We start from the raw sequence: 114,273 nt of genomic DNA, 5'->3' as shown, positions 1-114,273 counted from the left end.
ATCGCGCCCACGGTGGGGATCACGCTGCCGATGGTCGAGCCCTTGCCCAAATGCACATCCGGCATCACCGCAAGGTGCTTGAAAATGAACGGCATCTGGGCGGTGTTCATCAGTTGCTTGCGCGCCTCGGGCTCCACAGGCACGCCCTGGGTCCAGAGTTTGATCGGCTTGCCGTTGGCGACTTCCAGCAGTTGGTAGGTGTTCTCTTGCATGATCTCGATCTTTTCTTGAAAGCCGGCAGTGCGGCGTTGGCTGAGAGATAGCAGCGGGCGTGCCAGGTTTATTACTACCGCGACAAAAAACTTTATCTCATTGTTTTATATAGTTATTTTTCATGATGCTGCTGCGTGACGTTAAAAACCGATGACAAGGGCGCTACCGCATTCATATCCTTGTATATCGCCACTTATATTTTGGTCTAGCCATGAAGCACAAGCGTACGGTCGCCATCGGGTTTATCGGGTCCAAGCTGGACCGCGTTGGCAAGGGCGCCAACCGCTGGAATCACTGGCGCCCCAGTGTCGGCCTGTGCCAGCAAGAGGACCTGCAGGTCGATCGCCTGGAGCTGATCCACGACATTGACGCCCGTGACATCAGCCTGGCCGAGCGGGTATGCGCCGACATCCAGCAGATCTCGCCCACTACCGAGGTGCGCCTGCACCCCATGCCACTGAACGATCCCTGGGATTTCGAAGAAGTCTACGGCGCGCTGCACGACTTCACCGCCGGCTACACCTTCGACACCGACCGTGAGGACTATCTGGTCCACATCACCACCGGCACCCATGTGGCACAGATTTGCTGGTTCCTGCTTACCGAGGCGCGCAACCTGCCGGCGCGCCTGATCCAGACAGCCCCCAGTCGCCGCCGGGACGACACCGCTCCCGCCACCGGCACCCACACCCTGATCGATCTCGACCTGTCGCGCTACGACCGCATCGCCTCGCGCTTCGCCCACCAACGCCTGGAAGGCCTGGCCTTCCTCAAGTCCGGGATCGCCACGCGCAACAGTGCGTTCAATGCTTCCATCGAACAGATCGAGCGCGTGGCCGTGCGCTCCACCGCGCCCATGCTGCTGATCGGCCCCACCGGCGCAGGCAAATCCTTCCTCGCCCGGCGCATTTACGAACTCAAGCGCAGCCGCCACCAGGTCCAGGGGCGTTTCGTGGAAGTCAACTGCGCCACCTTGCGTGGCGATGGCGCAATGTCGGCTTTGTTCGGGCACACCAAGGGCGCCTTCACCGGCGCGCAAAACGCCCGTGACGGCCTGCTGCGCGCGGCGGATGGCGGCATGTTGTTCCTTGATGAGATCGGCGAACTGGGCCTGGATGAACAGGCGATGCTGCTCAAGGCCATCGAAGAAAAACGCTTCTACCCCATGGGTGCCGACCGTGAAGTGGCCAGCGACTTCCTGATCATCGCCGGCACCCACCGCGACCTGCGCGGGCGCGTGGCCGAAGGGCTGTTTCGCGAAGACCTGTATGCGCGCATCAACCTGTGGACCTTCGACCTGCCAGGCCTGGCAGGACGGCGTGAAGATATCGAACCCAATATCGATTTCGAACTGGAGCGCCACGCCCGCGAGCAAGGTCGTCGCGTGCGTTTCAACCTGGAGGCGCGCCGCCGCTACCTGGCGTTCGCCTGTTCCAGCGAAGCGGCATGGCTCGGCAACTTTCGCGAGCTGTCGGCGTCCATCACGCGCATGGCCACCCTGGCCGACAGCGGGCGTATCGATGAAGCCCAGGTCGAAGAGGAAATCCAGCGCCTGCGCTACGCCTGGGGGCTGACCGAAACCCATGCACTGCTGCCGGTCGATCTGGACCTGTTCGACCAGCTGCAACTCAAGGCGGTGATCGACGTGTGCCTGCAATCCGACAGCCTTTCGGACGCCGGCCGACGACTGTTCGGGGTTTCGCGCCAGGCCAAGGCACAACCCAATGACGCGGACCGCCTGCGAAAGTACCTGGCGCGCTTTGCCATTGATTGGAAGCAGTTGAAGCCTTAGGCCTGCTATACCGCCAGCTAGCGGGCAGTGAGTGGCATGTGCTGGAGATTGCCAAGACCAGGGTGGAACGCTCTATCGAGCGCATGAAACACGTTTAAACAATGTGGCAGAGGACTTGCTCCCGATAGCGGCGGGTCAGTCTGAATTTCCTTGGCTGACTCTCTGCTATCGGGGCAAGCCCCCTCCCACCTTTGGCCTCAGGCGCCGCGAAAATCGCTGGCACTCAGCCCGAACCGGCTCATTTTGTTGTACAGCCCGCCCCGCGACACGTTCAGTTGCCGGGCGGCCAGGCGGATGTTGCCGCCGGTGTTCTGGAGTGCGGCGACGATGGCGTGCATTTCGTGGCTGCTCAAGTCCTGGGCGGGTTGCGGCTCATAGGCGCGCAACGGGGTGTGCTGCTTGGTTTCCATCGGCAGATCGGCAGGCTGAATCAGCTCGCCCATCGCCAGGTTGGTCGCCCGCTCAATACTGTTTTCCAACTCCCGCACATTGCCCGGCCAGCCATAGGCCGACAGCAATGCCATCGCCTCCGGCGAAAAGCCCTGCACCGACTTACGCAACGAGCGTGCACAGCGCGCCAGGAAGTGCCGTGCCAGCAACGGAATGTCTTCGCGGCGCATGCGCAGGGGCGGCACGGTCAGGTTGAGCACGTTGAGGCGGTAGTAGAGGTCTTCGCGAAACGCGCCTTGTGCCACGGCCTGGCTGAGGTTGCGGTGGGTGGCGGCGATGATGCGCACGTCCACTTGCCGTGAGTTTTTCGCGCCGACGCGGGTGATCTCCCCCTCCTGCAAGACCCGCAACAGGCTGACCTGGGCATCGAAGGACATATCGCCGATCTCATCCAGAAAAATGGTGCCACCGTCCGCCAGCTCGAACTTGCCCGCCGAACCACCACGGGTGGCGCCGGTGAACGCGCCTTCGACATGGCCGAACAGTTCGCTTTGCACCAGGTCACGGGGGATCGCCCCGCAGTTGACCGCCACGAAAGGGCCTTTTTGGCGGTCGCTGCCGTTGTGGATGGCCTGGGCGAACAGCTCTTTGCCGGTGCCACTTTCGCCGAGGATCAGGGTGGTGGAGTCGCTGCGACTGGCGATACGCCCCAGGTGCAGGGCGTCGTGGATGGCTCGGGAGTTGCCCTGGATGGTTTCAAATGTATAGCTGGCCTGGGTGCCGATCAGGCGCCGGGTGATTTCGCGGATGCGGCGGTTTTCGCGCAGCGACACGATCACCCCGCCCTGCTCCAGCGGGCACACCGACACCAGGCAGGCGAGTTGGCCCCGGTTAGCCAGGTGGAAGGTGCAATCGAGATCGCGCATGGGCTCGCCAAGGACGTCGCTCAACTCACTACGACCCAGGTGCTGGAAAGGTCGCCCGACCAGCTCCAGCCCTACGCCGAACAACTGCCGGGCATAGCGGTTGAGCGCCTTGATGCAGCCGCGTTCGTCCAGCACCACCAGGCCTTCGTTGAGGACTTCGAGCACCGCTTGCTGCTCCTCCAGCAACGCCTGCAACGCCATCTGCCGCGACACCGCCTCGGCGGCCGCCTGCACCGTGCCGAGGGTATGGAAGTGAAACCAGCCAGGCTCGGCGGTGAGGGTCAGCATCGCCACGGTGCGGCCTTGGGCATTCCTGATCGGCGCGGCGGCGCAATGCATGCGGCGCTGGCGCAGGCCGATGCCGAAGTTTTCCTCGGCCAGCACGTACACCAGGCGGTCTTCGGCCAGGGCCAGGCCGGTGCAGTTGGTGCCTTGCACCGACTCCAGCAGGCGGCTGCCCACCGGGGTGATGTCAAGGCCACAGAAATACAGGGTGATGCCGTCGGCATCGGTGAGGTTGATATGGCCGCGTGGGTTATAGGCCAGCAAGCCGTGCATGACTTGCGCGGCGGCGGCGATCAGCACGCGGTGGGTGGCCAGGGTGGCGTTCAGCGTGTCGGCGGCGACAAAGCGGTACGCGTTGTCGGCTGGATCGATGCCGGCCTCGACGCTGCGCCGCCACGAATCCCAGATCACTTGGCGCACGGGCGCCGGGCGCTCGACCTGACCAGCCAGGCAATCGCGCCAGGCCTGCTCCAGCGCGGCCACCGGGCCGTCATTCAGCGCGGCAGGCCCGAGGGTCGTCAGGTAGTCGAGGTCTTGCACACTGAAGGCCATGCTCATTGGGTGATATCCATGTTCATGTTTTTGACATGTCAGTATAGGCATGTCATCAGAATGAACACTTTTTGTTTATAGATAATTATTAATCGTTATTTATCAACAGGTTAAAAAATGGCACACGCCTTGCTCTCACCCCTTTGCCATCAGGACCGTCCTGCGGCCAATAACAACAAGGGGTTATTTCATGAGTACACAGAACATCCGCCTGGGCTTGATCGGTGCCGGCCGCATGGGCAGCTTCCACGGCCTGACCGCCGCGCGGCATATCCCCGGTGCCAGCCTGGCAGCGATTGCCGACCCGACGCCAGGCCAGGCCGCCCGCCTCGCCGCTGAACTGGGCGTGAGCAAGGTCTACACCGACCCGCAGCAGTTGCTCGACGACCCGGACATCGATGGCGTGCTGATCGCCGCCCCCGCCCGCAGCCACGCAGAGCTGGTGATCAGCGCCGCCCGCGCCGGCAAGGGCATCTTCTGCGAAAAACCCATGGCCATCACCCTCGATGAAGCCGACCGCGCTATCGCTGCCGCGGCCGATGCGCGAGTGCCGCTGCAAGTCGGGTTCAACCGGCGCTTCGCCAAGAGCTTTCGCACCGCGCACCTCGATGTCGCCGCCGGCCGCATCGGCACCCCGCAGTTGCTGCGCTCGCTGACCCGCGACCCGGCACTGAACAACCCGGCCAAGTCACCGCAATGGGTGATCTTTCTGGAAACCCTGATCCACGACTTCGACACCCTGCGCTACCTCAACCCTGGCGCCGAGGCCGTGCAGGTCTACGTGATGGCCGACGCGCTGATCGCACCGGAATTCAAAAGCAAAGGCTTCCTCGACACCGCCGTGGTCGCGATCCGCTTCGACAACGGCGCCATCGCCACCGCCGAGGCCAACTTCCAGGCGGTGTATGGCTACGACGTGCGCGGCGAGGTGTTCGGCAGCGCCGGCATGCTCAGCATGGGCAGCCTCAACGATTCCGACCTGGTGCGCTACCTGGCCCAGGGCATCCAGGCCGACACCCAGCGCCTGGACACCGACCTGTTGCGCGACGCCTATATCGCCGAGCTCAACCACTTCGTCGACTGCCTGCGCAGCGGCGCCAAGCCCCTGGCCAGTGGCGAAGACGCGCGTGCGGCATTGGCGATTGCCCGCGCCTGCATCGAGTCATTCGAAACCGGCAAGGCGGTGGCCGTATGAGCCCCTTCAAGCTGGCCGTCAGCGCGGAGATGGTGTTTCTCGACCTGCCCTTTGTCGAGCGCGTACAGCGCATTCATGCGCTGGGCTTCAGTGCCGAAATCTGGAACTGGACAGACAAGGACATCGCCGCCCTGGTTGCTACCGGCGCCGACTTCACCTCCATGACCGGCTACATCAGCGGTACCCTCACCGACCCCGGCGGTATCCGCCAACTGCTCGACAGCGCCCGCGAATCTTTAGGGGTCGCCGAACGACTGAATTGCCCCAGCCTCAACCTGCACGGCACCGGCCTGGGTGAAGGCGGCCTGCCCGTACAACCGGTGAGCCAGACCACCGGGCGCATGTGGCTGAGCGCCTGCAAGACCCTGGAAAAAATCGCCCGCTTGGGGGAAGACGCCGGCCGTGTGTTCCTGCTGGAAAACCTCAACACAGCAGTTGACCACCCCGGCACCCCGTTCGCCCGCGCCGACGACACCCTGGCGCTGATCGAGGCCGTGGGCAGCCCGCACCTGAAGCTGAACCTGGACCTGTACCACGCGCAGATCGGCGAAGGAAATTTGATCGAACTGATCCAGCGTGCCGGCTCCCACATCGGCGAAATCCAGGTAGCCGACGTGCCGGGACGCCAGGAGCCCGGCACTGGCGAGATTCACTACCCGGCCGTCGCCAGGGCCTTGCACGCCATAGGCTACAGCGGCGTGGTCGGCCTGGAAGGCTGGGCCAGCGGCGACAGCGAGCTGGCCCTGGCGCGTTTCCGCCAGGCGTTCACCCTATAACAATAAAAGGATCACCCTTATGAATCGCTATTCGTTGTTTGCTGCCACCTTGTTGCTGCTGTTCAGCCAATGGACCTTTGCCGCCTATCGCATCGGCGTGAGCATCGCCCGGGTCGACGATAACTTCATGACCTACGTGCGCACCGGCCTGGAAGCGGCCGCCAAGCAGCAGGATGTGCAGATCCAGTTCGAAGACGCCCAGGGCGACGTGGTGCGCCAGCTTAATCAGGTCGAGGGCTTCCTCAACCAGAAGGTCGACGCGGTGATCGTACTGCCGGTGGACACCGCCGCCACCGCCAACATGACCCGTGCTGCCGTGGTGGCCAAGACGCCGCTGGTGTACGTCAACCGTCACCCGGACGAACGCACTCTGCCCAAAGGCGTGGTCACCGTGGCCTCTAACGACATCGAGGCCGGTCAGTTGCAGATGCGCTACCTGGCGGAAAAACTCGGTGGCAAGGGCAACGTGGCGATCATCATGGGCGATCTCGCACAGAACGCCACCCACGACCGCACCGAGGGCGCCAAACAGGTGCTCAAGGACTTTCCCGGTATCAAGGTGGTCGAGCAGCAAAGTGCCGAATGGCAACGCAGCAAGGGCATGGACCTGACCAGCAACTGGCTGCTGGCGGGCACGCAGTTCGATGCCATCGTGGCCAATAACGATGAAATGGCGATTGGCGCGGCCATGGCTTTGCAGCAGGCGGGAAAAACCAAGGGTGAAGTGGCGATTGTGGGTATCGATGGCTTGCCCGATGGGCTGGCAGCGATCAAGCGGGGGTTGCTGACGGCGTCGGTGTTCCAGGACCCGAAGGCCCAGGCTACCCAGGCCGTGCAGGCCGCGGTGCGAATGATCAAGGGCGAGGCGATTGAGTCGGAGGTGTGGGTGCCGTTCGAACTGATCAAGCCCGAGCAAGTGGCGGTGTTCGAGCAGCGCTACAAGTAGAGTGAAATACACAAATCCAAATGCGGGAGCGGGCTTGCTCGCGATTGCGGTGGATCAGCCAATGAATCTGTTGACTGACACTCCGCATTCGCGAGCAAGCCCGCTCCCACATTTCTTACCGCGTCAGGCCTTTAGTCCAGGTCGCTGGCGTTATGCCGCTCGGCCAATTGCTCATGGGGCTCACCGGACACCCGATTCACCCGCCGGCCGCGCTGCACCGCCGGCCGCGCTTCGATCGCGTCCGCCCAGCGCAACACGTGCGTGTACTCATGCACCGACAGGAACTCCGCCGCGCCATACAAGCGACCTTTGACCAGCCCGCCATACCACGGCCAAATCGCAATATCGGCGATGGTGTACTCATCACCCGCGATGTATTCGCTCACCGCCAGGCGTTGGTCGAGCACATCGAGCTGACGCTTGGTCTCCATGGCGAACCGGTTGATCGCATATTCCATCTTGCTCGGCGCGTAGGCATAGAAGTGTCCGAAACCACCGCCCAGATACGGCGCGCTGCCCATCTGCCAGAACAACCACGACAGGCATTCGGCGCGGGCGGCGGGTTCGGTGGGGAAGAACGCACCGAACTTCTCCGCCAGGTATTGCAGGATCGCTCCGGACTCGAACACCCGAATCGGCGCGGCGCCGCTGCGGTCCAGCAGTGCCGGGATCTTGGAGTTGGGGTTCACCCCCACGAAGCCGCTGCCGAACTGGTCGCCGTCACCGATCTTGATCAGCCAGGCATCGTATTCCGCACCGCTGTGCCCCAGGGCCAACAGTTCTTCCAGCAGGATCGTAACCTTCTGCCCGTTGGGCGTGGCCAGGGAGTACAACTGCAACGGATGCTTGCCCACCGGCAATTCTTTTTCATGGGTCGCGCCGGCCACAGGCCGGTTGATGCTGGCGAAAGTGCCGCCATTCTCGGTCTCCCAGGTCCACACTTTCGGGGGTACGTAATCGGTCATGCTGACTGCTCCAAATGTGCTTGCGTTCAACGAAGCGCTCCAGACTAAACCAAAGGTCGATGGCTCGTCACACCGTGAATGCGGCCAATCTCCAGGCTGACGTCAAAGATGCAGCGGTGCACCCACGGCCACATTGCCCGACACTGTTACCCGCAGTGCAATCAACAAGGCGGCCAACAACATCAACACACCGGCGCCCAGAAAAACCCCGCTGATGCCACTGAGACTGAACATCGCGCCCCCACCGGCCGCACCCGCCGCAATGGCCGATTGCACGGATGCCACCACCATGCCACCAGCACTTTCAGCTTGATCCGGCACGGCGCGGGCCACCCAGTTCGACCACGCCACCGGCACCCCGCCAAACGCCATGCCCCACAACGCCAGCAGCAAGGCCTGGCCTGGCAGCGAGGCCGGCAGCAACACCAGGGCCAGCGCTGCGACGCCCACCAATACCGGCATCAGCACCAAGGTGCCGCGCGGATAACGCACCAGCATCCAACCGGCCAACAGCGTGCCGACGAAGTTGGCTGCACCGAACCCCAGCAGCATCAACGCCAGCCCTTCGCTGCCCACGCCCGTGGTGCTTTCGAGGAACGGCCGGATGTAGGTGAACAGCGCGAAGTGCCCGGTGTGTACCAGCACACAGCCCAACATGCCGATGGCGATGCCCGGGCGCAGCAGCACATCCAGTACCGTGCGCAAGCGTGCGCTGCCCGTGGGGGCCAACGGTGGCAACGTGAACAGCTGGAACGCCAGCGTCACCCCGCCGACCGCTGCCGCCGCCAAAAATGCACTGCGCCAGCCATACAGGCCGCCCAGGTAGCTGCCCAACGGCACGGCAACCACCGTGCCCACGGCAATGCCACTGAAGATGATCGACAGCGCACGGGGCAGCAGCGCCGCCGGCACCAGGCGCATCGCGACCGCCGCCGCCATGCTCCAGAAGCCTCCCAGGGCTACACCCAGCAGGATGCGCATCAACAGCAGCACCGCCAGGCTGGAGGAAAACGCCACCAACAGGTTGGATGCAATCATCAGCAGGGAGAATCCCAGCAGCACCACGCGCCGGTCGATCCCACGCGTGAGGCCCGGTACCAGCAACCCGGCGAACAACGCCACCACGGCCGTCACGGTCACGGCTTGGCCGGCCAGCGCTTCCGACACGCCAAGGTCCAGCGCCATCGGCGTCAGCAGGCTGGCCGGCAGGTATTCGGCCGTCAACAAGCCGAATACCCCCATGGCCAGGGAAAACACCGCCATCCAGGCGGGCGCATCGGGCGCCACCTGGGCAGGGCGAGCGGCTTGGGCTACACAATCATTCATCACACGACATCCTCGGTAATTAGCACGACGGCCAGTCTAGGTTCGCCAACCCGGATGATCTATGATGCAAACCCTTGAGTTTTTGACTGAAACCCCGAACATGACTGCAGCAGCGCCCTTCAACCTGTCCTCCGACCTTATCGACGAACTGCTGCGCGGCATGCGCCTGCGCGGCGTGCAGTACCGACGCATCCAGGCCGGACCGACCTTCGGCATGGGCTTTGACGCCAGACCGGGGCATGCCTACTTCCACCTCCTCGCCGCAGGTACGGCCACCCTGCGCACCGATGACGGCAGCCTGTTCGAATTGTCGGCGGGCAATGCCGTGTTCATCTCCCACGGCGGTGCCCATGCGCTGCTGTCCAGTGCGGACAGGACGGTGCAGGACATCGGCGGCTTTGACACGACACCACTGGGCGAGACCGTCTGCGCCGTGGATGCATCACCGGACTCACCGCCTAGCACGTTGCTGTTCAGCGCCTGCATGGAGTTCGAACTCGGCAGTCTCCAGGGGCTCGGCAGCCTGATGCCAGCCTTGATGCTGATCGATGCCCAGGGCCAGCGTTACCCCGGCCTGATGCCAATCCTGGCGGTGATGGAGCGCGAAGTCGCCGCGGCTCGCGTCGGCTACCCCGGCATCCTCACGCGCCTGGCCGATGTGGTGGCTGCCATGATTGTGCGGGGTTGGGTGGAATGCGCCTGCGGCAATGCCTCGGGGCTGGTGGCCGCGTTGCGCGACTCACGCCTGGCGGGCGCCCTGCTCGTGCTGCACCAGCAACCCGGGCGCGATTGGAGCGTGGCCGAACTGGCCGCGCAGTGTCACACCTCCCGCTCGGTATTCGCCGAGCGCTTCCAGGCCACCCTGGGTCTCCCGCCACTGCGCTACATGACGGAACTGCGCATGCGCCTGGCCAGCCAATGGCTGACCCTGGAGCGTTTACCCATCGAAGAAGTGGCGCTGCGCCTGGGCTACACCTCCCAGGCAGCGTTCAGCCGTGCATTCAAGCGCATTACCGGCCAGCCACCGGGGGCCAGCCGGCAGAACATCAGGCGTCCTGCCTGAATGACCGCAGCCTGACCTTTGCAGGCAACATTCAGTCATTGCGCATGCCGATCCTGTGCCCTTACTCTCTGGAGCCATCACCTTGAGAGCAACGGAGGCTTCATGAAACTGATCGGCATGCTGGACTCGCCCTACGTACGCCGCGTGGCCATTTCCCTGGACCTTTACGGCGTGGATTTTGTGCATGAACCGCTGTCGGTGTTCAGCACGTTCACCGAGTTTTCCCAGATCAACCCGGTGGTCAAGGCGCCGACCCTGGTGCTGGATGACGGCACGGTGCTGATGGATTCCAGCCTGATCCTCGACTATCTGGAAACCCTGGCCCCGGCCGATAAAAAGCTGCTGCCCCCTTCCCCCGCAGGTCGTGCCCATGACCTGCATATCCTTGGCCTGGCCTTGGCGGCCTGCGAGAAAAGCGTGCAGATCGTTTACGAACACAACCTGCGCCCGGCCGAAAAGCTGCATGCGCCCTGGCTGGATCGCGTCAGCGGGCAATTGCTGGCGGCCTACTCGCTGCTGGAAAAGCAACTGCCTGACAGTCAGGAGTTGACCCAGGCTTCCCTGACAGCGGCAGTCGCCTGGTCGTTCAGCCAGTTCACCGTGGCGTCGGTGGTCAAGGCCGATGCGTTCCCCAACCTCGCACGCCACGCCGAGCGGCTGGAACAGCACCCGGCTTTCAAGCGCTACCCGATCGAATAAGCACCCTCGTTATGATGTCGGACTGGGTGTTGTGTGGGAGCGGGCTTGCTCGCGAAGGCAGCGTGTCAGTCGGCAACTTTATCAACTGACCCTGCGTATTCGCGGGCAAGCCCGCTCCCACATTTGGCCTGTGCAGCCCGGATAATTGAGCCCGACTCAGACCCACCCACCATCCACAATAAAGTTCTGCGCCGAACACATCGCCGAGGCATCAGAGGCGAGAAACAACGCCATATTGGCGATGTGCTCCGGCAGCACGCTGCCCGGCAAACACTGGCTGCGGCTGATCAGTTCCTTGGCCGCATCGTCGACCCACATCGCCAGTTGTTTTTCCGTCATCACCCAACCCGGCACCAGCGTATTCACGCGGATCCGGCTCGGCCCCAGCTCCCGAGCCAGGGCGCGGGTCATGCCGTGGGCGGCGGCCTTGCTGGCGGCGTACACCGGGTAGCCGGCGGAAGCCATCATCCAGCCGACGGAGCCGAGGTTGATGATCGCCCCGCCGCCCGCGTTTTTCATCATCGGCACCACGGCCTTGGCGGCGAAGAAGGCGTGCTTGAGGTTGACGGAGATGAGCCGGTCGAACATTTCCGAGTCGACTTCTTCCAAGCTGTGGCGTACGTCATTAGCGGCATTGTTCACCAGCACCGTGATCGGTCCCAGGGAGTGTTCGAAGCGTGTGATGGCGGCCTTGTAGGCGATCTCGTCGGTGATGTCGCAGTTCACGAATTCCACCGTGTGCCCTCGCGAACTCAGCAAAGCCGCCAGGCGTTCGCCCTGGCTTTGCGCGCGGTCGACAAAGCCGACCTTGGCGCCTTGGGCGGCAAAGGCGCGCACCATGAATTCGCCGATGCCCGAGGCACCGCCGGAGATCAGGACAGTCTTGCCTTCAAGGTCGGGATAAACGGCGTGCTGAGTCGTCATAAAAGGTTGCCTCGCTTAATTAGTCTTATTTTATTTTGCAAAAACGCGGTTTAAGGCTATAAATTCGCTGTCCAATCGACAAAATATCGCACATTAGTAGAACTATTCCACTCAAAACAACAAAAGGAAGTTCGACCATGAAGCACCCTCGTTACCTGCTTTCGGGCCTCGCCCTGTCCATGCTGGTCGCCAGCGGCGGCGCCCAGGCGGCGGGCCTTACCAGCGAACACAAACCGTTCGGTAAAACCAATGACGGCACCGCCGTCGAGCAGTACATCCTGCGTAACAGCCATGGCATGCAAGCCACGGTGATCACCTACGGCGGCGTGTTGCAGTCGCTGAAAGTGCCAGACAAACACGGCAAGCTCGACGACGTGGTGCTGGGCTTTGACGACGTGCAAGGCTATCAGAGCGGTACGGCGTTCTTCGGCGCGACCATCGGCCGTTTCGGCAACCGCCTGGCCGGCGGCGCCTTCGAACTCGACGGCAAACGCTACCAGGTGCCACTCAACGACGGCCCCAACTCGCTGCATGGCGGCGCCCAGGGCTTCGACAAGCGGGTGTGGAAAGCCACGCCGGTCAAGGCCAAGGACTCGGTCGGCGTGACCCTCACCTACCTGTCCAAGGACGGCGAAATGGGCTTCCCCGGCAACCTGAAGACCGAAGTCACCTACCGCCTCAACGACAACAACGAACTGCACATCGACTACAGCGCCACCACCGACAAACCGACGGTGCTCAACCTCACCAACCACAGCTACTTCAACCTGGCCGGCGCGGGCAATGGCGACATCCTCAAGCAGGTCGCGACCTTGCATGCCAGCCACTACACGCCGGTGAACGCGACGCTGATTCCCACCGGCGAACTGGCGCCCGTCAAAGGCACGCCGATGGACTTTCTCAAACCCACGCCGATCGGCCAGCACATCAAGGACGATCACCCGCAGCTCAAGTTCGCCGAGCCGAAACAGGGTGGGTTCGACTTCAACTGGGCGCTGGACACCCAAGGTGATGTGAAGCAGTTGGCGGCCGAGGTTCACGATCCTGCGTCCGGGCGGCGGTTGCAGCTGTTTACCACCGAGCCTGGGGTGCAGTTCTATACCAGTAACTTCCTGGATGGGTCGGTGAAGGGCAAGGCTGGGAAGACCTATCTGCACTGGAGCGGTTTTACGCTGGAGACCCAGCATTTTCCGGATGCGCCTAATCAGCCGAAGTTCGCGTCTACCCGCCTGAATCCAGGGCAGACCTACACCCAGAACACAATCTTCAAATTCACCACCGACTAAACTGTGGGAGCGGGCTTGCTCGCGAATGCGCCGTGTCAGTCAACTCATTCGGGTCTGACACTCCGTATTCGCGAGCAAGCCCGCTCCCACATTTAGTGTTCACATGGCATGACTCAGCGTTGTTTCATGCGGTCGATGACCACGGCCAGGAGCAGGATCGATCCCCGGATCACGTACTGGTAGAACGTGTCGATATTCTTCAGGTTCATCGCATTCTCGATGATCGCCAAAATCAGCACCCCGGCGATCACGTGGCGGATCATCCCTACCCCGCCGCTCAGCGATACCCCGCCGAGCACGCACGCCGAGATCACCGTCAGCTCGAAGCCCTGGCCGATCATGGGCTGGCCGGAGGTCATGCGCGAGGCCAGGATCACCCCGGCCAAGGCACCGATCACGCCATGCACGGCGAAGATCAGGATCTTGGTGCGGTCCACGTTCACCCCGGCCAGCAAGGCCGCTTCCGGGTTGCCGCCGATGGCCATGGTGTTGCGCCCATAGGTGGTGTAGTTGAGCAGCCAGCCAAAGAACAGGAAGCACAGCACAGTGATCAGGATCGGCACCGGCACACCGAGCAACTGGCCGTTGCCAAAGATAAAGAACTGATCCTGGGACACGCCCACCGCCTTGCCATTGGCGAAGATGTACGCCAGGCCACGCACGATCTGCATGGTCGCCAGGGTAGTGATCAGTGCATTGACCCGCAGCTTGGCGATCACAATGCCGTTGATCAGCCCCACCAGCAGGCCCATCAGCAAGGCGGCGCCAATGCCGAGCATGACGCTGTCGGTGTCACGCATCACGATCGCCGCCACCACGCCGGCGCAGGCAATCACCGAGCCCACTGACAGGTCGAAATGCCCCGACGCCAGGCAGAACAGCATGGTGCAGGCGGCAATGCCCACGGTGGAAATCGCCAGCCCCAGCCCGCGCATGTTCAGCGGTGAAAGGAAGTTATCGATCAGCAAGGCGCACAGCAAAAAGATGCTCACGGCGGCCAGCAGCATCGCCCAGTTGTCCAGCAGTGCGCGCAGGTCCAGGGGCTTGCGCGCGGTGGGCAGCACGTTGTGTTGAGTGGTCATAGGGGTCTCTCAGTTCGCCACGCTGCGCGGCAAGGCCAGTTGCAGCAAGTTGGATTCGGTGGCGTGCTCACGGGTCTGTTCACCCCGCAAGGCGCCTTCGCACAGCACCAGGATACGGTCGGAGATGCCCATCACTTCCATCAGGTCGCTGGACACCACGATCACCGCAATGCCCTGGGCGGCGAGGTTATGAATGATCTGGTAGATCTCGGCCTTGGCGCCGATGTCGATGCCACGGGTCGGCTCGTCCAGCAGCAAGACTTTCATCGGCATCGACAGCCAGCGGCCGAGAATGGCCTTCTGCTGATTGCCCCCGGAGAGGTACATGATCTTTTGCGCTGCGTTGGGCGTCTTGACCTTCATGGCCTGGATCTGCTGGTCGGCGTTGCGCTTTTCCCAACCGTCGCGCAGCAGCCAGCCAAACCTGGAATGAGCACCGCGAGCACTGATATTGATGTTCTCTGCCACGCTGGACAGCGGGATGATGCCTTCCTTCTTGCGGTCTTCCGGGCACAGCAATACGCCGGCAGCGATGGCGTCGCGGGGTGACTGCAGCTGCAGTGTCTGGCCGCAGAGCTGAAGGGTACCTGCGGTACTGCGGGTCAAACCGCTCAGCAGCCGAAACAGCTCCGTGCGCCCTGCCCCGACCAATCCAAACAGGCCGAGAATCTCGCCCTTGTGGACGCTCAGGCTGACCGGCTCACGCAACCCTGGACCGAGCAAACCCTCGACCTTGAGCGCGACCTCGCCCTGCTCACGCGGCCGGTAGTCGTAGATGTCCTGGATATCGCGGCCAACCATGCACGTCACCAACTGGTCGTGGGTCAGCGCGCTCATGTCGTCGAAGGTGCGCACGTAGCGGCCGTCCTTGAACACGGTCACCGCGTCGCAAATGCGAAACACCTCTTCCATGCGATGGGAGACATAGAGCACCACTTTGCCCTCATCGCGCAGGCGCGTGATGATCGCCATCAAGCGGTCGATCTCCCGCGCCGAGAGGCTGCTGGTGGGTTCGTCGAACGCAATCACGTGAGCACCACGGGACAGCGCCTTGGCGATTTCCACCAGTTGGCGCTGGCCCAGGGACAGGCGCCCGAGCTTTTCATCGGGGTCGATTTCATCCGCCAGGCCCTTGAGGCAGGCCAGTGCCTGCTGGCGCAGCAGGCCGCGGTTGACCACGCCAAAACGCGAGGGCAAGTGGCCGAGGAACAGGTTCTCGGCCACGGTCATTTCCGGCACCAGGTGCAACTCTTGGTGGATCACCGCCACGCCGCTGGCAATGCTGTCGGCGGCGTTTCGGAAAGCCATGGTCTGGTCGCCGATCTGCAGTGTGCCGCTGCTGGGAATGTAGGCGCCACCGAGGATCTTCAGCAGCGTCGACTTGCCCGCGCCGTTCTCGCCCATCAGCGCGTGCACCTGCCCTGGGTGGGCGCTGAAGCTGATGCCATCCAGCGCCTTGACCCCAGGAAAGGTTTTGCCGATGCCGTCAAACCGCAGGGCGGCAGCCGTCATTGCCACAGCCCGATCTTGGTCAGCTCTGCCTGGAAGTTCTCACGGGTGATGAGGGTCACTTCGTCCATGGCAGTGTACTTGGCAGGCTCGGTGCCCTTGGTCACCCACTCGTACATCATCAGCGCGGTGTTATAGCCCTCGATATGCGGGCTTGGCAGCATCGAGCCGAAGAAGCCGCTGCTGGGTTTCTTCAATTCGCCGATGGCGTCGGTGCCATTGATGCCAATGCCGATCACGTTGGCGGCCTTGAAGCCGGCGCTTTCGGTGGCGCGTACGCCGCCCAGTACGGTGTTGTCGTTCATGCCGCCGATGATCAGGTTTTTCGCGCCGCTGGGCAGCTTGACCAGGGCGGAGTTGGTGGCGTCCATGCTGCCGGGTACGTCGAGGGTCTTGGCGGCGGTGAACAGAATATGGTCCTTGGGGATACCCGCTTCTTCCAGGGATTTGACCGAGCCGTCGGTGCGTTTTTTACCGGTGTCGAGTTCGTTGAAGGTGTTGATCACCGCGTAGGTGTCCTTCCAGTCCCAGCCGCGCTTTTTCGCTTCGGCGGCCATCGCGGCGCCCTGCTTCTGGCCGACTTCAAAAGCCGCCATGCCCAGGTACGGCACGTCTTCCATGAAGTTGCCTTTGGCATCGACGAACCGGTCATCTACGGCAATCACTTTCAGGCCGTTGGCCTTGGCCTTGGCGACAATGGCCGGGCCGAGGGACACGTCCGGCGGGCAGATCACAAAGCCCTTGGCACCGTTGGCGGCCAGGCTGTCGATAGCCGACAGGGTCTTCTCACCATCCGGCACGGCGATCTTGATCACGGTGAAACCATGCTCCTTGCCGGCTTTTTCGGCGAAGGCCCATTCGGTCTGGAACCACGGTTCCTCAGCCTGCTTGACCAGGAAACCGATCTTCACTTCCTCAGCGGCCAGCAACAGCCCGCTCAAGCTCATGGCCGAGACCGCCACAGCGGCGCAGCACAGGGAACGCAAACCACGACGACGATTCATACGGGTGACTCCTTGTTGTTGTTTTTTAAGTCTTGGGTTTATCCGGCAAAGCGATGACAGGGTTTTCCAGGTACATCTACTTCCATGGCCAATACCGCACCGTCCCAGGGGTGATCCAAGGGGCTGGCGGCGCTGGTGATGTAGAGGGTGGTGAGGTTCGGGCCACCAAACACGCAACTGGTGGGACGGCTGACGGGCAGCTCGATAATGCGGTCGACTTCACCGTCCGGGGTCAGGCGCAACAGGCAGCTGCCGTCCCAGCGGGCGTTCCAGAGGTAGCCTTCAACGTCCATCGCCGAGCCGTCCGGCCCGCCGCGCGGGTGCGGGCCGAACCACGTCTGCGCAGAGTCGAGCTGGCCGTCTGGCCTGATAGCGTGCCGGTACAGCGTGCCGTCCAGGCTGTCGCCAAAATGCACCTGGCGGCCGTCATCACTCCACAGCAAGGTGTTGGGAATGCCCAGGCCGCTGAGCAACGGCGTGACCTGCGCATCCGCATCAATGCGAAACAGGCCGCCGGAACGCTGGGTAATGTGCAGGTCTTCACCCTGCTCGCCAATGTTGTTCTGCATGGTGCCCAGCCACAGGCGGCCTTGGGCATCGCAGCGTGCTTCGTTGCCACGGTTGCCCGCTTGCGGGTCGGCCACGCACAGCAGGGTCAGGGCTTCGGTGACGAGGTCAAGGCGATACACGCCGCTGCTCAAGGTCACCAGGGCATCGCCGCTTTCACACGGGATGAACGCCGAGACATGCTCCGGCAACTGCCACACCTGCAACTGCCCGCCCATCAGGCGCAGCGCCTGCTTGCCGGCGATATTCACCCAGTACAGTGCCTGGGTGGGCGCATCCCAGAACGGACCCTCGCCCAACTGCGCACGGTGCGGGGTAACGGCGATACACGACATGATGCCTCCTGGATTCTTATTGCTCTCAGGTGCGCGTTACAGCGGGTCGCGAGATGGCGTGCCATCCACCAGCCGCTGGATACGCAACGGGTTGGCGTTTTTCAACGCGTCGGGCAGCAGGCTATCAGGGTAGTTCTGGAAGCACACGGGGCGCAGGAAACGGTCGATGGCCAAGGTACCCACCGAGGTACCACGGGCATCCGAAGTGGCCGGGTACGGCCCGCCGTGCACCATCGAATCGCAGACTTCCACGCCGGTTGGGTAGCCATTGAGCAGGATGCGCCCGACTTTCTGTTCCAGCAGTGGCGTGAGTTCCGCGAACTGCTGCAAGTCGGCCGGCTCGCCAATGATTGTCGCCGTGAGTTGGCCGTGCAGGCCGTGCAACGCCGCGCTGAGTTGGGCCTGGTCGGCGACTTCGACAAACACCGTGGTGGGGCCGAACACTTCTTCCTGCAGCACTTCATCGCCCTCGATCAACAGGCGCACGTCAGCCTTGAACACCTGCGGTTGCGCTTGGTTGCCGGCCTGCTGGCTGCCCGCCAGGTGCTGGATGCCAGGGTGCGCCAGGAGTTTTTCCAGGCCCTTGCCATAGCTGACCAGGGTGCCGGCGTTCAGCATGGTCTGCGGTGGTTGGTCGCCGATCAGTTGGGCGACCTGCTGGGTGAACGCGGTGAAGGCTGGCGAAGCAATGCCGATCACCAGGCCGGGGTTGGTGCAGAACTGGCCGCAGCCTTGCACCACCGACGCGGTCAGGTCGCGTGCCACGGTGTCGGCCCGCGCGGTCAATGCCTGGGGCAGCACGATCACCGGATTGATGCTCGACATCTCGGCGAACACCGGGATCGGCTGCGGGCGTGCCGCCGCCATGTCACACAGTGCACGGCCACCCTTGAGCGAGCCGGTAAAGCCGACCGCCTGGATGGCCGGGTGCTTGACCAGTGCTTCACCGACGCCACCGCCAAAGATCATATTGAACACGCCGGCCGGCATCTCGGTGGCCTCGGCCGCACGGATGATCGCATCGGCGACGCGTTCCGCCGTCGCCATATGCCCGCTGTGAGCCTTGAACACCACCGGGCAGCCAGCCGCCAGCGCGGCGGCGGTGTCGCCGCCCGCAGTGGAAAACGCCAGAGGGAAGTTGCTCGCGCCAAACACGGCGACAGGCCCCAGGCCGATGCGGTACTGACGCAAATCCGGGCGTGGCAGCGGTTGACGGTCGGGCAACGCCTTGTCGATGCGCGCGCCGTAGAAATCACCGCGACGCAATACCGTGGCGAACAGGCGCATCTGGCCGCTGGTGCGCCCACGTTCACCCTTGATACGTGCAGCCGGCAGCGCGGTTTCGCGGCACACCAGCTCGACAAAATCATCCCCCAGCGCGTCCAGCTCGTCGGCCACTGCGTCGAGGAACTGCGCGCGACGCGATGCACTCAAGGCGCGGTAAGCAGGGTATGCCGCAGCGGCAGCCGTGGCGGCGGCGTCAACCTCTTGTGGTGTGGCCTGGTAGAACGCCTGGGGCAAGGCTTCGCCGGTGGTCGCGTCGAGGCTTTGCAACGTGACGCTGCCATTGGCGCTGCGCTGGCCGCCGATGTAGTTGTGGCCGAGGTACTGGGTCATGGGGATCTCCTTTAAAGGGTGATGACGTCGCCGGGCTCGAAGGCCGCCTCGCTGCTGCCGACACGGTTGACCAGCGGCGCGCCGAACTCGGCCTGGCTGATCTCGAACACATCGCCGGCCTGGGTACGTATACCGTCGGCAAATGACAGCGTGGCGGTGCCGAAAAAGTGGATGTGCACATCGCCCGGCTTGAGGAACTGGCGGTATTTGAAGTGGTGGTATTCAAGGTTTTCCAGGCTGTGGCACATATTGGCCTCGCCGCTGAGGAATTCGTTCCGCCAGATTTCCTCACCGTTACGCAAGAGACGGCTGGTGCCCGCCAGGTGCTGGGGCAACTCGCCCACGCGCAACTCCGGGCCATAGCTGCAACTGCGCAATTTGGAATGGGCCAGGTACAGGTAGTTCTTGCGTTCCATCACGTGGTCGGAGAATTCATTGCCCACTGCAAAACCGACGCGATAGGGCTTGCTGTCCGGCCCGATGACGTAGAGGCCACCGATTTCCGGTTCTTCACCGGCATCCTCGGCAAACGGTGGCACCGGGAAGGCCGCGCCGGGACGCACGACGATGCTGCCGTCGCCTTTGTAGAACCACTCGGGCTGCACGCCCGCCTGGCCAGCCGCGGGCTTGCCGCCCTCCACGCCCCATTTGAAGATGCGCATGGTGTCGGTCAGCGCGGTGTCGTCACCGGCCTGGTGCATCTTGTCACGCGCCGAGGCGCTGCCCAGGTGAGTCAGGCCGGTGCCACTGATCAGCATATGGGCCGGGTCCGGGTGGTCCAGCGGCGGCAGGATCTTCAGGTCGGCCAGCAATGTCGCGTAGTCGTAGCTGTCGCCCAGGCCCAGGCTGTCCACCTGTTGCGCCAGGCCGACGCCCGCCTCGATGGCTGCCAGGGCCAACTCACGCACGCTGCGGGCCGTGCTGACTTCGCGCAGCTTGGTGCCATCGACCACGCCGACGCGACGCTCGCCATTACGCAACTCGAACTGAACTAAACGCATGCCATTTCTCCTGGATTAAGTACGTGTGGCGCCACGGGCACTGGCGGCGAATTGGTCGGCAGGCAGCACATGCTTGCGCTCCAGCAGGTGGTAGACCACCCAAGTCAGCACCAGCCCGAACACCATCACCCCGGACAAAAAGTACAAGCCCGACGCCAGGTTGCCGGTGTATTCCTTGAGCGCGCCGATCACGAACGGGCCGATATAGCCACCGAGGTTGCCCACCGAGTTGATCAAGGCAATGCCCGCCGCCGCACTGGCACCCGCGAAGAAACGCCCCGGCAAGGTCCAGAACACCGCCGTGCAGGAAAACAGGGCAAACGCCGCCAGGCACAACGCGGCCATTTGCAGCATCGGCACACTGAGCCAGGCGCTGAAGAACAGGCCGATGGCGCCCAGTACATAAAGCACTGCGAGGTGGCCGTAGCGGTCGTTGAGGCGGTCGGAACTGCGCGGGATAATCAGCAGGCCGATGATGCCGAAGATATACGGCACGGCCGAGATAAAGCCGGTGACCAGGTCAGTGCCGCCGAACTGTTTGATCAGGGTCGGCAGCCACAGGCCCAGGCCGTAGATGCTCAGGGTCACCGGCAAGTAGAACAGCGCCAGCAACAACACGCGTTTGTCTTTCAACGCATGCAGCGGGTTGCCATGGCGGGTCTGCCCGTAGGCTTGCAGGTCTTTGGCGAGTTCGCCGGTGAGCCAGGCCTTTTCGTCGTCGCTCATCCAGGTGACCTGCTTGGGGCCGTCCGGCAAATAGCGCAGCACGGGCCAGGTCAGCAGGATCGCCGGGGTGCCGATCACGATGAACAGCCACTGCCAGCCGTGCAGGCCAAGGATGCCGTCCATGCCCAGCAAACCACCGGACACCGGGCCGGTGATCATCATCGCGATGGGTTGCGAGAGGATAAACAGCCCAAGGATCTTGCCGCGATGGCGCACCGGGAACCATTGGGTGATGTAGTACAGCACGCCCGGAAAGAACCCCGCCTCCGCCGCGCCGAGCAAAAAGCGCATGACATAGAAGCTGTGCGGCCCTTGCACGAACGCCATGCCGATGGTGATGGCGCCCCAGGTGATCATGATGCGTGCAAACCAACGCCGCGCGCCGAAGCGGTCGAGCATCAGGTTGCTGGGGATCTCGAACAGGAAGTAGCCAATGAAGAACAACCCCGCACCCAGGCCATAGGCGGCGTCGCCGATGCCGACGTCAGCGCCCATGTGCAACTTGGCGAAGCCCACGGCGGAGCGGTCCACGTAGGCGATCAGGTACAGCAGGATCAGGAAGGGAATCAGTTTCAGCGTGATGCGCCGAATAAGCCGCAGTTCCTGGCTCATGGGGTCGATCTCCGATTGTTGTTTTTATAGAAGCTCGGGGGACGCCTCTCGCGAAAATCCGCCAGGGCCATACCTCAGTGAAGACCGACTATATAGTATGACTATTTGCAAAACAACTCTTCCAAAGCATCGATTTTGCGCTTATGTTTAAGCACGCATAGAACATATAGTCATACAATAAGAGAATCGATCATGCCTGATAAAAAGCCCGGCCTACGCTCTGCCCAGTGGTTTGGTACCGCCGACAAGAACGGCTTCATGTACCGCAGCTGGATGAAGAACCAGGGCATTGCCGACCATCAGTTCCATGGCAAGCCGATCATCGGCATCTGCAATACCTGGTCGGAGCTGACCCCGTGCAACGCGCATTTCCGCCAGATTGCCGAGCACGTCAAACGCGGCGTGATCGAGGCCGGTGGCTTCCCGGTGGAATTCCCGGTGTTCTCCAACGGCGAGTCGAACCTGCGCCCTACCGCGATGCTGACCCGCAACCTGGCAAGCATGGACGTGGAAGAGGCGATTCGTGGCAACCCGATTGACGGCGTGGTGTTGCTGACTGGCTGCGACAAGACCACCCCCGCGCTGCTGATGGGCGCGGCCAGCTGCGACGTGCCGGCCATCGTCGTGACCGGCGGGCCGATGCTCAACGGCAAGCACAAGGGCCAGGACATTGGCTCGGGCACGGTGGTGTGGCAGCTCAGCGAGCAGGTCAAGGCTGGCACCATCACGCTGGATGATTTCCTCGCGGCCGAGGGCGGCATGTCGCGTTCGGCAGGCACCTGCAACACCATGGGCACCGCCTCGACCATGGCGTGCATGGCCGAGGCATTGGGCACTTCCCTGCCCCACAACGCCGCGATCCCGGCAGTGGATGCGCGGCGCTATGTGCTGGCGCATATGTCGGGCATGCGTGCGGTCGAGATGGTGCGCGAAGACTTGAAGCTGTCGAAGATTCTCACCAAGGAAGCGTTCGAAAACGCGATCCGTGTGAATGCGGCCATCGGCGGTTCGACCAACGCGGTGATCCACCTCAAAGCCATCGCCGGGCGCATCGGCGTCGAACTCGACCTGGATGACTGGACCCGCATTGGCCGTGGCATGCCGACCATTGTCGACCTGCAACCCTCGGGGCGCTTCCTGATGGAAGAGTTCTACTACGCCGGTGGCCTGCCCGCCGTGCTGCGCCGTCTCGGTGAAGCCAACCTGATCCCGCACCCGAACGCCCTGACCGTGAACGGCAAGTCCCTGGGCGAGAACACCCAGGACTCGCCGATCTATGGCCAGGACGAGGTGATCCGCACCCTCGACAACCCAATCCGCGCCGACGGCGGCATTTGTGTATTGCGCGGCAACCTGGCGCCGCTGGGTGCGGTTCTCAAGCCGTCAGCCGCCAGCCCGGCACTGATGCAGCACCGAGGCCGCGCAGTGGTGTTCGAGAACTTCGACATGTACAAGGCGCGCATCAACGACCCGGAGCTGGACGTCGACGCCAACTCGATCCTGGTCATGAAAAACTGCGGCCCCAAGGGTTACCCAGGCATGGCCGAAGTCGGCAACATGGGCTTGCCCGCCAAGCTGTTGGCCCAGGGCGTGACGGACATGGTGCGGATTTCCGATGCACGCATGAGCGGCACCGCGTACGGCACGGTGGTGTTGCATGTGGCGCCGGAAGCCGCTGCCGGCGGGCCGTTGGCCACGGTGCAGGAAGGTGACTGGATCGAACTGGACTGCGCCAACGGCCGCCTGCACCTGGACATTCCCGACGCAGAGCTGGCAGCACGCATGGCTGACCTGGCGCCCCCACAGAACCTCATTGTCGGCGGCTATCGCCAGCTGTACATCGACCATGTGCTGCAGGCCGACCAGGGCTGCGACTTTGACTTCCTGGTGGGCTGCCGAGGGGCTGAAGTCCCCCGGCATTCCCACTAATTGGGATGCTATGATGCTGCGAATTCAAGCCAGAGCCTCCCCGTAGTCATGGATCACCAGCCGCCCAAGCCGCGCAAGAGCCAGCATGCCCAGATCGTTCAGGACTTGGGCATGCACATCGTTTCCGGTCGCTTCAAGCCTGAAGAACGGCTGCCCATGGAGGCCACGCTCTGCGAGGAGTACCAGGTCAGCCGCTCGGTGTTGCGTGAGGCTACCCGCGTGCTCAGTGCCAAGGGCCTGGTGTATTCCAAGCCACGGGTGGGCGCGGTGGTGCGGCCTCGGTTGAAATGGCACCTGCTCGACCCGGACGTGCTGTCCTGGTTGATGCAGTCCACGCCCCACAGCGAATTCTTCAACACCCTGGCCGGGGTGCGGCGCATCCTCGAACCGGAGATCGCCGCCATGGCCGCGACCACCGCCACCGATGAAGACATCGCGACCATCGAACAAGCCTACCTGGGCATGGAAACCGCGCAGACCCACGAACAGCTGCTACAGGCCGACCTGGACTTCCACCGCGCCATTGCCGACGCCACCCGCAACGACCTGCTGGCCTACATGTGCAACATGCTGTCGCTGCCGTTGCGTGAGTCGATCAACATCACTAACCGCCGCCCGGACATCCAGGGCCTGAGCCTGCCCCGGCACAAGGCGATCCTCACCGCAATCCAGAACCGCGACGCCCTGGGCGCGCGGCACGCGTCGCTGGTGCAATTGGATGACACGCGGGTGGCGCTGGATACGGTGATGAATGTGCTCACGCCGCTCTGAGCGCCAGGCCAAAACCACGCGCTATCAGGTGAACACCGATTCAAAATGTGGGAGCGGGCTTGCTCACGAATGCAGGGTGTCAGTCACTGAATGTATTGGCTGACACACCGCATTCGCGAGCAAGCCCGCTCCCACAGGTTTACCCGAGTACGCCTTATAGGGTGTAGGCGATCCCCACCTGAACGGTGCGGGGTTCGCCTGGGTAGGCATACACGTTGCCGAACGCTCCCTCTTCATACTCGCGATTGAACAGGTTTTTCACGTCCAGGTTCAGCCGTACCTTGTCGTTGACCTTGTAGTAGCCGAGCAGGTCGACCACGGTGTAGGCGTCCATCGAGAATGCCGTGTTCGACGTCTGCCCGGCGCGCTCATCCACGTATTTAGCGCCGGCCCCCAAGCCCAGGCCTTTCAGCGTGCCGTCCTGGAATTCATAGACGTTGAGCAAGCTGAAGCTGTTGCGCGGGATGTTCAGCAAGCGCGTGCCAGTGCGCAGGGTGTTGTCCTTGGTGACTTCGGCGTCGACGTAGGCATACCCACCGATCACGCGCCACTCGGGGGTGATGTTGCCTGCCACATTCAGGTCCAATCCGCGGCTGCGTACCTGGCCGGCGGCGACGCTGAAGGTGGAGTCCAGGGGGTCGGTGGTGAGCACGTTTTTCTTCTCGATCTGGTAGATCGCTGCGTCGACGCTCAACTGGCGATCGAGGGCTTCCCACTTGATACCCATCTCATAGGACTTGCCTTTCTCCGGCTCAAAACCGCCGCCCTGGCGGCTGGCACCAGTGTTGGGCTTGAACGAGCGCGCGGCGTCGGCGTACACCGCGACGGTGTCGGTGAGGTCGTAAATCACGCCAACGCGGGGGGTGACTGCATTGTCGCTGGCTTCCCAGCTTTTACCGCCTGGTACGTAAGTGTGGTAGTCGTGTTCGAAGCGTTCGAAGCGTGCGCCGGCCAGCACTTTGAGGCGTTCGGTGAGGGCCACCTGGTCCTGGACGAACGCGGCGTAGGTCTTGAGGTTTTCCTTGTCATGGGTCGGCGTGCGCGTGAGCGCCGGGCGCGCCTGGCCGTAGACCGGGTTGAAGATGTCGATGGCATAAGCGCCCACCGCGCCGCTGGAGCGCTGGATGATCGACTTGTAATCGTAGTCTTCGAACTCGACGCCGGTGAGCAGGGTGTGATCGAAGCCGGCCGTGGAAAAATGCCCGGTGAGGTTGAGCTGGGTATCTTTGTCGGTCCACTCCAGCTTGCGGTAGTTGAAGTTGCGACCCAGGGTGCGGCCGTCAGCAGCCAGGCCGTTGGCTTCGATGGCGTTACCTTGCAGGGTGCCGTCCAGCCATTGGAAACCGCCGCCCAGGGTCCAGTTGTCATTGAGCAGGTGTTCGAAACGCAGCTGGGCCATGCTGTTGTCATTGTGCAATTTGCCGACGTCTTTGTCGCCCCAGAAGGTGTCGCGCGACGGCGTACCCTTTTGATTCGGGTAACGTGTCAGGCCACGGTCCAGCGGGTGATTATTGCGCATGAAATCACCTTCGAAGATCACCTTGGTGGCATCGGTGGCTTGCCAGGTGATGACCGGGGTCACGCCGTAGCGTTCGGTTTCCACATGATCACGGAAGGTGTCGCCGCCCTCGCCCACCACGTTCAGGCGATAGGCCAGGCGGCCCTGTTCGTCCAAAGGGCCCGATGCGTCGAGTGTGGCGCGCTGCATGCCCTGGTCATCCAGCTGGCTGCCGAGGGTCACGGTCGGCTCGGCCAATGGCTGCTTGGACACCACGTTGAAGGTACCGCCAGGATCGCCCCGGCCATAGAGCATGGTTGCCGGGCCGCGCAGGACTTCCAGACGTTCAATGGTGTTGGCGTCGGGCATGTTCGGATAGCCGCGGTTGATCGGGAAACCATTGCGGTAGAACTCGCCCGTGGTAAAGCCGCGCACAGTGAAGGTGGTGAGCCCTTGCCCGCCGAAGTTGTTGGCACGGCCAACGCCGCCGGCATAGTCCAGGGCGTCTTGCAGGCGGGTGGCGCCGATGTCCTCGACCACCGCCTTGGACACCACACTGATGGACTGCGGGGTTTCGTGGATCGAGGTGTCGGTGCGCGTCGCACTAGCCGAGCGGGTGGCGTGGTAGCCCTGCACCGGTCCCTGGGCGGTTTCATAATCGGCAGTGCCGGTGATGCTGGTGGCTTGCAGCTCGATCGTGGCTCTTTCAACCGGCTCGAGCTGCGCCCAGCTCAAAGGGGAAAACGCTTGAAGCACACACACGGAAACCAGGGTACGACGCATGAGATGAACCTAGTGAAAGAGCCAGATGGAGCGGCATATCTGCCAATTTTTGTGCGGCGCAGGGTATACCAACTTTCACACCATTGATATGCATTCTCATTTGTCATGTTCAAATTTGTGCAAGCGTGCGCACGGTGGCGGCTAAGCTCAGGGTTCAGCCGGAGGATCCAGCCATGTGCGGACGACTTTCGCAGTACCGCGGCATTCATGATTTTGTGGCGGCCTTGAGCATGCCCAATGCCCTCGCCGATTCGGCGGGCGATCAGGCCCGCTACAACGTCGCGCCCTCCACCCTGGTGACGCTGCTGCATCTGGACAACGAGGTGCTGCACGCCGACCGCGTGCGCTGGGGCTGGCGGCCGCATTGGGCCAAGGACCGAGCAGCGCCGATCAACGCCCGCGCCGAAAAAGTCGCCCACGGTGCGTTCTTCCGGGCGATCTGGCCACACCGTGCGATAACGCCGGTGGACAACTGGTTTGAATGGGTGGATGAAGGCGGCCCGAAAAAGCAGCCTTACCTGATACGGCGAAGGGACGGCGCGCCCGTGCTGTGCGCCGCCATCGGCCAGCTACCCGACGCCGATGAAGGCGCGGGCGAGCACGATGGGTTTGTGATCATCACCGCCGACAGCGCCGGCGGCATGGTCGACATCCACGACCGCCGGCCGGTGGTGCTCAACCCGGCACTGGCGCGTGAATGGCTGGACCCGGCGACAACCAAGGGCCGGGCCGAGCAGATGGTGCTGTTCCAGGGAGAACCTTGCGATGTGTTCGAATGGTTCAGGGTGGACACGGCGGTAGGCAATACGCGCAATGATGGGCCCGGTTTGCTTGAGCCCGTCGGCGATCAACCTCAGCGATAGCGTTCCAACCAATGCGCGTAAGGCGCAGGCAAGGTCCACGACGACTTCTCAACCCCCAGTTCCTTGGCTGCAAAGTACGCCCAATGCGGGTCTGCCAGGTGTGCACGGCCCACTGATACCAGGTCCAGATGCCCGGCCTGCAACGCGCCTTCGGCCAGTTGCGGGGTGCCAAAGCCCCAGGCCGAAGTCACCGGGATACCGGCTTCACGACGCACACGCTCAGCAATCGGCCCCATGAATGCCGGGCCCCACGGGATGTTGGTGTCAGGGATGGTGAACCCGACGCTGACGCTCAGCAGGTCCAGGCCACCGGCTTTGAAACGACGGGCCAGTTCGATGGATTCGGTGAGGGTCTGCTCGTCGCGGCCATCGTATTCGATCACGCCGAAACGCGCGGTGAGCGGCAGGTTTTCCGGCCAGACTTCACGCACGGCGGCCAGGGTTTCCAGGAGGAAACGGCTGCGGTTGTCGAAGCTGCCACCGTAGGCGTCGGTGCGCTGGTTGGAGTGTTCGGAGAAGAAGCTCTGGCCCAGGTAACCGTGGGCGAAGTGCAGCTCGATCCATTCGAAACCGGCGTCGCGGGCACGGCGGGCAGCGTCGACGAAGTCCTGGCGCACCCGGGCGATGTCGTCCAGGGTCATCGCGCGCGGCACCTGCGGCAGGTTGGCACCGAAGGCGATGGCCGAGGGGGCGATGGTTTCCCAGCTGCGGGCATCGGAGGCGGCGATATGGTCGTCACCTTCCCACGGGCGGTTGGCGCTGGCCTTGCGACCGGCGTGGCCGATCTGGATGCCCGGCACCGAGCCGGCAGCCTTGATAGCCTTGACCATCGGCACGAAGGCCTCGGCGTGCGCATCGCTCCAGAGGCCGGCGCAGCCCGGGGTGATGCGGCCTTCCGGCGCGACGGCGGTGGCTTCGACCACCACCAGACCGGCACCGCCACGGGCCATGCTGGCCAGGTGCACCAGGTGCCAGTCATTGACGATGCCATCTTCGGCCATGTACTGGCACATCGGCGGGATAGCGATGCGATTGCGCAGGGTGACGTCTTTGAGGGTGAACGGTTCGAACAAAGCGGACATGGAGAACTCCAGGAGCGAGTGAGTGATTCGATAGTTCGATGGTAATCGAACTATGGTATTCAACGATACCCCCCTGTTATGATTCATTTCATGCGAGCCTTTAAACACCCTCCCCTTGAAGACCTGACCCTCGAACGCCTGCTGTACGCGTTGAGTGATCCGGTGCGCCTCGACATCGTACGCTGCCTGGCGGGTGTGCCCGAGGCCACCTGTGGCGAACTGGACGGCGGACGGCCCAAGTCAAGCATGTCCCATCACTTTCGCGTGTTGCGCGACGCCGGGCTGGTGCACACCCGCAGCGTGGGGACCACTCATCTGAATTCGTTGCGTGCCGAGGTGCTTGAGGAACGCTTTCCCGGTTTACTCGGGTGCATCCTCGCGCAGCACTGAGCCAGGATCAGGCTGGCGGATCACCCTCCCCCTGCACAGCATCACGGCTCGGCGCACCGCCGAATTTGAGTGCACCAATCCGCCCTTGCAGCTGGTCGACAAATTGCTGCGCCTCCAACCGTGTGTTGAACATCATGCTCAGGTCACCCAGGCGCAGCAGGCAACCCTTGGGTGAATCCACGTCTTCCAACTCAATCTTCATACGTCCTCGCTGATTTAATTGGCACAGGCAGGCGTGGTCGCAGAGGCTCGCCATCCAGGTACACGCAGTCCTTGCCATTGCGCTTGGCTGCGTAAAGGTTTCTGTCAGCACATTTGAGTACCGTCGACAGGTCGGCACCCGCCGAAAAGCGCGCCATGCCCGCACTGCATGTGTAGTGGTGCGGCGGCGCGACACTGCACCGGATTGCCTGCAGCAGGCACAGGGCAAACTCGCTGGCGACGTCTGGGTCATCCCCCACCACCAGGACGCCGAACTCTTCGCCGCCGATTCGACCGAAGCTGTGGCTACCCTTTGTGGACTTCAGGCAAGCGGCCATGGCGCAAAGGATCTTGTCGCCAATGTCGTGACCGAATTGGTCATTCTTCAACTTGAAACTGTCGATATCCAGCATCATGAAATGACCGCTTTGCCCTGTTTCGATCAGTTTTTCGAAATTTTCCATAAAGGCGCGCCGGTTCAATATGGAGGTCAAATAATCGGTTTCCGCCAATTCGCGAAACTCACTTTCAACCAACAACACAGAACGCAGGTTTTTCAAGTAAGAAAAGTTCAGGTTAAAACCGAGCAGCACTGAAGACACACAAAATATCAACAGATACATCTCCAGCCCACCCGGCAAGCCTGTTTCAATCACCGCCCACATTACCCACCAGATTAATAGCGCACTGAATAAGTAATCATGAACGCTCACAAACAGGATGGAACTACTGATCACCAATGTTACGGTCAGCGGCAGTGACAATATGCGCAACTCGGGATTGGATCGAATAACATATGCGAAGCCGACCGACAGCACCACAATATAAACAACACCCAGTGCACGCCACATGAGAAAGTTAACGACAGCACGGTGCAACCTGTAAACCGCAAGCAACGTGAGTGTGCAGAGTGCAGCGTAAAAACCAAACACTTCCAGGGGATTAATCAACAGCACCGCCAACCACGCGACGATGCCGATCAACTGCGCTTGCGCCACCGCGGGTGACAGCAACCGCTGCATCCTCGGTCTAAGCTTTAAACTGGCCGGCATCCTGACACTCCCTGCGCATAAGCTGCCTAACTGTTGTGGATCTGGCTCAGTTCAACACTGTGCAGACCAGACGCAAACGTAAACGCCATGAACCTTCGCACCAGGCTAATAAACGGCGGCAGCACCTCCAGCTGGGTCTTGGAATGAATTTTGAAATAGCCCTTGTCGGCGCCCTCCTGTACCAGGCGGATCACATGGGTTTTGGACACGGAAAGCTGCTGTGCCAGCGCCAGGTAAGAAGACGATCTGAAACTTGCGCCATTGCTGCCCTGCCCGCAGGCGTCGTTATAAATAGCCAGCATCAGCATGTGGCCGCCGTCGCGCTTGACCAGCCAATAGCACTCAGGCAACAGCACATCAATTGCCAGCTTATTGTTCAGCAGCATCGCATAGCCTTTGAAGTAGAGGGCCAGGAATGCCCGATCATCCAGTTCGCGCAATTGCGTGAACACCGCTCGTTCAGGGCACATCACCGCCAAGGGGTCGGTGATGGACGTCATCATCACCCTCACCTCTCGGCACGCCTGCGTTGATGGCGTGAAGGTCCGGAAGCGGCTGTCTTCCGGATTCACCCTGACGTGCATGAAGCCCAGCGCCCTGAAGAGCAGGAAAATGGATTCGAGGCTGTTTCTCGAACAGAACCCCTGTGCAACGCAGAAGGCTTTGACTTCACACAACAACGGCATCGGCTTGGAAAAGTATTCGCTCAACAAGGCGAAAGACACCATCAAACGGCTGTACTTAAGCGCACTTTTATAGAAAAACGGTCTTTTCGAATAGTTATCGAGCAACACCGCGTAGTGCGCCCGAATGCTCGATTCAAAATCCACATGCCGCTCAAATGCCTGCGCGGAATGATCGATTGCCAACTTCAACGACCTGACACACATGAGATAGAGCCCTGATCAAACAACTTCAATTCACTGATCTTGGCCGCAGGTTCTCTGCGCCCAGGTCTCACAACAACTCACGTCGTAAACGCTGCCAGTGCTGGCGTTTTGCCCGTACGCAATGTATCGCGATTACTTCACATGACATCATGGCTACCAAAATTGTTCCAAAATCTTCCTCACCATGACATCTATATGTCCGTCCGCACTCTTGTGACATTTGCTTACATCTAATCCCAACCCTACCAAATATGGTCTTAAGCGCCACCATATAAATACGCTAGGGTCTCGCAACTGCTCAACTAACAAGAAGTTAGCTTGCAGACGCAGCGTCGTAGCAAATAACTAACTCGTCGCCATCAAGGCCTACGTTTCGAGCGGATTAAACCCATGAAACTTTCGACGAAACTCGGCATTGAGGTGGTCAGTGCCATTGATAAAAACACAGTACTCGCCCGAATGAGAAACCGTCATGAATAGCTCGATCAACCTGTTTGCCGACACTATTGAAACCAAAATCAACCAAATCGTGGAAAACGCGCGCGTTTTGCAGCAACACGGGCATGAAGTCATGGCGGGCAACGTCATTGAACAAGCGCATGTCGTGCTGGCAGCGCTTGAGGTGCTGCGCCAGAAAGAGATCGACATTCGCGGCACTTAAACGATTCAGGCGCCAGGCGAACCTTTGCCGTTAACCCGCGTCCGAGCTTAAGCACTGTTGCTTACCGCTCGCGAGGTTCTCGTTTGAAAGCCGCCATCATCAAAAAGTACCGCCTGATCATAAAGACCATGGGCTACGTGGGTTGGGCGCTGTTCTGGCTGTTGTTGTGGGACGTCGCCGTCACCGTGGACTTCATGCTGTTCCTCACCTACAAAATCAATCTGCCGCTGATGCCCCTGACCCTGCTGGGTTCGGCGCTGGTGGTGCTGATCAGTTTTCGTAACAGCAGCGCCTACAACCGCTGGTGGGAAGCCCGTACCCTGTGGGGCGCGATGGTCAACAACTCGCGCAGTTTTGCGCGCCAGGTGCTGACCCTGCTGGACGATCCCGACGACGAAGTGAACCCGGTCAAGGCCACCCTGCTGCGCCGCCATGTGGCCTATGTGAATTGCCTGGCCGCGCACCTCAAGGGCCAACCGTGCCCCGAAGAAGTCCGCGCGTTTATCCCCGGCGATGAGTTTGCGCGTAACGGCGCCACCAACAACTTTGCCAACGATATCCTCACCGGTTCAGCAGCGTTGCTGGCACGGGAGTACAAGGTCGGTCACCTCGACAGCATTCGCCTGGCACGGCTGGAGTCGACCCTGGTGGATTTGTCCAACGCCCAAGGCGGCATGGAACGGATTGCCAACACCCCACTGCCCTACCCCTACGTGTATTTCCCGCGCCTGTTTATCTCGCTGTTCTGCCTGATCGTACCGGTGGGCCTGGTGGAGTCCCTGGGTTGGTTCACCCCGCTGGCCTCGACGGTGGTGGGCTTCATGCTGCTGGCCATCGAGCGCATCGGCACCGACCTGCAAAGCCCGTTCAACTCCAGCGAACACCAGATCCAGATGGACACCATCTGCGAAACCATCGAGAAAAACCTGCAGTCGATGCAGCGTGATGCGCTGGGTGGCGAGCGCATCGGTTAAACCCTCCCTTCGGCCTCAAGTGCGTGCTCCCTCAGTCGATATACAGGGAGTACGCATGGGCCACACCCCTCTCATAACAACACATGCGACGCTCGACGCTACTGTTTTCTCCTTGCCAAAATTATAAATACCCGCGGGTGAAGTCATGAATATCAAGCAAAAGCTGACCTGGGCATTTGCGGCCATCGCGTGCGTGCCGGTTATCCTGGTGGCCGTGCTGGTCGTGTTGAATCTGCGCGAGGGGGCCCAGGCCAATTTCCTCGACAGCAGTGGCCGCGAGATCCGCCAGATCGACAATGGCATGAAGCAGTTCTTCGATGGCATCAGCCAAAACGTCGACTATGTGGCCAAGGACCCGCGCGTTGTCGCGGCCAAGGACCTCAAGAGCTACGCCGGCGCCGACGCCGCACAAATCCCTCTCACGCCGACCAACACGGCGCTGCTGGAGATTTTCGACCAGTTCGCCAAAAGTCATCCGAGCACCGCCTACCTGTCCCTGGGCTTGAAGGACGGCGGCTACGCCAGTTGGCCCGACGATACCAAACTGAACAATTACGACCCGCGCGTCCGCCCCTGGTACCAGGCAGCCATCGCCGCGCCGGGTAAAACCGTGCGCACCGGCGCCTACTATTGGGCGCCGGACGATGTGACGCTGATCGGCACCGTACACACCGTCGCCGACGCCACCGGGAATATCCTCGGCGTGGTCGGCCTGGACGTGTCGCTCAAGCAACTCACCGAACTGGTGCGCAACATCAAGCTGGGCGACAGCGGCTACCTGATGCTGGTGGAAGGCAACGGCAACGTGCTGGTCGACCCCAGCGATGCCAAGCACAACTTCAAGCCCCTGGCCGACCTGGGCCCCAACTACGCCGAACTGGCCAAGCGCGGCGACGGCGTAAGCCAGATCGACATCAATGGCGTGGCCTACATGGCCAACATGGTCAGCTCCAAAGACCTCGGCTGGCGCTTTATCGGCCTGATCAAGCGCGACGAAGTGATGGCCGGCGCCACCCGCCTCACCTGGTTGATCGCGGCCATTGCAGCAGTGTTGGCCCTGGTATTCGCGATTGTCGGCGCCAGCTTTGCCAGCGTCATCGTGCGCCCGATCCGCGGCGTGGCCGACGGCCTGCAAGAAATCGCCGAAGGTGAAGGCGACCTGACGCGCCAGCTCAAGGTGCAAGGCAAGGACGAAACCGCCAGCCTGGCCGGTTGGTTCAACCAGTTCCTGAGCATGATCGCCCAGTTGGTGCAGCGCATCGGCAACGCCTCGTCCGACCTGCAGACCGCCGCCGCCGACACCAGTGAAGTGGCCCACAACATGAACCAGGCTGCCGGCCGCCAGCGCGAAGCCGTGGAACTGGTGAGCACCGCGTTCAATGAAATGGTGGCCACCGCCAACGAAGTCGCACGCTCCTGCAGCGCCGCCGCCACCAGTGCAGACGAAGGCTACCGCGACGTGCACGACGGCCAGCAGCACATCGGTGAGGCCACCGGCAGCGTGCTCAAGCTCAGCGAAGACCTGCAACGCTCCACCCAGACCATGCAGCAACTGGAGCAGGACAGTAAAAACATCAATACCATCCTCGACACCATCCGCTCGATTGCCGAGCAGACCAACCTGTTGGCGCTCAACGCGGCGATCGAGGCCGCGCGCGCCGGCGACCAGGGCCGAGGCTTTGCGGTGGTCGCCGACGAAGTCCGCGCCCTCGCCCGCCGCACTGCGGACTCCACCGGCGAGATCGACAGCCTGCTCGGCAACCTCGCCCGCCGCACCCAGGAAGTGACCCAGCAGATGCAAGGCAGCCTGTTGGTGTCTCACACCAGCGTGGAACGTATCCAACAGGCCCGCGACAGCTTCGACAAGATCCGCGGCTCGGTGGACTCGATCCGCGACCAGAACACCCAGATCGCCACCGCCGCCGAAGAACAACACCAGGTGGCCGAAGAGATCAACCGGCACATCGCGCAGATCCATGCCGATGCACAACTGGTGGAAGGCTTCGCCCACTCGGCGCAGACCGGATCAGGGCGACTGACGGATATTTCGGGTCAGCTCAAGGGGTTGGTGGGGCGGTTCAAGTTCTAACAGGCCGGCGAGTTCGCAGAGCAACAGGTTATCGCGAGCGGACTTGCTGTAGTGAGCGGGCTTGCCCCGCGCTGGGCTGCGAAGCAGCCCCCTATAAGGCCACCGAGTTAATCCAGGTAGATCTCGGTGTCCGGATTGGGGGCTGCTTCGCAGCCCAGCGCGGGGCAAGCCCGCTCACTACACGTTGCGTGCGCCTTTAAGTATCACATCAGATCCTGGGCGACATTTAGCCACACGCCATCATCGCAGCACCTGTAATAGTCTATTGCAGGACTCTAATGTACTAACCAGTTACTTATCTTGCTAAAATCGCGTCTTTGCCCTCTCACATTCGAGTCCTTTCGACATGAAACGAGCATCGCGCGCCGCTGGCGCCTCTAGATTATTACTGCTGGGCCTGGGCGTGATCATCGCCCTGCTCGGCCTTGCGCTGGCCATTGGCGGCGTCAAACTGGTCAGCCTGGGAGGCTCCTGGTACTTCCTGATCGGCGGCGCGGTCATGGCGATCGCCGGGCTGTTGATTGCCGCTCGCAAGCCGGCGGGTGCCTGGCTGTTCGCGGCCTTCCTGGTCGGCACGGCCATCTGGGCGGTGGCGGATGTGGGCCTGGTGTTCTGGCCCTTGTTCTCCCGCGTGTTCATGTTCGCGGCCATCGGCATGGTGGTGGCACTGGTTTACCCATGGCTCGTCAATCGGCCTGCACGCGGCGCCTATGCCGTGGCGGCGGTATTGGCGGTGGGCGTGGCAGTGGCGGCAGGCAATATGTTTGTCGCTCACCCAAGCGTCGCACCGACCGGTGCCGGCCCTGGCATCACGCCGGTGGCTGCAGCGGATGCGCAGAAAGACTGGGCGCACTACGGCAACACCGAAGGTGGCAGCCGCTTTGCCGCGCTGGACCAGATCAACCGTGACACGGTCAACAAGCTCAAAGTGGCCTGGACCTATCACACCGGTGATGTAGCCATCAGCGACGGCAACGGTGCCGAAGACCAACTGACGCCCCTGCAGATCGGCAACAAAGTGTTCATCTGCACGCCGCACAACAACCTGATCGCCCTGGACGCCGACACCGGCAAAGAGCTGTGGAAGAACGAGGTCAACGCCAAATCGGCGGTGTGGCAGCGTTGCCGTGGCATGGCCTACTTCGACGCCACCGCGCCAGTTGCCCAGCCGACCCAGCCCAACAGCTCGCCGATCATTGCCGCCAGCGTTCCCGCCGGTGCGCAGTGCCAGCGTCGCTTGCTGACCAACACCATCGATGCACGCCTGATCGCCGTGGACGCCGACACCGGCAAGTTCTGCGAAGACTTCGGCACCCATGGCCAGGTGGACCTGAAAGCCGGCCTGGGTAACGTGCCGGACAGCTACTACCAACTGTCCTCGGCACCGCTGATGGCCGGCACCACCGTGGTGGTGGGCGGCCGCGTGGCCGACAACGTCCAGACCGACATGCCCGGCGGCGTGATCCGTGGCTTCGACGTGATCACCGGCCAGATGCGCTGGGCTTTCGACCCGGGCAACCCGGAAGACAAAAAAGCCCCGGCCGACGGCAGCACCTATGTGCGCAGCACCCCGAACAGCTGGGCGCCGATGTCCTATGACCCGCTGATGAACACCGTGTTCTTGCCGATGGGCAGCTCGTCCACCGACATCTACGGCGTGGAACGCACCCAGCTCAACCACAAATACGGCGCGTCGGTACTGGCACTGGACGCCTCCACCGGTACCGAAAAGTGGGTGTACCAGACCGTCCACAATGACCTGTGGGACTTCGACCTGCCGATGCAGCCAAGCCTGATCGACTTCACCCCGCCAGGCAGCGACAAAGCCGTGCCTGCCGTGGTGATCGGCACCAAGGCCGGGCAGATCTACGTGCTCGACCGCGCCACCGGCAAGCCGCTCACCGACGTGCAGGAAGTCCCGGTCAAGGCCGCCAACATCCCTAACGAACCCTACTCGCCCACCCAGCCAAAATCGGTCGGCATGCCACAGATCGGCGCACAGACCCTGACCGAATCGGACATGTGGGGCGCCACTCCCTACGATCAGCTGCTGTGCCGCATCGACTTCAAGGGCATGCGCTACGACGGCCTGTACACCGCGCCAGGCACCGATAAATCCCTGAGCTTCCCGGGTTCGCTGGGTGGCATGAACTGGGGCAGCATTTCCACCGACCCGGTGCACGGCTTTATCTTCGTCAACGACATGCGCCTGGGCCTGTGGATCCAGATGGTGCCGTCGCAGAACAAGGCCCAGGCCTCGTCCGGTGGCGAAGCGCTGAACACCGGCATGGGCGCCGTGCCGCTCAAGGGCACACCGTATGCCGTGAACAAGAACCGCTTCCTGTCGGTAGCCGGCATTCCGTGCCAGGCGCCACCGTTCGGCACCCTGACCGCGATCGACATGAAGACGCAAAAGGTCGCCTGGCAAGTACCGGTCGGCACCGTTGAAGACACCGGCCCCCTGGGCATCCGCATGCACCTGCCGATCAAGATCGGCCTGCCAACCCTCGGCGGCACCCTGTCGACCCAGGGCGGCCTGATCTTTATCGCCGGTACCCAGGACTTCTACCTGCGCGCCTTCAACAGCGGCACTGGTGATGAAATCTGGAAAGCCCGCCTGCCCGTCGGCAGCCAAGGCGGCCCGATGACCTACGTGTCGCCGAAAACCGGCAAGCAGTACATCGTCATCACCGCCGGCGGCGCACGCCAGTCCACCGACCGCGGCGACTACGTGATCGCCTACGCCCTGCCATAACCCCCTTCAGGCGCGGTGCCCCTCGCACCGCGCCTTTTGCCTTGGAAGAACCCGCATGACCCCCTCTTCTCATCTTTCCCTTGGGCGCCTGCTGCTCGGCCTGGCCCTGGGTGCCGCGCTGCCTGTGCAAGCCGATGACACCACCCTGACCGGCGACTGGGGCGGCCTGCGCCGTGAACTCGACGAGCAAGGCATCCGTTTCACCGGCGACTACAGCGGCGAAACCGCTTACAACGCCCACGGCGGCCAGCACCGCTCGGCGCGTTACTCGCAAAACCTCAAGCTCGGTGTGCAGTTCGACCTGGGCAAGCTCTACGGCTTGACCCATGGCGACCGCATCCAGCTCACCGTCAACGACCGTCGCGGCAACAGCGCCTCCGAGGACCTGGTGGGCAACCGCCTACCGATCCAGGAAAACTACGGCGGCCTCTATACCCGCCTCACCGAGTTGAGCTACGAACGCACGCTGTTCACCCCGGCGCTGAACGTCAAGCTCGGCTACATGGCCATGGGCAATGACCTTGGCGGCCTGGACAGCGGGATTTTGTGCAACTTCATGAACGCCGGTTTCTGTGGGCACCCACTGAACATGTCCGGCGGCAGCGGCTGGACCAACTACCCCAACGCACGCCTGGGCGCACGAGTGAAATATGACTTCGCGCCGTCTTGGCAGCTGCGCGTCGCCGCGTTCAACGTCGACCCGGACAGCAACGGCGACTCCAGCCGCGCCTGGCACTTGAGCCCCAAGCACACCACCGGCACCGTGGTGCCCATCGAGCTGGTGTACAAGCACGCAGGCCGCCTGCCAGGGGAATACAAACTGGGCTATTACTACGACAGCTCCGACGTCAAACGCATCGGCAGCAACAAGGAGGTCAGCGGTCGCGGCGGTCACTACCTGCTGGTCGACCAGGCGGTGTGGGCGTCCGACGCATCCGCCGGCCGCGTGCTGCATGCCTTCGGCCAATATTCGGCAGCCAGCGAAGCAGCCTCGCCGTTCAGCAAGTGGTATGGCGCGGGCGTGGTGCTGTACAAACCGTTCGAAGGCCGGCCGCGTGACACCCTGGCCCTGGGTTATGGCCGTGCCGTACCCAACCCGCGCAGCCGCGATGTGCAGGAACTGGCCGCCTTCAACGCCGGGACCGACTACCCCAGCCTGAACAATGCCGAGCAGTTGATCGAACTCAGCTACGGCTACCAGGCCACCCCCTGGCTGACCCTGCGCCCGGATGTGCAATACATCATCGAGCCGGGCGCGTTTTCTGGCGAGAATATCGATAACGCGCTGGTGTTGGGCCTGCAGGTCAAGGCGGTGTTCTGAAGCGGCTCAGTCGTCGCCCGACGGCAAGGCCCTGTTCGCCTGTTCGAGCGCAGTAATGCGCTCGACTTTCTTCCCGGAGCGCTCCGCTTCGAATTCCGACGCCAGAAACACTTTGACGATGCTCTTGGCCAGCTCGGGCCCGATCACCCGTGCACCAATGGACAGGATCTGCGCATCGTTGCTCTTGCGCGCGCGCTCGGCCGAATAGGTGTCATGGGCCTGGGCCGCCCGCACGCCCTTGATCTTATTGGCGGAAATCGCCATGCCGATGCCAGTGCCGCAAATCAACACGCCCAGGCGCTGTTCACCCGCCCCCACCGCCGTAGCCACGGCCGCTGCAATGTCCGGGTACAGCACCGGGCTGGACGAATAGCAGCCAAAATCCTCGACCCCATGCCCGAGGCTTTCGATAAAGCCCTTGAGCATTTCCTTGAGTTCAAAGCCTGCCTCGTCGCATCCGATCGCCACCGAAAACGTCGTTTGTGCACCCATTACTGTTTCTCCGCCAGACCGATCAAATGATCACTCAATGAAAATATGCACAAACATTAGCAGGCGACAGGCAGGCGGCTGTCAAGGCTTATTTAAAGAGCCCTCCCCCTAAAAACTGCAAAACAACAGAAGCTCCCTGGTCGGACCATTGACAAAACCGGCCCAAGCAGTTTAAACATATGATCATTATCCGATCATATGATCAGGCTATTGGATAAAACGACCTAATAACAAAAATCAGCAAGAGGACACACCGATGGCCACGCCATTACTGCTCCAGGCTGAACACGTTTCCAAGGCCTACGCCGGGGTCCCTGCCCTGCGTGACGGGCGCCTCTCCCTGCGGGCCGGCAGCGTGCACGCCCTGTGCGGCGGCAACGGCGCGGGCAAATCGACTTTCCTCAGCATCTTGATGGGCATCACCCAGCGTGACGCCGGCAGCATCCTGCTCAACGGCCAGCCGGTGCAGTTCGACCGCCCCAGCGCGGCACTGGCCGCCGGGGTGGCGATGATCACCCAGGAGCTGGAACCCATTCCCTACATGACCGTGGCCGAAAATATCTGGCTGGGCCGCGAGCCGCGCCGTGCTGGCTGTATCGTCGACAGCAAGGCACTGAACCGGCGCACCCGCGAGCTGCTGCAAAGCCTCGAATTCGACGTGGACGCCACCAGCCCGATGCACCGCCTGAGCGTGGCGCAGATCCAACTGGTGGAAATCGCCAAGGCCTTCAGCCATGACTGCCAGGTGATGATCATGGACGAACCCACCTCGGCCATCGGCGAGCGTGAAGCCGAGACCCTGTTCAAGGCCATCCGCCGCTTGACGGCACGGGGTGCCGGCATCATCTATGTGTCCCACCGCCTCAGCGAGCTGGCACAGATCGCCGATGACTACAGCATCTTTCGCGATGGCGCCTTTGTGGAGAGCGGGCGCATGGCCGATATCGACCGTGCCCACTTGGTGCGCGGCATCGTCGGCCAGGAACTGCAACGCATCGACCACAAGGTCGGTCGCGAATGCGCGGCCACTACTTGCCTGGACGTCAGCGGCCTGAGCCGCGAGGGCGAGTTCGAGGACATCAGCCTGCAATTGCGCCAGGGTGAAATCCTCGGGATCTATGGCCTGATGGGCTCGGGCCGCAGCGAATTCCTCAACTGCCTGTACGGCCTGACACTGCCGGACGCCGGCAGCGCCACCCTGCAAGGCCAGCCGTTGCCCACGGGCACCCCGGCGGCAACCATTCGCGCCGGCATGTCCCTGGTCACCGAAGACCGCAAGGACAGCGGCCTGGTGCTCAGTGGCAGCATCCTCGCGAACATCGCACTCTCGGCCTACAAGCAACTGTCGAGCTGGTCGGTGATCAATGCGCGCAAGGAACAGGCGCTGGCACACAGCATGGTCAAGCGCCTGCAGATCAAGGTTTCGTCCCTGGACCTGCCGGTGGAGTCGATGAGCGGTGGCAACCAGCAGAAGGTGGTGCTCGCCAAATGCCTGTCGACCCAACCGATCTGCCTGTTGTGCGATGAGCCCACGCGCGGCATCGACGAAGGCGCCAAGCAGGAGATCTATCACCTGCTGGACGAGTTTGTGCGCGCCGGTGGCGCGGCCATCGTGGTGTCGTCCGAAGCGCCGGAGCTGTTGCACCTGAGTGATCGCATCGCCGTGTTCAAGGGTGGCCGCCTGGTCACCGTCAGCAGCGACACCGCCCTTTCCCAGGAAGCCTTGTTGAGTCTTGCCTCATGAACAGTAAAGTCCTTGCCGCCCCCGTTACCGCCGCACCGCGCAACCGCCTGCGCCTGTCCCTCGACCGTTTCGGCCTGCCGCTGGTGTTTATCCTGCTGTGCCTGGTAATGGCTTTTTCCAGCGAATACTTCATGACCTGGCGCAACTGGATGGACATCCTGCGCCAGACCTCCATCAATGGCATCCTCGCGGTGGGCATGACATACGTGATCCTCACCAAGGGCATCGACCTGTCGGTGGGTTCGATCCTGGCGTTCGCCGGCTTGTGCAGCGCGTTGGTCGCGACCCAGGGCTATGGCCTGCTGGCAGCGGTGAGTGCGGGGATGTTCGCCGGGGCCATGCTCGGGGTGGTCAATGGCTTCATGGTTGCCAACCTGAGCATCCCGCCCTTTGTCGCCACCCTTGGCATGCTCAGCGTGGCGCGGGGCATGACCTTTATCCTCAACGACGGCAGCCCGGTCACCGACCTGCCGGACAGCTTCCTGGCCATGGGCATTGGCAAGCTCGGCCCCATCGGCGTGCCGATCATTATCTTTGCGGTGGTCGCGCTGATCTTCTGGATGGTGCTGCGCTACACCACCTACGGCCGCTACGTGTACGCCGTGGGCGGCAATGAAAAGAGCGCGCGCACCTCGGGCATCGGCGTGCGCAAGGTGACGTTCTCGGTGTACGTGATTTCCGGGCTGCTGGCGGGGCTAGCGGGCGTGGTGCTGGCGGCGCGGACGACCTCGGCCCTGCCCCAGGCAGGCGTGTCCTATGAGCTGGATGCAATTGCGGCGGTGGTGATTGGCGGCACCAGCCTGTCGGGCGGCACCGGCAGCATTGTCGGCACACTGTTTGGCGCGCTGCTGATCGGGGTGATCAACAACGGTTTGAACCTGCTCGGGGTGTCCTCGTATTACCAACAAGTGGCCAAGGGGTTGATCATCGTGCTCGCGGTGCTGATCGATGTCTGGCGCAAGAAAAAACGCTAAGTGGAGTGTGTGCAATGTCCAATTTCTGGAACCAGGCGTTCGACCTCACCGGCCGTTGCGCCGTGATCACCGGGGGCGCCGCCGGTATCGGCCTGGCCTGCGCCAATTTATTGGTGGAACGCGGCGCCAGGGTGGCCTTGCTGGACCGTGACCCTGCGGTGGTGGAAGTGGCCGCCAGCCTCGGCAGTGGCCACCTGGGCGTGGTGGCCGACCTGCGCCAGCTCGACTCGCTGCAGGCCGCCGTCGACCAAGCCGCCGCCGGCCTCGGGCGCATCGATTACCTGGTCAACAGCGCAGGCGTCGCCCTGCTCGACAAAGCCCTGGACGTCAGTGAAAACGCCTGGGACACCACCCTGGATATCAACCTCAAGGCCAGCTTCTTCGTGGCCCAGGCCTGCGCCCGGCATATGATCGAACACGGCGGCGGGCGCATCGTTAACCTCGCTTCCCAAGCCGCCGTCATCGGCCTTGATCGTCACGTTGCCTACTGCGCCAGCAAGGCCGCGGTGGTCGGTATGACCAAGGTGCTGGCCATGGAATGGGCGCCACACGGCATCAACGTCAACGCCGTCTCGCCGACCATCGTCGAAACCGCCCTAGGCAAGAAAGCCTGGGCCGGTGAACTGGGCGAACGGGCCAAATTGCAGATCCCGGTGGGGCGCTTTGCCCAGCCGGAAGAGATCGCCGGCTTGGTGCTCTACCTGGTCAGCGATGCGGCCAAGATGATCACTGGGGAAAACGTGGTGATCGACGGCGGCTACAGCATTCAGTAATCCGATTCCAGACGAATAAGAACAAGGAAACACCCTATGAATCGAGTCATCAACGATCCGGACCTGGTGGTCGAGGACATGCTCGCGGGCATACTCATGGCGCACCCGGAACTGGTGCAATACGAGAGCAACCCACGGGTCATCCGCAAACGCACGCCTTCACCGGTCGGCCAGGTGGGCATTGTCACCGGCGGCGGCTCGGGCCATGAGCCGGCGTTTCTCGGCTATGTCGGCCCAGGGCTGGTGGATGCGGTCGCCGTCGGCGAGATATTTTCTTCGCCCACCGCCAAAAGCTTTTTCGATGCCTTCCGCGCCGCCGACCAGGGCGCGGGCGTGGCGTGCCTGTACGGCAACTACGCCGGCGACAACATGAACGTGAAGTTGGCGATGAAAATGGCCGCCAGCAAAGACATGACCATCCGTACGGTGGTCGCCAACGACGACGTGGCATCTGCCCCGCCGGCGGACATCGCCAAGCGGCGTGGCGTGGCCGGTGAGATCTTCATGTGGAAAATCGGTGGTGCCGCCGCTGCCCAGGGCTACGACCTCGACGGTGTGATCCGCGTGGCGCAAAAAGCCGTGGACCACTGCCGCTCCATTGGTGTCGGCCTCACGCCCTGCACCATCCCCGCCGTGGGCAAGCCGAACTTCCAGATTGCCGACGGGCTGATGGAACTGGGCATTGGCCACCACGGCGAACCCGGTATTGAAGTGGTGCCGGTGGAGTCTGCCGCCGCCATGGCCGAGCGCATGCTCGCGCCGATCCTGGCTGACCGCGACTTCACCCAGGACCAGAGCGTGGTGGTGCTGGTCTCGGGCCTGGGCGCCACGCCGGTGATGGAGCTGTATATCTTCTACGCCGAGGTCGAGCGTCAACTGCGCGCCAAGGGCCTGCGCATTCACCGCTGTTACGTGGGCAACTACTTCACGTCGCTGGAAATGATGGGCGTGACCCTGACCCTGCTGGGCCTCGACGCCGAGTTGAGCAGCCTGATCGACCAACCCTGCCGCGCCATCGGCATGACACAGTCGGAGTGAAGCATGAGCGAGCATTTCCCCAGCAATACCGGTAGCGCCATCGTTACCAACCTGGTGTCGATCATCGTCGCCAACCGCGAATACCTCAGCGAAGTGGACGGTGCCATCGGCGACGGCGACCACGGCATCAACATGGCCAAGGGTTTCTCGCGCTGCGGCAAGACCCTGGAAGGGCGCGAACTGTCCCTGGCCGAGGCACTGGACGAACTGACCCTGGCGTTGATGGAAGGCATCGGCGGTTCCATGGGCCCGCTGTATGGCAGCCTGTTTATCGGCATGGCCGACGAAGTGCGCGGCCGCGACAACATCGATGCGGCGACCTTCGCCAAGCTGCTGCGCGGTGGCCTGACCTCGTTGCAGGACATCAGCGATGCCGGCGTTGGTGACAAATGCCTGATGGATACGCTGATCCCGGCAGTCGAGGCGTTTGAACAGGCCCAGGCCAGCGGCGCGTCGTTCCGTGACGCCTTGCGCCAGATGAAAAGCGCCGCCTCCCAGGGCCGCGACTCCACCCGTGACCTGGTGGCCAAGATCGGCCGCGCCAGCCGCCTGGGGGAACGGTCCCTGGGGGTACTGGATGCTGGCGCGGTGTCGTGCTGCCTGATCCTGACCGACCTCGCCGAATCGGTCGAGGCGCGGTTGGTCGCCTAGCTGTTGTGAGGGGCTTGCTGTGGTGTGGGGCTTCTTGCGGTGACCAGGCTTGCTGTCGTTAGCAGCTCTCTGTGGTGAGCGGGCTTGCCCCGCGCTGGGCCGCGAAGCGGCCCCAGAACCTGCCAATGAGTTCTACCTGGATAAACGCAGTGCCTGGATCGGGGCGGCTTCGCCACCCATCGCGGGGCAAGCCCGCTCACCACAGAAAGCCCGCTCACCACAACAATCCTGCTCACTGCAGCAAGCCTACTCACTGCAGCAAGCCCCCTCACCCCCTACAAGATGTCACCTAGCGGCGCGTCGCGTCATCCAGGGCGAGGATCGTGTAGGCATTCGACACGGTCGTCGCCAGGGTGTTGATCACCCCGGAGCGCAATGCGCCGAGGGTGGCCGCCGCCTTGGTGTTCTCGCTGGCGATCGCCACCACGTCGGGAATGCGCACCAACTCCTGCACCGTTAAGCCGATCACCCGGCCCTGCAGGGTGTTGACCGCCGGCTGGCCGTGGATGTCGATAAAGTCGTAGCCCATCATGTCACCGACGGTGCCGGACACGCGGGCCTGGGCGATTTCCTGGGGTGAGAACCAGCCCATGCGCACCATGTTGCTGTTCTCGCTCATGTCACCGATGCCGATCAAGGCGATATCGGCGCGACGGGCGCGGTCGAGGGTGGAACGCACGGTGTCGTTGTTAATCAACACGCTGCGCAGTTCGGGGTTGGCGACCAGGGCCGGCGCGTAGAGGGTTTCGCTCTCGGCGCCGAAGCGCAGGGCCAGGCGCCGGCAGATATGGTCGGGGTTCATGTATTCGCCGGCCTTGAGCGAACCGCCGATGGCGCACACGAAGGTGCAGTTGCGCGTCACCGGCAGGAACACGTTCTCGGCCACTGCGCCCACGTTGCGACCCATGCCGACGGCAACGATCATGCCGTCGCTGAGGGTCTTGTTCAGGTAGTTGGCGACCAGGCTGGCCACGGCCGAGCGCTGGGTGTCGGGGTCGCCGTGGTCAACTGCGATCAATGCGCGGTCCAGTTGGAAACGCTCGACCAGCGCCTGTTCCAGTTCCGTGTTCAGGGCCGGATGCTGCAGCACCCGCACCTCCACCACCCCTTCATCACGGGCGCGCTTGAGCAAGCGGCTGACCTTGACCCGCGACAGGTCGAAGCGCTTGGCAATGGCTTCCTGGGTGATGTTGTCGAGGTAATAAAGCATGGCCACTTCAGTCATCAGGTCGATGTCGCTGGCTGCACGCTGGGCACTGTCGGTCATGGGAGCTTCCATTTACGCCACAAAAAACCATTCTCCCTAGTCTGTGCGGTGCAAGTCCAGCGGCGAATGGGCGATGCCTGCAAAGATTCTAGTGGCTGTGCTGGTATTCCCGTGGCGTACAGCCGAACTCGCGACGGAACACCGTGTGCAGGTACTGCGCGGACTTGAAGCCGCACTGCCGCGCAATATCGGCAATTGGCAGTTGGTTGCCCTGCAGGCCCTTGGCGGCGCTGGCCAGTTTGAAACGCAGGATCTCGTCATGCACGCTGCACCCGCGCGCCTTGCGAAAGTGTGCCTCCAGCGAGGAACGCGACACCCCCACATACGCCGCCACCTGGGCTGTCTTGATGCCCTGGCACGCGTACTGGCGGATAAACAGCAGGGCCTGCATCACGTAAGGATTGCCCAAAGGTTGATGCAGGCTCGAGGCCTGCACGTTGATCGCGTCCGGCGGCACCAGGATCTGCTCCCCCCGGCAGGGCTTGCCGTGCAGCATCTGGTGCAACAGCGCGGCGGCGGTACGGCCCATGGTCTCGGTGCCCTGGATCACCGAACTCAACGGCACGCGTGTGAGCGTGCGGGTCAGCGGGTCGTTGTCGATGCCGATCAGCGCCACTTCCTCCGGCACCGCAATGCCGGCGGTCAGGCAGGCTTGCAGCAATTGCCGGGCGCGGGCGTCGGTGACCGCGATAATGCCAATCGGCTTGGGCAGGCTGTGCAGCCAGGCGATCTGCTGCTCCACTGCGCTGTCCCACAGCGGCGCGCTGGTGCCCAGGCCGCGATAGATCTGCACCGGCAAACCGTCGCGTTGCAGCAAGCGCTTGAAGGCTTTTTCGCGCTCCTGGGCCCAGCGGTTGGCCTGGGCCTGGGGCAGGCTGAAACAGGCAAACCGCGTCACACCGGCCTCGATCAAATGCTCATAGGCGAGTTTCATCAAGGCCGCGTTGTCAGTGGCCACATAGGGGACGCCCTTGGGGTAGTCGCGCGCATCCTCGTAGGATCCCCCCACCGCCACCACCGGCACCTTGCTCCCGGCCAGCGCCTCGCCGATCAGCGGGTCGTCGAAGTCGGCAATGATCCCATCGCCCTGCCAACGCTCGATGCCTTTGAGGCGGCACAGGAAGTCTTCTTCAAGGAACAAGTCCCAGGACGCACGGGTGCTGCTCAGGTAATTGCCGATGCCGGCGATGATGCCGCGGTCATAGATTTTGCTGCCGTTGAACAGCAAGGCAATGCGGTGCACGGGCGGTAGAGTTTTCATTGTTGTGTCCTTGGCCGGTCGCAACAGCCTAGACCCTGCCACTCAAAATCGCACCCTTCCTTGGTGATTTTCATAATCGCCAGGCCATTGGCCGTTGCTAGTATCGGGGCACCGCCAAGAACAATAAGGAAAACGCCATGCCGTACTTCCCCGGTGTCGAGAAGGTTCGCTTCGAAGGCCCCAGCAGCGACGCCCCCCTCGCCTTTCGCCATTACGACGCCAATAAAATCATCCTCGGCAAACCAATGCGCGAGCACCTGCGCATGGCCGCCTGTTATTGGCACACCTTTGTATGGCCAGGCGCGGATATGTTTGGCGTGGGCACGTTCAAGCGGCCGTGGCAGCGCAGTGGCGATCCGATGGAACTGGCGATCGGCAAGGCGGATGCAGCCTTCGAGTTTTTCTCCAAGCTGGGCATCGACTACTACAGCTTTCACGACACGGATGTCGCCCCCGAAGGCAGTTCGCTGAAGGAGTACCGCCACCACTTTGCGCAGATGGTCGATCACCTGGAGCATCATCAGGAACAGACCGGGATCAAGCTGCTGTGGGGCACGGCCAATTGCTTCAGCAACCCGCGCTTTGCCGCCGGCGCCGCCAGTAACCCGGACCCGGAAGTGTTTGCCTACGCCGCCGCCCAGGTGTTCAGTGCCATGAATGCAACGCTGCGACTCAAAGGCGCCAACTATGTGCTGTGGGGCGGGCGTGAAGGCTATGAAACCCTGCTCAATACCGACCTCAAGCGCGAGCGCGAACAACTCGGGCGCTTTATGCGCATGGTCGTGGAGCACAAGCACAAGATCGGCTTCAAGGGCGACTTGCTGATCGAGCCCAAGCCCCAGGAGCCGACCAAGCACCAATACGATTACGACAGCGCCACAGTGTTCGGCTTCCTGCATGAATACGGGCTGGAACAGGAGATCAAGGTCAATATCGAGGCCAACCACGCGACCCTGGCCGGGCACAGTTTTCATCACGAGATTGCCACCGCCGTGTCCCTGGGCATCTTCGGCAGTATCGACGCCAACCGGGGCGACCCGCAGAACGGCTGGGATACGGATCAGTTCCCCAACAGCGTCGAAGAGATGACCCTGGCCACCTATGAAATCCTCAAGGCTGGCGGTTTTAAGAACGGCGGCTATAACTTCGACTCCAAGGTGCGTCGCCAGAGCCTGGACGATGTGGACTTGTTCCACGGGCATGTGGCGGCCATGGATGTGCTGGCCCTGGCACTGGAACGCGCGGCGGCGATGGTCGAGAACGACCGGTTGCAGCAGTTCAAGGACCAACGTTATGCCGGCTGGCAGCAACCGCTGGGCCAGGCCGTGCTGGCGGGTGAGTTCAGCCTGGAATCACTGGCTGAGCATGCGTTTGCCCAGGAGCTGAACCCGCAGGCGGTGAGTGGGCGACAGGAGATGCTTGAGGGTATTGTGAACCGCTTTATCTACCGCTAGCACTGTGGCGAGCGGGCTTGCTTGTGGGGTGTTGGCTTGTATGTGGTGAGCGGGCTTGCCCCGCGCTGGGGCGCGTCGCGGCCCCACTGCAGGCGATGTGTTTTTACCTGACACTCTGAGGTGCCTGGTTTTGGGGCTGCTTCGCAGCCCAGCGCGGGGCAAGCCCGCTCACCACAGATACAGTGTTTGTCTAGAGTCTTCCAACAACAATAAAAGGACGCACAATCATGAAACGTACACTCATCGCCACTGCCCTGGCCCTGCTCGCCCTGCCGGTGATGGCCGATTCGGCTCATCCGAAAATCGGCTTTTCCATCGACGACCTGCGCCTGGAACGCTGGTCCCGCGACCGCGATTACTTCGTGGCCGCAGCGGAAAAACTCGATGCCAAGGTCTTCGTGCAATCTGCCGATGCCAATGAGCAAAAGCAGATCTCGCAGATTGAAAACCTGATTTCCCGTGGCGTCGATGTGATCGTCATCGTGCCCTTCAACGCCACCGTACTCACCAATGCCGTCGCCGAAGCCAAGAAGGCCGGGATCAAGGTGGTGTCGTATGACCGCCTGATCCTCAACGCCGATATCGACGCGTACATCTCCTTCGATAACGAAAAAGTCGGTGAGATGCAGGCCAGCGGTGTGCTGCAGGCGGCGCCCAAGGGCAACTACTTCCTGCTCGGCGGCGCGCCCACCGATAACAACGCCAAGGTGCTGCGCGAAGGCCAGATGAAGGTGCTGCAACCGGCCATCGACAAGGGCGATATCAAAGTGGTCGGCCAGCAGTGGGTCAAGGAGTGGAACCCGACCGAAGCCCTGAGCATCGTCGAGAATGCCCTGACCCGCAATAACAACAAAATCGACGCCATCGTCGCCTCCAACGACGCCACCGCCGGCGGTGCGATCCAGGCCCTGGCCGCGCAGAAGCTGGCGGGCAAGGTGCCGATTTCCGGCCAGGACGCCGACCTCGCGGCCATCAAGCGTGTGATCGACGGCACCCAGACCATGACCGTGTACAAGCCGCTCAAGCTGATCGCTTCGGAGGCGGCCAAGCTCTCGGTACAACTGGCACGCAATGAAAAACCCACCTACAGCTCGCAATACGACAACGGCAGCAAGAAGGTCGACACCATCCTGCTGACGCCGACACCGTTGACCAAGGCCAATATCGACGTGCTGGAGAAAGACGGGTTCTATACCAAAGAGCAGATTGCCGGGCAGTGACCGCCATGGCCGACTACCTGCTGCAAATGAACGGCATCGTCAAAACCTTTGGCGGAGTCAACGCGCTGGACGGTATCGACATCAAGGTGCGGCCGGGGGAATGCGTCGGCCTGTGCGGCGAGAACGGTGCCGGTAAATCCACCTTGATGAAGGTGCTGTCGGCGGTCTACCCGTACGGCACCTGGGACGGTGAAATTCTCTGGGACGGGCAGCCGCTCAAGGCCCAGTCCATCCGGGACACCGAGGCGGCCGGCATCGTCATCATCCACCAGGAACTGACCCTGGTGCCCGACCTGTCGGTGGCCGAGAACATCTTCATGGGCCACGAACTGACTTTGCCGGGTGGGCGCATGAACTACCCGGCAATGATCCACCGTGCCGAAGCCTTGATGCGCGAGCTCAAGGTGCCCGACATGAACGTGGCGCTGCCGGTGTCGCAGTATGGCGGCGGCTACCAGCAACTGGTGGAAATCGCCAAGGCCCTGAATAAACAGGCGCGCCTGCTGATTCTCGACGAGCCCTCCTCGGCCCTGACCCGCGCGGAAATCGAGGTGCTGCTCGACATCATCAAAAGCCTCAAGGCCAAGGGCGTGGCCTGCGTGTACATCTCCCATAAGCTCGATGAAGTCGCAGCCGTGTGCGACACCATTGCGGTGATCCGCGATGGCAAGCACATCGCGACCACCGCCATGGCCGACATGGACATCGCGCAGATCATCACCCAGATGGTCGGCCGCGAGATGAGCAACCTCTACCCCACCGAACCACATGCGGTGGGCGAGGTGATCTTCGAAGCGCGCAACGTCACCTGCTACGACGTCGACAACCCCAAGCGCAAACGCGTGGACGATGTGTCCTTTGTGCTCAAGCGCGGGGAAATCCTCGGCATTGCCGGGCTGGTCGGCGCCGGGCGCACGGAACTGGTGTCGGCGCTGTTCGGCGCCTACCCCGGCCGCTACCACGGTGAAGTGTGGCTCGATGGCCAGGTGATCGACACGCGCACACCGCTCAAAGCCATCCGCGCCGGGCTGTGCATGGTGCCCGAAGACCGCAAGCGCCAGGGCATCATCCCGGACCTGGGCGTGGGCCAGAACATCACCCTGGCGGTGCTCGACACCTATGCGCACCTGACCCGCATCGATGCCGAAGCGGAGTTGGGCAGCATCGACCAGCAGATCGCGCGCATGCACCTCAAGACCGCCAGCCCGTTCCTGCCGATCACCAGCCTGTCCGGTGGCAACCAACAAAAGGCCGTGCTGGCGAAAATGCTGATGGCCAAGCCCAAGGTGCTGATCCTCGACGAACCCACGCGCGGGGTGGACGTGGGCGCCAAGTATGAGATCTACAAATTGATGGGCGCCCTGGCGGCCGAAGGGGTGTCGATCATCATGGTCTCGTCGGAGCTGGCCGAAGTGCTCGGCGTGTCCAACCGCGTGCTGGTGATCGGCGACGGCCAGTTGCGCGGGGACTTTATCAACGAGGGGCTCACCCAGGAACAGGTGCTCGCCGCTGCGCTCAGTCATAACAATAACGATCGGAAGACCGCGTAGATGAATCAGGTCAAACACCTTTTTACCCGCTACAAAATGCTCGCCCTGGTCATCGCGGTGGCGGTGATCTGGCTGTTTTTCAGCTGGCAGACCGAGGGGGGGTTCCTTACCCCGCGCAACCTGTCCAACCTGCTGCGGCAGATGTCGATCACCGGGATCCTGGCGTGCGGCATGGTGCTGGTGATCATCAGCGGCGAGATTGATTTGTCGGTGGGGTCATTGCTCGGCCTGCTTGGCGGGCTGGCGGCGATTCTGGATGTGGTTTACCACGTGCCGCTGCTGGCCAACCTGAGCCTGGTCGCTTTATGCGGCTTAATGATTGGATTGGCCAACGGCTATATGACCGCCTACCTGCGCATCCCGTCGTTTATCGTCGGGCTGGGTGGGATGCTGGCGTTTCGCGGGATTCTGCTGGGAATCACCGGTGGCACCACCATTGCGCCGGTGTCGCCTTCATTGGTGTATGTCGGCCAGGGGTATTTGCCGCATGCGGTCGGTATCGGCCTCGGCGTTTTGCTGTTTGCCCTGACGCTGTTCCTGACCTGGAAACAACGCCGCAACCGCGCACTGCATGGCCTGGCTGCGCATTCATTGGTGCGTGATGTGCTGCGCGTCGTGGTGATCGGCGCCGTGCTGGCCGGGTTCGTCACCACCCTCAACAGCTATGACGGCATCCCCGTGCCGGTGCTGCTGTTGCTGGTGCTGCTCGGCATGTTCAGCTACGTCACCAGCCAGACCGTGTTCGGCCGCCGCGTATACGCGGTGGGCAGCAACATGGAAGCCACGCGCCTGTCGGGCATCAACGTACAGGCGGTGAAACTGTGGATCTTCGGCATCATGGGCGTCATGTGCGCCCTCGCCGGGCTGGTCAACACCGCGCGCCTTGCCGCCGGCTCCCCTTCGGCGGGGAACATGGGCGAGCTGGATGCCATTGCGGCCTGCTTTATCGGCGGGACGTCGATGCGCGGCGGTTCGGGCACGGTGTATGGCGCGTTGCTCGGGGCGTTGGTGATTACCAGCCTGGACAACGGCATGTCGATGCTGGATGTGGACAGCTATTGGCAGATGATTGTGAAGGGCAGCATTTTGGTGTTGGCGGTTTGGGTCGACGTCAGTACACGCGCCGGGCGGCGGTGATACTCACGGCGGTGCGGCCGTGGGCTCAATAAATCGGAGCCCCATCATAGATAGTGTAAAGATGGTCGGGCACTTCAGAAGGCCTGGAGAGATAGACGAACAGCTTGCCATTGTGTTCTTCGTACGCAAGTACTTTCATGCTTTCTCCAGGCCCCACAGCGACATGATCCATCAAGTATCCGGTTGATAGGTTTTTCTTGGGTATTGACTCATCGAATACAAACACCACAGGTTGGACTTTATCACTTCGGCCCTTGACGGCATTCTTTGCCCATCTTTCCCATTCTCCGGCGTTACCCACAGTTGCCGAAGCTGACTGTACACCGGCATCTTGAAAAACCTTTCCAACGCCTTTTTTAATTCTTTCTGCGCCGTCACGTGTGACAAAGGCGCTGCGATAGGCCTTACCCTCATAAGCATTCAGTTGGTTGAACTCTTCAAGAAACGCTTCCAGATCAGGCGACGTGTCGCCGGAACGCAGAGGCCCGTTAACAAAATCGGAGCCTGCCTCAATATAGGTTTCGACACCCGCGAAATCCTCCGCATTACTGCCCTGTATCAGTGAACCCAGCACACGTTCAACCCGTTGCATTTCCTCTTTCGTGACGGCCTCCACGTTATCGCGCTGCGCAATGACCGCCTCCAACTCCGCGCGTGCCCGCCTATATTTAGGTGAGAAAAATTCTGATATTTTCCCGCCCCCTACCACACCCATTTTTTGCCACACGCCCGCGGCATCAGGCTTGGCAGCAATACCGCTACTCACTAGTTTTTCAGGATCATGCGGATCTTTTACATATAACCGGTAATGCATTGAGTCACCCGCGTCGGGGTGTTCAGCGGCGTAGTACACCTTCCCCCTGAATTCCACCTCGCGCAGCCCTGTCAAAGATGAAGGTAGTTTGAAAGCAGGCGTCGGCTCAGGCGCATTTCCCAACGAAACAGCTACCTCATCCGTTGTGACCTGATACTTCGGCTCCCGCACTAATTCAAAACCGTCAGCGGGCGAACTGTATCGCCATCCAAACTGTTCGCGGGTGGAGGAATCAAAAGTCAACAGGGGTTCACCCGCTTCCAGCACCCCGTCGCCAGGCAATAATTCGTGCGCAAGTTGCAGCCCTGATATAACCACTGCCGCATTACCGCCAACGCGATCACTGGCGGTCATTCCATCGATGGAATCGTGAATCCCGAAAACAATAGTGCCGATGTTGCCGACGATGGGTACGTAGCCAAAGGTGCTCCCCCAGAGGTCTTTTGCTGCCTTCCAGTTTTGCTGCGCGGAGCCGAACACCTCGGTTTGATCGGACCAAACCGCGTTGTCGGCATTCGCCTTTTGGTACTTGGCAGCAATACCGGAATCCAGGCGACCATAGATCAGTTGGTAAGCACTGCTGCGCGCGCTGGTGTAGTTGAATGTCTCCCACACCGGCACCGCTTTGTCTTTGAACACGCTGGAGTACCCAGGGTAACTGGCGTGATTACCGGCAATCACGTTATCGAGCACATCCCCAGCCTTTGGCCAATGGGCATCCAGGCCGCCTTGCCTGTCGCGGGCATTGAAGCTGCGCAACAAATTGTCCCTGTTGTTTTTAGCCCAGTTGGCAAATGCCTCATCACCTTGTATCTCACCCACCCTGCCGTTCTTCAAATCGATCATCACCCCCTTGTTTGGGCGATGCTCATAATTGCCGTCATAGGCGGTGTAAGGAATAAATGCATACCCCGTCAGTGGGTAGCCATAGAGGTTGGGAATAATCACTTGCCCATTGTGCGACAGTGTTCGCGTGACCGCCGCTTGACCATCGGCGCTTAAGGTCTTGAACGTATTCTTATTGTTCCTCAAGCTTTGCAAGGTGCCTCTAACAACGTAGGCGTCCGCTTTGCCCGAGCGCTCTGCCAGCACTCCGGACGCGTCGCGCATGGGTGGCGCTATTGCATTGTCCCAGTGTTTCTCGAGGTGCGTACCCACGGACTCCAGGTCGGCGACCTTGCTCCGGTCTTGCGGCTCGATCTCCATGAACTGGAAATTGAGCGGGCTGCCTCTCTGGACTTTGTCGTGCGCCAGTGCGCCGGCCGCGATTTCCCAGGCGAAGTAAGTACGCGTGTCGGTGCGGGTCAAATGCTCAGGTTTTCCGACCCCGGTGTACGAGGTGAACTTGAGCGTGAATTTCTCATGCGGATCGTAACCGGCAGCCAGCAGTCCACCACTGAAGTAACCCGCTGGCTCCAGGAACTGGCGAACCTGCTGGAAGCGTATGTTTCTTTCGCCTTCACTGCCCATTTCAATATTGCTGGCATGCGTAACGACACGACTCGCATAGGCATTGATACGTTGTATCTGCTCTGGCAACGGATCGCGTGCAGTCGGTGGCGATACCGCATCGGATCCAAAAATCAGGGTGTTATGAAAAGAATCGGAACCCGCTGGTACGGATGTCGACGGGGCACGAGAAAAAGTAACACCCGCATAGGTCAGCGTCAGTCCATCCTCGACGAAACCCATGTCGTCATTCAAATAGGAGTAGTCGGCTGCGAGGATAGGCGACGAAGAGTACGTATTTACACTCATGAAAGGACGACCTTTAAATATTCTCGTAATTTTCCCTACGCCGTTGAAAGCATGATTCTTACGCTTTTTGAGAAGGGCACACATGGCAGGATATCTTCGTACATAGACCGCACGACGATGCCGATACCAGCAGGCCAATGTGTCGCTCCTGAAAGTCAAAGGGTTCCTTCAATGAGAAGGCCCGTTCATTGCGCACTGTTTCACGAGCACAGCACTCAAACTCCTGGAAACGGCCAAGCTAAAACGCGGATTTGATCGCCTGGAGCCCACGCAATAAAAAATGTGACAGCTGGCTTGCCTGCGATAGCGATGAATCAGTGCCAGATGTACTGCCTGACACCACGCTATCGCGGGCAAGCCCGCTCCCACAGTTGACCGTGTACAGGCTTTGGTTATTTGGAGACTGGCATGGCGAATTCGGCGCCCTGCTCGATGCTTTCCGACCAGCGCTGCATGATCGACTTCTGCTTGGTGTAGAAGCGCACACCCTCGGTGCCGTAGGCATGCATGTCGCCAAACAGGCTCTTCTTCCACCCGCCAAACCCGTGCCACGCCATCGGCACCGGGATCGGCACGTTGATGCCGACCATGCCCACTTCGATGCGCCGTGCAAACTCGCGGGCGATGTTGCCGTCGCGGGTGAAGCAGCTCACGCCGTTGCCGAACTCGTGATCGTTGACCAGCTTGATGGCCTCGGCGAAGTCATTCACGCGCACGCAGGCCAGCACTGGGCCGAAGATTTCTTCGCGGTAGATACTCATCTCTTTAGTCACGTGGTCGAACAACGTCGCACCCAGCCAGAAGCCGTTTTCCAGGCCCGGTTCAGTGGGTACATAGTCACGCCCGTCGAGCAGCAACTGCGCGCCGGCCTGCACGCCTTGTTCGATGTAGCCGCTGATGCGTTCCACCGCCGCGCGGGACACGATCGGGCCCATTTCTGCCTTGAGGTCGCGACCGTCGGTGATGCGCAGGTGCTTGGCACGTTCGGTCAGGGCGGCGATGACTTTGTCGCCCACATCGCCCACCAGCACCGCCACCGAAATGGCCATGCAGCGTTCGCCAGCACTGCCGTAGGCGGCGCCCATCAGGGCGTCGACGGTTTTTTCGATATCCGCGTCGGGCATCACCACCATGTGGTTCTTCGCGCCGCCCAGGCCTTGCACGCGCTTGCCATTACGGGCGCCGGTTTCGTAGATGTACTGGGCAATCGGCGTCGAGCCGACAAAGCTCACAGCCTTGACGTCCGGGTGTTCGATCAGCGCGTCCACCGATTCCTTGTCGCCCTGCACCACGTTGAACACACCTTTGGGCAGGCCGGCTTCGCGCAGCAGTTCGGCCATGAACAGCGAGGCGCTCGGATCGGTCGGGCTTGGCTTGAGGATGAAGGTATTGCCCGCCGCGATGGCGATCGGGTACATCCACATCGGCACCATCACCGGGAAATTGAACGGCGTAACGCCGGCGACCACGCCCAGGGGCTGGCGCATTGTCCAGTTATCCATGCCACGGGAAACCTGGTCGGAATGCTCGCCCTTGAGCAGGTTGGGAATGCCACAGGCGAATTCGAGGATGTCGATGCCACGGTCGACTTCGCCCTGGGCGTCGGTAAAGACCTTGCCATGTTCGGCGACGATGATGCGCGCCAGGTCATCCTTGCGCTCACGCAGCAGGTGCAGGTACTCGAACAGCACGCGCGCACGGCGGATCGGCGGCGTGTCCGCCCAGCCGGCGAACGCGGCCTGGGCAGCGGCGACGGCTTCGGCGACGGTCTGGCGGCTGGCCAGGGCGACGCGGCCGGTCTTTTCGCCGGTGGCCGGGTTGTAGACGTCCTGATAGCGATCATCGCGGGACACGCGCTGGTCGTTGATGTAGTGCTCGATGGTGGTGGTCATGGCAGGCGATCCCAGGTGAGTAGCGTTGGCGCTCACGATAGGCTTTTGATTTGTTCCAAACTAGAGCAGAATCCAGAACTTATTGTCCACAACAGCGAACAATACTCCCATGGAAAAGGCTGAGATCGAAGGGCTCTGGACCCATATCCACTGGCTGTCAGTGCTGGAGGAACACGGCACCTACACGGCCGCCGCCGCACGCCTGGGCGTGAGCAAGTCGGCGGTGAGCCAGCGCATTTCCGACCTGGAGAAGGCCACCGGTACCCGACTGGTGACGCGCACCACGCGCAGCGTACGCCTCACCGATGCAGGGCAGTCGCTGACCCGCGACGTGCGCAGCGCCTATGAACAGATCGCCCGCAGCTTCTCGTCGGTGCGCGACTCGGCCGGGGAAATTCGCGGGCTGGTGCGCCTCACCGCGCCGGTGGCGTTTGCCCGTCAGCAACTGGTGCCGCATCTGTCGGAGTTCTTGCAGCAGTACCCGCAGGTGCGCATCCAACTGGACGTATCCGACGCCCTCAGTTCACTGGCCGCCGAAGGCTACGACCTGGCTGTACGCCATGGTTTCCAGGTGCCGGAAACCCATGTGGCGTGGAAGCTCTGCGACACCGGCTCAGTACTGGTCGCCACCCGCGACTACCTGCAACGCCACGGCGAACCACGCCAACCCGGCGACCTGTCCGCGCATAACTGCCTGTTCTACCCGCGCGGCACCGACCAGCCCGCCTGGACCTTTGAGCGCGGCACAAAAAACATCGAGCGCCTCACCGTGCCCATCGCCGGCAGCTTCGCCACCAATAACAGCGAGGCCCTGCGCGATTCGGCGCTCAACCACCTGGGCATCGCCCTGCTCCCGGACTTCAGCGCCCATGCCGCCCTGGCCAGCGGCAAGCTGGTGCAGGTGCTCAAGGACTGGACGCTCAAGGGCGCGTTCGCCGATGAGATCTACCTGATCCGACCGTATTCGCCCCATGTGCCGAAGTCGGTGAGCGCGTTGGTCAGTTATTTAAAGGGCAAATTGTCCGCGGGGTTTCGCTATACGGCGACATAATGGCTCTATCCAATCAATCATAAGTGGATCTTTTTGAGGAACCAATTCGCCCGTAGGATGCGCCTGCGGCCACACCACTCCAGGCCGTTGCAGAACTATCTCAAGGGCTCTCCTGCGGGAGTGTTGATCATCATGAATTGGAACATCGTCCCCTCCGCCGCCTTTCAAACCACCGCTGCCGTGATGTCCGCCATTGCCTTGCTCGGCTGCCAACCGCCAACGCGGGCGGACTTCATCAAGTACCCGTCGCTGCAACAACGCTGGTCGATGATCTGTGACCCGCGCAGCAATATCGCAGACGCGAATGTGGAGGGCTGCCAGCACTTTCACGAATGGCAAGCGGCCAGCCGGGGACCGGTGCTGGACAACCTGATGAATCAGCACTTGGGCAAGTGAGGCGCGCATCGCGCCAGCTTTTTTGCAGTGGGATATTGCTCGACAGAACTAAAAGTCCATAATGGACAAATTAGTTTAAATGCGGAGATCCCCATGTCCAGCTCGCCTCATGTGATCCACTCGGCCCAGGCCCACGAACTGCTCGCCCAGGTCGATGTACCGCAGATCCTGCGCAAGCTGTTCCGAGACCTGGCGGCCGGGCAAGCGGTGCAGCCGGCACAGCAGTGGGTAGAATTCCCCCACGCGGCGGGTGACTTCATCAACTACTTGGGCGTGCTGGCCGAGGATGGGGTGTATGGGGTCAAGACGTCGCCCTATATCGTGCGCGAGCAAGGACCGCTGGTGACGGCCTGGACCTTGCTGATGTCGATGCAGACCGGCCAGCCAGTGCTGCTGTGCGATGCCGCCGAGCTGACCACGGCACGCACCGCCGCCACCACGGCCCTGGCAGTGGATGCGCTGGCGCCCTTGTCCGCGCGGCGTTTGGCGATCATTGGCAGTGGCAAGGTCGCACAGGCGCATTTGCACTACGCCCGACACCTGCGAGACTGGCAGAGCATCAGCGTATTTTCGCCCAGCCTGGCCAACGCCAGCGCCGAGACCACCGCAGGCATCAAGCGCCTGGACCCTCGGGTGGTCATCACGCACAGCAGCGACATGTCGGTTGAAGACGCCGACGTGATCCTGCTGTGCACCTCGTCGGCCGGGCCGGTGCTCGACCCGGCGTGCCTGAGCAAACCGGCGCTGATCACCTCGATCAGCACCAATGCCCCGCGTGCCCATGAGGTCCCGCCACATAGTCTCAGCGCGATGCAGGTATTCTGCGACTATCGACAAACCACCCCAGGCTCGGCCGGTGAGATGCTGATCGCCGCCGAACAACACGGCTGGGACCCACGCACAGTGGTCGGTGACCTGCCTGAATTGCTCAGCGAACAGGTGCCGCGGCCGACCTACGACCGCCACGTATTCTTCCGCTCCATCGGCCTGGGCCTGGAAGACATCGCACTGGCCCATGCCCTCTGGAGACAACTATGAGCCACGCAGACTTCATCATCATCGGCGGCGGCATTGCCGGCGCGTCCACCGGTTTCTGGTTGTCGCAGCACGGCAAGGTGCTGGTGCTGGAGCGTGAAAGCCACCCGGCCTATCACTCCACCGGGCGTTCCGCCGCCCTGTATTCCGCCGCCTATGGCACCCCGCAGGTGCGCGCGCTGACCCTGGCCAGCCGGGCGTTTTTCGACAACCCGCCAGCGGGTTTCTGCGAACACCCGCTGCTGACGCCACGGGGCGAAATGACCGTGGATTTCCTCGGCGATGCGGCCGAGTTGAACGCTCAATACCTGAACGCCAAGGCCACCGTCTCCCAGGTCGAATTGCTCAGTGCCGATGAAGCCTTTGCAAAGTTGCCGATCCTGCGCCGCGAAAAAGTCCACGGCGCGCTGTATGACCCCACCGCCAGCGACATCGACACCGATGCCCTGCACCAGGGCTACCTGCGTGGTATCCGCCGCAACGGTGGCGAGGTGCGCACCGACAGCCACGTGCTCGGCTTGAGCCGCGACGCCGCCGGCATGTGGCAGGTGCACACCCAGGATGCCACCTGCACCGCGCCGGTGATCATCAATGCCGCCGGCGCCTGGGCCGACCATATCGGTGGGCTCGCCGGCGCGGCCTCCATCGGCTTGCAACCCAAGCGGCGCTCGGCCTTCATCTTCGCCGGCCCAGAAGGCGTCGACAGCCATCACTGGCCGATGCTGGTGGCGCTGGACGAATCCTTCTATATGAAACCCGACGCCGGCATGTTCCTCGGCTCGCCAGCCAACGCCGACCCGGTCGAGCCCCAGGATATCCAGCCCGAAGAACTGGACATCGCCATGGGCATCTATCAGATCGAAGAAGCCACCACCCTGACCATCCGCCGCCCGACCCGTACCTGGGCCGGCCTGCGCAGCTTTGTGCACGACGGTGACCTGCTTTCGGGTTTCGACCCGATGATACCGGGCCTGTTTTGGGTGGCGGCACAGGGCGGCTACGGCATCCAGACCTCGCCGGCCATGGGCCAGGCGAGCGCGGCCTTGGTGCGTGGCGCGCCGCTGCCGGAGGCACTGACGCAGTTCGGCCTCGACGCTGGTATGCTCTCCCCTGCCCGCCTGGAGCCGCATTGATGAACACCGCTGAACAAGACAAGGTCATGCAGAACTTCCGCGCGATGGCCGACGCCATCGCCACCCTGTTCTTCCCTCACGCCGAAGCGGTGTTGCATGACCTGCGTTCACAAAAAGTCGATTACATCGCCAACAACCTGTCCAAGCGCAGCATTGGTGATGACTCGGCACTGGAAGACATGCTCGACGCTGACGTCAGCGAAGTGAATATTGGCCCGTACGAAAAGCTTAACTGGGACGGTCAGAAAATTCGCAGCCTGAGCACCGTGCTGCACGACCACAAAGGCCGCCGGCTGGCGGTGCTGTGCATCAACCTGAATATTTCGCTGTTTGAAAACGCCAAGGCGGCGCTGGACCTGTTCCTGTCGCCGAGCAAACTGATCCCGCAACCGGACGCGCTGTTTCGCGATGACTGGCAGGAGCGTATCAATACGTTTCTGCATGCGTGGATGCGCGAGCGTCAGTTGAGCCTCAACCTGCTGACCCGTGACCACAAGCGTGAGCTGGTGCTGGCACTGCACGCCGAGGGGGCATTCAAGGGCAAGAGCGCCTCGAACTATGTGGCCAATGTGCTGGGCATGGGGCGGGCGACGGTCTACAAGCATTTGAAAGAACTGAAGGGCTGATCGGTACGGCAGGAAATACCGCCGGACAAGTGTGGGAGCGGGCTTGCTCGCGAATGCGGAGTGTCAGCCACCCGATAGGCCAACTGAGCCACCGCATTCGCGAGCAAGCCCGCTCCCACATTTAGTCCGCGTAGACCTCTCAGTCGCCGTAGATGTCGGACTTGAAGTACTGCTGCGAAATCTTCTGGTACTCACCACTGGCGCGGATGCCGTCGATCGCCGCGTTCAACTCGCTGACCAACTCGGTATTGCCCTTGCGCACGGCAATCCCGGCACCCTCGCCCACGTATTTCGGGTCCTTGAGTTCCGGGCCGACAAACGCATAGCCCTTGCCCCGTGGCATTTGCAAAAAGTCGTTCAGGGGAATGGTGTCGGCAAAGATCGCATCCAGCCGCCCGGCAGCCAGGTCCATGTAGATCTCTTCGTTATTGCTGTAGCGCTTGACGTTGATGCCCTTGGGCTCGAACACCTCGGTGGCGTAGCGGTCCGTGGTGGTGGCGCGTTGCACGCCGACTGTCTTGCCCTTGAGGCTGGCGTACTGGTCATCGACCACCGCGCCGTCCTTCATCACCAGGCGCGATGAGGTGAAGTAGTACTTGTGGGTGAAGTCCACCGACTTCTTACGGTCTTCGTTGATGGTCATGGACGACAACGCCATGTCGATTTTCTTCACCTTGAGGGAAGGAATCAGGCCATCGAACTCCCCTTCTACCCATACACACTTGACCTTCATTTGCGCGCACAGCGCATTGCCGATGTCGTAGTCGAACCCGACGATCTTGCCTTCCTGGGTCTTGGACGCAAAGGGCGGGTAAGCCGCCTCGATGCCAATGCGCAGGGTTTTCTCGGCGGCCACCAAGTGGCTGGACGCAAGCAGGCCAAAGGCCAGGGCGGTAATGAGGGCGCGTTTCTTCATGAGGATGTTCTCGCAAGTTGTTGTTGGTTTTGGCAAGCCTGAAGAAAGAGACAGCAGCGGTGCTTTTGTACTTATAATTCCATATTGGACTTTTACGTCTTGATCGTCAATCACGCTACCGCGCCGGTGCACACCCATGACTTTTTTGCACAACGCACCGGTGTTTTTGAGCGTTCTGCTCTGATTTATGCGTGCCTATACTCGGTCCAGCCTCTCGGTTCAGCCGGGGGCAAGTCCCACAACAATAATTAAGGACAGCCACCATGACCCAGCCCTTCCTGGCCGCTCGGGATTTTCTGCTCGCTCACCGCACCGACTACGCCACCGCCGTACGGGATTTCCGTTGGCCGCAGTTGGGCGAATTCAACTGGGCCCTGGATTATTTCGACGCCATGGCCGAGGGCAATGCGGCGAATGCGCTGTGGATCGTCGAAGAGGACGGCAGCGAGCAGCGCTACAGCTTCCAGCAATTGGCCAGGCGCTCCAACCAGGTGGCCAACCACTTGCGTGCCCTTGGCGTACGCCGGGGTGATCGTGTGCTGTTGATGCTCGGCAACGATGTGGCGTTGTGGGACACCATGCTCGCGGCCTTCAAGATCGGCGCAGTGGTCATCCCCGCCACCGCCCTGCTGAACCCGGATGACCTGCGTGACCGCATCGAACGCGGGCAGGTTCGCCATGTGGTGGTCGGCGATGCGCATGTGCACAAATTCGCCGGCCTGGCGGAGGGTTGCAGCCGTATCTGCGTGGGCTCGGCGCCTGCCGGATGGGTTTCGCACAGCGCTGCCTTTGAATACCCCGAACGCTTCGAGGCCGAAGGCCGAACCTTGGCCACCGACCCGATGCTGCTGTACTTCACCTCGGGCACCACGTCCAAGCCGAAGATGGTGCTGCACAGCCATCAGAGCTACCCGGTGGGCCACCTGTCGACCATGTACTGGATCGGCCTGCAACCAGGCGACCTGCACCTGAACATCTCATCGCCCGGCTGGGCCAAGCATGCCTGGAGTTGCCTGTTCGCGCCGTGGAATGCCGGGGCGTGCATCTTTATCCATAACGTCGCACGGTTCAGCGCACCGGCCTTACTCAGTGCGCTGGAACGCTACGGCGTGACCAGCCTGTGCGCGCCGCCTACGGTGTGGCGCATGCTGATCCAGGAAGACCTCGCCAGCTACAAACCGCGCTTGAGCCTGCGCGAACTGGTCGGCGCCGGGGAGCCGTTGAACCCGGAAATCATCGAGCAGATCCAACACGCCTGGGGCCTGCCGCTGCGCGACGGTTTTGGCCAATCGGAAACCACTGCCCTGGTGGGCAACACCCCCGGCCAGGTGCTCAAGCCGGGTTCCATGGGCCGCCCGCTGCCGGGCTATCAAGTGGCCCTGCTTGATCCCGATGGCTGTCCCGGCACTGAGGGCGAAGTCGCCCTGCCCCTGGACGTACGCCCGCTCGGCCTGATGCTGTGCTATGAAGACAGCCCGGAAAAAACCGCCGAGGTCATGCGTGACGGTTACTACCGCACCGGCGACACCGCGCAGATCGACGCCGACGGCTACATCACCTTCGTCGGTCGCGCCGACGATGTGTTCAAGGCTTCCGACTACCGCATCAGTCCGTTCGAGCTGGAAAGCGCCTTGATCGAACACCCGGCCGTCATGGAAGTGGCCGTGGTGCCAAGCCCCGACCCGTTACGCCTGGCCGTGCCCAAGGCGTTCCTGATCCTGGCCCACGACGAACCGGGCAGCGCGGAGTTGGCCCAACACATTCTCGCCTTCGCCCGTGAGCATCTGGCGCCCTACAAGCGGGTGCGACGTATCGAGTTCGTCACCGAACTGCCCAAGACCATCTCCGGGAAAATTCGGCGGGTGGAACTGCGGCAGATGGAAGTGCTGCGACGCCAGGGGGATGCGCGGGGTGAGCATGAGCACTTCGAGGAGGACTTCGTGCGGCCAACGGCTGAGTCGTAGTCGCACAATCCTGTTGAATACTTGCCCAATCCTCCGACTTGGCGACTAATGGATAGATAGCCCTGGCGCACTGGTCTAGAGTTCGACGATAAGCGGCCACTGCGTTCATCACTAAAACAGGCCGCACCTACCGTCGATCAGCAGGTGAGCCATGGAATTACGAATCAACCAAAAGGCCTATCAGGTGGATGCCGACGCGGACACGCCATTGCTGTGGGTGATCCGCGATGACTTGGGCCTGACGGGCACCAAATATGGCTGCGGCCTGGCCCAGTGCGGCGCGTGCTCAGTACTGGTGGACGGCAATGTGGTGCGCTCCTGCGTCACGCCGGTGGCTGGGGTGGTCGGGCGCGAAATCACCACCATCGAAGCGATTGAAACCGATGAAGTGGGCAAGCGTGTGGTCGCGACCTGGGTCGAGCATCAGGTGGCGCAATGCGGTTACTGCCAGTCCGGGCAGGTGATGGCGGCCACGGCGTTGCTCAAGCACACTCCGGCGCCCAGCAAGGCGCAGATCGACGCAGCAATGATCAACCTGTGCCGCTGCGGCACCTATAACGCCATCCACGCGGCCGTCGACGACCTCGCCAAGCAGGGGGGTGTCTGATGAACCTCATCAACGAACTGCTCGATGCACCGGTGAACCTGTCGCGCCGCCGCTTTCTGGCGAGTACGGCCGTGGGTGCGCTGGTCATTGGTTTTGGCCTGCCACTAGGCTCGGGCCGGGTACAAGCCGCCACCACCGCCGAACGCGGCACCCAGGTGCCGGCCTTCCTGGAGATTCGTCCGGACGGCACGGTGCGCCTGCTCAGCCCCTTCATGGAAGGCGGGCAAGGCACGCACACCGCGATGGCGCAGATTGTCGGTGAAGAGCTGGACGCCGACCCCGCCACATTCATCGTCGAGGCCGCACCGCCCGGCGAAGCCTACGTGGTGATGGAAAACGGTATGCGCATCACCGGCGGCAGCATGTCGGTGCGCATGAGCTACCCGACCATGCGCCGCCTGGGCGCCCTCGCCCGCGCGATGCTGCTGCAGGCCGGCGCCCAACAGTTGGGCGTGCCGGTGAGCGAACTGACCACCCAGCCGGGTCGCGTGGTGCACGCGGCGTCCGGCCGGTCGCTGGGCTACGGTGAGCTGGCCGGTCGCGCCCTGGACATGCCAGTGCCCGACCCGGCCAGCATCATCCTGCGCGACCCGAGCCAGTTCCGCTGGATCGGCAAGCCAGTCAAACGCCTGGACGCCTACGATAAATCCACCGGCAAGGCGCTCTACAGCATCGACCTGAAAGTCGACAACATGCTCCACGCCGCGGTTCAGCATGCGCCACGCCTGGGCATGACCGTGGGCAGCCTGCGCAATCAGTCGCAGGTCGAAGGGATGAAAGGCGTGCATTCGGTGCACGTGCTGCCCGGCGCGGTGGCCGTGGTGGCTGAGCGCTGGTGGCACGCCAAGCGTGCGGTAGAAGCAATCCAGGTCGACTGGCAGGAAGCGGCTGCCGACTCGGCACTGCGGGTCATGCCGGCGGATTTTTCCAGCGACAAGCACTTCGAGTTCCTCGCCGCCCAGCAAGGGCCGGCCCGTGATGACGAGAACGAAGGCGACGTGGCCGCCGCGCTCAAAGGCGCCAAGACCCAGGTCGAAGCGACGTACCACAACCAGTACCTCAACCACGGCCAGTTGGAGCCACCCTCCGCCCTGGCACGCTTCAACCCCGACGGCACCCTGGATATCTGGCTGCCCAACCAGGCGCCGGACATGTTCCGCGGCGATATCGCCAAGCGCACCGGCCTGGACCCTGCGCAGATCAACCTGCACTCGCCGTTGCTCGGCGGTTTTTTCGGCCGGCATTTCCTGTATGACTCGGCCAACCCCTACCCGCAGGCCATCGCGCTGGCCAAGGCGGTGGGCCGTCCGGTCAAGCTGATCTGGAGTCGTGAGGAAGAGTTCCTGCGCGATGTATTGCGCCCGGTGGCGGTGGTCAAGTTCCGCGCCGGTCTGGATGATAAAGGCCTGCCGGTGGCCATCGAAGCGGTGAGCGCCACCGAAGGCCCGACCGAAGCCCTCGCCGGCAAACAGGGCGACAAGATCGACCCCACGGCGGTCGAAGGGTTGTCGGGCAAGTCCTATGCAATCCCCAACAAACGCATCGCGCAGATCTACGTCAAAGGCGCGCCCATGCTCGGCTACTGGCGATCGGTGGGCAATTCGCTGAATGACTTTTTCTACGAGTCGTTCCTCGATGAGCTCGCGGACAAGGGCAAACATGACCCCTATGAGTTGCGCCTGCACCTGCTGCGCGACAACCCACGGCTGACCACCTTGCTGCAAGCGGCGGTTGAGTTGTCCGGCGGCTGGAAGCGCGGCCCTTTCACCGCCGAAGACGGCAGCCGGCGCGCACGCGGTGTGGCCATGGCCTCGCCGTTCGGCTCCCATACGGCGGCGATCGCCGAAGTGTCCATCGAGAATGGCAAGGTCAGGGTGCACGATATCTGGCAGGCCATCGACCCAGGCAGCATCGTCAACCCGGCGATTGTCGAAGCGCAGGTCAATGGCGCCGTGGCGTTGGGCTTGTCCCAGACCTTGCTGGAAGAAGCGGTGTACGTGGATGGCAAGCCCCGGGCGCGCAACTACGACCTTTACCCGATCCTGGCGCCTGCGCAAATGGCGCGGGTGCATGTACGGGTGGTTGAGAGTGGCGAAAAGATGGGCGGTATCGGCGAGCCGCCGTTGCCGGCCGTGGCACCGGCCGTGGCCAATGCGGTGGCGCAGTTGACGGGCCAGCGTGTTCGCAGCCTGCCAATGAGCCGACACACCTTCAGCTGACCTTCAGGAAACGCCCATGAACAACCGTCGATTCGCAAGAACCGCAGGCTGGCTGGCGCTGCCCTGCCTGGTCGCGGCAGGCCTGCTGGCCTGGTACGTCACCCGTGAGCCTGCTACACCGTTCGAACAGGCGCAGGCCGCCGCCCCCTTCGAGCCCGCCCTGGTCAGCCGTGGCGAATATGTCGCCCGCCTCAGCGACTGCGTGGCCTGCCACAGCCTGGCGGGCAAAGCGCCGTTCGCCGGTGGCCTGGAAATGGCTACACCGCTGGGGGCTATCCACGCCACCAACATCACGCCGGACAAGCAGACAGGGATCGGCACTTACAGCCTGGCCGATTTTGACCGTGCGGTGCGCCATGGCGTAGCACCCGGCGGCCGCCGGTTGTACCCGGCCATGCCCTACCCGTCCTACGTGAAACTCAGCGATGACGACATCAAAGCGCTGTACGCGTTTTTCATGCAGGGCATAAAACCGGCCAACCAACCGAATATTCCCAGTGATATTCCCTGGCCGCTGAACATGCGCTGGCCCATCGCCCTGTGGAACGGCGTGTTCGCGCCCACCGCGACTTACGCGGCCAAGCCCAATCAGGACGCCCTGTGGAACCGTGGTGCCTACATCGTCCAAGGCCCCGGCCACTGCGGCAGTTGCCACACGCCCCGCGGCCTGGCCTTCAATGAAAAAGCCCTGGATGAATCCGGCGCGCCGTTCCTTGCCGGCGCGCTGCTCGACGGCTGGTATGCGCCGAGTCTGCGCCAGGACCCCAACACCGGCTTGGGTCGGTGGACCGAGCCGCAGATCGTGCAGTTCCTCAAGACCGGGCGCAACGCCCATGCGGTGGTCTACGGTTCGATGACCGAGGCTTTCAACAACTCCACGCAATTCATGCAGGACGACGACCTGGCCGCTATCGCCCGCTATCTCAAGTCATTGCCTGGCGACCCACAGCGTGACGGCACGCCCTGGCAATATCAGGCAGTGGCAGCGGTTCAAGACGCCCCCGGCGCCCACACCTACGCGACCCGTTGCGCCTCTTGCCATGGTCTCGACGGCAAGGGCCAGCCCGAGTGGATGCCGCCCCTGGCCGGCGCCACGTCAGCACTGGCGAAAGAAAGCGCCTCGGCGATCAACATCACCCTCAACGGCTCGCAACGCGTGGTAGCGGCCGGCGTGCCGGATGCCTACCGTATGCCGGCCTTCCGTGAGCAATTGTCCGACGCGGAAATCGCCGATGTACTGAGTTACGTGCGCAGCACCTGGGGCAATAACGGTGGCGCGGTTGACGCCAAAGCGGTGGGCAAGTTGCGCGGGCACACTGACCCGGCGAGCAGCAGCCCGATCATCCTGCACATGCGCTGAGTTCAGGGCTTCAGGTTTTTCACGCTGGCAAACGTTGCCTCTCCCCGCGCCTGCTCCAATACGTTCATGGGCGCGGGCGTAGGCAACGCATGCATCACCGGCTTGAGCACGATGGTTCGCTCACTGTCGGTGACGGAGCGCTCGTCGCTGGGCGGTACACCGAAGTATTCGCGGTAGCACTTGGAGAAGTGCGGCGTGGACACAAAGCCGCAGAGCACCGCCAGCTCCACGATGGAAATGGGTGTCTGCTTGAGCAACTGCCGCGCCCGGATCAGCCGCAGCCTGAGGTAGTAGCGCGACGGCGAACAGTGCAGGTATTTCTGAAACATGCGCTCAAGCTGACGACGCGACAACGTGACATACGCAGCCAGCTCATCCAGGTTGATCGGTTCCTCCAGGTTGGCCTCCATCAACGCGACGATTTCCTGCAGCTTGGGCTGCTGGGTGCCGAGCATGTGCTTGAGGGGCACACGCTGATGGTCCTGCTCGTTGCGGATGCGCTCGTACACAAACATGTCGGAGATGGCCGCCGACAACTCATGCCCGTGATCCCGGCCGATCAGGTGCAACATCATGTCCAACGGCGCCGTGCCGCCCGAGCTGGTGAGACGGTCCCGGTCGAGGCTGAACAGGCTGGAACTGACCGTCACACGAGGAAAGGCCTCCTGCATGGTCGCCAACCATTCCCAGTGCACGCTGCATTCATAGCCATCCAGCAAACCGGCGCGCGCCAACACAAAGCTACCGGTACAGATACCGCCCAGTCGCTTGGCGTAACGCGCCTGGCTGCGCAACCACTTGACCAGCTCACCCGTCACGGTGCCCTGGATGCCGATGCCACCGCAGACAATCACAATGTCGGCGGACGGCACGCTGAGAATCGAACCGTCCGGCGTGATGGGCACGCCGTCACTGGCCCACACGGGATTGCCGTCCGGGCTCGCGGTGTGCCATTTGTAGAGTTCCTGACCCGAGAGCTGGTTGGCCATGCGCAAGGGCTCGACCGCCGAGGCCAGTGACATCAGGGTGAACTGGTCCAGCAGCAAGAACACGATGCTGCTTACGGGGCGGCCACTCATGGCGGTGAGGCTGCGGCCACTGGTTTTTGCGCGCGTTCGGGTTGCCGCGCGGTGAGCAAGCCGACCAGGGAAATCATCAGGGCCAGGCCGATGGTCGATGACACTTCAAAACGGTGTTCAGGCGTGACCAGCATCACCGTCAATGCGGCACAGATAAACACAATGACCAGCCAGGTCAGCCAGGGAAACAGCCACATCTGGAAGGTGAGCGTGACGTTGCGCTGTCGCAGGATCTTGCGCATGCGCAACTGCGACACGGCGATCACCAGGTACACCAGCAAGGCAATGGCGCCCGAACTGGCCAGCAGAAACTGGAACAACCCGGCCGGCGCGAAGTAACTGAACAAGGTCACGCCCGCGCCCAGGATGGTGCTGGCAATCACCGCGGCCCTCGGCACGCTGGCCGCCGAGGTCTTCTTCATCAACGTGGGGGCATCCCCGCGCTTGCCCAGGGAAAACAGCATGCGCGAGGCAATGTAGATGGAGGAATTCATGCAACTGGCCACAGCGATCAACACCACCCCATCAACCAGCAGCTTGGCGTGGGGAATGTTCATCAGCTCCAGGGCGCGCTGATAAGAACCTACCGAGGCAAGCAACGGGTCATTCCACGGCACTACGGAAATCACCACGAAGATCGACAACAGGTAGAACACACCAATGCGCCACATCACCGAGCGCGTGGCCCGGGCGATGTTCTGCGCCGGGTTACTGGACTCGGCCGCCGCGATGGTGACCGCCTCAGTGCCGATAAAACTGAACATGATGGTGATAAAGGCCCCAACCACCGCCGACAGTCCGTTGGGCGCGAAACCGCCGTGTTCCTCCATCAACCGGCTCAACCCACTGACCTCACGCTCGGGAATCCAACCCATCAGCACCGCAAAGCCCAAGCCGATGAAGCCGATGATCGCGATCACCTTGGCCATAGCGAACCAGAACTCGAACTCGCCGTACTTGGACACGCTGAACAGATTGGTGACCACCAACAAAAAGATCGACAACAAGGCAAACAGCCAAGCGTCGATCTGCGGGAACCACTGGTTGAGAATATGCCCGGCGGCCAGGGCCTCAATGGGGATCACCAGCACCCAGAACCACCAGTACAACCAACCGATGGTGAAGCCGGCCCAGCGCCCGATGGCCTGGTCGGCATAGGTCGAGAAAGATCCGGTATCGGGGTTGGCCACCGCCATCTCCCCGAGCATGCGCATGACCAGCACCACCAGCGTGCCAGAGAACAGATAAGCCAGCAGCACCGCCGGCCCCGCCGCCGCAATCGCATGCCCGGAACCGACAAACAACCCCGCGCCGATAATGCCTGCAATGGAAAGCATGGTCACATGACGCGGCTTGAAGCCTTGCGCCAACTGGCCGTTGGAATCGTTGGAATTCAGGCTATTCATTGTTTTTGTTGTTCTCGGTGATCGACGTCAAGGTGTACTGACTGAAGAGTCAGGCGATCATCATTTCTTAATGATGGGTCACCTTACGCGGCCTGAGTTCATCAAAAATAGCCTGGGAGCGGCGGGAGTTGGTCTGATATCGACATGGGACCTCATCTGACGGCGGAATCAGAACCTGGCTACTTAACAGATCACCGGTTACGCACGGACATACCTGCGAAGCCTCAGCACAATCGAACCCTCACGGATAGATGAGGGCACTGTGCATCCAAATAAGAACCCTTATGAGTTATACCTCCGCCCTGACTGTCACTTTCGCCAATCGCTTTTATATACATATAAAGTATGCATAATGAGAACTTTCAGGATTCAATATGACAAGGCAAAAAGCATTGCAAATCAGCAGAAGCACAAAGGCGTCAGCCTTGCCGACGCGGAATCGGTGTTCTACGACGAAGCGGCTCTGACCATTCAAGACAATGATCACGACGAGGAGCGATGGGTAATCATGGGTACTGGTACAAAAGGAAGGGTCTTAGTAGTGGCCTACACCTACCGTGACCCAAACTTTGTGCGCATTATCAGTGCCAGGCTCGCATCCAAAAATGAAAGACACCAGTATCTGGAGGCTTGAACCATGCAAGACGAATACAATTTCAGTACCGGCAAACGCGGCGCGGTTGCCAGTACCAAGGGCAAGACCCGCATCACGATCATGTTAGATGATGCAGTAATTGAAGCCGCCCGCGAGCGTGCGGAAAATGCCGGTACGGGCTATCAAACAGTGATCAATAATCTGTTGCGCCAGGCGCTGCTCCCCCAAGGCACGCATAACCTCACGCCTGCATCGACGAAAAAGACCAAAACCCTACAAATAATTAACGATGGCATTGGGCCTGGCGAGGTCGAAGCACTGGAACAGCAGTTGATAGCGCTCGCTGGCGAGTTGAATCGAGTGCTTGGCACACCCAAACTGGCCAAATCAAAAGCCAAACCCAATCAGTGAAGGTATCCCTGTGCCTACATGCTCGATAAACATTATCCGCCAAGCCACACCCGACGACGTGCGTGCCCTGATCGAACTGGACACCTACGCAACCGCCCACACCCATCGCCGCGTGTTCATCCATGACGCCGTGGTTCGCCAACAATGCCTGGTTGCCGTCGACACCGCTGGCCGATGCGCCGGTTATCTGGTGCTGACCCATGACTTTTTCGATCATGGCTTTGTGGCGCTGGTCGTCGTGTCGCCGGCTCATCAGCGTCAAGGTGTGGCGCTGCGGTTGCTGGCGGCGGCGCAGGCGGCGTGCAAGACGCCCAAGCTGTTTGCTTCGACCAATGCGTCAAACACCGCAGCCCAGGCGTTGTTTGCAAAGGCTGGATTCGTGCCGAGCGGGCAGATCGACAATCTGGACGACCACGACCCTGAGCAGGTGTATGTGAAATTCATCAAACCCCTGTGATTGCGTTCCCATCGGTTCCACGCCCCCTCCATCGCCCCCCCCGTAAAACTCCCCCCTTGTGCACACTGGCGCCTCCCAAAACAGCGACAACGTTTTAGAGGTTTCCATGCTCCGAACTCTTGCGACTAGCCTTCTGCTGATGTCGGCGCCCCCGGCGATTGCAACGCCGCTCACGGCCGAACAGCTTTCGGCCATCGACCGTTATGTAACCTCGCACTCCTCGAAGAGTCGCTGCGACTGCACACGGCCCGCCTGAAACGGCTGCCAAGGTTCTGGGTGCCGCTGCAACAGCGCGCGCCAAAGTGGGTGCTGGCGCTGTGGATCATCGGCGTTTTCGTGTCACTGGCGACGCAATGCTGGTGCCATTGGTTCGTGACCGCGCCGCTGATCTGCGTGTTGATCGTCGCAGAAATCGTGATCGACGAGGCGCAGATGACACTTCAGTTGCGCACCGATGCCGTTCGCGATTCGCTGCGAGCAGCGCGTGGCGGCTATTCATATGCCCGATATCGTAGGGCGAGGGACAAGCCCGCTCACCACAATCGCTCGGAAACCTTGAGCAGAAGGCTATGCCTACCGGGAAACCAATCCCGGATTGAACATCCCCTCAAAACGCACCTTGTTCGCCGCGTAATACGCCGCCACCGCCTTGTCTGCCGTACTCTCCCGCGCCTGCATCATCAGCGCTTCGAGGTCGGCCTGAGGGATGGAGAAATGCGCAAAGAAGTACGCCACCTCGGGGTGTTGCTGGCTGAAGCCTTTACGGGCCATGGCGTGGATCTGCTCCGCGCCGCCGAAAATCTGCTTGGGATCGTCCAGGTAGCGCAGCGACCATTTGGAGAACATCCAGTGCGGGCTCCAAGCGTTGACCAGTGACCACTTGTTGCGCTTGAGGTTGCGGTCCAGCTCGTTGAGCATGCCGCTTTCCGAAGACCCCACCAGTTTGTAGCCCGTCAGCTTGTAATCCTCAATCGCCTTGACGGTGAGCTTGTACTGGCCGTTGCCGACTTCGGAGGTAAAGATCTTGCCGTCGAACTTCTCGCGGACGCCGGGTTTGTTCAGGTCTTCCACGCTGGCTACTTCTGCGACCGGCACCGTGGTCGGCACGGCCATGCCGATGCGTCCCTCATACAGCACGCCAAGGTCTTCAAGCCGGTCCTTGTACTTGTCGTAGAACGCCTTGTGAGTGCTGGGCAGCCAGACCATCGGGATCAGGTCAATGTTGCCGTTGGCCAGTGCCTGGAACTGGATGCCAATGTCGGCCATCACCAGCTTGACCGGTTGCTTGAGGTGCTCCTGCAACGCGGTACTGGCGAGTTTGACGGTGATTTCCGTATCGGACCAGTTCACCCAACCGATGCGTACCGGTGGTTTTTGCTCCGCATGGGTCAGTGCAGCACTGGCACCCAGCGCAAGTCCGAGCAGGTAGGCACAGGCTTTTTTCCGATAGCGCACTTGAGTAGTCATCAGGCGTCCTCCTAGGGGGTAAAGGCGATCTTAGCGACGACTTCCGGGCCTCGCAATAAAAATGTACATACGTGTCGTCCATTATTGACACCTATGTACATTTACCCTAATTTCAAATCGCCCAGCCTGATGATGCCCACGACGGAGCACACCCCGATGTCCAGCGATCCCCTGCTGCAGCCCTACACGATCAAGCACCTGACCCTGCGCAATCGGATCATGACCACCGCCCACGAACCGGCCTACCCGGTGGACGGCATGCCGCAGGCGTTGTACCGCGCGTACCACGTCGAACGTGCCAAGGCCGGCGTGGCCTTGACCATGACTGCAGGCTCTGCCGCGGTATCGCGTGACAGCCCGCCGGTGTTCAATAACGTGCTGGCTTACAAGGACGAGGTAGTCGGCTGGCTGAAGGACCTGACGGATGAGTGCCACGAACACGGCGCGGCCGTGATGATCCAGCTGACGCACCTGGGTCGTCGCACACGCTGGGACAAGGCGGATTGGCTGCCGGTGGTTTCGCCGTCGCACCGTCGCGAAGCCTCACACCGCTCCTTCCCGAAGAAGATGGAAGACTGGGACATCGAGCGGATCATCAAGGACTACGTCGACGCCGCCGAGCGCATGCAGGCGGCCGGGTTGGATGGCCTGGAACTGCAAGCCTACGGGCATTTGATGGACCAGTTCTGGTCGCCGCTCACCAATGACCTCGACGGCCCGTACGGCGGCTCGCTGGAGAACCGCATGCGGTTTACCTTCGATATCCTGCGCGGCATTCGCCAGCGGGTCGGTGAACACTTTCTGTTGGGCGTGCGCTACACCGGCGACGAAGCCTTGCCGGGCGGGTTTACTGCCAACGAAGGCTTGCAGGTGTCGCACATGCTCAAGGACAGCGGGCTGGTGGATTTCCTCAATGTGGTACGTGGGCATATCGACACGGATGCGGGCCTCACCGATGTGATTCCTATCCAGGGCATGCGCAACTCGCCGCACCTGGATTTTGCCGGCGAGATTCGCGCGTCCACCGGGTTTCCCACTTTCCATGCGGCAAAAATCCCGGATGTCGCCACCGCGCGTTATGCCATTGCCTCGGGCAAGGTGGACATGGTCGGCATGACCCGCGCCCACATGACCGACCCGCATATCGTGCGCAAGATCATCGAGCGCCGCGAAGAAGACATTCGGCCCTGCGTCGGCGCCAATTACTGCCTGGACCGTATCTACCAGGGCGGCGCGGCCTACTGCATCCACAACCCGGCGACCGGCCGCGAAACCAGCATGCCCCATGACATTCCCAAGGCGGCGGTGAAGCGCAAGGTGCTGATAATCGGCACGGGCCCGGCCGGGCTGGAAGCGGCGCGGGTGGCCGGAGAGCGTGGTCACGACGTCACCGTGCTGGAGGCCGCCGACCGGCCCGGTGGGCAGATCCGCCTGACGGCATTGAGTGAGCGGCGTCGCGAGATGATCGGCATCATCGATTGGCGCATGGCCCAGTGCGAACGCCTCGGCGTTCGGTTCCACTTCAACACCTGGGCCGAAGCCGAGACAGTGCTGGCCCACGAGCCGGACGTGGTGATTGTCGCCACCGGCGGCATGCCGCACACCGAGGTGCTGGCCCAGGGGAATGAGCTGGTGGTCTCGACCTGGGACATCATTTCCGGCGACGTCAAGCCGGGGCGTCACGTGCTGATATTCGATGACGCCGGCGACCATGCCGCCCTGCAAGCCGCCGAGGTGATCGCGCAGAGTGGCGCCAGCGTCGAAATCGTCACCCCGGACCGCGCGTTCGCCCCGGAAGTCATGGCCATGAACCTGGTGCCCTACATGCGCAGCCTGCAAGACCTGGACGTGACCTTTACCGTGACCTACCGGGTCGAAACGGTGGAGAAACACGACGGTCGGCTGCTCGTCAGCTTTGGCAGCGACTACGGCAAGGTGCACAAGCAGCGGGTGGTCGATCAAGTGGTGGTCAACCACGGCACCCTCCCCCTGGACGACCTGTACTTCGACCTGCGCGCGCATTCCAGCAATGGTGGGGCCGTGGAGCAACACGACTTGATTGCCGGGAACCCGCAGAACATCGTGACCAACCCTAACGGCCGCTTCCAACTGTTCCGGATCGGCGATGCCGTAGCCGCGCGCAATACCCATGCGGCGATCTATGATGCATTGCGGTTGGTTAAAGACCTGTAAAGAACACCGAGCCCTCTGTTGGCGCTTTTGGCGGTCATGTCTGCCAACACAGCCGATCCCCTTGTGGGAGCTGTTGAGCTTTAGCGAGGCTGTGAAGGCGGTGGGTCAGTCGATGAAAATGCCAGCAGTGCCGACGCCTTCGCAGCCTCGCCAGGGCTCGACAGCTCCCACACTAGAGCTTCGTCGTGGCACAAATCCCACCCACACAACCGATCCCCTGTGGGAGCTGTCGAGCTTTAGCGAGGCTGCGAAAGCGGTGGGTCAGGCGATAAAAATGCCAGCAGTGCCGCCGCCTTCGCAGCCTCGCCAGGGCTCGACAGCTCCCACACTAGTGCTTCGTCGTGGCACAAATCCCACCCACACAACCGATCTCCTGTGGGAGCTGTCGAGCTTTAGCGAGGCTGCGAAAGCGGTGGGTCAGGCGATAAAAATGCCAGCAGTGCCGCCGCCTTCGCAGCCTCGCTGGGGCTCGACAGCTCCCACACTTGATCTTCGTCGTGGCACAAATCCCACCCACACAACCGATCCCCTGTGGGAGCTGTCGAGCTTTAGCGAGGCTGCGAAGGCGGTGGGTCAGGCGATAAAAATGCCAGCAGTGCCGCCGCCTTCGCAGCCTCGCCGGGGCTCGACAGCTCCCACACTTGATCTTCGTCGTGGCACAAATCCCACCCACACAGCCGATCCCCTGTGGGAGCTGTCGAGCTTTAGCGAGGCTGCGAAGGCGGTGGGTCAGGCGATAAAAATGCCAGCAGTGCCGCCGCCTTCGCAGCCTCGCTGGGGCTCGACAGCTCCCACACGAGTGCTTCGTCGTGGCACAAATCCCACCCACACAACCGATCCCCTGTGGGAGCTGTCGAGCTTTAGCGAGGCTGCGAAAGCGGTGGGTCAGTCGATGAAAATGCCAGCAGTGCCGCCGCCTTCGCAGCCTCGCTGGGGCTCGACAGCTCCCACACTAGAGCTTCGTCGTGGCACAAATTCCACCCACACCACCGATCCCCTGTGGGAGCTGTCGAGCTTTAGCGAGGCTGCGAAGGCGGTGGGTCAGGCGATAAAAATGCCAGCAGTACCACCGCCTTCGCAGCCTCGCTGGGGCTCGACAGCTCCCACACTTGATCTTCGTCGTGGCACAAATCCCACCCACACAACCGATCCCTTGTGGGAGCTGTCGAGCTTTAGCGAGGCTGCGAAGGCGGTGGGTCAGGCGATAAAAATGCCAGCAGTGCCGCCCCCCCCACACTTAGATCCATGTCGCGGCTGACACTGCGTCCGTGCTCTTTTACTCGGCGCCAGCTGTCGGTTCGTCAAAGGTGTCAGTCAATGGCACAAACACCCCCGGCGAGGTTTCGGCGTAGCCAAACGCCCCATAGAAGCGGTCCAGTTCGCGCCGCTTCAAGGCTTTGCCGGTGAATACGCTGACGTACTGGGGAATTCGCCGGAACCGCACCACCACGTCTTCGGTGGTTTTCATCGAGATGTAGCCGATCTGTGTGAGGTAGATGGTTCGCGCGCGCACATCGGCGGCTTCGTCATCGTAGCCAAAGCGCCGGAACATGCCGGCCAAGGCGTTGATGCGAGTGTCGTCGGCCAGGGCGATTTCGGCGCTGACCTCCCCCGACTGCATTGCCCAACTGCGCACGGCAAATTCGAACTGCGAGTCGAACAGTTCCGGGTTCAGCCAGCATTCGAAGACGTTGAGGATCGCCTCGCAAATACTCTCGGCATAACGCTCGCACTGGCGCACCAGGTTGCCGGTGTTCTTGTCGCGCCAACGGGTCAGCAACGCGGCGAGCAGTTGCTCGCGGTCTTCATAGAACCAATAGAAACTGGTACGCGACAAGCCCAGTTGCTTGGCCAGCGGCATGACGCGCACGGCGTCGATGCCGGACTCTTTCAGCGCTGTGTACGCGGCGTCCAGCCACACGTCGACCGAGCCTCGCCAGCCCGTGTCCTGGGTCTTGCCTCGGGGTTTTGCGATCATCCGGGTCACCTTGCCTGGGAATTGCAGGCCACTCTACACGCCCAGCTGCATGGTGCACAGGGAGTGTACAGCGACGTACATTTCGACTCGCCCTGGCGCACCGCCTTTTGCGCAACCTGGAGGTTTAACGCACTAAATTGAACGAATCTGACCCTGTTCCGCTCAATACTTCAGGACACACAAACACCCACACGGACGAGGTTGAGGTAGCGGACATGGCAGCGAAAAAGTGTGAAGCATCGACCACACCTGGCTGGGACGAACAACTGGCCGGCAACACCGAACTGTTCTTCGAAGCCGATCGGCTGGAGAAGGCAGCCTACGACATCATCGGCACCAGTCTGGCCGACGCAGCCGCGTGGTTGCGCTTTAGCGAGGCCAAGCAGATTGCCGATGCAAAGCGTACCGAGGCGTACCAAGACTTGATGCGCATACGCCGGGGCATGCTGGACCGAGACTCGCGGCCCTCCCCCCGCGCCGATCACCCTCCCCAGCGCGGCCCCTCCGCCGCCCATTGAGACTGCACGCGTCTCACCCACCGCGAGAAAAAATATTATACAAGCCCGCCCCGCTCCCTAAACATCCAGGGGCAGCCCGCGTCAGCGGAACTTCCCTGGTTTTTTAGAGCAGGCCCCTCTATGGCACGATTTAAAACCACGCTGTTGGCTTTCCATTTCCTGACAATCGCAGGCCTATTCATGCCCTCATTGAATGCCCACGCCAACACCCTCGACTCAACTGTGGCAACCCCTTCGCAAGACGCCGTCTACCAACTGCGCATCTACGAAATTTTCGAGACCAACAAGGTTGCGTTTCATCAGCGATTCCGTGATCACGCCATGCGCATCATGGCCCGCCATGGGTTCGATATCATCGCCCTGTGGGAAGCCAAGACCCAACAGCGTACCGAATTCGTCTACGTGATCAGATGGCCTGACGCCGATACGATGCGCCAGGGCTGGAAAAACCTGATGGCTGATCAGGAGTGGTCCGCCATCAAGGAAAAAAGCGCCGCGGAACACGGCGCGATGGTGGGCGAGATTCAGGAAAAGGTGATGGCGTTGACCGACTATTCACTGATACCCGCCGGCCTGCCACGGCCATGACGCAAAGGTAACCTACAGTTCCTTGAAGCGGTGCCGCGGTATTCCCGGCACCGGCAACCGGATGCTGTAGATATTGCCCGCCGCCGGATAGTCCGCGTGCTCCGCCGCCGACATGCCGAACTTGGCAGTGGTGATAAACAAGGTGCGCCTATCCGCCCCGCCAAAGCAGCAACTGGTGGGGCGTGGCACTGGCATTGGCAAGGTCTGGAGCAGGACGCCATTGGGGTCGTATTGGAGCAGGCAGCTGCCATTGAACTGGCAAACCCAGAGGTTGCCCTCGACATCCAGGGCCAGGCCGTCCGGGCGCCCCAGTTCAGCCGGGGTCTGGGCAAATACCGAGACTTGTTCCAGGTAGCTGCCATTTGCCGGGTAGCGGGCACGGTAGAGGGTCCGGGCTACCGAGTCGACGAAGAACAGCTCGCGCCCATCACGTGACCACACCAGGCCGTTGGGCAGGCTGATGTTGTCCAGTATCACCGAGGCGTTCAGGCCGGCGTCGTAGCGGTAGAACTTGCCCGTATTGCGGCTGTGCGCCTCATCCATCAAGCCGGTGATGAAACGGCCCTGGGGATCGCAGGCACCATCGTTGAAGCGGTAGGACGACAGCGTGATGGCCAGCTTTGAGTGCTGGATGACCCGCAGGCGGGTGCGGTCGAGGATGGCAACTCCGGCATTCTGGGTAAAAATCAGATTGCCCTTTTCGGTCAATGCCAAGGCGCCAATACGCGAAGGCGACTCATACAACCGTGTCAGGTTGCCCTGTAGATCCAAGGCATTGATCTGGCCGCCACTGATGTCCACGAACAGCAGGCACTGGTGGGTTTCATCCCAGACCGGGCTCTCACCCAGGTCAGCCTGGCAGGGCGAAAAAAGACGAAGCTCTTCCTGAGCAGGCATAGTCAACACTCCTTGATCTGGTCCCAACGCTGGGCGACTTGTTCGGCAGTGGCGGCCTTCACGCGAGCCAGATCGACGGGATAGTCGACACCCGGGTTTTCCGCAAACCGAGTCGCCGTAAACTGGCCATTGCTGGCGCGCAGGACGTAACCGGAATCCTGGCATTGCTGCGACGCCAGGAACACCACGCCAGGCGTCACCCATTCGGGCTTGAGGTTTTCCGGTTCGCCCGTCACGCCCCACATGCGGGTCTTGGCCACGGGTGATACCGCATTGACCAGAATGCCCGACTCCGCACCTTCCATGCTCAACGCATTCATGATGCCCAGTTGCGCCATCTTGCCGGCGGCGTACGCCACCAGGCCGGGTTGCGCATAGTGCTGGTACATCGCACGGTCTGACGAGGTCAATATCACCCGGGCGGCAGTAGAGTGTTGGAGGTGTTTCCAGGCATGTTTGCATAACCAGATCGGCGTGTAGATATTGATATCCACCGCGCGACCTATGAATGTTGCATCAGCCTCATCAATGGGTTGATAACCGACCCAACCGGCGTTGTGAATCAAAATATCGAGTTGACCAAACGCCTCGATGGCCGTCGCCACCAACTGCTCGCAACCCTGTTCGGTGGACAGGTCACCGTGATGTCCGACCACGTTAAAACCCTGGTCTGCAAGGGTGCGAGCCGCTTCCATGGCAATCGAGCCATCGCCCCCCGCGCCCAACTTGTCCGCACCAATATCACTGATCACGACATTGGCGCCCAGCGTAGCCAGGGCTTGCGCGTAACTGAATCCCAACCCTCGGCCTGCGCCCGTTACAACGGCGGTCATTCCTGTAAAGTTCATTGGCTATTCCTCTTGAGTGCCACTTCACCTTAACAATGTATATCGGTGCTGTTTAATACTAACGGCGGCGCAAGTTGATACTTGGCTCATATCAAGTTGATGTTTATTGCGCGCAAACCCGGAATGAACGACCCCTCCATGAACTTCACTACGGGATTCTGGTCTGCTGGGTAGTTTTGCAAGTTTTGGATCCAAAGTTTAACTGGGCGATGTTTATTCCTTAGTCGAACGCTGGATTACCGGTACCATTGCTGCACCTAGTCCACTGATCAGTTCAAATGAAGGAACAGAAGAAATGATCGAAACCCGCCTGCTACGCCAGTTCATTGCCGTGGCTGAAGAGCTGCATTTCCACAAGGCTGCCATCCGCCTGCACATGGCCCAGCCCCCGCTGAGCCAGGCCATCAATCGCCTGGAAGACAAACTGGGGTTCAGTCTGTTTACCCGTAATAAGCGCGGGGTCAAACTGACCCCGGCCGGGGGTGCGTTCCTGGAGGCCGCGTATAGCACCCTGAAGGCGTTGGAGCAGGGCATCGAACACGCACGTCAGGTGTCCGAGGGGATTGCCGGCAAACTCACGGTGACTGCGGTGTCGATCGCCTACTACGAGTCGCTGCTCAGTACGCTGCGCCAGTTTCGCGAGACCTTTCCCAAGGTCCAGTTGGTCATCAAGGAGATGCCCTCCTCCAGCCAGGCCAAGGCCATTCTGTCGGGAGAGGCGGATATTGCCTTCATGCGCAAGCTGCCAATTTCGGCGGAAAACGTCGAGTCCCGCCTGTTGCTGGATGAAGAGATCGTGATGGCGCTGCCCGCCCATCACCCTAAGGCAAAGGACGGCCAGATAGACTTGAGGGACTTCGCCGGCGAAGACTTCGTGTTCACCCCCGAAGCCCTGGGTACCGGCTATCACAGTCAGCTTATTGCATTGTGTGAAGCCGCCGGTTTTTACCCCAAGGTGGTGCAAGAGGCCGCACAGATCCATACCCTGATCGGCCTGGTAGCCTGTGGCTTCGGGGTCGCCCTGGTACCCGAGTCGATTGCCAACTCAATCATGCGCGACAAGGTACTGTTTCGCCGGATCTACCCGGTGACCGCCTCCCCCAACCCGGCAATCGGCCTGTACATGAGCTGGAACACCCACAACGAATCGCCGTTGATGGACAGCTTTATTTCCATGCTCGACTTCAACGCTGCCCCCGGGGTTGAAGGGGCACTGGCCGTACAGGTCGGTTAGAGTGCCAGCCGATAATCCTTGAGCCATGCGGCAAGGGACAAAGCGGTTTCCAGGTTATTGCGCTTGAGCTGGGAGTTGAAGGCCCCCACAGGCTGTTCAAGCTCGCGACGCAATTGCGTGCGATCAATGATCTGGAAAACCGCGTTGTCGGCTTGTTGCAACAGCGCACGGGTTTGCGCGCGCAGGAACTGTTCATACGCCAGGTTGGCAGACGTCGGGTAGGGACTCTTTTTGCGCTGCATGACAGCGTCAGGTACCAGGTCGGCACAGGCCTGCTTGAGCAACCACTTTTCCACGCCCTCCTTGCCCTTGATGCTCCAGGGTACGTTGTAGACGTACTGCACCAGTTCATGGTCGGTGAACGGCACACGCACTTCGAGACTGGCGTACATGCTCAAGCGGTCCTTGCGATCCAGCAGGATCGGCAGCCAGCGATGCAGGTGCATGTGGCAGACTTCGCGCATCTTGCGCTCCTCAAGGCTGTCGCCCGGCAGATGTTCGACGCTGTCCACCGCCTGGCCATAACTGCTGCGTTGGTATTCGGCGAAATCACACAGTTTGTTGAAGTCCGGGTTGATCATCTCGGCCTGCAGCAGCTGCATGCGCGACAGCCATGGAAAGCGCTGGGCTTCCAGGGCCTGGGGGTCGCGGAACCAAGCGTAGCCACCAAACACCTCATCCGCTGCTTCGCCGGAAATGGCCACGGTGGAGTGCTCGCGGATGGCCTTGAACAGCAAGTGCAGTGAGGTGTCCACATCGCCGAAGGTCTGGGCGGAGTCGTTGGCCCTGAATACCGACTGCCGCGCCACCTCGCTCACCAGTTCCTGGTTGTCGATCAGGATGGTCTGGTGATGGCTGCCGATCGCTTCGGCCGCCGCCAGCGCAAAGGGTTGGTCGCGGTCAGGGCGAAAAGTGTCGGCACGGAACTGTTCGGCTTGGCCGACAAAGTCCACCGAAAACGAGTTGACCACACCGCCTTGTTCGGCTTGCAGTTTTTTCTGCGCCATGGCGGTGAGGACGGTCGAGTCCAGGCCGCCGGAGAGCAAGGTACAGACCGGCACGTCGGCATACAGCTGTTCGCCCAGGGCCTTTTCCAGCAAGGCGCGGGTTTTCTCGACGGTTTGTGCGTCGGTGTCGGTGTGCTCATGACGTTCGACAGCCCAATAACGCTGCACCTTCGGTGCGCGCCCCGCCAGCAATTGCAGGCTGTGGCCCGGAGGCAGTTCGCGAATGCCCTTGAAGGCCGTTTGCGCGGTAGCCTTGGACAGGGACAACGCGTCCACAAGGCCGACAACGTCCAGCGCTCGCTGGAACTGCGGATGGGCGAGAATGGCCTTGGGCTCCGAGGCGAACAGCAGGCCAGCGTCCAGCGCCGCATAAAACAGCGGCTTGACGCCCAGACGGTCGCGCAGCAGCAGGAAACGCCCCTGGCGCTCATCGAAAATAGCCATCGCAAACATCCCGGTGAGGTGGTCGACGCATTGCTCACCCCACTCCAGATAGGCGTGCAACACCACTTCCGTATCGCTGCGAGTCGTGAACTGGTGCCCGGCCTTGCTCAAACGTTCACGCAGTTGGACATAGTTGTAGACCTCGCCGGTGTACACCATCGCCACCGTCGCCCCGCCCGCAGTGGTGAATGTCATCGGCTGCACGCCGCCGCTCAAATCAATGATTGCCAGCCGCCGGTGCCCCAGTAGCGCGTGCTGCCCCTGCCAGATCCCTTCGGCGTCCGGGCCACGTCGCGTGAGGCTGGCGGTCATTTCGGCAACCAGTGGACGTTGATCTTTGAGGTCTCGCGCAAAGTCGACCCAGCCTGTAATTCCACACATATCAAAGGATCCTTATTGGTCGAGTGCAGCCGCCGGCAATGGGCCACGCAGCGTTTCAAGTCGTTTAGCCAAGTCGATCAATTGCAGCTCGCTGTCGCGGCGCCCCATGATCTGCAGGGCCAGGGGGGCCTTGCCGTCAGCACTGAGCATGATCGGCAAGGTGATTGCCGGCAGGCCACTGAAGCTGGCTAAGGGTGTAAAGCCGATTTTGCGTGAGTAATCCGGGTCGGCAGGCGACGGAATGGTCGAATCGCCCGGCAGCGGACGGCGCACATCGAATGGCCGGCAAGGGTCGATGGGAAACACCACCACGTCCACGCCTGCAGCGTCAAAACAACTGTCAATGGAGGCACGCACCGCCTGCATGCGCGCAGTTATCTGCTGATACTCGGCGTCGCTCACCCCGGCACCTACCTCCAGCGCGGCCTGGGTCGACCAGTGCAAATCGGCATCGAAAATTTCACGCCATACCTGGGAAGCCAGCCACGCGTCCCGGGCACATAACTGCCACGCCGAACCACGGCAGTCCCACAGTTCGGGCAACTGCATGGGCACTTGAGGCATACCCAGGTCTGCCAGGAGGCTTTTTGCCTGGTCCATCATCGCCAGCATCGGTGCTGTGGTGACACCGTCGTCAATGTGGCTCAACACGCCAATCCGGTAGGTGCCGGCCAGCGGCTTTTGCACGCCCAGGTGTCGCTCAAGCCCCAGCCTGGGCATCAGGAAGTCCAGGTCATCGGCGGTACGCGTGACCCAGCCGAGGGCGTCCATGGAGGGTGACAACGGGAACACACCGTCCAGATTGGAGGCCTTGTGGGTCATGCGCAGCCCCACCATGCCGCAATGGGCTGCAGGCCAACGCACGGAGCCGAGCACATCGGTGCCCAGGGCGATGTCACACAGGTGTGCGGCCACGGCAACCGCCGAACCGGTGCTGGAGCCGGAGGGGTCTATGCTCGGATACAACGGATTGCGCGCCCCGCAGCCGAAACCGATATTGAGTTCGGTGGTGGCGACCTTGTACAGGATGCGCACCTCGGGATGTACCGCCCACAAGGCGCTGGCTGACACATCGGGATAGTGCCGGTAACTGCGCAACCCCAGACGCGTGGGCATGCCCGCCACGTCGACGGTGTCTTTGACCCCCATGCGGAACGTGGCTGTGTCGTCGGTCACACTCGAGACCAGGCAACGGTATTGGCTGTCCGCCGAGCCTGCCCAGTGGTTGTACTGCCCGGCCCATTGATGCCGCAGTTGCGGCTGTTCCAGCAGCAAACTGTAGCGCTGGCGCAACGGTAACCTGAGAAATTCCGGCACCGCCGTGGCCTGTTCACGTTGGCTCGCGTGGCCGGACAGGTAGGCAGTAATGCTCTGCTCTGCAGTACGGATGCTCATGACTCTCAACTCCCTGTTTGCTGGATAGCCCAAGCCTGCGGCTTGCCGCTGGCCGACAAGGGCAACTGCTCGACGCGTCGAATCTGCACAGGCTTGGGAAAATGAACGCCCAGGCGCTCGATGGCCTGGGCAAGGCTCGCCTCCGTGAGTGTGGGCGAGCTGAAAACCACTTCGTAGGCCTCACCGCGCAACTCATCGCGCAGGGGCATGCACGCCAGGTGCTGGCACTGGGTCACGGCACTGAGTTCAGCGCGCAGGACACCCAGGTCCTGGCGCACACCATTGATTTTTATCAGCTGGCTGGCACGCCCCAACCACTGGAATTGCCCCTGCCCAACCGCCAGGATCCAGTCGTCGCTCTGGTGCGTCAGTGCCGACACTTGTCCCTCAGCGGCCCTTGCGATTCGCGGGCTGTGCACGTTGAGTCGCGACTCCACCCCCACCGGGCTGAGCAGCGAGACATCCTCGAATACCGTCCAGGCCGTGGCTGCCTCGCCAATGGGACGATGTGCAATGGCACCGGTCTCGGTCGAGCCGAGCAGTTCGATAAACGTCGCGCCCTGGCCGGCATAACGATCAACGATCGCGTACGCCTTGGAAGGCAGCACCGAAGCGCTATGCAGCACCAGTACGGGCACCTGCGGCACCAGGCGTTTGAGCAGCGATGCGAGCAATGTCCAGGTGCTGGCGATACACAGGATCACTGTCGGCCCCCTGACCTGCAGGTCCGGCAGCAGGAGTCCTTCCAGGGAGCAGGATTGCAATCGGGCCCGGGTCACATCGGCACCGACCTGCCCCAGAATCATGCCGTAGCTGTGTTCGGTAGGGGCGAACGACAGGATATCCGTGACACCCGCGGCCCACGTACCGAGGATCATCCGTGCTTCCTGTTCCATCTGCCGCCGGGTGCGGGCCCACTGGCGCGGCGCGCTGGTAGACCCCGAGGTACGGAAGACATGCTCCGCGCTCATCGCCTACACCGCCTGCAAGGTGGCAGTGTCTTCCAGGCGCTCCTTGACGAACTGCTCCATTTTTTCCAAGGTCTCGAACCAGTAGCGAACGTCGTCGCCGACATAGTCCACCTCGATACCAAACCGCTCCTCGATGGTGGTCACCACTTCAACCGCCATCAGGCTGTCGAAACGCTCGCCGATAAAGTCGCGAAAACTCTCGTCCGCGCCAATGCTGCGAACTTCAGGCCCCAGTAGTGTTTCCAGGGCGGTGCGGATATCGTCTTTTACAGTGCTGACGTTAGTCATGTTATTAACCCTTGGTGGCAGCGTTAGTCAGTGTTTCATCCGTGGCGTAAAAAACACTTTCAGGAAACACATCCTCGTACTGCAGATAAAAGAATGAATCGGCAAACTGCGTGGTAAAGAAGTTGAACAGTTGCGTGGCAAAATCCTTGCGGAAAAACTGATCACGGCTGGCAGCTATCGAGGCGCGAATAAAGAACACACGACTACGCTTTGTTTCACCATGGTTGATCGCCATGGGTAGGCCGGCACTGAATACACTGTCTTCATCCAGCGCACTAAAAATCACCATGCAGTGCCCCGGATCCAGGCCATGGCCCTTGAGTTCCCGGGCAACTTTCAAGGCGATTTTCTTTTTCTCGCTTATTCCCAGAAACCCGGAGCGAATGTTGATCGTCGGCACATGAGCCTCTCAAGACAAATACAAGTTAGGAAGTACCGGCAACTGCCCCTTGAACCACTGCCCCACCAGACTGCCCAGGCAGGTGGACAGCGCGTCGTGCCCTTCGCGGTACATCGGTGACCAGGCGTAACCGCCGTCCGTCTCGACGTTTTCCAGGAAATACAGCACGTGAGCGCGGTCGACCTCGAGGCCGAAATCGCAGGACGCGGCCATGGCTTCGTAGGTACTGAGCAGGTCCGGAATGCGATTGCCGGTATTGGCGAAACCACCCTGCTTGACCTTGTGCCGCCGCAACAAGGCAAGCATTTCGTCATCATCGCGGTGGCCCAGGTATCGCAGGCATTTGAGCGCCTGGACACTGGATCGGAACGTCGGCACACCGCCCGGGAAATTGGCGAAGGCCAGCGGTTCCTGGGTGACGGCGCAACGCCTTACAAAGCGCTCCAATTGCCCGCAGTCGATTCCGTCACTGCGGCCCAACCGGGTGATGATTGAAACCGCGGAAGCCGTCGACACCATGTCCGAGCCTCGCCCCTCCCAGAAGCCGAAGCCGCCATCGGGGTTCTGGATCCGCCCCAGCCACGCCAACACGGCCTGCCGCGCCTGCGGCGAGTCGCGCAGCGCACCGGCCGCCAAGGCCCACGCCGTACAACGTACTTCTGCGCCACGGCCGGGCATATACATGACGCCGGCTTCGTTGGGCAGTTGACAGCCCTCGATCCACCTCACCGCCGAGGCACGGGCCTGCGGGGAGAGGCGGCCATCCAGGACGGTGGCGGCAGTGGTCAAGACATCCGCCGCCGCGCTTTTTTCACGGTAGGTGTAGCCGCCATTGTCGACATAAAGCTGCTGGACAAACCGGCTGACGCCCAAGGCCAGCCCACTCACATCCTGGCCCAGGGCCTTGAGCGAACCGACCGCACAAAACACCGCCCATACGTCTTCACAGTCATAGCCTTGCCAGCGCACAAACCCGCCTTCAGGGCCACGCAACGACTCGATCCACGCGACGCAATCGGCACTGTGCAATGGCGCGGTTCCCAGTGCGGCGAGGGTCGCAGTGGTGCGATAGGTGGCCCACAGGCACGGGGTATCCGCCGCTTCACTGAAACGAAACCCGCCCCCTTCCAGCTGCTGGGCCTGCATCCAGTGGACCAGTCGATCCATATCCCATGCAGGCACCCAGTCGCCTTGCTGGCTGAGCGCCTTCCAAGCCATCACGCCATAAAAGCACGCGCGCACATCGGCCTTGTTACGCTGGGCAAACGCGGGCGACCAACTCAGCCCGCCATTTTCACACTGCAATGCACTGAGCCACTCGAGCAGCATGGCCGGCTCTTTCACTTGACCGTGGCACACATTGATCAAGGTGCGTACGGCGTAGTGCGTCGCCCACACGTCCGCGCCCTGCCCCGCGCACATGGCGTAGGCCTGCCCGTCCCACAGGCTGTCCAGCCATGGTTCGGTCTTTTCCGACACCTGTTCCAATGCGCCGAGATCGTTGAGGGTTTCCGTGCAGTAAAACGTTGCCCAGGCATCCGAAGGCATGCCTTTGCTCCAGGCATAGCCACCATCGCGATTCAATCGCGTCTCGATGTAGCGACGAATCTGCGGCTGGTCGACGGAATGCAACTGATCGATCCAGGCCAGGCTGCGGATGGCCGCATACGTGCACCAGAGGTCCGGTTGGCCACTGACCACCGCGCGGCCCTCGGGGAAACGTGGCGGGATCGGACTGAAGGCATTCATTGCTGGCCACCGACAAAGCGCAGGTTGGTTTTTTTCCAGCTTTTTTGCGAGGCGCCACTCTTGCTGACCGCCGCCAGGTTGTTGACGAACAGGATCCTGTCCCACTGCAGGTTCATGCGTTCCTGGGAGCACTCGCGCAACGAGTCTGCGAGCCCGGCTTCCAGCGCGTTGTCCCAGACCACGTCGCGCTCCAGGATCAGGCTGGCACTGTCGGTCGTACGGTCCACCTCGATCATGTAGCCGGTGGCGTTGCTGGTGCCGTAGACGATTTCCTCGATCTTGCGGATTTCAAGGTCCACTCCAGAGACCATGACAGCGTCGGAATCTCGACCGTTGACCATCATTGTCGGTCCAGGCAAACCGACTGCACACTCGGACGTGATGGTCACGCTGTCGCCGGTGTCCAGGCGCAACAGGGGGCGGGCGTAAAGATTCAGCGGGGTGACGACCAGGCGCCCGCTGGCGCCTTTGCTCAAGGGTACGATCTGACCGCTTGCGGTCACCAATTCGAAGTAGTTGGTACCCGTGGTCAAACGTTGCACCTTGCCCTGGGTCACCGCCGCCAAGGTGCCGGTTTCGGTGCTGCCGTAGCTGGCGTCGTGAATATCGCAAGCCCACCACTGCGCCAGTTTTTCCCGGAATGGCCGGGTATTGACCTCGCCCAGCAACATGATCGCCTTGATCGACTCACTGACACGCTCCAGCATCTGCCGCTGCTTGAGGTAGCGCGTGAGCTGGACGAGGACCCCCGGCGCGATAAAGATCACCGTCGGACGGTACACCTCGAACATCTTGCACAGGCGCTCCCAATCGGTGATACCGGTGGTGAAGGGGTAGGCACGCACATGGGAGACATCGAGGTATTCGCACACATTGGCGATCAAGTCGCCCACTGGAACGATGTCTGACGGCATCAGATTGGCGACCCGCGAACCGGGCTCGATAACGTGTCGCCAGTGGAACGCTACCGACACCGCGTTCCAAATGATGTCTTCCTTGAGCCTGGGGCTGGGGGTCGGCTCGCCGGTGGTGCCGGTGGTTGCGTAATACTTGGCGGCCTGGCCGTATTCAACGGTGCAGAATGCACGTGGAGAACCTTTCAGGCTGGCCTTGGGTGTCAGCGCCAGGGCCTGGAACCCGGCAAAACTGTAGTCACCCAGGGCATGGTAGAACTCGCTCTTGCGAGCACGTTCCCATACGGCCCGCAGTTTTCGCTCATAGAAAGGGGCGTCGGGGATCAACTCCCCATGACGCAGGATTTCGCTTTCGGCGCCCTGCAAAACCCCATAGTAATGATCGTTATGCACTAACATTAACTTGCCCTCGTTAAAAAACCCCAGCGAGAATTGGCGAGCCGAGCGATAAAGTAAAATACTTTCGCGGTCTATTTGTAAGAGCCTGCAGATATCAGAGAAAACGCCCGATACTTGGCGACCCGGCGATATTATTTAGTTAGGGTCGTGCCCCCGCGATACGCGAGTCGCCCGCACATTACAACTAACTAAACAGTTCACAGCTCTCTAACACTGGGGGGCACCACGCGCCGACTAATACCCGCCAAAAGTATTAAACAGAGACTTTTATAGTATTTCTCATCTCACTGTTGTCACCGCACTATCACCGCCACCTTGCAAAAACGAGTTCCGGGCATAACCACGACAGTCGCTTAAAAGACGGCGCCAACTTAGTGCACTTGCACCGGTGGGACCTTCGACTTATGCACCGACAAGGAGACGCTGAATGCTGACGACACACAAACACTTCCAGGCCAACGCCACTGGCTGGACACCCGATACGTGGCGCTCACGCACGGCCCTGCACCAGCCCGTCTACCCCTGCCCCACCGAACTCCAGCATACCTTGCAGGGACTGGCCCAGCGGCCCGCGCTGGTGAGCGCTGGCAAGATCCTGCAACTCAAGACCTTGATCGCCCAGGCGCAGGACGGCCAAGGCTTCATCCTGCAAGGCGGCGATTGCGCGGAGTCTTTTGACCACTGCTCCAGGGAGACCACCGCCAGCCAGGTCAAAGTGCTGCAACAAATGACTCAAGTACTGATGCAGCGCCTGCAAATGCCGGTGATCTGCCTGGCGCGCCTGGCTGGGCAATACGCCAAGCCGCGTTCCAGCGACAGCGAAACCCTGGGCCAGGAAACCCTGCCGGTGTACCGCGGTGACATCGTCAACGGCAGCACGTTTAGCCCACAAGAACGCCGCGCCGACCCGCAACGCCTGCTGCAGGCTTACAGTTGTTGCGCTTCAACCCTGGGGTTTGTCCGTGCCCTGTATGAAACCGGTATCGATGACCTGCTCAAGCCCGCGCACTGGAGCACGACATGGATCGACACGCACCCTGAGAGAGCCGCCTTCCATCGCACAATCCAGGGTGTGCAGCACACCGCGCATTTCATGGCGGCGCTGGCAGGCAGCGACACCGACCGTTTTCTGCACCGTGAAACCTTTGTGTCCCACGAAGCCCTGCTGCTGGACTACGAGCATGCCCTGACGCGCCAAGAACCGGGTTTCGACGGCTGGTTCAACCTGTCCACGCACTTTCCCTGGATCGGCAAACGCACTGCCGACCTGGAAGGCGCGCATGTGGAGTACTGTCGCGGCATCCGCAATCCATTGGGTGTGAAAGTGGGTGCCGAGGTCAGCCCCGACGCCTTGCTGGCGCTGATCGAGCGACTCAATCCCCACAACGAACCGGGCCGACTGACGCTGATTCACCGCATGGGCGCTGACCAACTGCGCAAGGCACTCCCGCCCTTGCTCAACGCCGTCACTCGCTCAGGCGCCAAGGTGCTATGGCTATGCGACCCCATGCACGGCAATACCGAGACCCTGGCCTGCGGTACAAAAACCCGACGTTTCGAGCAGATCATGGGCGAGATCGAGGTGGCCTTCAGTGTCCATCGCGAACACGGCACGCGTTTGGGCGGCCTGCACTTGGAGCTCACAGGGGAGCACGTCACCGAGTGCCTGGGCGGGGCACGCGACCTGCAGCCCGAGGACCTGTCCCGTCGTTACTTGAGCAAGGTCGACCCGCGCCTCAACTATGAACAAGCCCTTGAACTGGCGTTGCGCGTTGCACACCTGACCTGAACCCGCCCTCCTCCCACCACTGAGTTCCTATGCCAGCTGTCATCTATATTTTTTCGCTCTGCACCTTCACCTTCGGCTTGTCCGAATTCGTTGTCGCCGGCTTGGTATCCGCGATTTCGCTGGACCTGCACGAGTCCATTTCGAACGTCGGCTCGGCCATTGCAGCGTACGCCCTGGGTGCCGCCATCGGCGCCCCGGTCATCACGGCCATGCTGGCCAGCTGGCGCGACAAATCCGTCCTGCTGCTGACCCTCGCCGTACTTGCCGTCGGCAGCGTGGTTATCAGCCTGGCGCCGGATATCCTGACCTTGCACGGCGTACGCTTCATCATCGGCTTGGCGCATGGCGTGTTCATGGCCGTGGCCTCCAACGCGGCAGTCAAACTGGTCGACCCGATGCGTGCAGGGCGCGCGCTGTCGCTGGTGTGGATCGGCCTGACGCTTTCGATTGCCTTTGGCGTGCCCATCGGCACCTTCTTCGGCAGCTACTGGTCCTGGCGGATAGTGTTCCTGGCTATCGGTGGCCTGGGCCTGATCAGCACGGTGGGGCTGGTCCTGCTGATGCGCCGGCAACCCACCGCGTCACCTAACGCTGGCCAAGGCTTGAAACAAGGCCTCGCCGCCCTGTTGCACCGCGAACTGTTGATGGCTGCCACGATCGCGATGCTGGTGAGCGTCGCCACGTTTTCGTTTTTTACCTTCGTGTCGCCGTTTCTGCTGGACATCACCCGTATCCAACCGCAGGTGCTGAGCCTGGCGATGCTGGCGTTCGGTGTCTGCTCCATTCTCGGCAATGTGCTCGGCGGCTATCTCGTGGATGCATTCGACGCGGACCGATGCTTGCTCGGTGGCTTGAGCGCCTTGATGCTCAACCTGATGAGCTTGTATCTGTGGGGGGACTCGATGATCGCCACCCTGACGCTGGTGGGGCTATTGGGGGTAGTGTTCTTTGCCATTGTGACCATGTCGACCCTGCGCATGCTGCGCCTGGCTCACCACTATATTCCGCAATCCAGTGCCGTGGCGTCGGGACTCAATATTGCGTCGTTCAACCTCGGAACAGCGTTGGGTGGCGTCGGCGCAGGCTGGGTGATTACCCATTTCGGTCTCGCCTACATCCCCATCGCAGGCGCAAGTGCGGCCCTGTTGGCCATGGGTACACTTGCCCTGCAAATGAAAAGCCGGCCGGGGCTGCAGGAGGCCTTGCGGGAAAGCCCCTGATAGCCAGGGGCCGCCGATCACGGTTTGGGGGCCTCAGTCCGACACTTGCTCGAGGAAAATAAGCTGCAAAGGCTCCTTGAGCAAACCGTCGGCCGCTGCTGCAAATGCCTTGAAGTACGGCGTGGCAAAATGTGCGTCGAGGGCGGCCTGGTTCTTGAAAGCTTCCCGCATGTAGAACGTACCGGGCTCGTCACGCAGCTCAAACAGCACATAGTCAAGGTTACCGGGCTCGGTGCGCGTTGGTTCAACCAACGCCAACAAGCCTTGCTTGAGTGCCTGCTGCTGGCCGGGCTTGGCCTTGAGCACGGCGATGGATACCAAGGGTTTTTGCATGGTGGGCACTCCGTTGGGGGAAAGGCTCGGGTGTTGGCTGGCGCAGCCTGCGGTCAACGACACCAGCAGCGTCAACCCCATCGACCTGATCAAGGTGTTCATGCAAACCCCTCCAGCACAATCTTGCCACGCGCCTTGTTACTCTCGACCAACGCATGGGCACGGCGCATGTTGGCCGCATTGATAGCGCCGAAATGCTCACCCAGGGTGGTCTGCAAAATGCCTTGGTCGATCAGTGTGGCGATGCGATTGAGCAGGTGATGCTGGTGGATCATGTCCGGGGTTTCGAACAGCGAGCGGGTGAACATCAACTCCCAGTGCAGGGACAATGACTTGAGTTTGAGCGGCATCACATCCAAGGTGCGGGGATCATCGATCACCCCCAAGCGCCCTTGGGGTCGCAACACTTCGATCAATTGCGCCAAGTGCTCCTCGGTGTGCGTCAGGCTGGCCACATGACTGACCTCGCCAACCCCCAGCGCTTGCAGTTGGGCCAACATCGGCAGGCGATGGTCGATCACATGATCGGCGCCCATGCGCTTGACCCAGTCGACGGTCTCCGGGCGCGAGGCAGTCCCGATCACGGTCATGCCGGTCAGCTCGCGGGCCAGTTGCACCAGCATCGAGCCCACGCCGCCAGCGGCACCCACCACCAGCAATACATCGCCGTCGCCGCCGTCTTCGCGCACTCCGAGGCGATCAAACAACAATTCCCAGGCAGTGATCGAGGTCAGCGGCAAGGCCGCCGCGTGGGCAGCGCTCAACGACTGCGGGCGGTGCCCGACAATACGCTCGTCCACCACCTGCAGTTCACTGTAACTGCCTGCCCGGGTCAGCGAGCCGGCGTAGTAGACCTTGTCCCCTGGCTTGAACAACCGGACGTCGGCGCCGACGTCGCGCACGGTACCGGCCGCGTCCCAGCCGAGCACCTTTGGCTCCTTGGCGAAGCTGCCGGAGCGGACTTTTGTGTCCACCGGGTTGACCGCGACCGCCTCGACTTCTACCAGCAAGTCCCTGGGGCCAGGCGTGGGTGCGGCGATGTTGACGTCTTGCAGTGAGCGCGGGTCGTGGATGGGCAGACCGTGTTCGGTAAAGGCGATGGCTTTCATGGCAGCTCTTTGATGAGGGAAGTGGCGAGCATCTTTACCGTTCCCACTACAAATAAAAATCCACACAATGCAGCAACACTTTCACTCTGGAAGAGAAAATGATCCGTATCGATGACCTTGGCTTGTTCCTGCGCAGCGCCGCCCTGGGCAGCTTTACCGCCGCCGCAGTCGAGGCCGATTTGCTACCGGGGCAGGTGGCCGCTGCAATCAAGCGTCTGGAGCGGGAACTGGAAGTGCGCCTGTTCACCCGCACGACGCGCAGCCTGCGCCTGAGCGCTGAAGGTGAGCAGTACTTGCCCACGGCGCGGTCAGTGCTCGAACACCTGGAGCAAGGTCGGGCCAACCTGCACGGTGACAATGCGCCGCTGCGTGGCACCCTGCAGATCGCCGCCCCGTCGGACCTGGGGCGCAATATCCTGCTGCCGTGGCTCACCGAATTCCGCCGGCTGCACCCGGAGTTGAACCTGCGCTTCCTGCTCTCGGACCACGTGAGCAACCTGTTTCGTGACCCGGTGGATGTGGCCATCCGCTACGGCCTGAACGAAGACGCCAACTATATCGCCCTGCCCCTGGTGCCCGGCAACCGCCGGGTACTGGTGGCGTCCCCGGACTACCTGGCACGCCAGGACGCGCCCCGAACGCCGCAGGACCTGTCGCGTCACACGTGCCTGCCCTACCTGCAAAGCGGTCGGCTGCATGACCGCTGGCAACTGGGCACGCAAACCGTGCACGTCGCCGGCCCGCTATTCAGCGATGACGCGGATGTGGTGCGCCGATGGGCCCTGGAGGGTGAAGGGATCGCCTACAAATCCTGGCTGGACGTCAGCGCCGACGTCCAGGCTGGCCGTCTGGTGGTACTGCTGACCGACTATCCCGGTGATGTGTACCCCCTGAGTTTCGCCTGCCCCCATCGCGGGCAGGTCTCGCGATCAGTGACTGCGCTGCATCAATGGCTGAGGCAGCGGTTCAGTGCTATGGCGCCTTTTGCGATCGAGCACTAGCCAACCGTCGTGACGGTACTCATCAAATCATTGCTGACTCTTGCGCTTCCGGTATTATGGTATACCATCATACACAAACCCACCGTACCCAGATGGAGCAGCCATGAGTTTCGAAATCCGCAAGATCGTCAGCTACGTAGAAGAAACCTTTATCGAAGGCGGCAAGGCTTCTGACACGCCGGTGACCATGGTCGGCCTGGCGGTCGTCCTGAAGAACCCGTGGTTGGGTCGCGGCTTTGTCGAAGACCTGAAACCCGAGATCCGTGCCAACTGTTCGGATCTCGGCGCGCTGATGGTGGAGCGCCTGGTCGGCATCATCGGCGGCGCAGAGAAGATCGAAGCCTATGGCAAGGCCGCCGTGGTCGGTGCCGACGGCGAGATCGAACACGCCTCGGCCATCATCCATACCCTGCGCTTTGGCAACCACTACCGAGAAGCGGTCAACGCCAAAAGCTACCTGAGCTTTACCAACAAGCGCGGCGGCCCGGGCACGTCGATCCAGATCCCGATGATGCACAAGGATGACGAAGGCCTGCGCTCGCACTACATCACCCTGGAAATGCACATCGAGGATTCGCCGCGTGCCGACGAAATCGTCGTGGTCCTGGGCTGTGCCGATGGCGGTCGCCTGCACCCACGCATCGGCAACCGTTACATCGACCTTGAGGAACTGGCCGCTGAAAAAGCCCAGTAATCAAGGTTCGTCACTCAAACAAAAAGGTATGCAGGAGCGCTCCATGATTCGGCTCACCGCTGAACGCACCCCGGCTGGCACCAGTTATCTGGCGACCGGCCAAGGCCAGCCTGTGGTTTTGATCCACGGCGTGGGCCTGAATAAAGAAATGTGGGGCGGGCAAGTCGTTGGCCTGGCCCCGCACTATCGCGTGATTACCTATGACATGCTCGGACACGGCGCCAGCCCGCGGCCGGAAAACGGCACACCGTTGCTGGGGTATGCCGACCAACTGCTGGAGCTGCTTGACCACCTGCAATTGCCCCAGGCGACGGTGATCGGTTTCTCCATGGGCGGGCTGGTGGCACGCGCGTTTGCCCTGCATTACCCCGAGCGCCTCAAAAGCCTGGTGGTGCTTAACAGCGTGTTCAATCGCAGCCCCGAGCAGCGCGCCGGCGTTATCGCGCGCACCGCCCAGGCCGCCGAGCACGGGCCGGATGCGAATGCCGAAGCCGCCCTCTCGCGCTGGTTCAGCCGTGAATACCAGGCAGCCAACCCGGCGCAGATCGCGGCGTTGCGCCAGACGCTGGCGGGGAACGACCCACAAGGCTACCTGACCACCTACGAGCTGTTTGCCACCCAAGACATGTACCGCGCCGACGAGCTGGGCAACATCAAGTCTCCCACCCTGGTGGCAACCGGCGAACTGGACCCCGGCTCGACACCGCAGATGGCCCGCCAATTGGCTGATCGGATTCCGGGCGCCACCGTGGCTATATTGGCCGAGCAACGGCATATGATGCCGGTTGAATCGCCGCGCCTGGTCAACCAGCTGTTGCTGGACTTTCTCGAAACGGCACACGCCCAACAACAAACGATAAAGGGGATCGTGGCATGACGCTTGAACGCTTCCAGATGTGCATCGCCGGTGAATGGGTCGATGCCCTGTCCGGCAAGACCTTTGACAGCCTTAACCCGGCCCTGGCAGCACCCTGGGCGCAACTTCCGGATGCCGATGAAGCCGATGTGGAGCGCGCCGTACAAGCCGCACAGACGGCTTTCGACAGCCCGGCCTGGCGTGGCCTGACCGCCACGGCACGCGGCAAACTGCTGCGCCGTCTGGGTGACCTGATCGCCGAGAACAAGGAACACCTGGCCCAGTTGGAAAGCCGCGACAACGGCAAGCTGATCCGCGAGACACGCGGCCAGGTCAGCTACCTGCCGGAGTTCTTCCACTACACCGCCGGCCTGGCCGACAAGCTCGAAGGCGGCACCCTGCCACTGGACAAGCCCGACCTGTTTGCCTACACCGTGCACGAAGCCATGGGCGTGGTGGCAGCGATCATTCCGTGGAACAGCCCGCTGTACCTGACCGCGATCAAGCTTGCGCCTGCCCTGGCGGCGGGCAACACCATCGTGATCAAGCCGTCGGAGCACGCCTCGGCGACCATCCTCGAACTGGCGCGCCTGGCCCTTGAAGCCGGCATCCCGCCTGGCGTGGTCAACGTGGTCACCGGCTACGGCCCCAGCACTGGCGCCGCCCTCACCCGTCACCCGCTGGTGCGCAAGATCGCCTTTACCGGCGGCGCGGCCACGGCACGGCATGTGGTGCGCAGCAGCGCCGAGAACTTCGCCAAGCTGTCCCTGGAACTGGGCGGCAAGTCACCCAATATCATCTTTGCCGACGCTGACCTGGACAGCGCCATCAACGGTGCGATTGCCGGGATCTATGCGGCATCCGGCCAAAGTTGCGTCTCGGGCTCGCGCCTGCTGGTGCAGGATGAGATCTACGACGAATTCGTCGAGCGCCTGGTTGAGCGTGCCCAACGCATCCGCATCGGCAACCCGCAGGACGACGCCAGCGAAATGGGGCCGATGGCCACCGCGCAGCAACTGGCCGTGGTCGAAGGCCTGGTGGCGGACGCCATCGCTGAAGGCGCACGCCTGCGCACCGGAGGCAAACGCCCGCAGAACCTCGGCGAAGGCTGGTTCTATGAGCCGACGCTGTTCGAATGCGACCGCAATTCGATGAAGATCATGCAGGAAGAAGTCTTCGGTCCGGTGGCCTCGGTCATCCGTTTCAAGGACGAAGCCGAAGCGCTGGCCATCGCCAACGACTCGCAGTTCGGCCTTGCCGCCGGCATCTGGACCCGCGACCTCGGACGTGCCCACCGCCTGGCCCGGGACGTGCGCTCGGGGATCATCTGGGTCAACACCTACCGCGCGGTGTCGGCCATGGCCCCCATCGGTGGTTTCAAGAACAGTGGCTACGGACGCGAAAGCGGCATCGACTCGGTGCTGGCCTACACCGAACTGAAAACAGTGTGGATCAACCTCTCCCAGGCGCCCATGCCTGATCCTTTTGTGATGCGTTAAGAGACCCCGACCATGATCGAACCCGGCATTTACAAAGACGTCATGAGCTCATTTCCATCCGGGGTCACGGTGGTCACCACCCTCGACCCGGACGGCGGCATCGTCGGCATCACCGCCAGTGCATTCAGCGCGCTGTCGATCGACCCGGCCCTGGTGCTGTTCTGCCCCAACTATGCCTCGGACACCTACCCGATCCTGCGCGACAGCAAGCGCTTTGCGATTCACCTGCTGTCGGCTGACCAGACTGCCGAGGCCTATGCCTTCGCTGGCAAAGGCAAGGAAAAGGCCAAGGGCATCGAGTGGCATTTGAGCGAGTTGGGCAACCCGCTGCTGGCCAAGGCCACGGCGATCATTGAATGCGAGTTGTGGCGCGAATATGACGGCGGTGATCATGCGATCATTGTCGGCGCGGTGAAAAACCTGATCCTGCCTGCGCAGCCGGTCACGCCGATGATCTACCACAAAGGCAAGCTGGGCCCGTTGCCCACGCTGGCGTGAGGAGCGCCGGGGGCCGGATGGCGGGCGCCGCGAGGGTTTGTCGCTTAAAGAACGCAGCATGATAAACTTCGGCACGATTTCGGCCTCAATCGGCGCAGCCGCCCCTGGCCTCCAGTTAACCGCCACATTCAGAGCAGACCCCATGAAACGCCTGCCACTCGACGACAGCTTCAAGGTCAATCACAACCCAGTTACCCTGCGCGAAATCGTGCTGGAGAAACTGCGCAGCGCCATCATGAACTTCCAACTGCTGCCGGGTGACCGCCTGGTGGAGCGCGACCTTTGCGACCGCCTTGGCGTCAGCCGCACGTCGGTGCGCGAAGCCTTGCGTCACCTGGAATCCGAAGGCCTGGTGGAGTTTGCCGATGCCAAGGGTCCGCAGGTAGCGATCATCACCCTGGCCGATGCCGTCGATATCTACGAACTGCGCTGCGTGCTCGAAGGCCTGATCGTGCAGCTGTTCACCCTGCGCGCCAAGGCCAAGGACATCAAGGCCCTGGAAAAAGCCCTGGAGGAAAACCGCAAGGCCCTCAAGGATGGCGAGTTGCAACAGGTCATCGACTCGGTACAGGGCTTCTACGACGTATTGCTCGAAGGCTCCGGCAACCACGTGGCCGCCACCCAGTTACGCCAGTTGCAGGCCCGCATCAGCTACCTGCGCGCCACTTCGGTGTCCCAGGAAAACCGCCGTGGCGACAGTAACCAGGAAATGGAACGCATGGTCCAGGCGATCAAGAGCGGTGACCCCCTGGCCGCCCACCAAGCCTGTGTCGATCATGTGCGCGCCGCCGCCGCCGTGGCCCTGGACTACCTCAAGCGCAAGCAGGAAGAAACCGGCAAGCTCCCGGAAATCACCCTGCCCATCGCCCTCAAAGAACCCCGCATAGGCCATTGACCGTGCCCAGCCCACGCTTTTGCCCGACGTGCGGCGGCAGTGACCTCAGTCACCAGCTGCCACCGGGCGATACGCATGAGCGCCTGATGTGCCGGGGCTGCGGCTATATCCACTACATCAACCCCAAGATCATCGCCGGCTGCATCATCGAGCAGGACGGCAAATACCTGCTGTGCCAACGGGCGATCCCGCCCCGCCCCGGCACCTGGACCCTGCCCGCAGGCTTCATGGAAGGTGGCGAAACCACCGAGCAGGCCGCGTTGCGTGAAGTGTGGGAAGAAAGCGGCGTACGCGCGGAGATCCTTTCGCCCTACTCGATCTTCAGCGTGCCCAGGATCAGCGAGGTGTACATCATCTTTCGCGCCATCGCGCTGGAGGTCACCGGCCAGTTCGGGCCGGAAACCCTCGACTACAAATTCTTTGCGCCCGAGGATATCCCTTGGGACAGCATCTACTACCCGGCGATCCGGCAGATCCTCGAGCGGTATATCGAGGAACGCCAGGCGGGGGTGTATGGCATTTATATCGGGAATGACGACAGCGGCAGGATCCACTTTATTCGCTGACCTTCAGGCGGAACCGGGTCAACGTGTGGGAGCGGGCTTGCTCGCGAAGGCGCCCTACCAGACGGCCACCCTCTAACTGTAACCCCGCGATCCAACTGTAGGAGCTGGCTTGCCTGCGAAGACGGCCTACCAGACGGCCACCCTCTAACTGTAACCCCGCGATCCAACTGTAGGAGCTGGCTTGCCTGCGAAAGCGGCCTGACAGCCGACCACCCTCCAACTGTCCCCCCCGCGATCCAAAAATGTGGGAGCTGGCTTGCCAGCGATGGCGGCCCGACAGCCGACCAATTCAACTGTCACCCCGCGATCCAAATGTGGGAGCTGGCTTGCCTGCGATGGCGGCCTGACAGCCGACCACCCTCCTACTGTCCCCCCCGCGATCCAAAAATGTGGGAGCTGGCTTGCCTGCGAAGGCGGCCTGACAGCCGACCACCCTCCAACTGCCCCCCCCCGCGATCCAAAAATGTGGGAGCTGGCTTGCCAGCGATGGCGGCCCGACAGCCGACCACAATTCAACTGTCACCCCACGATCCAAATGTGGGAGCTGGCTTGCCTGCGAAGGCGGCCTGACAGCCGACCTGGATGTTGGATCTGACCGGGTACATATCCGTTATTTGGGTAACGGCTGCTATGGGTTCCGCCCTTACGGCGGCTCACTTTTGAAAAGCGCAAAAGTAAGCAAAACGCTCTTGCCCCAACACTCGGCACCTCGCCTAGGCTCGGTGTGCCCGTAATCCGACAGGTATTTGAGGGGCCGCCGCCACGCGCCATCCATGGCGCGGGGCGGCTAAACCGGCATCCCTACCGGTTTACCCCCCAAATCCCTGTCGAATTCCGGCCAGCGTGTTTGATGGGGCGCCTGAGATCAACAGCAAGAGCAAGAGCAAGAGCAAGAGCAAGAGCGGCTCGCTTCGCATCGTGGTGAGTGTTGGGGGTTACAACGTTGTGTAGATACCTATGCTGATCTACCGAGGTGCCTGCATCGCAGGCATGCCTGCTCCCAGATTCGAGCTGCCTTGGCCTGATAGACCTAGGGTGCCAGCCCTTCAACAATAATGATCTGCGCGTGTCCCGCGCCCTCGCGGTGTGCTCTCGCCTCCTGGTACTCCGCCGATTCGTAACACGCCACGGCCTGTTCGTAGCTATCAAACTCGATCACTACATTGCGCTGTCGTGCCGGCCCGCCTTCCAGCGCCACACTGCGCCCGCCCCTGGCCAGGAAGCGCCCGCCAAACTTCGCAAACGCCGCCGGCGCGCGTTGGGTGTATTGCGTGTACTGCTCTGCATCGGACACATCCACGTGGGCAATCCAGTAGGCCTTCATCACGACATCCTCTTGTTGAGTTTTTGTGGTATACCATAATACATACAACCAACAGACCGAGCATCCCCAATGTCTTTCAACAGCATCGCAGACATCATCGAAGACTATCGCCAGGGCAAGATGGTGCTCCTGGTTGACGACGAAGATCGGGAAAACGAAGGCGACCTGTTGCTGCCTGCGGCGTGTTGCACCGCCGAGACTATCAGTTTCATGGCCCGCGAAGCCCGTGGCCTGATCTGCCTGACCCTGACCGATGAACATTGCCAGCGCCTGGGCCTGGAACAGATGGTGCCAAGCAACGGCAGTGTGTTCAGCACCGCGTTTACCGTGTCCATCGAAGCCGCCACCGGCGTGACCACCGGCATCTCCGCCGCCGACCGCGCGCGCACGGTGGCGGCAGCCGTGGCTATCAACGCCGGGCCTGCGGACATTGTGCAGCCAGGGCATATCTTTCCGTTGCGCGCCAAGGACGGCGGCGTGCTGACCCGAGCCGGCCACACCGAGGCTGGCTGCGACTTGGCACGCCTGGCCGGGCATGCACCGGCCTCGGTGATCGTCGAAGTGATGAACGACGACGGCACCATGGCCCGCCGACCTGAGCTTGAGGTGTTTGCGCGCAAGCACGGCATCAAGATCGGCACCATCGCCGACCTGATCCACTACCGCCTCAGCACCGAACGCACCGTGGTGCGCATCGGCGAACGTGACTTGCCCACGGTGCATGGCACCTTCCGCCTGATCACCTTCGAAGACCGCATCGACGGCGGCGTGCACATGGCGATGGTCATGGGCAACCTGCATCGCGATACGCCTGCGCTGGTCCGCGTGCATGTGATCGACCCGCTGCGCGACCTGGTCGGCGCCGACTACAGCGGCCCGTCCAACTGGACCCTGTGGGCGGCCTTGCAACGCGTCGCGGCAGAAGGCAGCGGCGTGGTAGTGGTGTTGGCCAACCATGAATCGTCCCAGGCATTGCTGGAGCGCGTGCCGCAGCTGACCCAGGCGCCACGCCAGTTCAATCGCTCGCAGTCGCGGATTTACTCGGAAGTGGGCACCGGTGCACAGATTCTCCAAGACCTCGGCGTGGGCCAGTTGCGCCACCTCGGCCCGCCGCTGAAATACGCGGGCTTGACCGGTTATGACCTGGAAGTCGTGGAGAGCATTCCGTTCGTTGAGTGACGTCGGCCAGATGGCCGGTATGGCAAAATGCTTGCACAAAGTTTGGAATACCATAATATGATATCCCATAGGTTGAATGACCCTTCAAGGGTCATCCACACCGACTGCTCCCGATAGGCGGGCACTCAAAAGCCCCGCTCATAAACACAACAATGAGGGCGTAAAAATGGTGTTGAACACACGTATCAGCGCAGTCCTGTTCGCGGGTTTGCTGGCCACCGCCAGCCATGCCGCCATGGCGGCCGAAAGCGTCAACTTCGTGAGCTGGGGCGGTAGCACCCAGGACGCACAGAAGCAGGCGTGGGCCGACCCATTCAGCAAGGCCAGCGGCATCACCGTGGTACAGGACGGCCCGACCGACTACGGCAAACTCAAGGCCATGGTCGAAAGCGGCAACGTGCAATGGGACGTGGTGGATGTGGAGGCTGATTTTGCCTTGCGCGCCGCCGCCGAAGGGCTGCTCGAACCCCTGGATTTCTCGGTGATCCAGCGCGACAAGATCGACCCGCGCTTCGTCTCCGACCATGGCGTAGGCTCGTTCTTCTTCTCCTTCGTGCTCGGCTACAACGAAGGCAAGCTCGGCGCCGGCAAGCCGCAGGACTGGGCCGCGCTGTTCGACACCAAGACCTACCCCGGCAAACGTGCGCTCTACAAATGGCCAAGCCCCGGCGTGCTCGAACTGGCACTGCTGGCCGACGGCGTCCCCGCCGACAAGCTCTACCCGCTGGACCTGGATCGCGCCTTCAAGAAGCTCGACACCATCAAGAAAGACATCGTCTGGTGGGGCGGCGGCGCGCAGTCGCAACAACTGCTGGCCTCCGGTGAAGTCAGCATGGGCCAGTTCTGGAACGGCCGCATCCACGCCCTGCAGGAAGATGGCGCCCCCGTGGGCGTAAGCTGGAAGCAGAACCTGGTGATGGCCGACGTCCTCGTGGTGCCCAAAGGCACCAAGAACAAGGCCGCCGCGATGAAGTTCCTGGCCAGTGCCAGCAGCGCCAAAGGCCAGGCCGACTTCTCTAACCTGACTGCTTATGCACCGGTGAACATCGACAGCGTACAGCGCCTGGATTCGGTCCTTGCGCCCAACCTGCCGACGGCGTATGCCAAGGACCAGATCACCCTCGATTTCGCCTACTGGGCCAAGAACGGCCCGGCCATTGCGACACGGTGGAATGAATGGCTAGTCAAATGATAATGACGGCAACCACGCCGACCGGGAGCGCCCTCGGCGCTGCCGGCACGGTTTCCCGCAACAGTCGGGCGCCGTCCCTGGCGCAGCGCTGGCGGGGGTCGAGCAACCTGATCCCGGCCCTGTTGTTCCTCGGTCTGTTCTTCCTCGCACCATTGATCGGCCTGCTGCTGCGTGGCGTGCTGGAGCCGGTACCGGGCCTGGGCAACTATGAACAACTGTTCGCCAACTCGGCGTACGCGCGCGTGCTGCTCAATACCTTTTCGGTGGCGGGCCTGGTGACGCTGTTCAGCCTGTTGCTGGGTTTCCCGCTGGCGTGGGTCATTACCCTGGTGCCACGTGGATGGGGGCGCTGGATCCTGAATATCGTGCTGCTGTCGATGTGGACCAGCCTGCTCGCCCGCACCTATTCCTGGCTGGTCTTGCTGCAAGCCTCCGGCGTGATCAACAAAGTGCTGATGGCGATGGGCATCATCGATCAACCGCTGGAAATGGTGCACAACCTCACCGGCGTGGTCATCGGCATGAGCTACATCATGATCCCGTTCATCGTGCTACCGCTGCAGGCGACCATGCAGGCCATCGACCCAATGATCCTGCAAGCCGGCGCCATCTGTGGTGCCAGCCCGTGGACCAACTTCTTGCGCGTATTCCTGCCGCTGTGCCGGCCGGGGCTGTTCTCCGGCGGCTTGATGGTGTTCGTGATGTCGCTCGGTTACTACGTCACCCCGGCGTTGCTTGGCGGTGCACAGAACATGATGCTGCCCGAGTTCATCATCCAGCAGGTGCAATCGTTCCTCAACTGGGGCCTGGCCAGTGCCGGCGCGGCATTGCTGATTTTCATCACGCTGGTGCTGTTCTACTTCTACCTGAAGCTCCAGCCGGAATCCCCGGTTGGCGCCAGCAACGCGAGGTAAGCTGTCATGCTCCTGACTCCCAATACCATGAGCCGCAGGATGCGCTTGGGCCTCTATACCACCACCGGCTTGATTGGTTTATTCCTGCTGTTGCCGATCGTGTTTATCGTGCTGCTGTCGTTCGGTTCATCCCAGTGGCTGGTGTTCCCGCCGCCGGGCTGGACGCTGAAATGGTACGGTCAGTTTTTCTCCAATGCCGACTGGATGAACGCGGCGATGGCCAGCCTCAAGGTGGCGGTGCTGACCACCGTGTTCGCCGTCGCGTTGGGCCTGCCCACCGCGTTTGCCCTAGTGCGTGGCCGCTTCCCCGGCCGCGAACTGCTCTATGGTCTGTTCACCTTGCCGATGATCGTGCCGCTGGTGATCATCGCCGTGGCGGTGTATGCGCTGTTCCTCAAGCTCGGCTACACCGGCACGATGTTCGCCTTTGTGGTCAGCCACGTGATCGTTGCGCTGCCGTTCACCATCATCTCGATCATCAATTCGCTGAAGCTGTTCGACCAATCGATTGAAGACGCGGCGGTCATCTGCGGCGCGTCACGTGTGCAGGCGGTGTTCAAGGTGACCTTTCCGGCGATACGCCCTGGCATGGTGGCCGGTGCCCTGTTCGCCTTCCTGGTCTCGTGGGACGAGGTGGTGCTCAGCGTGATGATGGCCAGCCCTACCCTGCAAACCCTTCCCGTAAAAATGTGGACCACCCTGCGCCAGGACCTGACGCCTGTGATCGCCGTCGCCTCGACGTTGTTGATCGGCCTGTCGGTGCTGGTCATGGTGATTGCCGCCGTCGCTCGTCGACGCACTGAAACCCGCGCTTGAGCGCCGAGGATTAAGACATGAGTGCAGTGATCAAAGACCCCGCCCAGCACCCAGGCCAACCCCTGGTCAGCCTGCGCAACCTGAACAAGTACTACGGCGAATTCGCCGCCGTGGACAACCTCTCGCTGGACATCAAGGACGGTGAATTCCTCACCTTCCTCGGCTCCAGCGGCTCGGGCAAGAGCACCACCCTGTCGATGCTCGCCGGCTTCGAAACGCCAAGCAGCGGCGAAATCCTGGTAGGCGGCCAGTCGCTGGTCAATGTGCCGCCGCACAAGCGCGACATCGGCATGGTGTTCCAGCGCTACTCGCTGTTCCCGCACCTGTCGGTGCGCGACAACATCGCGTTCCCCCTGGCGATCCGCAAACTGGCCAGCGCCGAGCGTGAGAAGCGTGTCGACGCCATGCTCAAGCTGGTGCAGTTGGAACCGTTCGCCCACCGCCGCCCCTCGCAACTGTCTGGCGGCCAGCAGCAACGGGTCGCCATCGCCCGGGCACTGGTGTACGAACCGCGCATCCTGCTGATGGACGAACCTCTCGGCGCCCTCGACAAAAAACTGCGAGAAGACCTGCAGGACGAACTGCGCCAACTGCACCGACGCCTGGGCATCACCATCGTCTACGTGACCCACGACCAGGAAGAAGCCATGCGCCTGTCCCAGCGCATCGCGATTTTCAGCCACGGCAAGATCGTCGGCCTGGGCAGTGGGTTCGACCTGTACCAGAACCCGCCGAATGCGTTCGTCGCCTCGTTCCTCGGCAACTCCAACTTCCTCAAGCTCAAGGCCCAGGGCAATGCGGCGGCGTCGTTTGAAGGGCAGTCGTTGTCAATCCGACTGACCAGCGGCCTGCACACCGAGCAGGAGGTGCTGCTGATGGTACGCCCGGAAAAAGCCCTGGCGCTGAGCGCGGAACAGGCTGCTGAACAACCTTTGACGGCGGGCTGGAACGAAGTGTCGGCGATTGTCGGTGAAGTGCTGTTCCTCGGCGAAAGCCAGACCTGCACGGTGAAAACCCTCGGCGGTACCTCGATGACGGTCAAGGCGCTGTCTGCCGCCGGCATGCCGCTCAAGGCTGGCGACCCAGTGCGCGTACGCTGGGCCACGGCGGATGCGTGTGTGTATACCGAGTGGACGGAGAGCGATTTGAACAAGGCCGCCGGCGCTCATTGAGTCACCCTTGGGCCGCCACAACGTCGGGTTGTGGCGGCCTTTTTTTGCCTAAGTATCGCGTGCGTAAATCACACCCTCGATCCAGATGTCGATCCCGGTTAAACAGGTGGGAGCGGGCTTGCTCGCGAATGCAGTGTGTCAGCCCATACATCCAGTGACTGACATTCGGCATTCGCGAGCAAGCCCGCTCCCACTTTTGAATCGTGATAAATCAGACCAATAACGTTCAGCACACGATCAGTCGGAGTAGCCCAACCGCGCGGCCCTGACCTTCTGGGTATGTGGACGTGTCGCCAGGCAGTAATAAAGCGGACACGTCACTACCAACCCCACTAGCCACGACAGGTCCGCGCCTTCCACCAGGTTGGCCCACGGCCCCACATACAGCGATGTATTGGCAAACGGCAGTTGCACGATGATGCCGATGAAATACGCGACGATCGCATGCAGGTTGAACCGCCCGTAAACCCCGCCATCCGCGCGGAAGATCGAGGCAATGTCGTAGGCGCCGCGCTTGATGATGTAGAAGTCGATCAGGTTGATCGACGCCCACGGCACCAGCACCAGCAACAGGGCGAGGATCAGGCCGATGAACTGCGAGATGAAGTCCGCCGACGCGCCCAGCGCGACCAGGCAGCAACCGGCAAGGACCACGCCCGACAGCACCACGCGCACCTTGATGCTCGGCGTCCACTGGCTGGCGAAGGTCTGGATCGAGGTGATGATCGACAGCACCGCGCCATACAGATTCAGGGCGTTGTGGCTGATGATGTTGAGCAGGAACAGCACCATCAAAATCGGGCCTAGCCAGCCGGTGGCTTGCTTGACCGCGACCATGGCTTCGGTGCCCTCCGGCGTCGCCAGCGCCGCAACCAGGCCAAACGCGAAGGACAAGATGGTGCCCAGGGTCGCGCCCAGGTAGGTCGCGATAAACGGCCGGGTAATGCCGATATCTGCCGGCAGGTAGCGCGAGTAATCGCTGGTGTAGGGTGAGAAGCTGATCTGCCAGATCACGCCAAGCGACACCGTGGCTAGCCAGCCGGCGGCATTGAAGCCGCCACGGGTGAAGAAGTCTGCCGGCAGGTCATGGGCAAAGATGTAGATGAAGCCGGCCAGCAACGCGCTGCCCATCACCCAGGTGCCGATGCGGTTGAGGCTATGGATAAAGCGGTAGCCGATCACGCCGATGGCCGTGGCGCTGAGGGCGCCGATAAGGATACTCGCCGGCACCGGAACCGAAGGCACGATGCCAACGATGGACTTGCCCGCCAGCACGATGTTGGAAATGAAGAAACCGATGTAGATCAACGCCGCGAAGAACACAATCAGCAGCGCGCCATAACGGCCGAACTGCCCACGGCTCTGCACCATCTGCGGGATACCCATACGCGGGCCCTGGGCCGACGCGAGGGCAATCACGACGCCGCCGAGCATATGCCCGAGGGCAATCGCCAGCAGCCCCCACATCAGGTTGAGATGGAACACCTGGGCCACCATGGCACCGGTGACAATGGGCAGCGGTGCGATGTTGGTGCTGAACCATAAAGTGAACAGGTCGCGGGCCTTTCCATGGCGCTCTGCGGGAGGAACGTAATCGACCGTGTGATTCTCGATCAGGGGATCTTGCCGGGACATCTGGGGCATGGAAATGAACTCGCGTTTGTCTGATCTTATAGTTGTTTGACGCCATACCGGGGACGCTTCATGGCCGCCCCTCAGATGAAGACCATATTATGGTATTCCAACATTTTCACAAGACTGATCCGTAGTCCTGGCGCGCATCTGATCCGTAATTGTGCCACAGGATTTCACCTCACCTCATGGCAAAACCCCCGTATTTATTGGTTATAAGACCAAAGACAGACGTTCATCGGCTGGCTTAAAAAGCTGTTGCATCGTTCGTATTACGGTATACCATCAGACCTACAAATTCATAAAAACCGCTCTACCCTAAGAGGACCGCCCCATGATCGATGCCGCCATCTACAAACAAGTGATGGGTTCTTTTCCGTCCGGGGTCACCGTGATCACCACACTGGACGACGACGGCCAGATCGTCGGGCTGACCGCCAGTGCCTTCAGCTCGCTGTCGATGGACCCGGCGCTGGTGCTGTTTTGCCCCAACTACAGCTCCGACTCGTACCCGGTGTTGATCAAGAACAAACGCTTTGCCATCCACGTGCTCTCCGGTGGGCAGCAGACCGAAGCCTACGCCTTCGCGCGCAAGGGCAAGGACAAGGCCCAGGGCATTGAATGGACCTTGAGCGAGCTGGGCAACCCGATCCTGGCCAATGCCACGGCAGTGATCGAGTGCGAGTTGTGGCGCGAATACGAAGGCGGCGACCACGCGATCATGGTCGGTTCGGTCAAGAACCTGATCGTGCCCCAGCAGAACGCCGGGCCACTGGTGTATTGCCACGGCAAAATGGGCGCCCTGCCCCTGCCGGCCTAATACCCCTATTTGAAGGCACCACACATCAAAATGTGGGAGCGGGCTTGCTCGCGAAGGCAGTCTTTCAGTCGATGCATTCAGTGACTGACACACCGCATTCGCGAGCAAGCCCGCTCTCACCTTTTTTGCATTTCAAATAAAAGCAAGCGGCGGTGGTCAGGTACGGAAACGACTGACCAACTGATTCAACGTCTGCGACAACGCCGTCAATTGCTGGGCATCCTGGCGCGTGGCATCGGCCAGGCTTGCCACCAATTGTGCGTCCCCGTGAATCTGGCTGATATGCCGATTGATGTCTTCAGCCACCTGATGCTGCTCTTCAGCGGCGGTGGCGATCTGGGTATTCATGTCACGGATCACGTCTACCGACTCCCGGATCAGGCCAAAGCTGGCCCGCGCCTCATTGATCGACACCACAGTTTCCTGGGACACCTCCAGGCTCGCGTGCATCTGCTTGCCCATCTGGTGAGTGCGGCGTGCTAGGTTGCCGAGCAGCCCGTCGATCTCGCCGGTGGAGTCTGACGTGCGCTTGGCCAAGGCGCGCACCTCGTCCGCCACTACCGCGAAACCACGGCCCTGTTCGCCCGCCCGCGCGGCTTCGATGGCGGCGTTGAGCGCCAGCAGGTTGGTCTGTTCGGCGATGGAGCGGATGGTGCCGAGAATCGACTGGATGTCGTTGCTGTCTTTTTCCAACTGCTCCATGGCCTGGGCAGAATGGCCGATCTCTTCGCTCAAGCGCCCGACACTGCTCACCGCCGCGTCGATTTGCTGCTGCCCGGTATGGGCCTGGCGCTGGCCGTTGTCGGCCGAGTCAGCCGCCTGGCTGCACGAGCGTGCGACCTCGTTGGAGGTGGCGACCATTTCATGAAACGCCGTGGAGACCATATCCACTGCTTCGCGCTGGCGCTCGGCGACGTCGGCCATTTCCACCGACACGTCGGTGGCGCTGCCAGAGCTGCTGTGGATCTGCCCGGCGGCCTGGCCGATGCGCTGGATCAACGTGCGTATGGCTTCGAGGAACTGGTTGAACCAGCCGGCGAGCTGCGCCGTCTCGTCGCGGCCTTTCACTGCCAGGCGCGCGGTCAGGTCACCTTCGCCCTGGGCGATGCTTTCCAGGCCACTGGCCACGCCGCGAATTGGCTTGACGATCAGCCCGGCAAACCACGCACCCGCCACCGCGAACAACACACCGCACACCAGTGCGATGCCCGCGATCAGCCAGGTCAGGCGTGCCGCGCCGGCCATCACTTCACTCTCGCGCACCAGCCCGACAAACCGCCAGCCCAAGGCCTTGGACGGCCATACCAGGGCCATATAGCGCTCACCCGCCAACTCGACCTGCACCAGGCCTTGGCCGGCCTCGCTCAACTGCCGATAGCCTTCACCCAACTGGCCCAACTGCTTGAAATTGTGGGACGGGTCATGCGGGTCGACCAGCACGGTGTTGTTGGCTTCCATCAGCATCAGGTAGCCGCTTTCGCCCAGCTTGATCTGCTTGACCAGGTCGGTCAGTTGCTTGAGGGAGACGTCGATGTTGACCACCCCGCTCGCCTTGCCCTGTTGGTCATTGAAACTTTGCACGGTGCTGACCAGCACCACATCGTCGGCGGCCCAGTAATAGGCTTCGGTGCGCAGGGTCTTGCCCGGCTGCGCCATGGCCGTCTTGTACCAGGGCCGCGTGCGGGGGTCGTAGCTGGCAAGCTTGGGGTCGCCGGGCCAGAACACGTAGCCACCGTCCTCGGTGCCCAGGGACAGGTAGGTATAGGCCGAATGACTCTTGGCAAGCCCCTCAAACAAGGTGAACAGTTGCTGGTCGCGTGCGCCGGGAGCGATTTGCGCGGCATCGCTGGCCAGGTAGCGTTTCACATCGGCATTGATCGCCTGTAACTGCGGATGCGCGGCCAGGTAAGCGACGTTCTGGCTGATACCTTCGAAAAACAGCTGCATCGCGTTGTCGACCTGGCGAATCTCGCGCCCACTGCTGTCGACAAAGCCGTCCCGTGCCTCATGGCGCACATTGAGGATGATCAGCACAGCCACCAGAATCACCGGTAGGCTGGCAATCACCGCAAAGGCCAGGATTAGTTTTTGTTTTATGTTCATCGAGCTCGCCTTCCTTGTGAGGTGAGGGTGTAACCGTTGGAGAGAAAAGTTTTGCGGATATTCCGTATTATGGTATACCAACAATCAACCCGCCGAACAGCCGTTTTCACCGGCACGCTTCACCCAGGCGAGAGTACTTAAGGGCCCGCAGTCGACAGGCCGATCACAATAGATCCGAGGTAAGCGTCATGAAATTTTCCCTGTTCGTACACATGGAACGTTGGGATGAGAGTGTGAGCCATCGCCAGTTGTTCGAAGACTTGACCGAACTGACCCTGATGGCTGAGGCCGGTGGCTTCAGCACCGTGTGGATTGGCGAACACCACGCCATGGAATACACCATCTCGCCAAGCCCGATGCCGCTTCTGGCTTACCTCGCGGCCAAGACCACCACCATTCACCTGGGCGCCGGTACCATCATCGCGCCGTTCTGGCACCCTCTGCGCGTGGCGGGCGAATGCGCCCTGCTCGACGTGATCAGCAACGGGCGCATGGAAGTCGGCCTGGCCCGAGGCGCCTACCAGGTTGAGTTCGACCGCATGGCCGGCGGCATGCCCGCCTCAAGCGGCGGCCAGGCGCTGCGCGAGATGGTGCCGGTGGTGCGCGCCCTGTGGAAAGGCGACTATGCCCACGACGGCGATATCTGGAAATTCCCCACCTCCACCAGCGTACCCAAGCCGATCCAGCAGCCCAACCCGCCGATGTGGATCGCCGCCCGCGACCCCGACTCCCACAACTTCGCAGTGGCCAACGGCTGCAACGTGATGGTCACCCCGTTGATGAAGGGCGACGAAGAAGTCCTCGACCTGAAAAACAAATTCCAGGCCGCCCTCGACAACAACCCCGACGTGCCGCGCCCGCAATTGATGGTGCTGCGCCACACCCACGTGCACGCAGTCGATGACCCCGAAGGCTGGAAAGTCGGGGCCAAGGCGATCTCGAAGTTCTATCGCACCTTCGATGCGTGGTTCGGTAACAAAACCGTGCCCGTCAACGGCTTCCTTGATCCAAGCCCGGAAGAGAAATTCGTCGGGCGCCCCGAATTCGAACTGGAAAGCCTGCACAAGACCGCGATGATCGGTACACCGGAAGAAATCATCCCGCGCATCCAGTACTACCAGGAACTGGGCGTCGACGAGTTCAGCTTCTGGTGTGATAACAGCCTGCCCCACGCCGAGAAGAAAAAATCCCTGGAGCTGTTTATCAAGCACGTGGTGCCCGCGTTCCGTTAAGCGTGCGGTGAAGTGCACGGCGGCCAACTGTGCACTCAGCCAATGTGTAGATCGAAGCGCTGCGGGCACGCCGTGAAGCCTTGGTGGATACCAGGCGCGCTCGGCAGCGTTTTCCTTCCGGCTTTTTCAGCCGGCAATTCTCTAGATTTGCGAAAGACCGCCATCGACCATCAGCTCAACGCCGTTGACATATTTGGCATCGGCGGACGCCAGGAACAGGGCTGAACTAGCGATCTCTTCTGGTTGGGCCATGTAGCCCAAAGGGGTGATCTGCTCGACGTATTGGCGAAGCGCGTCGATCTCGGTTTCGCTCATTTTCAAACCGTTATCCATCAGCGGGGTGCGGGTGAAGCCAGGGCTCAACACATTCGCGCGAATCTTGCGGCCTTTGAGCTCATTCGCCCAAGTGCGTGCAAAGGACCGCACTGCTGCCTTGGACGCGTTGTAGAGGCTCAGCCCCTCCATACCGTTGCTGGAGCAGATGGAGGCCGTCAAGACCACTGACGAGCCGTCTTTCATCAACGGCAAGAGCGTTTGGACAGTGAAGAAGACACCCTTCACGTTAATGTCGAAAACGCTGTAGTACGTGGCTTCTTGGGTCTCGCCCAGCGGATTTTTTTCACAGATACCCGCGTTGGCAAATACCGCGTCCAACTGATCACCCTGCGCCTCGATTGTCGCCCTGAGGCCATCAAGATCGGACTGACGTGATACATCGGAAAGGACCGCAACCGCCTTGTTGCCCAACGTGGCGACCGCTGCCTCGAGCGTGCCTAATGAACGTCCGGTGATGTAAACGCGCCTTGCCCCCTCGGCAATCAACGCCTGCGCAATCGCAAATCCGATCCCGGTGGAAGCGCCCGTCACAACGGCAACTTGATCACTGAATTTACCTGACATACCTGACTCCTCGGCGGTGGTTGTGTGGATCATTGACATAACAATGGCCCTATTGTGGGAGTCATTCGGGGTGAGCGGCACTGCCATAACTGAACGCCGGACGTACATATTTGTGCGGCGAAATCCGGCGATGAATCGTTTAGTTTTGAACCCGATCGGCTCTGGGAATGCCCCGAAATCCAAGAGATTGTGCCGATGAGTCATTCAAACAGCCCGAGGCGCCCTCAAGTGATGCTGGACGCCGTGGATGCCTGATCGGGTACACGCTGCGTCTGCCCGATGGGTGTTCAGGCCTCTAATAAATTTGGGAACCCTACGGTCTCAAACAGGACACACCTTATGTCTCAGATCGAAGTGATGCCAGCCGAACGGCGACGCTGGTTTATGTTCGCAATCCTGTTGGTCGGCGCGTTTCTGCCACCTCTGGACTTCTTCATCGTCAATGTCGCGCTACCGTCTATTCAAGAGGAGCTAGGCACCTCCTCCTCCGCCGAACAGTTGGTCATTTCGTCATATGCCGCGCTCTAT

At 61.7% G+C, this 114,273-nt stretch carries 98 protein-coding genes and 5 pseudogenes (2 of these 103 cut by a window edge); 60 read left to right on the top strand and 43 right to left on the bottom strand.

The genetic code is table 11. From position 1 onward, the window contains the following. Positions 1 to 212, bottom strand: partial view of an RtcB family protein gene (locus CWC48_RS22645; protein ID WP_100490371.1) — the 5' end (the start) only. Its footprint begins 1,015 nt before the window's first position; 212 of the gene's 1,227 nt are visible here — the first part of the coding sequence; its start codon is at positions 210 to 212; its stop codon lies beyond the left edge, outside the window. 212 nt (positions 213 to 424) lie between these two features. Between CWC48_RS22645 and rtcR the strand changes: the two genes are divergently transcribed. Then, on the top strand, positions 425 to 2,005 hold the full coding sequence (gene rtcR / locus CWC48_RS22640) for an RNA repair transcriptional activator RtcR (RefSeq protein ID WP_078049079.1): 1,581 nt from the start codon (positions 425 to 427) through the stop codon (positions 2,003 to 2,005). Positions 2,006 to 2,202: 197 nt separating this feature from the next. Here the strand turns inward: rtcR and CWC48_RS22635 are convergent, their stop codons facing one another. Beyond that, positions 2,203 to 4,164, bottom strand: a complete 1,962-nt coding sequence (locus CWC48_RS22635; protein WP_100490370.1) for a sigma-54-dependent Fis family transcriptional regulator — start codon at positions 4,162 to 4,164, stop codon at positions 2,203 to 2,205. Between the two features lie 184 nt (positions 4,165 to 4,348). On the opposite strand from CWC48_RS22635, the gene CWC48_RS22630 reads away from it, so the two are divergent. From CWC48_RS22630 to CWC48_RS22620, 3 genes are read left to right on the top strand one after another with little or no spacing between them, the layout of a single operon-like run. After that, positions 4,349 to 5,353: a Gfo/Idh/MocA family oxidoreductase gene (locus CWC48_RS22630; protein WP_099491866.1), complete on the top strand. Its 1,005-nt coding sequence runs from the start codon at positions 4,349 to 4,351 to the stop codon at positions 5,351 to 5,353. Next, positions 5,350 to 6,129, top strand: a complete 780-nt coding sequence (locus tag CWC48_RS22625; RefSeq protein ID WP_100490369.1) for a TIM barrel protein — start codon at positions 5,350 to 5,352, stop codon at positions 6,127 to 6,129. The genes CWC48_RS22630 and CWC48_RS22625 overlap by 4 nt, the downstream gene beginning before the upstream one ends. A gap of 19 nt (positions 6,130 to 6,148) precedes the next feature. Then, the gene (locus CWC48_RS22620; protein WP_100490368.1) at positions 6,149 to 7,075 is read left to right on the top strand and encodes a sugar ABC transporter substrate-binding protein; all 927 of its coding nucleotides are present in this window, start codon (positions 6,149 to 6,151) and stop codon (positions 7,073 to 7,075) included. A 131-nt stretch (positions 7,076 to 7,206) separates the two neighbouring features. Here CWC48_RS22620 and yghU read toward each other — a convergent pair whose 3' ends face one another. Further along, the gene (gene yghU, locus CWC48_RS22615) at positions 7,207 to 8,040 is read right to left on the bottom strand and encodes a glutathione-dependent disulfide-bond oxidoreductase (RefSeq protein WP_100490367.1); all 834 of its coding nucleotides are present in this window, start codon (positions 8,038 to 8,040) and stop codon (positions 7,207 to 7,209) included. A 102-nt stretch (positions 8,041 to 8,142) separates the two neighbouring features. Next, positions 8,143 to 9,366, bottom strand: a complete 1,224-nt coding sequence (locus CWC48_RS22610) for an MFS transporter (protein ID WP_100490366.1) — start codon at positions 9,364 to 9,366, stop codon at positions 8,143 to 8,145. Positions 9,367 to 9,430: 64 nt separating this feature from the next. On the opposite strand from CWC48_RS22610, the gene CWC48_RS22605 reads away from it, so the two are divergent. Further along, the gene (locus CWC48_RS22605; RefSeq protein ID WP_100492445.1) at positions 9,431 to 10,429 is read left to right on the top strand and encodes an AraC family transcriptional regulator; all 999 of its coding nucleotides are present in this window, start codon (positions 9,431 to 9,433) and stop codon (positions 10,427 to 10,429) included. 102 nt (positions 10,430 to 10,531) lie between these two features. Continuing rightward, positions 10,532 to 11,128, top strand: a complete 597-nt coding sequence (locus tag CWC48_RS22600; RefSeq protein ID WP_100490365.1) for a glutathione S-transferase — start codon at positions 10,532 to 10,534, stop codon at positions 11,126 to 11,128. 156 nt (positions 11,129 to 11,284) lie between these two features. Here the strand turns inward: CWC48_RS22600 and CWC48_RS22590 are convergent, their stop codons facing one another. Beyond that, positions 11,285 to 12,052 (bottom strand): SDR family NAD(P)-dependent oxidoreductase, encoded by a 768-nt coding sequence (locus tag CWC48_RS22590; RefSeq protein WP_100490364.1) that lies wholly within the window; start codon positions 12,050 to 12,052, stop codon positions 11,285 to 11,287. Between the two features lie 137 nt (positions 12,053 to 12,189). Between CWC48_RS22590 and CWC48_RS22585 the strand changes: the two genes are divergently transcribed. Further along, the gene (locus tag CWC48_RS22585; RefSeq protein ID WP_100490363.1) at positions 12,190 to 13,338 is read left to right on the top strand and encodes an aldose epimerase family protein; all 1,149 of its coding nucleotides are present in this window, start codon (positions 12,190 to 12,192) and stop codon (positions 13,336 to 13,338) included. Between the two features lie 113 nt (positions 13,339 to 13,451). On the opposite strand, the gene araH is transcribed toward CWC48_RS22585, so the two are convergent. From araH to CWC48_RS22550, 7 genes are read right to left on the bottom strand one after another with little or no spacing between them, the layout of a single operon-like run. Then, entirely contained in the window at positions 13,452 to 14,420 is a 969-nt protein-coding gene (araH, locus tag CWC48_RS22580) for an L-arabinose ABC transporter permease AraH (RefSeq protein ID WP_100490362.1), read from the bottom strand. Positions 14,421 to 14,429: 9 nt separating this feature from the next. Continuing rightward, positions 14,430 to 15,932 carry an L-arabinose ABC transporter ATP-binding protein AraG gene (gene araG, locus CWC48_RS22575; RefSeq protein WP_100490361.1) on the bottom strand — a complete coding sequence of 501 codons (1,503 nt, stop codon included), beginning with the start codon at positions 15,930 to 15,932 and terminating at the stop codon, positions 14,430 to 14,432. Further along, on the bottom strand, positions 15,929 to 16,933 hold the full coding sequence (locus tag CWC48_RS22570; RefSeq protein WP_010211214.1) for a substrate-binding domain-containing protein: 1,005 nt from the start codon (positions 16,931 to 16,933) through the stop codon (positions 15,929 to 15,931). The genes araG and CWC48_RS22570 overlap by 4 nt, the downstream gene beginning before the upstream one ends. A gap of 38 nt (positions 16,934 to 16,971) precedes the next feature. Continuing rightward, complete coding sequence (locus CWC48_RS22565; RefSeq protein ID WP_100490360.1) at positions 16,972 to 17,835, bottom strand: SMP-30/gluconolactonase/LRE family protein; 864 nt, start codon at positions 17,833 to 17,835, stop codon at positions 16,972 to 16,974. 36 nt (positions 17,836 to 17,871) lie between these two features. Then, positions 17,872 to 19,452 (bottom strand): aldehyde dehydrogenase (NADP(+)), encoded by a 1,581-nt coding sequence (locus CWC48_RS22560; RefSeq protein WP_100490359.1) that lies wholly within the window; start codon positions 19,450 to 19,452, stop codon positions 17,872 to 17,874. An 11-nt stretch (positions 19,453 to 19,463) separates the two neighbouring features. Next, positions 19,464 to 20,453, bottom strand: a complete 990-nt coding sequence (araD1, locus tag CWC48_RS22555; RefSeq protein WP_100490358.1) for an AraD1 family protein — start codon at positions 20,451 to 20,453, stop codon at positions 19,464 to 19,466. A gap of 15 nt (positions 20,454 to 20,468) precedes the next feature. Further along, entirely contained in the window at positions 20,469 to 21,791 is a 1,323-nt protein-coding gene (locus tag CWC48_RS22550; RefSeq protein ID WP_100490357.1) for an MFS transporter, read from the bottom strand. 192 nt (positions 21,792 to 21,983) lie between these two features. On the opposite strand from CWC48_RS22550, the gene CWC48_RS22545 reads away from it, so the two are divergent. Continuing rightward, complete coding sequence (locus CWC48_RS22545) at positions 21,984 to 23,720, top strand: IlvD/Edd family dehydratase (RefSeq protein ID WP_099491878.1); 1,737 nt, start codon at positions 21,984 to 21,986, stop codon at positions 23,718 to 23,720. Between the two features lie 48 nt (positions 23,721 to 23,768). After that, entirely contained in the window at positions 23,769 to 24,491 is a 723-nt protein-coding gene (locus tag CWC48_RS22540) for a FadR/GntR family transcriptional regulator (RefSeq protein ID WP_078049097.1), read from the top strand. A gap of 154 nt (positions 24,492 to 24,645) precedes the next feature. Here CWC48_RS22540 and CWC48_RS22535 read toward each other — a convergent pair whose 3' ends face one another. Continuing rightward, a complete protein-coding gene (locus tag CWC48_RS22535; RefSeq protein WP_100490356.1) occupies positions 24,646 to 26,772 on the bottom strand; it encodes a TonB-dependent siderophore receptor in 2,127 nt (708 codons plus the stop codon). A 173-nt stretch (positions 26,773 to 26,945) separates the two neighbouring features. Between CWC48_RS22535 and CWC48_RS22530 the strand changes: the two genes are divergently transcribed. Further along, a complete protein-coding gene (locus CWC48_RS22530; RefSeq protein ID WP_100490355.1) occupies positions 26,946 to 27,635 on the top strand; it encodes an SOS response-associated peptidase in 690 nt (229 codons plus the stop codon). Here the strand turns inward: CWC48_RS22530 and CWC48_RS22525 are convergent. Next, on the bottom strand, positions 27,626 to 28,717 hold the full coding sequence (locus tag CWC48_RS22525; RefSeq protein WP_078049100.1) for an NADH:flavin oxidoreductase/NADH oxidase: 1,092 nt from the start codon (positions 28,715 to 28,717) through the stop codon (positions 27,626 to 27,628). The genes CWC48_RS22530 and CWC48_RS22525 overlap by 10 nt on opposite strands. 78 nt (positions 28,718 to 28,795) lie before the next feature. Between CWC48_RS22525 and CWC48_RS22520 the strand changes: the two genes are divergently transcribed. Further along, complete coding sequence (locus tag CWC48_RS22520; protein ID WP_078049101.1) at positions 28,796 to 29,107, top strand: helix-turn-helix transcriptional regulator; 312 nt, start codon at positions 28,796 to 28,798, stop codon at positions 29,105 to 29,107. Positions 29,108 to 29,114: 7 nt separating this feature from the next. On the opposite strand, the gene CWC48_RS22515 is transcribed toward CWC48_RS22520, so the two are convergent. From CWC48_RS22515 to CWC48_RS22505, 3 genes are read right to left on the bottom strand one after another with little or no spacing between them, the layout of a single operon-like run. Next, a complete protein-coding gene (locus CWC48_RS22515) occupies positions 29,115 to 29,309 on the bottom strand; it encodes a hypothetical protein (RefSeq protein ID WP_100520203.1) in 195 nt (64 codons plus the stop codon). Further along, positions 29,299 to 30,360 (bottom strand): GGDEF domain-containing protein, encoded by a 1,062-nt coding sequence (locus CWC48_RS22510; RefSeq protein WP_100490353.1) that lies wholly within the window; start codon positions 30,358 to 30,360, stop codon positions 29,299 to 29,301. The genes CWC48_RS22515 and CWC48_RS22510 overlap by 11 nt, the downstream gene beginning before the upstream one ends. Positions 30,361 to 30,386: 26 nt before the next feature. Next, a complete protein-coding gene (locus tag CWC48_RS22505; RefSeq protein ID WP_256581733.1) occupies positions 30,387 to 31,229 on the bottom strand; it encodes a hypothetical protein in 843 nt (280 codons plus the stop codon). Positions 31,230 to 31,722: 493 nt separating this feature from the next. Here CWC48_RS22505 and CWC48_RS22500 point away from each other — a divergent pair, with 493 nt between their 5' ends. From CWC48_RS22500 to CWC48_RS22480, 6 genes and pseudogenes are all read left to right on the top strand, one after another. Then, positions 31,723 to 31,911, top strand: coding sequence for a hypothetical protein (locus CWC48_RS22500; RefSeq protein ID WP_100490351.1), 189 nt, complete (start codon positions 31,723 to 31,725; stop codon positions 31,909 to 31,911). Positions 31,912 to 31,994: 83 nt separating this feature from the next. Beyond that, on the top strand, positions 31,995 to 32,885 hold the full coding sequence (locus CWC48_RS22495) for a bestrophin family protein (RefSeq protein WP_010211227.1): 891 nt from the start codon (positions 31,995 to 31,997) through the stop codon (positions 32,883 to 32,885). 145 nt (positions 32,886 to 33,030) lie between these two features. Continuing rightward, positions 33,031 to 34,110: pseudogene (locus CWC48_RS30940) on the top strand (cache domain-containing protein); the annotation flags it as partial. Positions 34,111 to 34,431: 321 nt separating this feature from the next. Continuing rightward, positions 34,432 to 34,974, top strand: a pseudogene (locus CWC48_RS30935) (methyl-accepting chemotaxis protein); the annotation flags it as partial. Positions 34,975 to 35,320: 346 nt separating this feature from the next. Further along, positions 35,321 to 37,729 carry a glucose/quinate/shikimate family membrane-bound PQQ-dependent dehydrogenase gene (locus CWC48_RS22485; RefSeq protein WP_100490349.1) on the top strand — a complete coding sequence of 803 codons (2,409 nt, stop codon included), beginning with the start codon at positions 35,321 to 35,323 and terminating at the stop codon, positions 37,727 to 37,729. A 55-nt stretch (positions 37,730 to 37,784) separates the two neighbouring features. Next, complete coding sequence (locus tag CWC48_RS22480) at positions 37,785 to 39,050, top strand: carbohydrate porin (protein WP_100490348.1); 1,266 nt, start codon at positions 37,785 to 37,787, stop codon at positions 39,048 to 39,050. Positions 39,051 to 39,056: 6 nt separating this feature from the next. Here the strand turns inward: CWC48_RS22480 and rpiB are convergent, their stop codons facing one another. Further along, positions 39,057 to 39,542 (bottom strand): ribose 5-phosphate isomerase B, encoded by a 486-nt coding sequence (rpiB, locus tag CWC48_RS22475; protein WP_100490347.1) that lies wholly within the window; start codon positions 39,540 to 39,542, stop codon positions 39,057 to 39,059. 256 nt (positions 39,543 to 39,798) lie between these two features. Here rpiB and CWC48_RS22470 point away from each other — a divergent pair, with 256 nt between their 5' ends. The 5 genes from CWC48_RS22470 to dhaL are packed head-to-tail and all read left to right on the top strand — an operon-like array spanning position 39,799 to position 44,722. Continuing rightward, positions 39,799 to 41,286, top strand: coding sequence for a sugar ABC transporter ATP-binding protein (locus tag CWC48_RS22470; RefSeq protein ID WP_078049109.1), 1,488 nt, complete (start codon positions 39,799 to 39,801; stop codon positions 41,284 to 41,286). After that, complete coding sequence (locus tag CWC48_RS22465) at positions 41,283 to 42,260, top strand: ABC transporter permease (protein ID WP_076954377.1); 978 nt, start codon at positions 41,283 to 41,285, stop codon at positions 42,258 to 42,260. Before CWC48_RS22470 ends, CWC48_RS22465 begins: the two co-directional genes overlap by 4 nt. A 14-nt stretch (positions 42,261 to 42,274) precedes the next feature. Then, on the top strand, positions 42,275 to 43,033 hold the full coding sequence (locus CWC48_RS22460) for an SDR family oxidoreductase (protein WP_078049110.1): 759 nt from the start codon (positions 42,275 to 42,277) through the stop codon (positions 43,031 to 43,033). Between the two features lie 36 nt (positions 43,034 to 43,069). Next, positions 43,070 to 44,071, top strand: coding sequence for a dihydroxyacetone kinase subunit DhaK (locus CWC48_RS22455; RefSeq protein ID WP_100490346.1), 1,002 nt, complete (start codon positions 43,070 to 43,072; stop codon positions 44,069 to 44,071). A 3-nt stretch (positions 44,072 to 44,074) separates the two neighbouring features. Further along, on the top strand, positions 44,075 to 44,722 hold the full coding sequence (dhaL, locus tag CWC48_RS22450; protein WP_078049112.1) for a dihydroxyacetone kinase subunit DhaL: 648 nt from the start codon (positions 44,075 to 44,077) through the stop codon (positions 44,720 to 44,722). A 289-nt stretch (positions 44,723 to 45,011) separates the two neighbouring features. On the opposite strand, the gene CWC48_RS22445 is transcribed toward dhaL, so the two are convergent. After that, positions 45,012 to 45,989, bottom strand: coding sequence for a sugar-binding transcriptional regulator (locus tag CWC48_RS22445; RefSeq protein WP_078049113.1), 978 nt, complete (start codon positions 45,987 to 45,989; stop codon positions 45,012 to 45,014). A gap of 88 nt (positions 45,990 to 46,077) precedes the next feature. Next, a complete protein-coding gene (locus tag CWC48_RS22440) occupies positions 46,078 to 47,250 on the bottom strand; it encodes a XylR family transcriptional regulator (protein WP_078049114.1) in 1,173 nt (390 codons plus the stop codon). Between the two features lie 137 nt (positions 47,251 to 47,387). Between CWC48_RS22440 and xylA the strand changes: the two genes are divergently transcribed. The 4 genes from xylA (at position 47,388) to CWC48_RS22420 (ending at position 52,611) form a co-directional block, all read left to right on the top strand. After that, a complete protein-coding gene (gene xylA / locus CWC48_RS22435; protein WP_100490345.1) occupies positions 47,388 to 48,704 on the top strand; it encodes a xylose isomerase in 1,317 nt (438 codons plus the stop codon). A 227-nt stretch (positions 48,705 to 48,931) separates the two neighbouring features. Next, positions 48,932 to 49,924 (top strand): D-xylose ABC transporter substrate-binding protein, encoded by a 993-nt coding sequence (xylF, locus tag CWC48_RS22430; RefSeq protein WP_078049116.1) that lies wholly within the window; start codon positions 48,932 to 48,934, stop codon positions 49,922 to 49,924. Positions 49,925 to 49,929: 5 nt separating this feature from the next. Next, positions 49,930 to 51,474 (top strand): D-xylose ABC transporter ATP-binding protein, encoded by a 1,545-nt coding sequence (gene xylG / locus CWC48_RS22425; protein ID WP_177409449.1) that lies wholly within the window; start codon positions 49,930 to 49,932, stop codon positions 51,472 to 51,474. After that, positions 51,475 to 52,611, top strand: a complete 1,137-nt coding sequence (locus CWC48_RS22420; RefSeq protein ID WP_100490344.1) for a sugar ABC transporter permease — start codon at positions 51,475 to 51,477, stop codon at positions 52,609 to 52,611. A 25-nt stretch (positions 52,612 to 52,636) separates the two neighbouring features. On the opposite strand, the gene CWC48_RS30385 is transcribed toward CWC48_RS22420, so the two are convergent. Both CWC48_RS30385 and CWC48_RS22410 read right to left on the bottom strand, forming a co-directional pair. Next, complete coding sequence (locus CWC48_RS30385; RefSeq protein WP_177409448.1) at positions 52,637 to 55,183, bottom strand: hypothetical protein; 2,547 nt, start codon at positions 55,181 to 55,183, stop codon at positions 52,637 to 52,639. 392 nt (positions 55,184 to 55,575) lie between these two features. Next, on the bottom strand, positions 55,576 to 57,075 hold the full coding sequence (locus CWC48_RS22410; protein WP_100490343.1) for a CoA-acylating methylmalonate-semialdehyde dehydrogenase: 1,500 nt from the start codon (positions 57,073 to 57,075) through the stop codon (positions 55,576 to 55,578). 109 nt (positions 57,076 to 57,184) lie between these two features. On the opposite strand from CWC48_RS22410, the gene CWC48_RS22405 reads away from it, so the two are divergent. The 5 genes from CWC48_RS22405 (at position 57,185) to CWC48_RS22385 (ending at position 61,316) form a co-directional block, all read left to right on the top strand. Further along, positions 57,185 to 58,126 (top strand): LysR family transcriptional regulator, encoded by a 942-nt coding sequence (locus CWC48_RS22405; RefSeq protein WP_078049120.1) that lies wholly within the window; start codon positions 57,185 to 57,187, stop codon positions 58,124 to 58,126. Between the two features lie 132 nt (positions 58,127 to 58,258). Further along, entirely contained in the window at positions 58,259 to 58,522 is a 264-nt protein-coding gene (locus CWC48_RS22400; protein ID WP_256581732.1) for a hypothetical protein, read from the top strand. 93 nt (positions 58,523 to 58,615) lie between these two features. Further along, positions 58,616 to 59,560 (top strand): ornithine cyclodeaminase family protein, encoded by a 945-nt coding sequence (locus CWC48_RS22395; RefSeq protein ID WP_100490342.1) that lies wholly within the window; start codon positions 58,616 to 58,618, stop codon positions 59,558 to 59,560. Then, positions 59,557 to 60,690 (top strand): FAD-binding oxidoreductase, encoded by a 1,134-nt coding sequence (locus CWC48_RS22390; RefSeq protein WP_100490341.1) that lies wholly within the window; start codon positions 59,557 to 59,559, stop codon positions 60,688 to 60,690. Before CWC48_RS22395 ends, CWC48_RS22390 begins: the two co-directional genes overlap by 4 nt. Beyond that, positions 60,690 to 61,316: a transcriptional regulator gene (locus CWC48_RS22385; protein ID WP_078049123.1), complete on the top strand. Its 627-nt coding sequence runs from the start codon at positions 60,690 to 60,692 to the stop codon at positions 61,314 to 61,316. Before CWC48_RS22390 ends, CWC48_RS22385 begins: the two co-directional genes overlap by 1 nt. A gap of 139 nt (positions 61,317 to 61,455) precedes the next feature. On the opposite strand, the gene CWC48_RS22375 is transcribed toward CWC48_RS22385, so the two are convergent. Then, positions 61,456 to 62,232 carry an ABC transporter substrate-binding protein gene (locus CWC48_RS22375; protein WP_099491894.1) on the bottom strand — a complete coding sequence of 259 codons (777 nt, stop codon included), beginning with the start codon at positions 62,230 to 62,232 and terminating at the stop codon, positions 61,456 to 61,458. A gap of 263 nt (positions 62,233 to 62,495) precedes the next feature. On the opposite strand from CWC48_RS22375, the gene CWC48_RS22370 reads away from it, so the two are divergent. From CWC48_RS22370 to CWC48_RS22355, 4 genes are all read left to right on the top strand, one after another. Then, positions 62,496 to 64,196 (top strand): AMP-binding protein, encoded by a 1,701-nt coding sequence (locus CWC48_RS22370; protein WP_100490339.1) that lies wholly within the window; start codon positions 62,496 to 62,498, stop codon positions 64,194 to 64,196. A 151-nt stretch (positions 64,197 to 64,347) separates the two neighbouring features. Further along, positions 64,348 to 64,803, top strand: coding sequence for a (2Fe-2S)-binding protein (locus tag CWC48_RS22365; RefSeq protein ID WP_010211243.1), 456 nt, complete (start codon positions 64,348 to 64,350; stop codon positions 64,801 to 64,803). Next, positions 64,803 to 67,022, top strand: coding sequence for a molybdopterin cofactor-binding domain-containing protein (locus tag CWC48_RS22360; protein WP_099491896.1), 2,220 nt, complete (start codon positions 64,803 to 64,805; stop codon positions 67,020 to 67,022). Before CWC48_RS22365 ends, CWC48_RS22360 begins: the two co-directional genes overlap by 1 nt. Positions 67,023 to 67,038: 16 nt before the next feature. Next, positions 67,039 to 68,382 (top strand): cytochrome c, encoded by a 1,344-nt coding sequence (locus CWC48_RS22355; RefSeq protein WP_100490338.1) that lies wholly within the window; start codon positions 67,039 to 67,041, stop codon positions 68,380 to 68,382. A 2-nt stretch (positions 68,383 to 68,384) separates the two neighbouring features. On the opposite strand, the gene CWC48_RS22350 is transcribed toward CWC48_RS22355, so the two are convergent. Beyond that, on the bottom strand, positions 68,385 to 69,461 hold the full coding sequence (locus CWC48_RS22350; protein ID WP_100490337.1) for a GlxA family transcriptional regulator: 1,077 nt from the start codon (positions 69,459 to 69,461) through the stop codon (positions 68,385 to 68,387). After that, positions 69,458 to 70,867, bottom strand: coding sequence for a GABA permease (gabP, locus tag CWC48_RS22345; protein ID WP_100490336.1), 1,410 nt, complete (start codon positions 70,865 to 70,867; stop codon positions 69,458 to 69,460). The genes CWC48_RS22350 and gabP overlap by 4 nt, the downstream gene beginning before the upstream one ends. A 352-nt stretch (positions 70,868 to 71,219) precedes the next feature. Here gabP and CWC48_RS22340 point away from each other — a divergent pair, with 352 nt between their 5' ends. The 4 genes and pseudogenes from CWC48_RS22340 to CWC48_RS30930 form a co-directional block, all read left to right on the top strand. Next, on the top strand, positions 71,220 to 71,501 hold the full coding sequence (locus CWC48_RS22340; RefSeq protein ID WP_099491899.1) for a BrnT family toxin: 282 nt from the start codon (positions 71,220 to 71,222) through the stop codon (positions 71,499 to 71,501). Positions 71,502 to 71,504: 3 nt separating this feature from the next. Beyond that, entirely contained in the window at positions 71,505 to 71,873 is a 369-nt protein-coding gene (locus CWC48_RS22335; RefSeq protein ID WP_099491900.1) for a BrnA antitoxin family protein, read from the top strand. Between the two features lie 10 nt (positions 71,874 to 71,883). Continuing rightward, entirely contained in the window at positions 71,884 to 72,330 is a 447-nt protein-coding gene (locus CWC48_RS22330; protein WP_100490335.1) for a GNAT family N-acetyltransferase, read from the top strand. A 231-nt stretch (positions 72,331 to 72,561) separates the two neighbouring features. Then, positions 72,562 to 72,828 (top strand): annotated as a pseudogene (locus CWC48_RS30930) (hypothetical protein); the annotation flags it as partial. Positions 72,829 to 72,903: 75 nt separating this feature from the next. On the opposite strand, the gene CWC48_RS22315 reads toward CWC48_RS30930, so the two are convergent. Then, positions 72,904 to 73,797: a glycine betaine ABC transporter substrate-binding protein gene (locus tag CWC48_RS22315; protein WP_100490334.1), complete on the bottom strand. Its 894-nt coding sequence runs from the start codon at positions 73,795 to 73,797 to the stop codon at positions 72,904 to 72,906. 156 nt (positions 73,798 to 73,953) lie between these two features. Here CWC48_RS22315 and CWC48_RS22310 point away from each other — a divergent pair, with 156 nt between their 5' ends. Next, on the top strand, positions 73,954 to 75,990 hold the full coding sequence (locus tag CWC48_RS22310; protein ID WP_100492443.1) for an NADH:flavin oxidoreductase: 2,037 nt from the start codon (positions 73,954 to 73,956) through the stop codon (positions 75,988 to 75,990). Positions 75,991 to 77,266: 1,276 nt separating this feature from the next. On the opposite strand, the gene CWC48_RS22305 is transcribed toward CWC48_RS22310, so the two are convergent. After that, positions 77,267 to 77,968: a TetR/AcrR family transcriptional regulator gene (locus CWC48_RS22305; protein WP_078049133.1), complete on the bottom strand. Its 702-nt coding sequence runs from the start codon at positions 77,966 to 77,968 to the stop codon at positions 77,267 to 77,269. A 215-nt stretch (positions 77,969 to 78,183) separates the two neighbouring features. Here CWC48_RS22305 and CWC48_RS22300 point away from each other — a divergent pair, with 215 nt between their 5' ends. Further along, positions 78,184 to 78,486, top strand: a complete 303-nt coding sequence (locus tag CWC48_RS22300) for a hypothetical protein (protein ID WP_256581731.1) — start codon at positions 78,184 to 78,186, stop codon at positions 78,484 to 78,486. A gap of 180 nt (positions 78,487 to 78,666) precedes the next feature. After that, positions 78,667 to 79,074, top strand: a complete 408-nt coding sequence (locus CWC48_RS22295; RefSeq protein WP_218261620.1) for an NIPSNAP family protein — start codon at positions 78,667 to 78,669, stop codon at positions 79,072 to 79,074. A gap of 12 nt (positions 79,075 to 79,086) precedes the next feature. On the opposite strand, the gene CWC48_RS22290 is transcribed toward CWC48_RS22295, so the two are convergent. Both CWC48_RS22290 and CWC48_RS22285 read right to left on the bottom strand, forming a co-directional pair. Further along, positions 79,087 to 79,971 (bottom strand): SMP-30/gluconolactonase/LRE family protein, encoded by an 885-nt coding sequence (locus CWC48_RS22290; RefSeq protein ID WP_099492773.1) that lies wholly within the window; start codon positions 79,969 to 79,971, stop codon positions 79,087 to 79,089. Between the two features lie 2 nt (positions 79,972 to 79,973). After that, on the bottom strand, positions 79,974 to 80,819 hold the full coding sequence (locus CWC48_RS22285) for an SDR family NAD(P)-dependent oxidoreductase (protein ID WP_100490332.1): 846 nt from the start codon (positions 80,817 to 80,819) through the stop codon (positions 79,974 to 79,976). 295 nt (positions 80,820 to 81,114) lie between these two features. Here CWC48_RS22285 and CWC48_RS22280 point away from each other — a divergent pair, with 295 nt between their 5' ends. Continuing rightward, positions 81,115 to 82,053: a LysR family transcriptional regulator gene (locus CWC48_RS22280; RefSeq protein ID WP_099492775.1), complete on the top strand. Its 939-nt coding sequence runs from the start codon at positions 81,115 to 81,117 to the stop codon at positions 82,051 to 82,053. Here CWC48_RS22280 and asnB read toward each other — a convergent pair. From asnB to CWC48_RS22245, 7 genes are read right to left on the bottom strand one after another with little or no spacing between them, the layout of a single operon-like run. Next, the gene (gene asnB, locus CWC48_RS22275; protein WP_078049138.1) at positions 82,050 to 83,885 is read right to left on the bottom strand and encodes an asparagine synthase (glutamine-hydrolyzing); all 1,836 of its coding nucleotides are present in this window, start codon (positions 83,883 to 83,885) and stop codon (positions 82,050 to 82,052) included. The genes CWC48_RS22280 and asnB overlap by 4 nt on opposite strands. Positions 83,886 to 83,897: 12 nt before the next feature. Further along, positions 83,898 to 85,280: an amidase gene (locus CWC48_RS22270; protein WP_100490331.1), complete on the bottom strand. Its 1,383-nt coding sequence runs from the start codon at positions 85,278 to 85,280 to the stop codon at positions 83,898 to 83,900. Positions 85,281 to 85,285: 5 nt separating this feature from the next. Beyond that, positions 85,286 to 86,251, bottom strand: a complete 966-nt coding sequence (locus CWC48_RS22265; protein ID WP_100490330.1) for an acyl-CoA synthetase — start codon at positions 86,249 to 86,251, stop codon at positions 85,286 to 85,288. A gap of 3 nt (positions 86,252 to 86,254) precedes the next feature. Beyond that, positions 86,255 to 86,539, bottom strand: coding sequence for an acyl carrier protein (locus CWC48_RS22260; protein ID WP_100490329.1), 285 nt, complete (start codon positions 86,537 to 86,539; stop codon positions 86,255 to 86,257). A 4-nt stretch (positions 86,540 to 86,543) separates the two neighbouring features. Beyond that, positions 86,544 to 86,939 (bottom strand): hypothetical protein, encoded by a 396-nt coding sequence (locus CWC48_RS22255; protein ID WP_099492778.1) that lies wholly within the window; start codon positions 86,937 to 86,939, stop codon positions 86,544 to 86,546. A 9-nt stretch (positions 86,940 to 86,948) separates the two neighbouring features. Next, a complete protein-coding gene (locus tag CWC48_RS22250; protein ID WP_100490328.1) occupies positions 86,949 to 88,688 on the bottom strand; it encodes a prenyltransferase/squalene oxidase repeat-containing protein in 1,740 nt (579 codons plus the stop codon). Further along, positions 88,685 to 90,001, bottom strand: a complete 1,317-nt coding sequence (locus CWC48_RS22245) for an AMP-binding protein (RefSeq protein WP_099492780.1) — start codon at positions 89,999 to 90,001, stop codon at positions 88,685 to 88,687. The genes CWC48_RS22250 and CWC48_RS22245 overlap by 4 nt, the downstream gene beginning before the upstream one ends. A 427-nt stretch (positions 90,002 to 90,428) precedes the next feature. Here CWC48_RS22245 and CWC48_RS22240 point away from each other — a divergent pair, with 427 nt between their 5' ends. Together CWC48_RS22240 and CWC48_RS22235 are read left to right on the top strand one after the other, a co-directional pair. Further along, positions 90,429 to 91,790, top strand: coding sequence for a 3-deoxy-7-phosphoheptulonate synthase (locus CWC48_RS22240; RefSeq protein ID WP_100490327.1), 1,362 nt, complete (start codon positions 90,429 to 90,431; stop codon positions 91,788 to 91,790). Between the two features lie 29 nt (positions 91,791 to 91,819). After that, positions 91,820 to 93,010 (top strand): MFS transporter, encoded by a 1,191-nt coding sequence (locus tag CWC48_RS22235; protein ID WP_099492782.1) that lies wholly within the window; start codon positions 91,820 to 91,822, stop codon positions 93,008 to 93,010. A 33-nt stretch (positions 93,011 to 93,043) separates the two neighbouring features. Here CWC48_RS22235 and CWC48_RS22230 read toward each other — a convergent pair whose 3' ends face one another. Together CWC48_RS22230 and CWC48_RS22225 are read right to left on the bottom strand one after the other, a co-directional pair. Then, the gene (locus CWC48_RS22230; RefSeq protein WP_078050951.1) at positions 93,044 to 93,343 is read right to left on the bottom strand and encodes a putative quinol monooxygenase; all 300 of its coding nucleotides are present in this window, start codon (positions 93,341 to 93,343) and stop codon (positions 93,044 to 93,046) included. A gap of 98 nt (positions 93,344 to 93,441) precedes the next feature. After that, positions 93,442 to 94,452, bottom strand: a complete 1,011-nt coding sequence (locus CWC48_RS22225) for a zinc-binding alcohol dehydrogenase family protein (protein ID WP_078049149.1) — start codon at positions 94,450 to 94,452, stop codon at positions 93,442 to 93,444. 98 nt (positions 94,453 to 94,550) lie between these two features. On the opposite strand from CWC48_RS22225, the gene CWC48_RS22220 reads away from it, so the two are divergent. From CWC48_RS22220 to CWC48_RS22190, 7 genes are all read left to right on the top strand, one after another. Continuing rightward, a complete protein-coding gene (locus CWC48_RS22220) occupies positions 94,551 to 95,453 on the top strand; it encodes a LysR substrate-binding domain-containing protein (protein ID WP_078049150.1) in 903 nt (300 codons plus the stop codon). A 103-nt stretch (positions 95,454 to 95,556) separates the two neighbouring features. Then, on the top strand, positions 95,557 to 96,147 hold the full coding sequence (locus CWC48_RS22215) for an amino acid synthesis family protein (protein ID WP_078049151.1): 591 nt from the start codon (positions 95,557 to 95,559) through the stop codon (positions 96,145 to 96,147). Positions 96,148 to 96,190: 43 nt separating this feature from the next. Next, positions 96,191 to 97,024 (top strand): alpha/beta fold hydrolase, encoded by an 834-nt coding sequence (locus CWC48_RS22210; RefSeq protein ID WP_078049153.1) that lies wholly within the window; start codon positions 96,191 to 96,193, stop codon positions 97,022 to 97,024. Then, entirely contained in the window at positions 97,021 to 98,502 is a 1,482-nt protein-coding gene (locus CWC48_RS22205) for an aldehyde dehydrogenase (RefSeq protein ID WP_078049154.1), read from the top strand. Before CWC48_RS22210 ends, CWC48_RS22205 begins: the two co-directional genes overlap by 4 nt. A 12-nt stretch (positions 98,503 to 98,514) precedes the next feature. Then, positions 98,515 to 99,000: a flavin reductase family protein gene (locus CWC48_RS22200; protein ID WP_065905749.1), complete on the top strand. Its 486-nt coding sequence runs from the start codon at positions 98,515 to 98,517 to the stop codon at positions 98,998 to 99,000. Between the two features lie 142 nt (positions 99,001 to 99,142). Next, on the top strand, positions 99,143 to 99,895 hold the full coding sequence (locus tag CWC48_RS22195) for a GntR family transcriptional regulator (RefSeq protein ID WP_078049157.1): 753 nt from the start codon (positions 99,143 to 99,145) through the stop codon (positions 99,893 to 99,895). 2 nt (positions 99,896 to 99,897) lie between these two features. Beyond that, positions 99,898 to 100,461, top strand: a complete 564-nt coding sequence (locus tag CWC48_RS22190; protein ID WP_100492442.1) for an NUDIX hydrolase — start codon at positions 99,898 to 99,900, stop codon at positions 100,459 to 100,461. A gap of 1,030 nt (positions 100,462 to 101,491) precedes the next feature. On the opposite strand, the gene CWC48_RS22185 is transcribed toward CWC48_RS22190, so the two are convergent. Continuing rightward, complete coding sequence (locus CWC48_RS22185) at positions 101,492 to 101,785, bottom strand: DUF1330 domain-containing protein (protein WP_100490326.1); 294 nt, start codon at positions 101,783 to 101,785, stop codon at positions 101,492 to 101,494. Positions 101,786 to 101,854: 69 nt separating this feature from the next. On the opposite strand from CWC48_RS22185, the gene ribBA reads away from it, so the two are divergent. The 5 genes from ribBA (at position 101,855) to CWC48_RS22160 (ending at position 107,058) form a co-directional block, all read left to right on the top strand. Beyond that, positions 101,855 to 102,964, top strand: a complete 1,110-nt coding sequence (ribBA, locus tag CWC48_RS22180) for a bifunctional 3,4-dihydroxy-2-butanone-4-phosphate synthase/GTP cyclohydrolase II (protein ID WP_078049167.1) — start codon at positions 101,855 to 101,857, stop codon at positions 102,962 to 102,964. Positions 102,965 to 103,130: 166 nt separating this feature from the next. Further along, the gene (locus CWC48_RS22175) at positions 103,131 to 104,156 is read left to right on the top strand and encodes an ABC transporter substrate-binding protein (protein WP_100490325.1); all 1,026 of its coding nucleotides are present in this window, start codon (positions 103,131 to 103,133) and stop codon (positions 104,154 to 104,156) included. Then, positions 104,141 to 105,070, top strand: coding sequence for an ABC transporter permease (locus CWC48_RS22170; protein ID WP_371857048.1), 930 nt, complete (start codon positions 104,141 to 104,143; stop codon positions 105,068 to 105,070). The genes CWC48_RS22175 and CWC48_RS22170 overlap by 16 nt, the downstream gene beginning before the upstream one ends. Positions 105,071 to 105,076: 6 nt before the next feature. Next, positions 105,077 to 105,886: an ABC transporter permease gene (locus tag CWC48_RS22165; protein WP_100490323.1), complete on the top strand. Its 810-nt coding sequence runs from the start codon at positions 105,077 to 105,079 to the stop codon at positions 105,884 to 105,886. A 17-nt stretch (positions 105,887 to 105,903) separates the two neighbouring features. Further along, on the top strand, positions 105,904 to 107,058 hold the full coding sequence (locus CWC48_RS22160; RefSeq protein WP_100490322.1) for an ABC transporter ATP-binding protein: 1,155 nt from the start codon (positions 105,904 to 105,906) through the stop codon (positions 107,056 to 107,058). A 237-nt stretch (positions 107,059 to 107,295) separates the two neighbouring features. On the opposite strand, the gene CWC48_RS22155 is transcribed toward CWC48_RS22160, so the two are convergent. Continuing rightward, positions 107,296 to 108,702, bottom strand: a complete 1,407-nt coding sequence (locus tag CWC48_RS22155) for a cytosine permease (RefSeq protein WP_100490321.1) — start codon at positions 108,700 to 108,702, stop codon at positions 107,296 to 107,298. Between the two features lie 322 nt (positions 108,703 to 109,024). Here CWC48_RS22155 and CWC48_RS22150 point away from each other — a divergent pair, with 322 nt between their 5' ends. Beyond that, complete coding sequence (locus CWC48_RS22150) at positions 109,025 to 109,510, top strand: flavin reductase family protein (RefSeq protein ID WP_078049173.1); 486 nt, start codon at positions 109,025 to 109,027, stop codon at positions 109,508 to 109,510. Between the two features lie 156 nt (positions 109,511 to 109,666). Here CWC48_RS22150 and CWC48_RS30925 read toward each other — a convergent pair. Next, a pseudogene (locus CWC48_RS30925) lies at positions 109,667 to 110,263 on the bottom strand (methyl-accepting chemotaxis protein); the annotation flags it as partial. Positions 110,264 to 110,524: 261 nt separating this feature from the next. Then, positions 110,525 to 111,457, bottom strand: a pseudogene (locus tag CWC48_RS30920) (cache domain-containing protein); the annotation flags it as partial. Positions 111,458 to 111,801: 344 nt separating this feature from the next. Between CWC48_RS30920 and CWC48_RS22135 the strand changes: the two are divergent. Continuing rightward, positions 111,802 to 112,845 (top strand): LLM class flavin-dependent oxidoreductase, encoded by a 1,044-nt coding sequence (locus CWC48_RS22135; protein WP_099492788.1) that lies wholly within the window; start codon positions 111,802 to 111,804, stop codon positions 112,843 to 112,845. A 141-nt stretch (positions 112,846 to 112,986) separates the two neighbouring features. On the opposite strand, the gene CWC48_RS22130 is transcribed toward CWC48_RS22135, so the two are convergent. Then, positions 112,987 to 113,745, bottom strand: a complete 759-nt coding sequence (locus CWC48_RS22130; RefSeq protein ID WP_100492441.1) for an SDR family NAD(P)-dependent oxidoreductase — start codon at positions 113,743 to 113,745, stop codon at positions 112,987 to 112,989. A gap of 339 nt (positions 113,746 to 114,084) precedes the next feature. Here CWC48_RS22130 and CWC48_RS22125 point away from each other — a divergent pair, with 339 nt between their 5' ends. After that, positions 114,085 to 114,273, top strand: partial view of an MFS transporter gene (locus CWC48_RS22125; protein WP_100490318.1) — the start only. It continues 1,266 nt past the right edge of the window; the window shows 189 of its 1,455 coding nt (coding positions 1-189); it begins with the start codon at positions 114,085 to 114,087; its stop codon lies beyond the right edge, outside the window.

Origin of the sequence: Pseudomonas sp. S10E 269 (assembly GCF_002798465.1) — a bacterium.
Taxonomy (GTDB): domain Bacteria; phylum Pseudomonadota; class Gammaproteobacteria; order Pseudomonadales; family Pseudomonadaceae; genus Aquipseudomonas; species Aquipseudomonas pergaminensis.
The sequence above is the reverse complement of the archived record's forward strand: the minus strand, read 5'-3'. Positions and strand labels throughout refer to the sequence as shown.

Excerpts from the sequence above, each read along its gene's own strand:
- CWC48_RS22235 (WP_099492782.1), top strand. The coding sequence starts at position 91,820 with ATGCCAGCTGTCATCTATATTTTTTCGCTCTGCACCTTCACCTTCGGC.
- CWC48_RS22605 (WP_100492445.1), top strand. The coding sequence starts at position 9,431 with ATGCAAACCCTTGAGTTTTTGACTGAAACCCCGAACATGACTGCAGCA.
- CWC48_RS22365 (WP_010211243.1), top strand. The coding sequence starts at position 64,348 with ATGGAATTACGAATCAACCAAAAGGCCTATCAGGTGGATGCCGACGCG.
- CWC48_RS22480 (WP_100490348.1), top strand. The coding sequence starts at position 37,785 with ATGACCCCCTCTTCTCATCTTTCCCTTGGGCGCCTGCTGCTCGGCCTG.
- CWC48_RS22445 (WP_078049113.1), bottom strand. The coding sequence starts at position 45,989 with ATGACCGACAGTGCCCAGCGTGCAGCCAGCGACATCGACCTGATGACT.
- CWC48_RS22130 (WP_100492441.1), bottom strand. The coding sequence starts at position 113,745 with ATGTCAGGTAAATTCAGTGATCAAGTTGCCGTTGTGACGGGCGCTTCC.
- CWC48_RS22465 (WP_076954377.1), top strand. The coding sequence starts at position 41,283 with ATGAACAGTAAAGTCCTTGCCGCCCCCGTTACCGCCGCACCGCGCAAC.
- CWC48_RS22260 (WP_100490329.1), bottom strand. The coding sequence starts at position 86,539 with ATGACTAACGTCAGCACTGTAAAAGACGATATCCGCACCGCCCTGGAA.
- CWC48_RS22540 (WP_078049097.1), top strand. The coding sequence starts at position 23,769 with ATGGATCACCAGCCGCCCAAGCCGCGCAAGAGCCAGCATGCCCAGATC.
- CWC48_RS22460 (WP_078049110.1), top strand. The coding sequence starts at position 42,275 with ATGTCCAATTTCTGGAACCAGGCGTTCGACCTCACCGGCCGTTGCGCC.
- CWC48_RS22400 (WP_256581732.1), top strand. The coding sequence starts at position 58,259 with ATGAATTGGAACATCGTCCCCTCCGCCGCCTTTCAAACCACCGCTGCC.
- dhaL (WP_078049112.1), top strand. The coding sequence starts at position 44,075 with ATGAGCGAGCATTTCCCCAGCAATACCGGTAGCGCCATCGTTACCAAC.
- CWC48_RS22265 (WP_100490330.1), bottom strand. The coding sequence starts at position 86,251 with ATGAGCGCGGAGCATGTCTTCCGTACCTCGGGGTCTACCAGCGCGCCG.
- ribBA (WP_078049167.1), top strand. The coding sequence starts at position 101,855 with ATGTCTTTCAACAGCATCGCAGACATCATCGAAGACTATCGCCAGGGC.
- asnB (WP_078049138.1), bottom strand. The coding sequence starts at position 83,885 with ATGTGTGGAATTACAGGCTGGGTCGACTTTGCGCGAGACCTCAAAGAT.
- CWC48_RS22195 (WP_078049157.1), top strand. The coding sequence starts at position 99,143 with ATGAAACGCCTGCCACTCGACGACAGCTTCAAGGTCAATCACAACCCA.
- CWC48_RS22315 (WP_100490334.1), bottom strand. The coding sequence starts at position 73,797 with ATGACTACTCAAGTGCGCTATCGGAAAAAAGCCTGTGCCTACCTGCTC.
- yghU (WP_100490367.1), bottom strand. The coding sequence starts at position 8,040 with ATGACCGATTACGTACCCCCGAAAGTGTGGACCTGGGAGACCGAGAAT.
- CWC48_RS22225 (WP_078049149.1), bottom strand. The coding sequence starts at position 94,452 with ATGAAAGCCATCGCCTTTACCGAACACGGTCTGCCCATCCACGACCCG.
- CWC48_RS22525 (WP_078049100.1), bottom strand. The coding sequence starts at position 28,717 with ATGTCCGCTTTGTTCGAACCGTTCACCCTCAAAGACGTCACCCTGCGC.
- CWC48_RS22290 (WP_099492773.1), bottom strand. The coding sequence starts at position 79,971 with ATGCCTGCTCAGGAAGAGCTTCGTCTTTTTTCGCCCTGCCAGGCTGAC.
- CWC48_RS22515 (WP_100520203.1), bottom strand. The coding sequence starts at position 29,309 with ATGAAGATTGAGTTGGAAGACGTGGATTCACCCAAGGGTTGCCTGCTG.
- CWC48_RS30385 (WP_177409448.1), bottom strand. The coding sequence starts at position 55,183 with ATGAGTGTAAATACGTACTCTTCGTCGCCTATCCTCGCAGCCGACTAC.
- CWC48_RS22220 (WP_078049150.1), top strand. The coding sequence starts at position 94,551 with ATGATCCGTATCGATGACCTTGGCTTGTTCCTGCGCAGCGCCGCCCTG.
- CWC48_RS22395 (WP_100490342.1), top strand. The coding sequence starts at position 58,616 with ATGTCCAGCTCGCCTCATGTGATCCACTCGGCCCAGGCCCACGAACTG.
- araG (WP_100490361.1), bottom strand. The coding sequence starts at position 15,932 with ATGACGGCTGCCGCCCTGCGGTTTGACGGCATCGGCAAAACCTTTCCT.
- CWC48_RS22545 (WP_099491878.1), top strand. The coding sequence starts at position 21,984 with ATGCCTGATAAAAAGCCCGGCCTACGCTCTGCCCAGTGGTTTGGTACC.
- CWC48_RS22440 (WP_078049114.1), bottom strand. The coding sequence starts at position 47,250 with ATGAAAACTCTACCGCCCGTGCACCGCATTGCCTTGCTGTTCAACGGC.
- CWC48_RS22200 (WP_065905749.1), top strand. The coding sequence starts at position 98,515 with ATGATCGAACCCGGCATTTACAAAGACGTCATGAGCTCATTTCCATCC.
- CWC48_RS22510 (WP_100490353.1), bottom strand. The coding sequence starts at position 30,360 with ATGCCGGCCAGTTTAAAGCTTAGACCGAGGATGCAGCGGTTGCTGTCA.
- CWC48_RS22230 (WP_078050951.1), bottom strand. The coding sequence starts at position 93,343 with ATGCAAAAACCCTTGGTATCCATCGCCGTGCTCAAGGCCAAGCCCGGC.
- CWC48_RS22560 (WP_100490359.1), bottom strand. The coding sequence starts at position 19,452 with ATGACCCAGTACCTCGGCCACAACTACATCGGCGGCCAGCGCAGCGCC.
- CWC48_RS22360 (WP_099491896.1), top strand. The coding sequence starts at position 64,803 with ATGAACCTCATCAACGAACTGCTCGATGCACCGGTGAACCTGTCGCGC.
- CWC48_RS22175 (WP_100490325.1), top strand. The coding sequence starts at position 103,131 with ATGGTGTTGAACACACGTATCAGCGCAGTCCTGTTCGCGGGTTTGCTG.
- CWC48_RS22390 (WP_100490341.1), top strand. The coding sequence starts at position 59,557 with ATGAGCCACGCAGACTTCATCATCATCGGCGGCGGCATTGCCGGCGCG.
- CWC48_RS22625 (WP_100490369.1), top strand. The coding sequence starts at position 5,350 with ATGAGCCCCTTCAAGCTGGCCGTCAGCGCGGAGATGGTGTTTCTCGAC.
- CWC48_RS22635 (WP_100490370.1), bottom strand. The coding sequence starts at position 4,164 with ATGAGCATGGCCTTCAGTGTGCAAGACCTCGACTACCTGACGACCCTC.
- CWC48_RS22485 (WP_100490349.1), top strand. The coding sequence starts at position 35,321 with ATGAAACGAGCATCGCGCGCCGCTGGCGCCTCTAGATTATTACTGCTG.
- xylA (WP_100490345.1), top strand. The coding sequence starts at position 47,388 with ATGCCGTACTTCCCCGGTGTCGAGAAGGTTCGCTTCGAAGGCCCCAGC.
- CWC48_RS22370 (WP_100490339.1), top strand. The coding sequence starts at position 62,496 with ATGACCCAGCCCTTCCTGGCCGCTCGGGATTTTCTGCTCGCTCACCGC.
- CWC48_RS22160 (WP_100490322.1), top strand. The coding sequence starts at position 105,904 with ATGAGTGCAGTGATCAAAGACCCCGCCCAGCACCCAGGCCAACCCCTG.
- CWC48_RS22245 (WP_099492780.1), bottom strand. The coding sequence starts at position 90,001 with ATGTTAGTGCATAACGATCATTACTATGGGGTTTTGCAGGGCGCCGAA.
- CWC48_RS22150 (WP_078049173.1), top strand. The coding sequence starts at position 109,025 with ATGATCGATGCCGCCATCTACAAACAAGTGATGGGTTCTTTTCCGTCC.
- CWC48_RS22240 (WP_100490327.1), top strand. The coding sequence starts at position 90,429 with ATGCTGACGACACACAAACACTTCCAGGCCAACGCCACTGGCTGGACA.
- CWC48_RS22210 (WP_078049153.1), top strand. The coding sequence starts at position 96,191 with ATGATTCGGCTCACCGCTGAACGCACCCCGGCTGGCACCAGTTATCTG.
- CWC48_RS22405 (WP_078049120.1), top strand. The coding sequence starts at position 57,185 with ATGGAAAAGGCTGAGATCGAAGGGCTCTGGACCCATATCCACTGGCTG.
- CWC48_RS22530 (WP_100490355.1), top strand. The coding sequence starts at position 26,946 with ATGTGCGGACGACTTTCGCAGTACCGCGGCATTCATGATTTTGTGGCG.
- CWC48_RS22570 (WP_010211214.1), bottom strand. The coding sequence starts at position 16,933 with ATGAATCGTCGTCGTGGTTTGCGTTCCCTGTGCTGCGCCGCTGTGGCG.
- CWC48_RS22340 (WP_099491899.1), top strand. The coding sequence starts at position 71,220 with ATGAGAACTTTCAGGATTCAATATGACAAGGCAAAAAGCATTGCAAAT.
- CWC48_RS22305 (WP_078049133.1), bottom strand. The coding sequence starts at position 77,968 with ATGATCGCAAAACCCCGAGGCAAGACCCAGGACACGGGCTGGCGAGGC.
- CWC48_RS22350 (WP_100490337.1), bottom strand. The coding sequence starts at position 69,461 with ATGAGTGGCCGCCCCGTAAGCAGCATCGTGTTCTTGCTGCTGGACCAG.
- CWC48_RS22155 (WP_100490321.1), bottom strand. The coding sequence starts at position 108,702 with ATGCCCCAGATGTCCCGGCAAGATCCCCTGATCGAGAATCACACGGTC.
- CWC48_RS22590 (WP_100490364.1), bottom strand. The coding sequence starts at position 12,052 with ATGACGACTCAGCACGCCGTTTATCCCGACCTTGAAGGCAAGACTGTC.
- CWC48_RS22420 (WP_100490344.1), top strand. The coding sequence starts at position 51,475 with ATGAATCAGGTCAAACACCTTTTTACCCGCTACAAAATGCTCGCCCTG.
- CWC48_RS22295 (WP_218261620.1), top strand. The coding sequence starts at position 78,667 with ATGCCCTCATTGAATGCCCACGCCAACACCCTCGACTCAACTGTGGCA.
- CWC48_RS22280 (WP_099492775.1), top strand. The coding sequence starts at position 81,115 with ATGATCGAAACCCGCCTGCTACGCCAGTTCATTGCCGTGGCTGAAGAG.
- CWC48_RS22165 (WP_100490323.1), top strand. The coding sequence starts at position 105,077 with ATGCTCCTGACTCCCAATACCATGAGCCGCAGGATGCGCTTGGGCCTC.
- CWC48_RS22270 (WP_100490331.1), bottom strand. The coding sequence starts at position 85,280 with ATGAGCATCCGTACTGCAGAGCAGAGCATTACTGCCTACCTGTCCGGC.
- rpiB (WP_100490347.1), bottom strand. The coding sequence starts at position 39,542 with ATGGGTGCACAAACGACGTTTTCGGTGGCGATCGGATGCGACGAGGCA.
- gabP (WP_100490336.1), bottom strand. The coding sequence starts at position 70,867 with ATGAATAGCCTGAATTCCAACGATTCCAACGGCCAGTTGGCGCAAGGC.
- CWC48_RS22170 (WP_371857048.1), top strand. The coding sequence starts at position 104,141 with ATGGCTAGTCAAATGATAATGACGGCAACCACGCCGACCGGGAGCGCC.
- CWC48_RS22300 (WP_256581731.1), top strand. The coding sequence starts at position 78,184 with ATGGCAGCGAAAAAGTGTGAAGCATCGACCACACCTGGCTGGGACGAA.
- xylG (WP_177409449.1), top strand. The coding sequence starts at position 49,930 with ATGGCCGACTACCTGCTGCAAATGAACGGCATCGTCAAAACCTTTGGC.
- CWC48_RS22620 (WP_100490368.1), top strand. The coding sequence starts at position 6,149 with ATGAATCGCTATTCGTTGTTTGCTGCCACCTTGTTGCTGCTGTTCAGC.
- CWC48_RS22520 (WP_078049101.1), top strand. The coding sequence starts at position 28,796 with ATGATTCATTTCATGCGAGCCTTTAAACACCCTCCCCTTGAAGACCTG.
- araD1 (WP_100490358.1), bottom strand. The coding sequence starts at position 20,453 with ATGCGTTTAGTTCAGTTCGAGTTGCGTAATGGCGAGCGTCGCGTCGGC.
- CWC48_RS22310 (WP_100492443.1), top strand. The coding sequence starts at position 73,954 with ATGTCCAGCGATCCCCTGCTGCAGCCCTACACGATCAAGCACCTGACC.
- xylF (WP_078049116.1), top strand. The coding sequence starts at position 48,932 with ATGAAACGTACACTCATCGCCACTGCCCTGGCCCTGCTCGCCCTGCCG.
- CWC48_RS22500 (WP_100490351.1), top strand. The coding sequence starts at position 31,723 with ATGAATAGCTCGATCAACCTGTTTGCCGACACTATTGAAACCAAAATC.
- CWC48_RS22585 (WP_100490363.1), top strand. The coding sequence starts at position 12,190 with ATGAAGCACCCTCGTTACCTGCTTTCGGGCCTCGCCCTGTCCATGCTG.
- CWC48_RS22250 (WP_100490328.1), bottom strand. The coding sequence starts at position 88,688 with ATGAATGCCTTCAGTCCGATCCCGCCACGTTTCCCCGAGGGCCGCGCG.
- CWC48_RS22355 (WP_100490338.1), top strand. The coding sequence starts at position 67,039 with ATGAACAACCGTCGATTCGCAAGAACCGCAGGCTGGCTGGCGCTGCCC.
- CWC48_RS22205 (WP_078049154.1), top strand. The coding sequence starts at position 97,021 with ATGACGCTTGAACGCTTCCAGATGTGCATCGCCGGTGAATGGGTCGAT.
- CWC48_RS22335 (WP_099491900.1), top strand. The coding sequence starts at position 71,505 with ATGCAAGACGAATACAATTTCAGTACCGGCAAACGCGGCGCGGTTGCC.
- CWC48_RS22285 (WP_100490332.1), bottom strand. The coding sequence starts at position 80,819 with ATGAACTTTACAGGAATGACCGCCGTTGTAACGGGCGCAGGCCGAGGG.
- CWC48_RS22470 (WP_078049109.1), top strand. The coding sequence starts at position 39,799 with ATGGCCACGCCATTACTGCTCCAGGCTGAACACGTTTCCAAGGCCTAC.
- araH (WP_100490362.1), bottom strand. The coding sequence starts at position 14,420 with ATGACCACTCAACACAACGTGCTGCCCACCGCGCGCAAGCCCCTGGAC.
- CWC48_RS22455 (WP_100490346.1), top strand. The coding sequence starts at position 43,070 with ATGAATCGAGTCATCAACGATCCGGACCTGGTGGTCGAGGACATGCTC.
- CWC48_RS22135 (WP_099492788.1), top strand. The coding sequence starts at position 111,802 with ATGAAATTTTCCCTGTTCGTACACATGGAACGTTGGGATGAGAGTGTG.
- rtcR (WP_078049079.1), top strand. The coding sequence starts at position 425 with ATGAAGCACAAGCGTACGGTCGCCATCGGGTTTATCGGGTCCAAGCTG.
- CWC48_RS22630 (WP_099491866.1), top strand. The coding sequence starts at position 4,349 with ATGAGTACACAGAACATCCGCCTGGGCTTGATCGGTGCCGGCCGCATG.
- CWC48_RS22600 (WP_100490365.1), top strand. The coding sequence starts at position 10,532 with ATGAAACTGATCGGCATGCTGGACTCGCCCTACGTACGCCGCGTGGCC.
- CWC48_RS22610 (WP_100490366.1), bottom strand. The coding sequence starts at position 9,366 with ATGAATGATTGTGTAGCCCAAGCCGCTCGCCCTGCCCAGGTGGCGCCC.
- CWC48_RS22215 (WP_078049151.1), top strand. The coding sequence starts at position 95,557 with ATGAGTTTCGAAATCCGCAAGATCGTCAGCTACGTAGAAGAAACCTTT.
- CWC48_RS22185 (WP_100490326.1), bottom strand. The coding sequence starts at position 101,785 with ATGAAGGCCTACTGGATTGCCCACGTGGATGTGTCCGATGCAGAGCAG.
- CWC48_RS22375 (WP_099491894.1), bottom strand. The coding sequence starts at position 62,232 with ATGAAGAAACGCGCCCTCATTACCGCCCTGGCCTTTGGCCTGCTTGCG.
- CWC48_RS22385 (WP_078049123.1), top strand. The coding sequence starts at position 60,690 with ATGAACACCGCTGAACAAGACAAGGTCATGCAGAACTTCCGCGCGATG.
- CWC48_RS22550 (WP_100490357.1), bottom strand. The coding sequence starts at position 21,791 with ATGAGCCAGGAACTGCGGCTTATTCGGCGCATCACGCTGAAACTGATT.
- CWC48_RS22565 (WP_100490360.1), bottom strand. The coding sequence starts at position 17,835 with ATGTCGTGTATCGCCGTTACCCCGCACCGTGCGCAGTTGGGCGAGGGT.
- CWC48_RS22410 (WP_100490343.1), bottom strand. The coding sequence starts at position 57,075 with ATGACCACCACCATCGAGCACTACATCAACGACCAGCGCGTGTCCCGC.
- CWC48_RS22535 (WP_100490356.1), bottom strand. The coding sequence starts at position 26,772 with ATGCGTCGTACCCTGGTTTCCGTGTGTGTGCTTCAAGCGTTTTCCCCT.